Here is an 82336-nt window from a genome sequence, read left to right on the forward strand (position 1 = left end):
TCAAACGAAAACAGATTAGGATTACAGTATTATAAAAAATCAATGAGGTGAACAATATGAAAAAATATATGTCACTTTTTAGTCTTTTAATTGTATGTGATATTAATCATATCGTTAAAGATGAATATTGAGTTTAAATTACGATAGATTGAAAAGAGGGAGTTTCAAAATCTATGAATGGTAAAGTGATGGGAAAGGAGTATGAATATGCATTATCGGGTTTTGATAAGGAAGGCAAGGAAAATGAGTTAGAATTTATTGTACAAAAGAATCTTCGTAAAGAAGCATTCCTACGTGTATATCATTCAGAGAAAAAAGGTGTAACAGCTCGGAAGGAAGTGCAGGAAGACGAGCTTCCTAAGAAAGCAAAAGAAAAACTAGGTGTGAAATAATCAGTTATTTGTGATGGTGGATTCTCCTACGTGGGGGGGGCGCCGTTTTTTATTATATGTTATGTTGTAGTTTTTTATATAAAGCATATTGAAAAGTGAGCGCTGCTTTCTGATAAGTTTTGGGAGTAATTTACTAAGGACTATGAAAAATTTAAGAACAAGAAGAAAAGCATTTGATGCTAGAATTCTGGAAGCGTTAGGATAGAAATTAAATGTTTTTATAAAAAAAGAATTGACTTCTATATTAGTTGTAACTAGAATGGTTACATAAAGGTGTAATCAAATAAGTTACAGCGAGTGTCTGTTTTTTGAAAAAAATGTGCACAGTTATCTTTTGTTAAAAATCATAGTTAATCTTTTTTGAAAGGGTTAGTTTTGAAAAGTATATTAAGGTAACTCAAAAAAGAACAAGATATAAAAAGATGTACTTATATAAACCAGAAAGTTAGCTGAGCTGGATAATAAAAATAAAGGTAGGAGATTTAAATGGAGACGAAACAAGATAACCTTATTTATGTATGGGACGCTTATTGTGGATGGTGCTATGGCTTTTCAGAAAGTATTAAAGGGTTTTACAAAAACCATACTGAAATGCCGTTAACAGTTTTATGTGGAGGTTTATTTTTAGATAATTTACCAATGAAAAATTTCTCATATATAGAAGAGGGAAATAAAAGAATTAATCAACTTACAGGTGCAGAATTTGGTCCTTCATATCAAAAATTGGTGGAAGAAGGGACTTTTAAAATGAATTCGAAAGATGCTGCAATTGGTTTTTCGGCATTACGCTCATTAGCTCCAGACCGTTTGTTAGAATTCACTTCGGCTATGCAAAAAGCGTTTTACTATGAGGGACAAAGTCTAAGTGATCCTGAAACATATCGTAAGATTGCGATCGAGCATGGTTTGGACCCTGAAAAAGTACTAGAACGCTTAAACGCTCAAGAAACAGTAATAGATGTCCAAAATGATTTCAATAAAGTTCGACAACTTGGTGTTAATAGTTATCCTTCATTACTTTTACAAAAGGATAATCAAATTATTCCTATTGGTGGCGGGGTAATGACGCCAGATAAAATCGAAGCACGTTTTAAAAGTTTATATTAAAAAATCTTAAGCTACAGTATATTGCATGTAACGTTTTAAGAAAAACTATAAGTAAATGGGATAAACCTTTTTATAATAGTTGGTTTCAATTTGTATTTAAAGAGTCCAATTTTATTATAGGCCATAGTAGTAAACATGTTATCTTACGCCAACTGACATTCATCTCCCGAATACTTGTTGGTGCTGTCACACTTTCAGGTGAATTGAAGAGCGAGTTTCTATTTGAACAAGAAAAAATGTGTGATCTATTTAATAACTTTAACAAAAGGAGAGAAACATTCTATGTTTAAAACAATCGATACAAATCAAAAAGATGTAAAATTGACGGTGTTTAGTTCAGACGAAAAAAGTTTCATGGTCACTGCAACCTTAGTTGAGAAAGCAGGACATGCATTTTTAATAAACTCAAAATTTACTCAGTCTGATTCGAAAGAAATAATTGATTATCTGAAAAAAAATAACTTATCTCTAGATAAAATCTTTATTATTCATGGGGATCCAGACTACTACTTTGGATTAGAGGGCATTAAAGCTGCTTACCCAGAAGCTATAGCGTATGCTACAGAGTCTACTGTTGAACATATTGTTCATTCTGTCTTAGGAAAATTAAAAGTTTGGAAAGATGCACTTGGAGAAAATGCACCAAGTAATGTGGTATTACCTCAAGTGTTTAAGGAAAAATCTATTGATTTTCAGGGGTTAACATTTGAACTAGTAGGCTTAGATAATTACAGAACTAGCGTATTTAATAGAGAATTGAAATTATTGATTGGAGGCATTGATGTATTTAACGAAATCCATGTGTTCTTAGCAGATACTAGCTCAAAAGCAGCAATGGAGGCATGGATTGAGAATTTGAAAGTATTACAAGCATTAAATGCTGACATAATTGTACCTAGCCATGGATCAATTGAAAAATCTTTAAATAATCAGGCACTTACTGCAACTATGGATTACCTAAGAACTGCGGTTCAAGCTTCTGAGGAAAGTAAAACTTCAAAAGATTTTGTAGCGAAACTTGATGCAGCATATCCAGGCTATGCAAATAAAGGTGTATTAGAATTAAGTGCAAAAGTTGTAACAAACGAAATGCCTTGGGGTTAATGATATGAATAAATATCATTAACTATTACACCCCTTCTCGAACGAGAAAGCCCATCGCCTTTAGGCATGGGATGAAAGTGAGGTTAGATACGAAGTGCTACTAAATAACCGCAAGGTTTTTGGCACTTTAGGTATCCAAAGTGTGGGTATCCTTTATGTTGTAGTTTCACAATCAAACCGATACATTGTAAGCATGATAAATGATTATAGAAAAACCAAAATTACCGTTTCATTAATTAACTACCATTTTGTGTTTTGTCCACGATACCGAAGAAAGATTTTTCTTAACGCAAAAGTAGAAGAACGTTTCAATGCGTTGGTTCAAGAGCTATGTAACGAACTAGATATTGTTATTATTGCAATGCAATTTGACAAAGCCCATGTTCACTTGTTCTTAAATACACTACCAACACTTAGCCCTGCTGATATTATGGCGAAAATTAAAGGAGTGACGTCGAAGCGTTTAAGAGAAGAATTTTCTCATCCCGCGCATTTTCCAAGTCTGTGGACACGTTCCTATTTTATTTCTACTGCTGGGAATGTATCAAGTGAAACAATACAACATTATGTTGAAAGTCAAAAAACGAGGGGATGGAACTTGTGACACAAACCATCACGGTTAAAGTTAAATTGCTTCCGACAAAAGAACAAAATAGGCTATTGGAACAAAGTAGTTCTGATTATATTAAACTCATTAATACACTGGTATCTGAAATGGTTGAAGCGAAGAAAAGCATGAAGAAAAGCACAAAGGATATTGAAGCCAACCTTCCAAGTGCGGTTAAAAATCAAGCGATTAAAGATGCGAAAAGTGTATTTTCTACAAAAGTGAAAAAGAGTAAATACAGAATTGTTCCGATTCTAAAAAGACCTGTTTGCGTGTGGAATAACCAAAACTATTCATTTGACTTCACGCACATTTCAATGCCCTTTATGGTAAATGGAAGGTCAACTCGGTTAAAGATTCGTGCTTTATTAACCGACAAATACAATCACAATTTTGAATTGTTGAAACACACGTTAGGCACTCTTCGTATCACAAAGAAATCTACTAAATGGATCGCTCAAATATCTGTCACAATCCCTACAAACGAAAAAATGGGAACAAAGATTTTAGGAGTGGACTTAGGTGTCAAAGTTCCTGCGGTGGCCATCACAGACGATGATAAGGTTCGTTTCTTCGGAAACGGTAGACAAAACAAATATATGAAACGTAAGTTTCGTAGCATTCGTAAGAAGTTAGGAGAAGCTAAGAAATTGAATGCCCTTCGGCAACTTGATGATAAAGAACAAAGATGGATGCAAGATCAAGACCACAAAGTGAGTCGTGAAATCGTTGATTTCGCAACGAATAATAATATCTCTGTCATTCGATTAGAGCAACTAACGAACATTAGACAGACGGCACGAACAAGCCGTAAAAACGAAAAAAATCTACACACTTGGTCATTCTTTCGTCAAGCGCAATTCATAGAGTACAAAGCGAAATTAGTTGGCATAAAGGTTGAATATGTGAATCCTTCTTATACAAGTCAAACATGTCCCAAGTGTTCTGAAAAGAACAAAGCACAAGATAGAAAATATAAGTGCCCATGCGGATTTGAGAAGCATCGTGATATCGTTGGGGCGATGAACATTCGCTACGCAACTGTGGTTGATGGTAATAGTCAATCAGCCTAAGAACCTATATGGTCTGTCTTAGGAGGGGTGATGGCACACCCTCATCTTGAAGGCTGTTCAAAACAGAAATGAACTGCGAACGGTTAGTCATTCAAGAATCCCATCCGTTACACCGTAAGGTGTAGGACTTGCGGCTTTAGCCGTGGGAGTGTCAAATGAAACGTATGTGTTAACTGGCGAAGGAAATTAGATGTTTTCAAAACATATTTAAGTGAAAATGTATCTTGGACAGAAGCTGCTGGATTTCCATATGCGGGGACTTATATAGGTTCAGATGAAGTGGTGAAAAATGTACATGTACGTCTTGGCACGGAATGGGATAACTATAGCGCTAAAGATGAAATTTATGCATTTAATAACAATACTGTTATCGTGTATGGAAAATATAGTGGAACATATAAAACTACAGGGAAGTCATTTGTAGCAGATTTTTGTCACCTTTATGAGTTTGATGAGAACGATAAGGTTAAGAAGTTTATTCAAATTGTGGACAGTGCAACTGTTAATGAGGTATTAAGTTAGAGTTAATCGCTTCTTGCATACCTTGTATAAGGGGTAATGTTAGGATAAACAGGTTTTACTAACATTACCCCTCAAATCATATTTTGGGGAAGGTTTCACCTTTTTCAAACGTGTTATGGAAGATAATTTATATAATTTAGAAGAGGTAGGTATATATGAAATTAGAGAAAAATTTAATCATAACAATTATTTCTGTATTTATTTTAGGAGTAGTTTCGACTTTTGTATATCAAGCTTCCACCGGTAATAACAAAGGTAACACAATCAAGAGCGAGAATGTTGCTTTTGTATCAAAAGAAGTAAAAGAAAATGAAAAGAATAAAAAGATGGTAGTTGATTTCTATAATGAAGTTTTTAACAAACATAATATCGATATTATCCCTAAATATGTAGGTGAAGAGTATAAGCAACATAATCCTTTTGTCGCTGATGGACGAAAAGCCTTCATGGATTTCTTTAAGGAGGATTTTGTTAAAAACCCTAATTCCTCTGCAGAGATTAAACGTGTAGTAGCTGAAGGGGATACGGTTGCTCTTCATGTACATTCTCGGACTAATTCTCAAGATAAGGGAGTTGCTATAGTGGATATATTTCGTATCATGGATGGAAAGATTGTCGAACACTGGGATGTAATTCAAGAGGTTCCAAGTGAAGCAGCTAATAATAATACGATGTTTTAGGTAGAATAAATATTTAATTGTTAGAGATGTATAGAATCTAGATATTATAAAATGAAGGGGATGTCCTAGGTATACTACTAAGACATCTCTTTTTGTTTTACCAAGATTCAATTTATTATAATTTGTAAGGTGCTTACTTCATATGTCTTCTGATAACTTACCCCTGAAACTGCACCATGTTAATATTAGATTATCGTATTAATTTGTAAGAAAGGTATTTTGTATTGAGCAAGAAAAAGCATTCAAGTATAGATTTTGAAGAAGTACTAAGTATGGTTGAATGTTTAAGAGGAGAAAGTGGACAGTACATGTCTCTATAATAAGAGTTTCAAACCCTTGACACAAAACGTGTTGAGGCTTTTTTATGTTGTGGGTAAAACACTTTTATTTGAAAGAAGAGTAATTCCCCCACAAAAAACACAGTAAAAATCCGAATTTTCTGAATCTAAACAAGGTAAATTCCTGCTATAAAAAAGAAGGGGAGAAAGCCCCCTTACTTTAAAATTTATTAATAAATAACTTAATTTATTGATGAAATATTATTGAATTGGTGCACAACTCCAAATGTATTTTCCAACTACTTTTATTTCTGGACAATTTTCTATATCTGTACAATCAAACATTAATGGATGTATACTAGGATTAAAAGAATCTGGTTCTAGGATAATTCTATTATTGGTTTTGTAAATTCTTTTTAAAGTGGCGTCATATCCGTTGATGAGTACAGCGGCTATGTCGCCATTATTTATATTTGTTGTCCTCTCAAGCACAGCTATATGTCCATCATGTACAATTCTATTCATGCTGTCTCCGTTTATACGAAGTGCTAATAGTTTTTCAAATCCATATTTATCTAAAATGATATCAGGTACCTGTATATCACCAATTACATTTTCTATAGCTTCAATTGGTTTACCAGCTGCGATTGTACCATAAATGGGAATATTTCGTTTGGTAATTGCTTGATCTTCAGGATAATAGGATTCATTTTCATCAATAAAGTAGGTCGCAGAGACATTTAATATCTTAGCGATTTGAGATATTTTTGACATTTTAGGGCTTCTTTCACCATTTCTCCACCGCAAAACAGTAGTTCTACTAACAGATAATAATTCAGCTAATTGTTCGTCTGTCATATTATTTTTCTTCATCAATTGAGATAATTTTAAACCGAATGATTTCATGACTTTTTGTCACCTCCGTCTTGATTGATTATATAATTGGTGTGACAAAAATGCAACTTTCTTCGTTATTTGGTAAAAAAATTCTTGACTGTTTTGTCACGTAGTACTATATTTGAATTTGAAAAGAGGTGACAAAAATGCACAAGATGATATTTTTAGAAAGAAAATTAAAGAGAAAAACTATTGAAGAAGTTGCTGATTTTCTTAATGTTTCTCCACGTACATATTGGGCAAAAGAACATAATAAAAGTGAATTCACTCTGAAAGAGGCACATATGTTATCGTGCTATTTAGAGAAATCTATAGAAGAGTTATTCCCTGATCTTTTTTTAAATAATTTGTGACAAAAATGCACGTATCTATATCTGGATTATAGGATGTTTTTGGGGCATATTTCAAACTAAATATCTAATAATCGTACTATTAAAGGTACTTTATATATAGTTTTTTTACTTAGAAAAGCAGGAAAGAGATCAAAAAATGAAAAGCTAAAGTGTATTTGGTATAAAAAAATTGAGATGAAATATAGCATGCTAAATATTCAAGTAGATGAAAGAGCGATCAGAAGGTTATATTTAGAAAAATTAGAAGAAAAGCTTAAAGAAGTGGATGCAAAATTTGTATTTTGGGATAAAAGTGAATTTAAAAAAAGAACGTGCATGTCGTGGAATACTAATCAAACAGAATTCTTTTTTTGATTAGTGTTTTCAAAAATTTAAAGTGGGCGGGAAATGGTATTTTCCGGCTAAAGAAACGAAGGCATTTTTATTAAATTGGCTAACGGAGAATGAGGTGTAAGAAAAGAAAGACTATCGTCTTAAAAAACAAATCTTATAGGAAAGTCTATTGTAGGGAGGATTAAACATGGTTTTTAAAGTCACAAAAAAACAAGGATATGTCAGCAAGAGTACTAATGAAAATGAAGAATTTAGTAATACTAGTTGTTTTGAATCGCAAAAACTTTCGAATAAACAGTTAAAAATGATTTATGCCAAAATGCATATAATAGCATTGAAATATGATGGAGTAATATCAAAAGAAGAAATCAAAAATAAATTAAAAGAAAAACTTAAAATTCAATCACTGAGTGATCTTACAAGGAAGCAAGCTAATCAAGCTATACGAGTATTAATAGGTTGGGAAATTTAAAAGTTTTGGAGAATCAAACCTTTAATATATTAGAATTTAAATATATTGATTTTAAGAAAAAAATCTGGAGGAAGATAAAATGAGTAGTTTGCTAATACAGGATGAGCCACTATTAGTATTACCTCGATTAGCAAGTAAGATTGGGTTGAACGAGGCAATTTTTCTTCAACAAATACATTATTGGCTCAAGCGCTCGAAACATTATTATGATGATCGTTATTGGGTCTATAATAGCATTACAAATTGGCATAAACAGTTTCCGTTTTGGAATGAAAGAACATTGAAACGTATTGTTAAAAATTTAGAAGAGTTTAATTTATTGATAAGTGGTAACTATAACAAATTAAAGTTTGATAAAACAAAATGGTATTCAATAAATTATAACAGACTAGTTGAATTAGAAATAGATAACGATTGTGACAAATTGTCTCAACGAAAAGAACATATTGTCATGATGGAAAATGATAATATGTCTCAACCAATACCAGAGACTACACAAAAGATTAACACAGAGAATACCACTCAAAAAGATATAGTAGAGATAATTAATTATCTCAACAGTGTATGTAATACAAGTTATCGTATTTCAACTAAAAAGACGCAAATGTTAATTAAATCTAGACTACAAGAGGGATTTAATATAAATGAATTTAAAGAAGTTATTGAGACGAAGGCGAAAGAATGGCTTTATACAGAACAGGCAAAATATTTAAGACCAGAAACCTTATTTGGAACTAAATTTGAGGGATATTTGCAACAGAGAAAGATGGTGAAATCAAATGGCTTTAACAAAGGTAACAGATATAGTACAAAGTCTTTCGAAGAGAATGAACTTCCTTTCTGATACATGTCTGATATGTAAGCAGGAGAGAAAGCGAATGGTAAGATTGATGGAGATTCAGGGTGAAACGATTTGTCCAGTATGTCGTTTAGAAGAAGAAAATAGAAGGTTAGAAAAAGAAATGAATGCTTTTCGTTATGAAAAAGAGGAAAGAAAACGTAAAAGTATATTTTACGATCATAGTCTTATTAAAGATGAAACTATTAAATTAGCTAGATTTTCGACATTTATATCAGAGTGTGAAGAGGATGAAAACAATTTAATTTTAGCTAAAAAGGCTCTTACAGACTATTTAAATGATATTCGATTTAATTTGATTCTCGTGGGTAAAGTTGGAGCTGGAAAAAGTCATATTGCATACTCTATAGCGCATGAAATGAATGAACAAAGTTCGAATAAAGTTATGTATGTTACAAGTTCAGAACTCTTTGATTACATACGTTCGACATTTAATACGCAATCATGTGAAACAGAGCATAGCATAACAAATATGCTAATTTCTATGGATTTATTAGTCATTGATGATCTAGGAGCAGAGCTAGGGGATATGGATATTAATGATTTAAAAGCAACAGCATTTGTAAATCGTGTGTTATTTAAACTATTTGATGGACGACAAGGGAAAAAAACAATTATCACAACGAATTTAACAGGTGAGGCAATTATAAAAGCGTACGATGAAAGAGTTACATCTCGTATGTTTAATACATATCGACACATGGAATTTAAAAAAACAAGAGATAAGCGTAAGAGAAAATTACCTTTTTAAGAAAAGAATATATATGGTGTAGGAAATATATATTCAGATAAAAACATATTGTTCAAGAAATTTGTACTGTATGAATTGGTTCTTTTAATTAGCGAGTAAGTGAAGTGATTCGGAAGTTAAGAAAGAATATGAGGAATGGAATGAGCATTTGATCAGAAATTACACGTATGTACATTGAAAGTAGTTTTTAAGTTTATTTAATATGTTTTAAATAATTAAATGGAGGCATCTTGAAAATGAGAACATATAAAGGATTTGAAGCAATTAAACGAATGAAAACAAATTGGATTACAACAGTACAAGAGACACCGATGTGTTGGAAAATAGAAGGTGAAAGAGTGATTGCTGATTATTTAGGTAAAAAAGAAAGCTATCAACAAATTAATTTCTTTTTTGAGAACGAATTTATAGATTGTAGAGAAACTATTCGAAAAGGAGAACTATTGTATATTGAAAATGAAAATAGTGAAAAATTTATCGCTGAATATTGTAAAGAAAATGAAAAAGAAATAAAGCATGGTAGTTGGTTCTGGATTAATGGAGAGGAGTTCTCTAATAATTATGGTCATTTTGAAAAGCGTACGAAATTAAAAATTAGGAAAGCTGAAAAAAGTGAAAAATTATTATTTGAACGGGCAAAATTATTCGCTATCAAAGGGCGTAAAATAGATGAGTTTAGACTCGGTGATGTAATTGAAAGAGATAATAAATTGTATAAAGTGGCTATTGTAAAAAGTGGAAGTGAATCTCAAATTGTAGTAGGATGTGTTCCAATTAATGGGGGCGCAATTTGTTATTATAATTCAAAAGATATTGAGATTCAATTTTTCGTTGAAGATATGGTGGTGTGGCAAGATGAAGTTATTTTTAATTAATCAACTTATTGAAAATGGAATTTACAAATATAAGGATAAACAATTGTACGAATTAAATAGTGATGAGTTAATAAAATTAATCAAAAATCATAAGGATAAGAAAATAAATGTTAGCAATACAATATATGAATTAATACATAAAGAATGTAAGCCTTAGTAGCAAATTAATATATGAAATTTAAATTATGGTTAAGGATAAATGATAAGAAAGGGGCTTAACATGTTAAATATAGAATTACCAGTATTAAATAAAGAAGCTACAAAAGAAAATGTACTGAAAGCTATAAAGAAATACAGATTATTTATGAAGTGTAATTATTTTAACGAAACGATACTCTCAAAAGAAAATATATTAAAAGAAAATGCGAAAGAAGAGCGGATCAATTATATTATTGCGATGAACAAAGGGTTAGAAAAGCTAGATATTGAAAGTGATAGAATAATTATTCGAAAATATTTGTTAAAGAATCGAGTTAATAGATATGAGGTTATGAAAGAGTTGAATTTATCCGAGGGAGATTATTATAGAAAAAGAAATACTGCTTTTTACAACTATGCATATGCATTAGGGATTGAGGTTGAGGAGTGTAAAGATTACTAATAATGAATAAGTTTTTAATATGGATTATAACCACCTGTGTAAACAAGCAGGTGGTTATTTTTATGTAAAAAAATGATGAAAAAGAGATAAAAATGAATCGTTATATACATATATCATATAAGTACAAAGTAGCAATGATAAATAGTATTAAGGAAGATTTTTTAAAATCATTATAGTTTTTGATGAGAAAAAATAAATGGAAATTAAATGTAGATTTAGATGGTCTCTATTTTTAACAATTTTGCTTTGTTATAAGGGTGGGAATGGTATATGCGAGATTTAATTATCCAATATAAAGAAACGTTATGTAAGCTAGAGAGTGCAAAAATAAGTGCAAAAGAAGAAGAGATTAAAATATTAACAAGTATGATTAGTGATGTCACATATGCTTTGGAGTGGATGAAGAATGCAAAGATGCCGGGTAATCGCAGGGGAATAGAACGTAGAGCTGCTTATCAACGAGAAAAATCATATGATTCCTTGTTAATGCAAAGGTATTTTCGTAGTACTGATACAACATATGAATGGGATGATGAAAACAAAGAAAGTGTCATTTCAGAATGGGAAAGAATAAAACTAGAAGATGCGCTCTCTACTTTGACAAAATATGAAAGAGAAATATATATCATGTCAAGAGGAAGAGGCATTACACAAGAGAAAATTGCTAAATATTTGAATGTTTCAAGAAGCACAATTAAAACGATTCTATATAGATCTGAAATAAAAATTGCTAAACAAGTAAGAAAAAGTCTTTTCTGCGAAAGTAGTTAAGGCTTTTTTTATTTACAAATAAATTCTTGTCACCATAGTGCCACCTATAAATAGAGAGTAATAAAATAAGTTTAAATGAAATATAAAAAATCAAGAATGGATACTAGCAAAAAGAAAGAGTGATCCAAAGGATATCTATAAATTAAATGAGAGATTTTAAAAGTGACGGCATCTTTTTATTTACTACAAAATAGGCAGTAGTACATGAAAAACTACAGAAGGATGCGATTAGATGTTAGAACAAGATATAGATACAATGCCAATATGTTCAATTTGTCTTGAAAAATGTTTGTGGGTTTTGAAATTTCCAATCACAATTCAGTATTGTGAACAAATGTTAATTCGTGAGGTAGTTGACGACAATATAACAACAATATGTATTGAGTGTTTAGAAAAAGAAGTACAAATGATGAGTTAAAACGGGAGGGAATGCTAGTGGCGCGACCAATGAAATTGAATGATGAGCTGATAAATAGGTTGACCCAATATATTAGAGTAGGGAATTATATTGAAACCGCATGTGCGTTAGTTGGAATTAGTAGAAGTATAGTTTATGTTTGGTTAAAACAAGGGCGTAGAGCAATTGAAACGAGTGAAAAGACAGGTGAAGTAGTACCGAGAAAAGATAAGATTTATGTGAAGTTAGTCATGGAAATTGATCAGGCATTAGCATTTAGTGAAGCTAGAGACGTTGAGACAATTGGGGAGCATGCAAAATCTAATTGGAAAGCCGCAGCGTGGAGATTAGAAAGAAAATTCCCAACTAAATGGGGAAGGAAAGATCAATTGCAAGCAAACGTAAATCATTCAGGAGAAATGAAAGTAGAGCATAATAAAATGGCCATGAAAATTGGGTGTGATGAGGAAATGCTTGATTTAGCTATGAAATTATTTGAGAAAGTTCAAGGAGGAGAATTACAATCATGACACGGATGAATATGCATAAGTTAATAGATGAAAATACATTTAAGGAATTGGCAAAAGTGAACTACCCCTTTCTATGTTCAGTATACACATAAGGGATTCTATAAACATGCAAAACACACAAAATTAATAACAAAGATTTGCCAAGATTTAATTGAAGAGAAATTATCGACTAATAGATTAATGGTGTTTATGCCACCTAGGCATTCAAAATCACAGTCTATAACAGAAACATTGCCAAGTTGGTATTTAGGAAAGTATCCAAATAAGAGAGTTATAGAGGTATCTTATGCATCAAGTTTAGCTGAAAAGTTTGGTAGAAGAAATCGTGCTAAGATTGAAGAGTTTGGTAAAGAAATATTTAACATTAGAATTGATGAGCGACAAGGTTCAGTAACAGATTGGGCAATACATAACCACTCTGGTGGAATGTTGTCTGTAGGAGTTGGTGGTTCAATTACAGGGGAAGGAGCAGATTTATTAATTATTGATGACCCTATTAAAAATCGCCAAGAGGCCGAATCAATTACATACCGAAATCGACTATGGGATGAATGGGAAGATACTCTATCTACACGTTTACAAAAAGGTGCAAAGGTAATTCTAATTTTGACGCGATGGCATGAGGACGATTTAGCTGGTAGATTGTTAGAGAAAGAACAGGAGAAATGGACTGTGTTATCAATTCCTGCTATAGCAGAGTCAAGGGATGATCCATTGAACAGAGAAATAGGCAGAGGTTTATGGGTTGAACACTATGGCCAAAATTATTATGAAGATAAAAAGAAGTTTTCCTCTGCACGCTCTTGGTTATCTTTATGGCAACAAAAACCTTCGAGTGATATAGGGAATATTTTTAAAAGGAACTGGTTTCAATATTATGATGTGTTACCAAATTGGGAACAATTTGATCAAATTATTACTTCCTGGGATATGGCTTTTGATAATACTACAAATAAAAGTTCATTTGTGGTTGGACAGATTTGGGGAAAAATAGATGGAGACAAATATTTAATTGATCAAGTGAGAGCGCAAATGAATTTCCTAGAAACAAAGAAAGCATTTGTTGTTTTTCATCATAAATATGAGTCGATTCTTCGGAATTCTGGTTTTAAAAAGTCCATTCCGAAATTAGTTGAAAAAAAAGCAAATGGCCCTGCCATTATTAGTTCATTGAAGAATGAAATAAGTGGTATTATTCCTATAAATCCACAGGGTTCAAAAGAAACACGTGCTGAGGCGATATCCCCTGAATTTCAATCTGGAAATGTATATATACCTAATCCTAAAATACAATCTTGGGTATATGATTATGTAGATGAATTAGCTTCTTTCCCATCTGGTAAGCATAATGATCAAGTAGATACAACGTCACAAGCCTTAGAATACTTTTTTACTAAGCAAAAAAAAATAATGGGTGGAAAAATAAAAAGAGTTTAGCTGAACATGTAATGTTCAGCTTTTTTATATTGGTAAAGTTTTTATGAAAAACATTGAATAGATGATTTGTATATAAAAGGAGGCATAGGTTTTATGGTTGAGAAGAAAGCAATTAAGAATGTGAAAGTACTTAAATTACAAAATCGTGAGATGAATTTACGTAATGAGGAACTTCAAAGTAAACAAATGGCAATTGATCCATTTGCACAAGTGTACGGTGATAAAGAACTAGTAAAGCCTCCATATGATATGCAAGTATTATTAAATTTGAGAGAAAGTAACCCTATTCACTCGGCATGTATTAGTGCAAAAGTAAATGATATTGCTGGTATGGGATTTGATTTTGCACCGCTAGATGAAGTGACAGAGGCAAATCAAGAACAATATAAAGAATTAAAGCGTTTTATGAGGTATTGCAACAATGAAATGACAAGTAGCGAAATACTTAGGGCAGTTTGGGAGGATTATGAAACTGTAGGTTGGGGAATTATAGAGGTTGTTCGTAACTTGAAAGGGGAACCAGCGCAGCTTCACCATATTCCAGCACATACGGTACGTGCGCATAAAGATAAGATTCGATTTGCGCAAATTGTAAATAATGAGGAGAGATGGTTTAAACGATTTAGTTATCCATATGATTTTAGGTTAGTAGATGGAGAAACAATTAGTGATAGCTTAAATGAAAACTCGTTATTAGACACTGAAGAAAAAGCTGGTGAAGTTATTGTAATTCGTAAATTTGGTTCTAGATCATCATACTATGGTATTCCGGATTATGTGAGTTCTATTGGTTCCATTGTAGGATCACAAGCTGTAAGAGATTACAATATTAATTATTTCACTGGTAAAACAATTCCAGATGCTGTTTTGTTTGTTGAGGGTGTTGATGAAATAGATGATTCAGTTGAAAGAGAATTAAAAACATTTTTCTCTGTCGAAACAAAAGGAGAACATCATAAGTTAGCAGTTGTTCCTGTCCCTGAAGGAGCAAAAGCTCGCTTAGAGAAATTAGGGCCTGATGTCAAAGAAGCGAGCTTCCGTTTATATCGCCAAGATAATGCTATGGAAATTTGTGTAGCTCATCGAGTTCCACCATATAGAATTGGTTGGGCTATGACAGGATCACTTGGACAGACGACAGCAAAAGAAATGAATGAAATGTATAAAAGATCAATTATTGAACCAGGTCAACAAATTTTAGAACATCGATTAAATACACAATTATTTAAAGAGTTTACAGGAACATTAGGGGAATTGGACTGGCAGTTTCAATTAAATGAAATTGATACAGATGATCGAGCAAGTGATATGCAATATGCAATAGATGGATACGAAAAGAGTATATTAACAAGAAATGAATGCCGAAAAGTTATTGGATACGAACCAGTTCTAGAAGGAGATAAATTTTTAAATGAAGATTCAAATTCGATTTAGTAGTCTTGCTAGAAAGTAGGAATATATTATGCCAAATGAATTGAAAAATGTAGAAATTAGTTATGTTTCATTAGTAACAAAGGGGGCTAATGGTAGGCCATTTGCAATTATGAAGGGTATGAACATGAATGGCTCTAACGTTTTGAAAAATGTCCCTATTTTAAAGAGGGAAGATGAAAAACAACTTGTAACAGGGGTTGTTTATGAACCAAATATAGAAGATGCACATGGTGATATCATGACGGCTGAAGAAATTGAAAGAGCAGCTTATAATTTTTTGGAGAAATATAGATATATAGATAAAAACCATGACGAGTTGGCAGGAAAAGGAACAGTAGTAGAAAGCTGGATTTCTAAAAATAATACGGTTGTTGGAAAACAAAATATTAAAAAGGGAACATGGCTTATGACTGTTCGAGTAGACGATAGTGAAACATGGAAAGAGATCAAAAAAGGGAAAATTACAGGCTTTTCGATGGGAGGGGTTGGAGAAAGAATGGAGATGCCACAAATGGATGAGTTTACACAAGATGAGAAAGGTGTAATTCGTAAGATGTTTAATTTTTTTAAGTCACATTATGACGAGGAACAAACTCAGGAGATGGATAATCAGTCAGTAAATAGTAAACAAAATTCTAAGATGCAAAATGTATTTAATTTGTTTGAAGATGTATTTTATGTTGGGATTTGGGAGGGAAATGTAGATATTAAGCGGATGGTTTCCACTTTAGATGAAATGAAGGACATTTTAAATACAATGAAGGGTGGTGATACAGATTTCTCGCCGGAAGATATTACTATTAATTCCATAAATGAAGTAGGCAAAATCTTATATAAGAAAAATGATAAAAAATTTGATGAAATGATTTCTTTGATGAACCAAATTAAAGAAAATAAGTTACAAAAAAACGCAGATCAAAATTCAGATGAGATTGCAGACATTGTAAAGAGAGAAATGGGTCCTTTTCTTGAGAGATTACAGGAGTTGGAAGAACAGTTAAATAAAGAACTTGAATCAACTCATGATACTAATGAATTAGAAAATGACAGAGAATCTAAAAAGACAAGTGAATTTATTCAGAAGGTAATAGACCCCATTTCAAAGAGACTTGAAGTAATTGAGCGATCAGCACAAGTTCGTAAAAGTCTTGGGGCTGATGCCAAACCAACAAACGAGATGAGAAAACCAGTAAATAAATGGGTAGGATTAGATCTATAAAGATAAGGAGAAATGAATCTATGAATAATAAAGAATTATTAGCACGTATTGAACGAATTGAAAAGAGTACAATGACAACAGGAGGAATGAAAGCGGGGCTATTATATCCGGAACAAAGTAAAGAATTTTTCCGAATGGTATTTGATGCAACTCCATTTTCTCAATTGCATCGCAAAGAGATTCGTAAAGCGAAAAAAGGTGAATTAGATAAAATTGCAATCGGTGGTCGAATTTTACGTAGGAAAGTGGAAAATAGTGATGATGGCTATCGAGCGGGTGTAGAAACGTCGAAAGTTGAATATGATACAGTTTCTATTCGTTTACCATGGGAGATTACGGAGGAGCTACTTCGAGAAAATATCGAAGGTGAAGGATATGAAGATACTGTTATGACATTAATGTCAACTCAGTTAGGTATTGACCTTGAAGACCTGCATTGGAATGGGGATGTAACTTCAGAGGACCCATTTCTTCAAATTAATGATGGCTGGTTAAAACAAATTAAACAATCAAGTAAATCTCATATTGTCGATCATTTTAAATTAGTGACGGGAACGGGAGATGCTGAAGCTAGCGCCGGGTTTAGTAAAGACTCAATCTTTAATTTATCTAAGGCGATGCCTAATAAATATAAAAATGAAGGTTTAAAGTGGATTATGTCACCTGCTCGTAGAGAGAAGTGGATTGAATATTTAACAACTCGTTCAACTGGCTTAGGAGATGCTGCGTTATTAGGTACAGGGGATCAAGTTAATAAGCCGTTGGGGTATGAGATTGTCACAGTTCCTTCTATTCAAGATGATGTAATTATTTTTGCAGATCCTAAAAACTTTATTGCGGTAAATACGTATGACACGCGAGTTCGTAAGACTGTAGAAGGTAAATCTGCTGTTATGGAAGATAAGCGATTCTATGTTATTCATTTGGATGATGATGCAGTTATTCAAGAAATGGACGCAGTAGCAATTCTTACTAATATACCTGATAAATTTGGAAATTAAGTAAGGTAATTTGCATATGAAGATTATAGAATTTAAATTAGGCGGTACATATACTGCATATGGCTATACTTTTTTTAACGGAGTGAAGGAAAAGGTTGCAAATGAGAAAGCAAACTATTTACTGAGTACAGGACATTTTAAGTTAATAGATAGTATAGAGGTTAAAAAGAAAGAGAAGTAAAAGAGGTGGAAGGATGGAAATTACTGTACAGGACATAAAGAACAGGGTAAATGTTCAACGAATGCCCGATACGGTAATCCAGGAGCTCATTAGTCAATATGAATTGATTACTAAAAACTATTTGAGAAGTAAGCCAAGTAACCCAATGAAAGAGAAAGTTAGAACAAGTAAATTGGCTTGGCTTTCTTTTCGAGCAGAAAATTTGATCAAGGTAATCCATATTGGTTCTGGAGAAGAAGTTACCAGTTCAGTTTTTTCTGATGGTTGCACTGTATATGGTTTAAGTGAGAATCAATTATATGAATTTGAGTATACCATACAAGATTATGATGGGCTTTTGACTTTAATGAAAAAATGCATCATCGATATGACGTGTTATGCGGTAATTCGAACAAATCTACAATATGAAAATATGAAAAAATCAGCAAATATCGGAGATTATTCATATGAAATAAATATCGAATCGCTAGATGAGGAAACTGTTAATAAAAAGGTTTTAAAAGTATTAAAAAAATACCGAAGTAGAAACCCTTTAATAGCATTATGAATGAAAGAATAGGCTGTGAACATTAGATATGGAAGAATTATATATACATGAAGTAACTGTGAAAAGGAATCAAAAGGTAAAGCAGCCGGCAGGAAATTTTAAAGAAGAGCCTGTCATTATTTATGAAAGAATGAAGTGTCGTGTAACGACACACACAGCGGTAGATAATGAAAGGTTAAAAAGAAATAAACAAAATTTTGAGCCGAATTTTAAAATTTATACTTCTGCAGAACACAACATCCATACAAATGATGTAATCTATTTTCATGATTATGTATTTGAGGTAAGAGGAGAACCGAGAAATCCATCATTTTTAAATCACCATATTGAATTGTATTGTGAGTTGTTGGAATAAAATGACGAATACATCGGAATTCATGGTTACACGTAATGTAGAACAGGTTAAAGAACAACTTAATAAAATAATGGTAGAAAGAATTATAAGTGCTTGCAATCAACTGCAACGAGAAATGAAACAAACAGTATCAGGTAGTCACAATGGTGTGAAGTATAAAATTCCACGATCGAGTCGCACATATATTGCTTCAAAACCAGGAGAGACATTTGCTTCTAGAACGGGAGAATTACAAAATTCCATTAAATATGGCTTACATATTACAGATACCGAAGTAGTAGGAACGATTGGAAGTGAATTAAAAAGAGCAGTGTATGTCGAAAATGGTACAAGTACTGTAGAAGCCCGACCTTTTTTCTTAAAAACGTTTGAAAAAGAGCGTGGGGAATTAAAAAGGACATTGGGAGGAGAACAATGACGACAAAAGCGATTGCAACAATTAGAAATATTATTGAGAAAGATACAATTGTGCAAAGTAATCTATCGAAATATGAAGGAGAGCCCGCTCTTACATTTCAAACTGCACAAAAAGATATGAAAATGCCTTATGCGGTAATGAGAATTGAATCTAATAATCCGGATGATATAGAGGTAATTGATCGGATGATCCTCACTTTTGATATATATTGTGGCCAAGGTGATTATGAAAAAGCGGATGTAATTTCAAGGCGAATAGAACATTTGTTAGACAGAGAAGCGGGATTGTTAAGAGATTCTGGTATTATTACAATTCATCGAGCAGGCAGTGTTGCAGTTCCGGATGAAGATCCATCAATTATTCATATTAGTATTAAGTTTCTTGTACGGGTAGGAAGAATGGAATTATATTAAGGAGGGAAAAAAATGAGTTGGAAGCTTATTAATGGTGTACGTGAGGGTACAACTGATAATTTTGTTATTGGACCAGGTGTAATGTATAAAGGTTTTAAAAGTGTAAAAGACCTAGGTGAGATGTTAGGAGCTACTACAGGTGGCTGTAAAGTGGGGTTTACTAGAGAATACTATGATGCTGATATTGATGGTGTTTTAGGAAAACTAGTTCGCGGAAAATGGCTATTAAAAGATGAACCACATATGGAGGTTACACTAGTAGAATTTACGAAAGAGAATTTAGAGTTAGCTCTACCAGGCGTAGATGTAGATAGTACGACTGATAATGATTATAACATTGTAAAACCATCCAATGAAATTAAAGACGCAAGTTATAATGATATTGCAATAGTAGGTGTAGTTTCAGGAAGTGATATTCCGGTTATTTTTGTTATCCGAAATGCAATGGTTGTTTCTTCTGTAGAAATTGATTTAAAAGATGGTAAAGGAACTGTAGGACTTAAATGCAAATTTATTGGTCATTATAGCGAAAGTTCGCCTAATACACCCCCTTATGAAATTTATTTACCAAAGAAAAAAGCACCTAAATTACCTACAACAAGTAAATAAGTTGTAGGTTTTATTTTTAGGTTATAAAAGGAGATATTGAATATGACAACAATGCTAGAAAAAATGATGCATAATAGTACAGAAATTACAATTTCAGGTCAGAAGATGAAGATGAGACGTTTAAATGTAAAAGATGTTTGGCGTTTTACTAAGATTATTTCTAAAGTTGGTCGTCATGCAATGACTGATTTTATGGAGTTTGGGAAAGAAAAGAATGAAATTGATGAAAAAATTCAATTGGCCCAAATGAATGAAGAGCAACAAGAACAGTTAAATGAAATTGAAAAACAAAAAAAAGAAAAGGGTTTAGAGTTTGTCTTTCAATTATTGTCTATGATTCCGGAATGTGAAGATGAGTTTTCGGAATTTTTCTCTAGTCTATTACAGATTAAGCGTGAAGAATTCGATCAGTTACCACCAGAAGCTATGGTAGCAGTTATTGAAGGATTATTAGAAAGTGAAGATTTAATGTCTTTTTTCAATCAGGTCAAGGGTCTAATCAAATCTCAAAGTCTCAAGTGGAACAAACAAGAAATGTAGAAAATGACTCTAATAAATACATAGAAGAAACAGAGCAAAATATGCTAAGGGCTTTTGATAAAGTCCAAAAACGGTATGGATGGACAGATGATTATGTCTTATCCATACCGTATTCTCGTTTAATGGACTTATTTTCTTTTATTAGTCAGGAAGAGCAGCAAGAAGAATTAAATGAATGGAAAAAGATGGCCTTTATCGGATTTCAAACAAGGCAATTAGAAGAAGGAACAACTTTTCATGATTATTTGCAAGCTTTTGGACTTACGGAATCTACGTCGGATAAGGAAGTAAATGAGACTATGGAAGTTTGGTCCAAAGAGGAATGTATCGACCATGCAAATAAGCTGATTGCAGAGTTTCAGTTTGAAGACGATCAGGAATAAAAAACTTCCTAGTTAGAAAGGGGGGAGTGAATGTTTACAGAAGTATTCCAGTTGTTTGGTACAATTGGAATTAAAGCAGATGAAGCTTATAAGGATTTAGCAAAGTTTGAGGAAAGTTTACAAAAGGCTTCTAAGAACATACAAGAAAAATTTCAAAAACCAGCAGAAGTACTTAATCAAATAAATGGCCAAATTCAAAAATTTGGTAACGGGGCGACCAATGTTTTTGGGAAGATTGGTAACAAAGCGGATCAGGCATATAAAGGTGTAGAAAAGTTTGAAGAGAGAGTGCAAAAAGCCTCTAATACAATGCAAGAAAAAATCCAAAAATCAGCAGATTCTCTTGGGAATATTAGTAAGCAAATGCAAACGTTTGGTGACACTATTTCAAATAAAGTTACAAAACCTATAGAACAAGTCAATAGCAAAGCTTTACAATTTGCTAACGATGTGGAAGGTTCTCAAAAAAAACTACAGGATATGCTGGGGTTAACTGAAAAAGATGCAAAGAGTTTGGCTGGAACTATTCAACCTATCGCTCAACAAGTCGTGAAGATTTCTAATATAGTAATACCATCGTTGAAGCAAACGGTTGAGTTAATCAAATCTGTTTCTAGTCTTATATCTAAGGCGAGTGAAATCATTGGTGGCCTTGTAAATATAGTTAAAACATTAATGCAAATACCGGGTGCAATTACGGCAATTATTAAAGATGCCTTAAAACTAATTAAAGTTTTTAGTGAGTTCGCACAGATATTGACTGGTCTTGGAAAATCAATGTTTTCATTAGTATTAAGCCCATGGGGTTTTGCGATAATTGCAATGGTTGCTTTAGTATATGTGCTGTATAAAAATTGGGATTCAATTGTGAAATATACAAAGCAGGCAGTGCAATGGATCAGTGATATTTGTTCTAAAGCCTGGGATGCTATCGTTAAAGTTGCGAAGTCAGTATGGGATAGCTTGTCAAAGTTTTTCTCAAGTTTTTGGGAAGGAACAAAAAAAGTATTCCAATCTGCGGTATCGTTTATAGATAAAATACTTAGCGGGGCATGGAAAATAATTACTACTGTAATTACAATGTATATCAACATATGGAAAAAGACATTTGAAATTGGTTGGAATTTAATAAAAACGATATTTAATACAGTGCTAAACGTAATAAAAAGTGTTGTTAAGTTTGCTTTAGAATTTATTAAAAGCTATATTTCTACTGCTATTAAAACATGGCAAAATATTTTTAAAACTGGCTGGGATATTATAAAAACAGTTTTTACGACGGTGCTAAACTTTTTGAAAACATTTATAAGTGGTGCATTTCAAGCAATTCGCAGCATAATTACGACTGTGATGAATGGGATAAAAACCGTCATTTCTACAGTGTGGAATGGAATAAAGGCAATTTTTACGACTGTATTAAACTTCTTAAAATCAGTTGTAAGTAGTGTGTTTCAAGCAATTCATAGCATAATTACAACTGTAATGAATGGAATAAAGACGGTTATTTCTACGATTTGGAATGTAATAAAAACAGTTTTTATAACTGTATTAGAGACTATAAAGAATTTTGTGGTTACAGCATTTCATTTTATAAAAAACACAATTACGACTGTAATGGATATCGTAAAGTCTATTATTGTAACCGCATGGAATTTTATTAAAGAAACAATAATAGTTGCTGTTCGGACATTTGTTAACTTTGTGGTGGATAACTTTAATAAGATAAAAAACACAATATTTAGTGTTGTTGGTGCTATTAAAGATTTCATAGTAAGTAACTTTGCAGCAATTAAAAAAGCTATCGTCGGAGCGTTTGACGGCATTGTTGATACAGTAAAGGATGTATTCGGTAAAGTTGGTTCTATAGTTAAGGGGATAGCAAACGACGCTGTAAGCTGGGGGAAAGATATTATTGCTGGTATTGGTAAAGGTATGACATCTATGGCTGGCTGGGTTGTTGATAAAGCTAAAGGCGTTGTAGACGGAATACCAAAAGCAGTTAAAAGTTTCTTTGGTATAAAATCTCCTTCTCGTCTAATGATGGAGTACGGCGGATATATTACAGAAGGTCTTGGTGTAGGGATGGAAAAAATGATCCCGGCTGTGGACAAGGCTTCTGGATTGTTAAATAAAGCGGTTGTTCCACCGAAACCGATGCAACTAGTAACGGATGTATCTACCCGAATTGGACAAATGGGGGCACATTCTGCTGATATGATTGGAAAAGCTGCACATCCATTTGCTGGACAATCTTCTGTTGAAAAGAAAACAGATAAAGGTGTTACAATTCAAAATGCTACATTCAAAGTTGCTGTTGAAAAATTGCAAACCGCAGAGGATTTTGTGAAAATGAGAAAATTACTACAAAATGTAGTTGCTGACGATCTAATGGGAATGGCGGTGCGGAATGTATGAGTATATTAAAAACATTGCATAGAAGAGCCGGTTCATATCATCTCTTATGGGATGCTACAGAATTAAAAAGTACAATTAAATATACTATTAATTTTTCATGGCCTGGGACATATAATTTTTCTTTTATGTCCCAAGTTCCTATCGGTTCTGATGGTATGTTACCAGATAAATACTTTATTGTTCGAGTAAATGGTATTGAAAAATTTAGAGCAAGAGGTGCTTATGCCTGGGAAGCAAGAGAAATTTTTGTTGGTGCAGGGCCACAAACAATTGAATTTACAACAAGCGGTTACGGTTCTTCTGACGTAGCCTATTTGCGTGATGTTTATTATCATGCATATGGACCTATACCTACAATTGCAATGATTGAACAAACGAAAATGCCTAAATCCTTAAACGGATTAAAAAATTACAATGTTATGCATGGATATCCTCGTTACCAAAGTACTGGTAATAAAGGATGTGAAGTAGAATTTACTGCTTTATTCAATGATATCAGTCATTGGCGTGAGTTCATGGGGGAAATATATCGCCCTCATATTATTACAGGTGATTACGGTACCTATGGTGGTATAATACCGCCTAATGAAGTTGATGCAATACGTAAAGGAACGCTAGTAATAGCAAAGTGTAAATTAATATCTATGTCACAAGCAGGTATTGGAGTTGATGGAATGTGAGAGAAGGATCTATTTCTTTAATCAGAATGTTGGGGAGCTATTTCCAAGTGGGGAATAATGCTCCTAATTTAATTGTTTATATGAAAAAAAGAGAATCTTCTTCTTATGTACAAATACAACATCGTGTAGTGAGCCTGGAAGTGCAGGAGAACGCAGATCAGTTCGCAAGTACATTTTCTGTTACCTTTGCTAATGAATATGGGCAAATGGCACCTGATAACTGGTATGGTAAGTTTTCTTCCATTCAAGAATGGTTTTACAACAGTGAAGTAACAAACACAAACCAACTATATCCGCAGACTGAATTTAAGGTTTCTATCGGTTATGGTGAAGAAGCTTTACCGTATATACATGGTTTTGTATCTGACGTAAAGGTGAATGCCGAAAGCGGCACAATATCAGTTACCTGCACAACATCTTATAAAAAGGTTCTACAAAAATCAGTAATTCCAACGCCCGGATCAGATGAAATTGTTGCACCGACTGGAAATGTGTATGATGTAGTGAAATTCTTCCTTGAAAAAGCAGGAGTTACATTACACGGTAGTAGGGTAAATATTCCCGGTACAAATCAAAGCTGGATTGTTGAAGGGGCAACTGGAAAGAGGTTTCAAAAGTGGGATGAAATTGTACGGGATATTATAGATACAACATTCCACTACATTAAACATGAACCAGATGGAAGTTGTACATTTATGAAAATGCCAGACTATGCAATTAATGAGCCTGCAAAGTTTAGTTTTAGAGAAGGCGAAAACCTTATCTCTTTAGATATGCAATTAACAGATCAGGACATTAGTAACAGTATTGTTATTAAATGTGGAGATTATGCCAATGGTTTTATTAATTCATTCTTACTTAAAAATGTCTCTTTAGGGGATTTGCGAGAGGAAATGATAGAAGTACCTTGGGCAACAACATTCTTTGCAAGAAGGGCAGTTGCTGCAGCTTATCATTTAAAAGCGATTCAAAAGTTCAGAACATTAACAGTTGCTGTGATAGGGGATCCGCGAATTCAATTGTTTGATGTGGTTTCCGTCTATAATAGGGATTCTGGGCAACAATGGAACTACTTTGTTAAAGGAATTAACACAATGATTTCTGCTGATGATGGATTCTATCAAACTTTAGATTTATCTGTTAACTATGGGTATGAACCTACCCCATATACAGATATAGCAGGAATCACAGTAAATGTTGATACATTAAGATTAAAGCTTTGGGATTGGGATGTAGAGGATGGAGATTTATTAAATATTTATTGTAACAATAAATTAGTCGAAGAAAATTATTTTATTCGGAACAATCCTACATACGTTGATATTTCGCTTGAATATGGAGTAAATATCATTGTATTTGAAGCGGTTCGAAATCCTAAAGGGATTCTTACAGGCCGTTTGCAAGTACTAGATACCAAGAATAATATCTTGTTCGATTATGGTTCCTTACCAGATTTATCATTTCCTCGAGTAAATCAAGATAAAGATCACTATTATACCCAAAGGCCAGCAAAAACTTGGTCTGTTACAAGGGTAAATTAGGGGTGATTCTATGATAATGCAAAAGAACTTATATGATCCTATTATGTATTTAATGAAAGGATTAATTGATAGAGAATTTTACAGCGGTGGAAAACCGATGCCTGGTAACGATCCAAATGATGTTTTTAAAGAGGCTATGACCGAAGGGTATACACTGGTTCGTGATGGTGCTCGTTTATCGGCAGTTGATGGAGATAAATATCTGCACTACGATTTGGTTTTTAATGGACAAGCACTACTTGAAAAGGTCCTTATATCCCATAAAATAACAGGTAAAAAGATGGAGATGCAACTAATTTATAACGCCAACAAACAATTAGATCGAGTACAACCAAGGCTTATTAATAAAGGTAGCGGTATGTTATCTGATTTACCAATTCCCGATGTGTCGTAATGATGCATGGGGATTTTTTAATACAATAAAAAGGGTGATTACCTTTGTTTGAAACAACTTATATAGCTGGTGGTCGATTAGATGCGCCATTTTATCCAACGAAAACTTTTCCGTATATGAAAGGTTTTATAATGGATTCTAAAGCATGGACAGAAGATAAGATGGAATACGTATTACCAATTGACATGGAGTTTTATGCCATTAGCGTGAGTAGTTCTATGTATGAAATCGATGATAAATGGTCGCTTATTGTAAATGACGGTATTGTCTGTGAGGATATTTATACAAAAAAAATACCAGAAGGTATAAGTCTTATGTCCTATATGCAATTAAAGGCTGGAGATAAAATTATTTTTAAATTTCATAACCAAGGAATTAATAATAAGCAAGTATGGATTGCTTTACAGTTTTTGAAGTAATTGGAGGGAGATTATGAGTTTTGCTGTAAATTATATGGCGGGTGGCCGATTAGATGCTCCATACTTTCCAACCAAAACGATTCCTTTTATAAAAGGAAGAAGAATAGGTGTTTATGAAAATATTCATCATAATGAATTTATAGCACCAGTTGATATGGAGATGATTGCATTTTCTATTGGTGCATCAAAATATAACGATAATGACTATTGGAATTTATATATTAATAATGAAAAAATAGCAGATGAAATTTATATGAAAGATGTTCCCGAAGGATTTAATTTTTCTGTTGTTAAACAAATTCCTGCGAAAGCGATTATCCGTTTTGAATATATAAATAAATCTTTAGAGAAAAAAGCTATTTGGCTTAATTATCAATTTTTAAAAGATTAGGAGTGAAGTAAAGTGGCGTTTATTGAAAAGGTATTTCAAGAGGGAAGTTTCTTAGACGATCTTGTAAATGTAGCAACTAGTAACGGATGGACAAAGGTTAAAAGGTTTCAAAAAGCAGGTTATCCATTAGAAATTTTAAAGAATTCTGGTATGAATGAAACATTATACCGGTTTGGAATTGCGGAACATACGATTATTAAAAATGCAGAAGGGGCTATGTATGGATTAGTCCAAATCGCATCTTGGGATATTGCTAAAAAGGATCTTTCGTATAAATTTAATACGGAAGAGGATAAAGCGGAATTTATTAAGGATGCAAAATTAAGATATAGTAAAAATCTTGATCGTTCCTGTTTTTATGTTTATATGATTGAAAAAGATCCTGCATTTAAAGATGGGACAGCGACAGCAGTAGCTTATGATTCTTTCACAAAAATTTTAATAGATGTAGAAGTGAGTAAAACGGATATTCTTATGAAGAATGGAAATCCAAGTATAGATTATACCAGTGCTAATACGGATGTTATGATGTCACCGTTTGTAAAAATTACATTACGTAACCCGAATTTAGAAGGGGTTGATGTAAAAACAAATTGGTGGCCTGATTCGTTAGTTAGAGTGACTGGCCAAGTAGATAAGGATCGTGTAGTTTTATTAATTCAAGCAGATAATACACCTGCATTTGAAAATAATGTAGTTCCGGTTACACCTTTATACATGGGCAAAATTGAAAGCTATGCGAAAGATGATCAAATTGGTGACGCACTTTGGGCTGGGACAGCATTTGATACAGGTACAGAAAATAGCTCACATGCATTTGATTTTAATGATAAGAAACCATATAGAAATGTGAATGATAGTTTGCCAATTTTAAAAACGTATCCTAAATCACCGGGTAATGGTATTGATAACGTTATTATTAAGCGTTCGCGATTAGGGGCTAGATATCAAGCGCATTATATTGCTTGGAATGTTGCTCCGAATGAGATGCCGCCTGATAGAAAAGGAGTAAATGGTGGTCAATATCCACTAGCTTGGCAGTCTCATGATAATGATGAATACAAGTATCAATTTAATCCTTCGGTATATAGTGGTCGAGTTCATACATCTCGTGCTTATATTGTTCATCCAGATGAAGGTGTGCGAGGTTTCTTACCTCATATGGTTTTACTATCTCCTTTAGGATTATTGAATGGGGATAAATTAAAAGTGCGAAAAAATACTTGTCCAGATACATTTGATATTTATCGTTTTTATAATGTTGATGCGATTTCGCCAATTACAAAAAGACCAGCGACACCATATCGTCCAGCTGGATTAGGAATTTATGAGAAGTCAATGTAAAGGGGAGAGAAAAACATGTGGTTTGATAAAGTGGCTTATTTACAAACATTACCGGTTGAATTAGAGAAAATGATTACAGAGCGAGGATGGAGTCGAAAGTTATACTTTAAAATTAGAAGTGGTATTAATAAATTTATTGATGTTCGATTATTTGAATCGTTAGGTAGCGATGGAGAATGGCGCAGATTTGGAGTGGCAAATGCTTATGATACGAGCGATTCTGATTTTACAGATGGTAGATTTATTCCTGTGGATTCTCCATTAGGAAAGCTAGGCATGGGAGATGGAGTGAAAAAGGAATTTCAAATTCCGACATTTCCTGTAGTTGAAAGTTCTTTATTAGTGTATGTAAATAGCATTTTACTAGAAAAGGATAAATATAAAGTTGATGCTAAAGCGGGGAAAGTTATTTTTAATCAAGCGATTGCAAAAGGGGATAAAATCACCTGTGAGTATCGATTAACAAATGATGCATACGAACCAAATAATGATATGATTTTCTTTACGTTTAACCAATATTTTATTGAGAAGGAAGTAAAGTTATCAGATGCTGAAAGTGATTTAGGAAACGGTACCGGTTCAAAAAAATCATTTAATTTGCCGTTTTCAAATTTTGATGAAAGTCGTTTTATGGTTTATAGAAATAATCAGATGGTCGATCCGGGGGAATATACAATTTCAGATACAGCAATTGAATTTCAAACTGCCCCAAAAAGTTCCGAGAACATTAAATTTTCTGGAGTGTATTTTTTAGCACCAAAGGCAGACGGAACGTTAGATACTTTAGTAGCAAAGACATCATTTGACGTGCAAAAAATGGAAAGTATTATGGCTGAAGTATATTCTACAGTTAATTTTGTAAACCCTTCGCCTTATACACCAATTAGTTTTACACCAGATGCTCGTTTTACAAAAGATTGGAAACGTGATTCTGTCGTTTATATGTATGGAAATGGAAACAAAGACCGTATTGTTATGTTTATGCGTGTAGATCCAACACCAAGTCCTGTTCGAGCATTATTTGTACCATTATATATTGGAAGAATGTACACATTTGATAATGCACCGCGTAAAAACACTGTAATTATTGGTGGTTGTCGTAACGGAGATCAATATAATTATGCGCCTAATAAAAAAATTGGAAATGCAAATTTAGACTACGGAGAAAATACAGGTAATGGAAATGATTCTGTATTATTAGCTCAATCATACACAGGTGCAATGTATCAAAAACATTATTTATCATTTATTACGCACGATATGGATATTGATAGTGGACAAGGTCGATTTAATCCATCTGTCTATAGTGGGAAATATCATCTGTCACAGATTTATATCGTTCATCCTAATGATGGATATGTTGGGAAATTAGATGATGTTTATGCTGTTCACCCAAAAAATATTCAACAAGCCGATGAATTGGAAATTGAAAAGGAAGTTACAAGTGAATCTTTAGGAAAAGGAAATGGAATGAGAAAAGTTTTTCATTTAGAGCATAAACCAAAAGCAGGAACACTTAAGTTGTTCAATGCATGTACTCTAGTTCCTAATACTGACTTTGTTTTAAATGAAGATGATAAAACAGTGACGTTTAAAGAAATCCCAATTAATGGGGTAGAGATTACAGCAAGTTATGAATTTGCACAATTATATCGTTATACGTTGCCGACTACCGCAGTCTCCCCGATGACACAAGCGAAAGCAACGCCATTTAATCCGATTGGTCTAGCTATTTATAAACAAGATATTTAATCATTAATCATATAAGGGGGAATGCAGAGAGTGAGTGAGAAAATTTATTCTATTGCTTCCCCTTCTTTATGTACGAAAAAGAAGAGTCATGTTGTTTCGATTCCTTTGGGATCAACAATGAAGAAAACATATAGTCTCTCGCTTTCTGTTTTAAATCCTTTTGTAAAAAATGCGAATAATTTTCCAGTCAGTTTGCCACCATATTCAAGATTCAAAGCTGTTAAGGAAGAAGATGCTGGGGTATTTGCAACCAAAATAGTAAAGGGAAAAGGTATATTAACAGACCTTGTTGTAGAGGCAATAAGGCAAGTTGAGGTGACTGCTAATATTGCTAAAGTGGATATTGCAAACCTAATGCGGAGTATCAACATGGAACTGTTAAGCATACAGGATTCTAAACCGCTTAAAGAAATTCTTGCAGATGTTCATTACTATCAGAAAGCAATGCAACATGACCGAACTTTTGATATGGAACATATGGAAGGGAACAATGGAAGCAGATTAGATACAAAGTATGCAGATGTAACAGAAATGTCTAGTACAGATCATAAGATATATAAAGCAGGTAATATGCTCCCAATTGAGCAAGAGAGAGTAAAACAGAAATTACGAGAATTTGCAATCAATGTAGATGAAATACCACGATGGGTACAGGTTGCACGTATTTTATATGGCGAAGGATTTTATGAAACAATATTGACTGAAAGAAGAGAAAAAGAAATATGTAGTACTGTAGTTAGAAATGTGGATCATGTAGAGATTAGCCAAAAAGAATTACCTGTACAAGATATAAGTGATTTTGAGCTTTATAATAACTTGCCAAGAGAAGTAACTACTTCTTATGAGGAATTTGATTTATTTACTGATACAGGAATTCCGGTTTATATGCCAGATTATGATTTGTTTGCTCGTAAACAAAGAGAAATACAGACTCGTAATATAAATTACAATACAGCGAATAGAAATGCCATTCAGCGAAATGGTGAAATGAATTATTTTGAATTTGTAAATAGAAAAGCGCTGAAGATAGATGGAAAATTTATTAATATAGAAGATTTAGAGCGTAAAAAGTTGGAACTTCAAACTAATGAATATGATGTGTCATTTGCGGACCGCATAATGCAAGACATATATACATATGGTGGCCATGTATATAATAACGCTCAAAAACTATTAATAGAATATGATTCATCTCACATAGAAATGAATGACATGAATCATATAACGCATGAATATGAAAGTAAATTCATAAGTGAATATGAGTTATTAGAAAGACAGTACCATTCTAATGAGGTAAATTTAGTAGAATCATTGATGGTATCAAGTCAGAATCATTTGTACATGGATTATAATCTTCCAGAAATGATACAGAGTGATGTGCTCACAAAAGAAGTAGAAGTAAAATTAGCTGAAGACGAACAAGTTAATAAGAAAACGAAACATGTATGGACTGACTATATACACCATGAGGAAATGGACCTAATACATAAACAATTATTGGGGACTATTCAAGATAACTATGAATTTGCTAGTAGACAAATCAAAAAATTGACCGGATTTTATGAGGAATTTGATCTTTTTAATAGTTTAGGAATCCCAGTTTATATGCCAGACTATGATTTATTTGCTCGTGTACAGAGAGAACTACAAGCGAAACAAATAACAGTTAATTCAGCTAAAAGAGACATACGTTCAGTATATGGTAATGTTCGTGATACGGATCTAGCAGATAGAAGCATGCAAGAGAAAGAGGGAGTCTTTTTCGATGTAGCTGCTATTGATAGAAAAGTATTACAAATGGAAGTGAATGTACCTTCTTATGAACTTTCTAATCGAGTTATAGGTGAGCAAGAAGATATAGGAATATATGGATATGAACATTTCAATCGAGTAAATGGACAGTATCATACTGCTCAAGCAGATATATCTTCCATGAATCGGATTCTATGTGAAATAGAAACTCCATTTACAAATGCGTATGAATTAGCAAAGCGTGACCTTCATGAGTTGTTAGTGGAGGATGATAAAGTAGCGGATTCTGTATTGTATGATCGATTGTTTATAAGTGAAGCAAGTAATGAACCAATAACAAGTGAAAGAGTTAGAGTCGATAATGAATCAGAATGTATTAGCCCTGTAGAGTTTACAAAGCAAGAACAATTGATAGCACATAATGAAGAAGGATATGACCTTGTTAATAGACGCGTAAAAGAACAGGATTCTCGTTACGAAGAATTTGATCTTTTTGATTTAATAGGAACTTCAGTTTACTTACCGGAGTATGATTTATTCGCAAGGATTCAAAGGGAATTACTAACGAATATTGAGACAGCTGAAATAGCAAATAGAGAAAATAATATAGAAGCAGAAATTAATACGGTTGATTCGATTGGTAATCTAGTGAAAGAAGTAGCAACTAATATAATTGATAGTACTGATATAGGACATATTGAGAAAGAGTTACAAACTAGTATTGAACAATATGAAACTGCAACGAATGATAGGAATTGGTGTGCAGAAAGTATTATATCTGATCCGATGACAAAGCGAGTGCCAGAAATAGATACACATATAATCGCTACTGATCAATTAGAGAGAATACTAAAAGAACGTAATACAAATGTAATTAAGGATGAAGAATTAGAACGACTTACGAAACAACTCATAATGAAAATTAAGCATTTTGATGATATGCAACAAATTAATAATGAGTACGAGTCAAATATTTTTGAAACAGACCAATGGCAAAGAAAATTAGATAATAAAGCATCAATACATGAATATCATGTAAGTGAGTCTGAAAGAGAACTAGCTAGTGAAGAAATCCGTACAACTTTAACAAATAAGTACAATACTTTTAATACTACTATTGGTGACATAGAACAATCCAGCCGAACAGTAGACAGCGAAAGTATACTTGTTGAAAGTGATACTTTTGTATTAGAAAAAGAACTAGAAGCATCGTATGAAGAGTTTGATCTATTTGAAGGATTAGGAATTACAGTTTACTTACCAGATTATGATTTGTTTGCAAGAATCCAAAGAGAATTACAAACAAATATAGATACGTATGAAATAATGAATAAAGAAAATGAAACAAGAGCAGAAATTAGTTCATTCTATCAGTTTGGTAATGTCTTGCAAGAAGTTAATGCGACTGTAGCAACGATAGATAATGTAAAAGTTGTAAAAGAATTAGCTGCAAAAATGATCGATAAAGAGAATTTTAAGATTATTGACAGAGAGTTACAGATTAGTATTGAACAATATGAAACCGCAATGAATGATCGAAACTGGTATGTAAAGAATATTACATCTGCCCCAATGGAAAAGCTTATGAAAGAGGCAGAGGCAAATATAGTAGTCATGGATCAATTTCATAAAGATTTAAGAGAATTTAATACAAATGTAGTGAAGAATGAAGAAGTAGAACGTACAGTACGAAATATAATGATGAATATTTTAGAATTGAAGGATATGCATCGGAAGTCAATTGAAGAGGCTTCAAATATTCATGAGCTATATGAATGGGAAAGAAAATCAACTCATAAAGCATCCATAAATACATACGGTATGTTTGAAAATGTAAGAGAATTATCTAGTATAGAGATCCAATCAACCCCAGTGAATAGAAGAAATCTCGTTCATACAAATATAGATGAAATAGAACAATTTAATCGCATTTTAGACAACGAAAGTATACTTGTTGAAAATGATACGTTTAAATTAGAAAATATCTATCAGGCAGAAGAACCGGTTGAATTTGAGGAAAGCGATATATTAATCGAAGAAGAACCAAAAATATGGTTAAAACATAGCCGGGAATCTTGGTGGAATAATTGGAATTGGAAGAAAACGAGATAATAAAGTAGAGTGCTAGATTAGTTTTTATTTAAGTATATGATATCGAATATTTGTATTTTATGGCATTATGTAATTTTTAAAATTGAACTGCTAGAGCTGTTGTAAAAGTAAAAGCTTAAGCAGTTCAATTGTATTTTAAATGTCTTTTAGTAAGTAAATTAGTTCCTTTCTGTTATGCATGAAATATTTAAATTTATTGATCCATCAAGCTGTTAATACAAATAGTTAGGGCATAGTAATTGCTACTGATGGAGCAATTGAAATTATTTTAAGATAAAAATGGAGAGGTGATATGATGGTGAGAGTATTAACTCAGCCCGAACCAGGGTGGCAGCGTATTGATGATAGCGATAGGAATATTATCTTTGAAGGAGAAAATTGGTTTAGTGGATACTCTAAATACTCTGATAATTATTTGAAAACATTCCACTATAAAAGTTCTAGTCAACCATCAAACTCAGTACAGATTAAATTTTCTTTCGTAGGTACTAAACTTCGGCTTATTGGACTTGTTAATAATGGTGGTTATGATAGATATGCAACAATCGTTATTGATGGCAATACAGAGAGATTAGATTACGATGCATGGGAGGGAACAAGGCAAGCTGTTATATATGAGAAAACAAATCTTAATAAAGGGCCGCATACAGTAACGATTCTAGGTACATACTTAAATCTTGATGCAATTGATATCGATTCTGACGGTTATGTATTTACACCCAAAAAAGTAGGGGAGATATTAGATAAACCTGATCCTGGTTGGAATCGTTTCGATGATGCTGATTCATTAATTAAGTATGGTGATGGTGCTTGGAATAGATTCACTGATGATAGATACTATAGTAGTACCGCGGTATTCTCTACTCAAAATGCAGTTGTAGAATTTTCGTTTAAAGGTACCGGTGTCAGACTTGTTTCTAAAAGTGTTAATCTAGGTTATGGTCCTGTAGATGTAACGATCGACGGTGTCAAAGAATCGTACAATCCAGTACTAGGTTTAGATAACTGGAAAGTTCTACTTTACAATAAAGAAGGTCTAAAAAATGAAGTTCATTCAGTTAAGCTTGAGGGTCCTGAAGGAATTATAATGGATGCTATTGACATTCTTGATGGAGAATTAGTGAAAACTGCTAAAGTAGGTGACATTCTGCTTCAACCTGAAGATGGTTGGAAACGAATTGATGATTCAAATGCAAATATTAAGTATGTAGGCAACGAGTGGCTTTCTCTTAATATCACAGAACAGGGTCACTATATGGATACTTTCCACACTTATCCAAAAGAAGGACCAAAAAGTATTGAATTTAAGTTTACGGGTACTAAACTTAGAATCATTGCATCAAAGTATACAACGTTATATGATGCGGTTTCAATAAAAATTGATGGTGTCACTGAAACGTATTCGCAACAAGATGTATCTATTACTGATAAGGCAGTAAGTGGGATATTGGTATACGATAAACAAGGTTTATCAAATAAGGAGCATAGTGTCATTATTACAGTACCTGACAATAAGCCATTGACTCTTGATGCTATTGACATTGATGCAACTGGTTCAATGGTTAAACCTTCTGCTAAAGTAGGAGACCAGTTACTTCAACCCGAAACAGGCTGGACTCGAGTTGATGATGCCAATCCTCTTATTTCTTACAAAGGAGAAAGTTGGAATCTAGGAACTGGTGACAGATCTCCTAGCTACTATAACAAGACAAATTACTTTAGAACTGTTGACAGTCCTGGTTCATTACAATTCTCTTTCAAAGGGACTGGTATTCGAATAGTATCTACCCTGTATAACAATGTTAGTGCCTGGACTGATGTATCTGTTGAAATTGATGGTGTAGCTGTCGGGAAGTATGCTCAAGCTAACGGTAATCTGTCGGCGGCTAAATACGTGGTATTACTTTTTGAAAAGACTGGATTGAATGATGGTGTCCATAAGATTAAATTAAGTGGTACAAAAATGAATATGGACGCATTTGATATTCTCGGTGGAGATATTGTAAAAAATCAACCAAAGCAGTTACTTCAACCAGAAAGTGGTTGGAATCGTATCAACAATTCAGATGCCTCAATTAATGCCGTTGGTTTTATAACAGGAACCGACCCATCTAATGGTTTACGTAACTGTTATATGAACGACCATATTTACTCTAAGGACAGTGGAACAGTAACTTTTGAATTTACTGGTACGGGTTTACGAGTTCTAGGTCTTGCATATTCAAATTATTCTAACAACATTGTTATTGACATAGATGGAGTTAAAGATACCTTTTCTGAAGATTATCTAATCGTACCCGAATACCTGCAAGGTAGCATGTTAGTTTATGAGAAGTTAAATCTTGAGAATAAGAAGCATACTGTTACAATTCATAATGGTGATACTACAAAAGGCTTTGGTTTTGATGCATTTGATATATTCAAACCAACTGCTAAAGTAGGGGACAAGTTAACTCAACCCGAAGCAGGTTGGGAACGAATAGATGATACTGATAGCAATATCAAGTACACTGGACTATGGCAAGGTTCGGATTCTGCTAATACCGGTTACTATAATGATACAATGAAATACAAAAATGCATCAGTTGGTTCGGGACTCGCTGTGTGTGAATTTTCATTTACAGGGACTAAACTTAGAGTAATAGGTGCAGTTGTGAGCAGTTCTCAATACTATAAAGGTCCTGTAACTATCACTATTGATGGTATAGCTGAAACATACACAATAAATAACCCTAACCGAAACGACCGTCAAGTTCTCTTATACGAAAAACTAAATTTATCACCTGGAAACCATGTTGTTAAAATCGAAGCACAGGAAAATATTGTTGACGCCTTCGACATAGATTCAAATGGTTCAATTGGAAAACCACCAGTTACAGTAGGTGACATTCTACTTCAACCTGAAGCAGGCTGGAATCGCCTCAATAATTCAGATCCTTCAATTACCTACACTAAGTTCATTCGCAATACGGATGATAATGGTATACGAAAATGCTATATGAATGACTATCACTATGCATCAAACGAAGGTACAGTAAATTTAGAATTTACAGGAACAGGTTTCAGAGTTCTTGGTATCGTGTATAGAGGTTATTCTAATAATATTTCTATTGAGATAGATGGAGTTAAAGCTACATTTTCTGAAGATTATCCAATTGTAGGTGAATACCTTCAAGGGAGCACATTAGTTTATGAGATGATAAATCTTGAAAATAAGAAGCATACTGTCAAGATTTATAATTCTGATATTACAAAAGGATTGGGATTTGATGCGTTTGATATTAAATCAGGTGACACTGTAAAATCACCTGCTAAAGTGGGTGACATTTTACTTGAACCAGAACCTGGATGGAAGCGAATTGATGATGCAGATACTAATATTAAGTATGATGGAATATGGGCATTATATAAAGGTGATGATTACTACAATTCAACACTTCATTACAAATATAAAACTATCGGTACAGACCCAGCATCAATACGTTTTAATTTCTACGGTACTAAATTAAGAATTATAGGCATATTAGCAAAAGACTATGATTCTAATGCTACTATAACTATTGATGGAAAAATAGAAACAATTAATTTTTCAGCTACTCAGCCTAAAAATCAAGCTATTGTTTACGAGAAGCTTAACCTACCGTTAGGAGATCACTCAGTTAAATTAGACGGAATTTTTATGAACTTAGATGCTATCGATATTGATTCAGATGATTCGATGGTAAAACCAACTGCTAAAGTGGGTGACCAATTATTAGCACCTGAAGACGGTTGGAAACGTTATGACGACAACGCATCTGAAATCTTGTATGATGCTAACTGGGCTAAGAATGTTGCGTACTCAGGTGCTTACGGTGGAAAGAGTACAAGTGCTCATAAAGGTAAGAATTCAAGTTTCCGATTTAAATTCAAGGGTACTAAATTTAGATTGATTGTTGGTTGTTCTACTACAGAATTTTACTCGGATAAAATATCGGTAAGAATTGACGACCTACCTCTTGAATTCTTTAATGCTAATGCACCAAAAGATACTAACCAAGTCTTAAAATATGAAAAGCTAGGTTTAGAGGATAAGGAGCATGAAGTGAAGGTATCGGTTGTAACAAGCCAACCCGGTGCGGCATCTTATGACTATCGTTTTGATGCATTAGACATTGATGATACAGGAAGTCTTATCAAGATTAATACAGTAGGAGATGTGTTAACTGAACCTGAAAAAGGTTGGAAACGAATTGATGATACCGATCCATTAATTCGTTATATCGGTAACTGGAAACTAACCACGGGTAATGATAAGCACTACAACAAGACAACTCATTACAATCTCGACAAGAAACTTGACACGAGTTTCGAATTTGAGTTCGTAGGTACTAAACTTAGACTTCTAGCTTATGGCGACAGTGGTTACGATGCAACTTCTAAAATACTTATTGATGGTAAAGAAGAAACTATGATTTACAATAGTCCTTCAGGTAACCAAGTCATACGTTACGAGAAAATAGGTTTAGACCGTGGCAAGCATACTGTAAAAGTGATTGGTAAAGCTATGTCATTAGATTCCATTGACATTGACGCTGACGGATACTTACTTGCTAGATTAGGTGACCAGTTAGTTGAGCCGGAACCTGGTTGGGTACGTTTTGACGATACTCACAAGAATATTGAATACAACGGTTTCTGGAAAACAACTGAAGCTGATGTTAGTTGCTACAATAATACTCATCATTGGAAGAGTAAGGAAGACAATAACGATAGCACCATATCAGCTAGATTTTTATTCAAGGGTACTAGGTTCCGATTAATTAGTATGACAAGTCCATCTTATCCGGAAGACATTGAATTGAAAATCGATGGACAAAAGGAAATCCTTAAACTTTCAGGAGAAGATATGCAATACCAAACACTAGCATATGAAAAGAAAAATCTTGAAGATATGATTCACGTTATTGAGTTGTCAGGGAAATACATCAGTATCGATGCTATTGACTTAGAAGAAGGTGCAACACTATTAAAACTACCTGATGAGAAATTAAAACCATATCAAATAAGAAGTGGTTTAATCTTTAAGGATGATTTTGATACGTTCGATTCCAGATGGATTGCATCTCCTGTCGGTAGCTATTCTTTAATTGATCGAAAAGGATATTTTAGAATGCTACACAATGTTTCGCGTGACACATTATTACTTGCAGATCTTCCAAATGAGAAAGAATTCGCATTTGAAGTATCTGCTGATTATACGCCAACCCATGAAGATGACAAAGGCGGTATTATCGTTTGGAAAAACGGTGAGGAGAATATCGAGTTCTTAGAAACAGAAGATGGTACTCGAGAAACAACTGAATTGAAGTGGATGGCGTGCAAAGATAATGAAGATTGGACGTTTTTTTCTGATTATGGCGAAGGTTTTAATTTTTGCGACTCAGATAGAATGAACTGTAGTAAGTTTGGTGTTGTATTAAAAAAAGGATCGAATTCAAAATTTATAAATCTTGATATTGATTCCATTATTGCTACAAGAGGAAGAAAGTTAACAATTGCTAATATAGCGCCGAATATAAGTGTCCAGATGGAAGATGAATTTGGGGGAATTATTTTCAATGGAAATACAGGGTATAACACTGGTATTCAAATTACTCTCCCGTCACTAGAATTTGCAGGTAAAGTTATTTTGAAAAATGTAGAAGGTAAAGAATTGGGTGTTATTAAGACTACATTTTATGGTGGAGATGTATATGGATTCGGATCTAATTTAGAAATTAAATTTTCAGGTGAGGAGCTTTCAACACTAGCACAAACTCGATTGCCAGATATGATATCAGGGAAATCAGAAATTATGCTAGAACTTGTGAATCCTTCAGTTGCACGAGCGAATAATGTGAATTTAAGTATTGCTCAATATGAAGATAAATTTGGATGGTCATGGGCGGATCTTGCGTTAGACAGTAATGGTAAACCAGGTCAATATCAAGATAGTATCAATATTCCTTATGTAAATCCAGAAAAAACAATAAAGTTTTGGTTAAAAGTAACAAAAGGAACAGATTATGTTGGCCTTGCTCCATTACAATTTCAAATACATCTTGAACATGAGTAGTTGGAGGTGAAGAGATGGGAACATCAATGGTCGTAAATCGATATTACAAGCAAGAAGAACAAACAGAAAATATTTTTCCAAAGCTTATCGAAAAAAAAGTAAAGGTTGAGATTAATAGTAATGAAAAGAAGTATATACCTATTGAATTAGGTATAAACAAGTATGAACTTAGGACAATCTTTATTGAAAATACAGCAAATAATGATTATGAGTGTACAATTTTTGATAAACAAAAAGATGGGCAAATTCAGTACAGCAGTATTAAAGAAAAAAGAACATACGATATAATCAATATTCCTTGTGACGATAAAGATCAAACAAAGTCTTGTCACCTGTTTATTGAAAATTTTAGTAATGTTCCTTCGTTGTATACTGTGGTATTAAAAGTAACAACGTTAGTATAAAGTAAGTTTTATATATACAAGTAGTTTTGGGTTATCAATAGAAACAGTGAGGAGGATAATTTATGACAAAAGCTATTTTTACAAAAGGAACTTGCAAGAAATCTGAATTATTTGAAACGTTAATTAATATTATGAAAAATGCAGGTTGGATATACCATAACGAAGATTCGCCAACTTCATATCCCATTTTGTACACAAACGGTAAAAATGGCAACAGGCATTTTGCTATTAATTTATGTTGGGAGGATGGTTTCGTAACTGCTGCAGATATTCGAAAGACAACATATGCAGATGGAGTTTTTAAATTAGGCTGTGTTACCAAAGATCCTGCAAGCAACTCTATAAGTTTCCGTAGTGGAGACCAATGGGATACATTAGCATTCTTCCCAGGGCGGAGATATGATACGTGGCAAAATGGAAGTAGCTACAATCGTGCAGGTTACGAGTTAAACTGGGATATTGATTATTATTACTATGCAGATAAGGATTGTGTTATCTTTGTTATTTTACCATTTAAATATACAGGAAAAGAAAATACTATTATGTACTTTGGCTTTCCTGAACAGTCGTTTGTGGAGGAAGCTCAACGAAACTACACTAAACCATTTTCAGGTGGAATTTATGCTAATAGTGGTCATGCTGGGACAACGATTGGTTCTAAGCGTATTCGGGTTGTAGACAACCCGAAAAATCTACCAGAATTAGCTACTTTAACAAGCCAACCACATTCTGTAAACAGTTTAATACCTCAAATGTCACCAAACCTAGATAATAAGTTTTGTTTAAGTGAAATATTTATTAGTTATGGTAACAATATCGGAATGCGTGCACGGCTAGGGAGAGTATACGCATTACCGCCGGGTGGGATGCTTGATGGTGATATTATTCAAATTACGATTAATAGCGAAGTTCAAAGATATCGCTATACAACACTGGGAGCGGCTGATCAGACCTATACATCGTTCCCTACACAAGCAGTAGCAATTCGAGTAGAATGAGGTGATATAAAATGGAAGCTATTTTTACAAAGGGTTCAACGACAAAAGCCGGGTTATTTGATACGTTTATTAATATAATGAAGGACGTAGGTTGGAAAGTTATGAATGAAGGCATTAAGGTGTCGGCTGACGGTAGTGTAGTACTTCACTCAAAAGGTAGTTTAGGAAATACCCCTATGTATATTGAATTTATTCCATATGAAGGTACTAACGTATTTGATAATGCCAGCTACGATATAAGAAGAGGTAGCTATGGGTCAAACTGTTTATATCGATACTTTACAAACTGGGATGACGAGAAGAAAACGGGGATAGGGGGTTCTAGCTATCAAAGATTTAATTTCTTCAATGGTAGATATCCTACCACTTCCTCGTCTGGATATATCTCTATGCGTTCTGATATTAAAGTAGATTACTACTACTATTGTGATTTGGATCGAGTAATATTTGTAACCGTACCTGACAATAATGATTTTACTACGTATAAGCCAGGGGGATCAAGTTATCAGGCATGGGGGTATGTTATTCAACCTCATATTAACTTTTTTGGAATACCAGAAGAGTCTTACTTGGAAGAGAGGAATGAACCAAGTTACTCATTTGTTATTCATGCTGCATCATCAACTTCTTATTACAACGTTGATTCAAAATGGGGGGCAGACAATTATCCGTATATTATAATGGATAAACCTGCAAATGTTATTACTAATAATAGTCCATATTATGCAAAGTTCGACTATATGGGGATAAGTCCAGGACCTGAAGGTATGATGTATCTTACGGACTTTTATTTAAATATACCAACGGAAGGATTAAGAGGTAAATTAGGATTTATAAAGATGTGTCCTTCTAATGGTAAAATAGCAAATGGTGATATTATTGAGGTGACCACTGAGAATAATATAGAACGTTATTTATATATAGTCCATCCTTCTGGATATTTTGGTAGTGACTCTAGTTATAAATATACAGGTTCATTTTTTGGTCATAATATAGCAATTAGAATAGGGTAGGGGGATATCAATGGAGGTATTTAAAGCTCAGTATTTCACTCCTATGTTAGTTCAAAATAACTATTCAAAAATATATCTTAATAGAGCTAGTGAGTTTGTTCTTACAACTTATTATTCTGGTGATAAATTATCTCAGAAAAATACGATGAGTGAATTTCCGACAGTATGGTATGGTGATGGTGAAGCAATCAGTATGCTTAATGAGGCAGGTGATTACTTTGTACGGTTTTTCTACCTTGGTGGTGTTCGAGTAACTCCCAGGGATACAGAAGGATTCTTTTTGCAGAACTCATTTTTATCAAAAGAAGAAATTTATGAGCAGAATTTACCAAGAAAAGAACCATTAGAATCACCATGGAAAAAGCGAACGTATAGCAAGTAAAATAATTACAAATTAAAACACTAGCGTGCCGAAGCAGGCTTTTTTATTTTGCTTTGAAATGTAAAAGGGGGTGAAAGTTTGGAACGGATTCATGAACTTGTAAAAACATTAAATGTACTGGATGTTATAAACACAACTCAATTTAAAGTCGCTTCTGTAATTAGTGGGGGATTGGGAACTATATTTAATTTTTTATATGGTAAATCTAATTTAATTTGGATTATTATTTTGGTATGGGTAGTTGTATTAGATTGGATAACTGGTAGTAAGGCATCAAAATTAGATGGTACGTATTCATCACAATATGGAATTGAGGGCATTGCACGAACTGTGGTGCTTTTTTTATTACCTTCTTTAGCACATTTATTTGATATTGCATTTAAACTACCAGAATTTTTCTTTTTTATGGTAACGGGTGGTTTAATTTATCATATTTTTAATAGTTTTACAGCCAATTGTGTACGGATTGGGTGGGATAAATGGATTCCTACTTGGTTGTTAGAAAGTGTATCTTCTGAAATTGAGGCGAAAATTAGAAGATCAAAATCTAGAAAAGAAAAAAATTAAAGAAAGGCAAATATAAAAAATGATAGCAAAAGGAGCAGCCTCAATTGAGGTGCTCTTTTTGTTTATGCAAATATTAAAGGGGAAAATACGAAATGAAAAAATTAATGAAACAATGTAGCGCGTTATTTATCATGTGTATTATTTTATTTTCTTTTTCTGCAAGTGCTTTTGCAGATAGAGAAATGATTATTCCAGATTTACCTAAGCAAGGATACAGATATGGTGTGGGTGCATATGAGGGAGTAGTAGCACATTCCACAGCGACACCAGAAGCACCTGCTATCAATATTAGAAATTATGAAGCTAGAACATGGAGAAATGCATTCGTTCATTATGCAACGGATTGGGATGAAACAATTCAAATCGCTTCTACTAAATATCGTGCATGGGGTGCAGGTCCAGCGGCAAATGCTAGATTTGTACATGTAGAACTTTCTGAGACTAGTGACCCAATTAAATTCAAAAAATCGTATGAAAGATATGTAAAGTTACTTGCGAAAATTTTAAAAGATAGAAATATCCATCCGAGTGTTGGATTATGGACTCATAAAGATATCACATACAAATTAGGCGGTACAGATCATGAGGATCCACAGGGGTATCTTGCTTCACATGGTGTATCAGAAGCTCAATTCCGTTCTGATGTTGTAAAGGCGTATAATGGTCATTCTGTCACTGTGGAAGTAAAACCACAACAACCATCTGAAAGTGTAACGGATGTAACAGGAGTAGCTTATATCGATGGTTTAAATGTAAACCTTCGATCTGTACCATCCACAAGCAATGATGTCATTCGTAAGCTACAAAAGGGTGAATCATATAAAGTCTGGGGTAAAGTAGGAAACTGGTTGAATCTTGGAGGGAATCAGTGGGTTTATAACGATTCATCATACATTCGCTATAAAGAAGAATCTTCATCTGTGGAAGGTAAACGTGTAGTTTCTAAAGTGAATGACTTACGATTCTATTCAAAAGGTTCCTGGGCTGATAGCGATGTTGTAGGAACTGTCGGTGAAGGTTTAGGGTTCACTATCGTTGATAAAGTATCTGTAAATGGTTCATCACAATATAAAGTGAAGAATAGTAGAGGTAATGTGTTCTATATTACAGCTAGTTCTTATTATGTAAATGTGAAGTAGTGAGTAATGGAAAAGAAGGATTTAATAGGAGTATTGAATCCTTCTTTTTAAGATCTAGTTAAAAAGTTCCTGCAGTACGTTCTGTTAAATACTTAGTATCTAAATAACTTAGGTCTTGAACATGTTGATGGGATGACCTTAGAACAAATAGAGTTTGAATTGCATTATAGTACAGTCTATATCCAACGCAAACATGCTGAAATAAGAAAGGTTGTCAAGTTTTCAGATGGAATTTAATGTTACCTTTTTGTAGGATACATGCTGTGTACAAAAAGTATTGAAAAAGTGATTTATAGTCGTAATATAAGATTTCGACGAAAGAGCAGCTATTTTTATGGTTGCTCTTTTTCTTTAGAGGTTCCTACAGAAGTAGATACTGAGGATACTATTGAGGAACATATTGGGGTGACCGATAAACCAGAAGGGATTAAATAATGAAATGCAAAGTTAAGCGTATGTAATGTAGGCTTTTTTATTTTAAATTAAATAAAAAGTGGGAAAGAGGTGGAAATATGGATGGTTTACAAGAGGTGAAAGGTGATGTTCAGGAAATAAGAGAAGATATTAAGGACATACGATTAGAGATTAGAAGTTTAGAAATGCGGACAACAGGTAATGAAAAAGACATTATTAATATCAATAAGCAATTAGATAAGATTAGTGCTAATACAACATGGATCTTACGCCTTATTATTGGTGGACTTATTGGAGCGGCCCTTGCCTTCCTCATGAAAGGAGGCAGTATGTAATGATTGAAATTACGGCAATGATTGGAGTTGTTGTAGGGCTATCACAAATAGCGAAAACAATGGGACTGCAAACAAAATATATTCCGTTATTTAATTTAACGCTTGGCATTACGCTAGGCGTATTATTTTTGTCTCAAGATATTAAATCAAATATACTTCAAGGAATCATTATGGGACTATCAGCAAGCGGATTATTTGACCATACAAAAATTATAAAAAAGGATGCTAATAGGAAATGAAAAAGAAATACAAACATATTTTATCCATAGTTGTTGCTATGATTTTAGTCATAGCAATTGGACCCAACACATTTGCTGATAGAATTCTACGTATTCCTGATGTACCTAACCAACCCTACGTATTAAAAATTTTAAAAAGCCCCTCAATAATGTTAAAGGGACCTTGCTCACGCAAATGATCTGTAAATCAATTCATTTTTGATATACAGATTATTTGTATGATAATATTTATAAAGAATTGCTAAAGAATGAAATTACATAAATACTTTTAGAAGTTCTTGAATTAATGGGATTGCTCCACCAATAAATTTTAAAACTGCCATTGCGATTTCCATATTATTCTCTCCTCTGTTTTTGTATTAAGATGTGTGAATCTTTATAACCTTATTATAGTAAGCGTTTACATTTATAACAATACATTTTCGTATGTAATATTGCATATTTATACGTTTAGACAAAAATTAGGCTCTATTAGTCATTCTTTAATGGTATCATAGCGAGGTGTGAGTCTTTAAGGGTTTTCCCTAATAGGAGGAAATATGGAAAGAGTACAAGTGATTTACAGTAATCTGAAAATTAAAAGTTGGGCTAAACAGGTATTAGCTGTAGGAGGAATATTAGGGTTCTGCTACTTGGTGTTATATGTTTTTAGTTTCTTAATTGTTATGTAAATATTATATAACTAAACTAGTAGGGTCTTGCCTAGATAAGTAAGGCTCTTTTGTTGTTATCTGTGATGAGCAAACTACATACAAAACCTCTCAAGTTTGTCAGGTGCTATGTATAGTGCCTTATTTCTCTATGTTTTAGAACACTAGCTCTTATTATTGAAAGTAAATAAACTTCTATTAAAAATTTTCCATTTATATTGAAAACACAATTGTATTGATAAAAAATGTGTTTTTATTAGATACAACTTAAAAAGACAAGCATAAGTTATATTACGTTTTGGTGAAATTTTTTTATCTTTGAAAAGGATTTAAATCTTACAAATAGATTTGATCCCTTTCTGTATACCGTAATTCCTATATTACCATATGAATATAATATACTGAAAATAATTTAAAAGCAAGAATATTAGTAGGGTCCACCACATGCCCATCCACAGCAATTGCTTCAGTTAGTCTTAATTTCAAATTTGTTACTTCGTTATTTTCTATCAAAAGATGATTTAAATTATTTTGTACATGAGGTGAAGTACCATAAGCAATAAGGAGTAATTTAGATGTTTCATGTGAAAAAGAGTACAAGATTTGATAATATTTTATTTGAATATAAACAGTTGCTTAAATATTGATAAGATAAGTTTCCAATCTAATATATGGGGAGTAGAAAAATGAATTATTTTCTTGTATTTCAAAATAAAAGTTATAAGGAAGAGAGGGAGGGAGGATTTCTCTGGGCGCCACAAAAAAATAACAAGGGACAAACATTTCATCACTGGACAGATATGAAAATGATAAGAAAAGGTGACATCATTTTTAATAGTTTTAAAGGAAAGCTAGTATCAATTTTGGTTGCAAAAGAAGACTATAAGGTTCATGATAAGCCAATTGGACTAGAACAGACTGAGCTCTGGGAAAAAGAAGGATGGATTGTAAATGTGGAGTACCACGATTTGGAGATTCCTATTATATATAAAGATTTCATAGAAAACATATTAAAGCTACAGGGTGAAAAATACGCTCCATTTAATAAGATTGGGCGTGGTAATACTGGTTACCTGTTTAGAGTAACTCTAGAACTTGCTGATTATTTATTAACAATAGTTAAAGAAAGAAATAGGAATACTTGGAACAAGCTATCAAACATAGGAAGTAGTGATGAAGAAACTGTTCTGGAAGAAATAGAGAAGGGTTTATCGTATGTATTAGATCAAACTGAAAAAGAACAAGTTATAAAATCTAGAATTGGACAATCCATTTTTAAAAAGAATTTGTTGAAGAATGAAGAGAAATGTAAACTATGTGGAGTCTCTGATAAACGTTTTCTAATAGCAAGTCATATTAAGCCTTGGAGCCAATCTAATCATAGAGAAAGGTTAGATATAAACAATGGACTACTACTTTGTCCTAACCATGATGCTTTATTTGATAAAGGTTATATTAGCTTTGGAGATGACGGGAGAGTTTTAATTTCGAACAGTTTAGATGAAGCTTTAAAAATCTTTTTGAATATACATAATAATTTACAGATACAAATGAATGAAATGCAGCGTCAGTACATGGAATGGCATAGGGAGTGTGTATTTCAGGGATAATTGGGTAAAAAATTGTTGGGTGCAATAAGTTAAAAGTACCTAAAGGACTGACCTACAAAGGTAGTATCCCATGGTTATAATAGGTGTTTTATAAAATATACAGTATATCAACGTGATAAGTATGTAGCTGAGCTAGCTAAAAGACGTGTGCAAGATATATGTGAGTTGTGTAAACAGCATACTCCTTTCCAAGATAAAAAAGGGAATCCATACTTAGAAGCACATCATGTGAAACGGGTATCAGAGGATGGAGAAGATACGATTTATAATACTGTTGGAGTATGTGCGAATTGTCATTGGAAGCTGCATGCTTTAAATCAAGATGTTGCAAAATTAGAGGAAAAGCTGGCGCGCTATAAGCAAGAAGACGAGATATAGGGAGTATATGTACTAAATAAGATGTGAAAGAAGTGACGATTCATGAAGAAAACAGTATCGGTTGTTGGAGCAGTAATTTGCAATGAGAAGAATGAAATACTATGTGCACTACGTTCTCCTACCATGTCATTACCTAACTATTGGGAGTTTCCAGGTGGGAAAATTAATGAAGGGGAAATGCCGCAAGAGGCGTTGATACGTGAGATCAAAGAAGAACTAGGATGTTTAATTACCGTAGGTGAAAAAATAGAAGAAGTGGATCATGAATATGAGAATATTATAGTTCATCTTGCTACTTATAAGGCATACATAGAGTCCGGTATTCCTAAAGCGCTTGAGCATGCAGATCTCAAATGGGTTCAAGTTGAAAAATTATTAGAGTTAAAGTGGGCACCAGCGGATATTCCGACTGTGGATATTTTGAGCATAGAATTTTAATTTCTGTCTAGATTTAGCTGAGCAGTCAACATTCTCATTTTGTCTTTAAATAAAAGAATATACACCCTTTAGTAAGGCGATGTATGTTCTTTTATAAAGAATTTTTACAAAAAATAATAGTTAAATTACAATTAGCAAGTTTGTTTAATAATTTTATTTTAAGTTAAGTAATGATCTTAATATTGTAGAGTCAGCTTGTAAGATAAACGCTCTTTGAAACTGCCTTTACGTTACTAATGATATATTCTTGTGTAATTAAATTATAATTACCAAAACTTAATCAATTGTCCATGATCCATATCAATAACGATAAATTGAATTTATGTTGTTTGAGGAATTATATATAATTCTTAAATTTACATACATTAATTTTTATATTAAGATAATTATATAATATATGAAGGAGAGAAATAAATGGATAATAATGAGTTTAAGGACCGAGCGACTCGATTAGCTGTTACAATTACACTTTTTGGTGGTGCCTGGTTTATATTACAAGAGGGGAGTAAAATATGGTATAAACTTTTTTCCGAAAGTGCATATACTAAAACGATTTTTAACTTTGAGCATGTTATAGCAATATCAATTATGACAATAATAATTGCAATGATGCTTTCAGTAATTAAGTATATTTATTTTGAAACGAAATCTTTTATTTCTTATGATGAAATAAATCTTCAAGTGCAAGCGCTTAAAAGGGCTGATGAAGGTTTTAAGGATATATTTAAGAATTTAAAATACAGTTTTAATATTATAATATTAATATTTTTAGTACTAATGATCATAGAATTTTCGAAAGACGTTAGTTTTTGGAAGTGGATACTGGGTGCATTTTCAATTGTAATTCTAGCAAGCATATTTATAATACGAATAAATAATAATGCGCGTGATAAATTAGTTAACTTGACCAATTTATTAGAAAGTAAAATAAATAAATATGTACCGTATAGTTTTTTTGCATATATAGCCTTTTTACTTTTTATATGCGGCATGTCGATTACTCTTGTATCTTTTGGACAAGAAAAGTCTGCTCAAGTTAAATTTAATAATACAAAACAAATGCCGGTTGAATTAGAAATAAATAATATTGATAAGATAAAAATTCAAGTACGTATTAATAGGGAGGCTGATCCTAATAACAAGATTAATATTCAAGCTAAAGAAATAGAGAGTTATGGTAGCTCTATTGAGGTTTTTAAAGGTAAGAATTCCGAGTTACATACCCTAGATATTGATAAAATTAAAGAAGAATTAGATAATAATAATTATAAAATAAGTATAAAGAACTCTAAATATAAAAATAAATATAAAATAAACTTAGAGAAGTATATTTTAGACGGAAAAAGTCAAATCGAGTTATTAATTCAAACACCAACAGATAATATATTCATTGTAAACGAGTTCTATAAAAATGGTGATAAAGTGAGTGTTAAGGAAAAGGAATTTAAAGTTAAACTCTAAAATTATTCAATCCTTGTCTTGATGGAAAAGAATTAGTAAAATGCGTGAATAACCTTTATCAAGCGTGTTTTAGAGAAGAAAATCTAAATTCTTATAGATCTAGTTTTATTGATGGCTTATTGTATATTGAAAGAATGGATTCCGATGCATTTTGAGAAGTTTAAAGGTATTATGAATGCTATTGAAAGGAGGTTGAGCTTTCAAAGATTGTAGTTTAAGAAGGTATGTTTATTTCAAGTGGTGGTAATTTTTTTAATTTTTGAAATTCAATCATATTTTTGGTAGGAAATATGAAATCTATAGAACTACCCTTTAAATTAAAGTTTCATGTGTGTAAAATAATTTTGCATTCTTAAATAGGAAATTCATAATAATATTATTTCTTATTATATGCTTTTTGTCATATTTTCTTGAAGGGAATTATTTTTAAAATAATTAAACTTTTATCAAGCGTTTATTTCAATCTTTAATTGATGAACCTATTTTGATTAATCTGTTTTCAAAATGGGTTCTTTTTAATTTAATACAAAATATACATTTGCTTGAAAGTTTGTAGTGAATCGTCTTGAAAATCTATGCTGTAATTTATGTGACATTTAATAATATAGATATATATTATTTGCATTAAGTGGATTAGTATACATAATTATAAATAAAAAATGAGGGACTTTATGTATGAGTAGTAAATATAACGTTGTGTTATATGGTATAGAAGGAAACTTAGATAATTGATAACATTGTTACAATAGTATTTTTAAAGTGCGACTCAAAACGTTGTGAAAAGTTGAAGAGCAGTTAGAATACTCTAACTGCTTAGCTTCAGGGGAATTGAAAATTAGGTTAATTATTTTATTAAGAGAAAATTTGGTACTTATATAATATAATTTTATTTTATTTTGAGTTAACTACTATATTTTTCATATAAATGTTTTACCATATTATCAAAGACTTCGTCGATGTTACCATTTGGATGTAATATTTGTCCATTGGATAAGTGAACGAACATCTCCATTGTGTCATCATCATGAAAATGAATTACGATGTCACCAACATATATACATTCAACATCATCCGCTCTTTTAAAAATAGAAAAACAAAGTTGATTAATAAAATTGATCCAAACTTTAATTTCAGAGGTTATAAAGTAATGATTAAATTTCTCTCTTATATTTTGAACAGTTGAAATTCTATTAGTAGGAACACTACTTTGAGTTATTAATAGATTCTTCTCTTTTTCTTTAGTAGTAATAAATCTTGTAGCCAATTCTTTAATAGAATAATAATCAAATACCTCTACATTTTGCATGGATCTAATGTTCCTTAGTTCTTGTAATTCTTTTTCAAATTCTTCAGGTTTTTTATTCAATATCTTAATGTTTAATTTTTCGAAAAACTCATCAAATGTATAGATGTAACCTTGGACTCCGCAGTTACAATAAATCTCATTTATTAACTCACTTCTAGGTGATACAATCTTTTTCTGATTGCTTAAGTTCCACCAATCTTCTTTTACATCATTAGTTATAAAAATAACATTACGTTTTTCGTTATTAATAAATTCTAAGATTTGATACCATAGTATTAAATCTCCAAATGCATCTACTCCGTTTTTATCTTCAAGGTCTTTATATCCAGGTGGAATTTTACTTTGATATCGTAATTTACCTTCTTCAACAATAGATAATATTTCATGAAATTTATATGGTCGCCCAATATTATCGTCGAATAATTCCCCGATTTTTTCTCGAATTGTATCAAATTTCTCGAGCTCTGAATATTCTTTTTTTTCTTTGTTTAAATCTATATTAATCTTTTTTAATTTTTTTTCGAATTTATTATGAAATTCTTCATAAACTTGCGTTATTTCATAGAATTTCCCAGAGGGGTGGAACTCCAGATTATCCATATTTTTTTTAAATGTTCTATTTAGAGTTTCAGGTATCATTTTTATTTTAGTATAATTTGCAATCTGTTCTTTTATTACTTTAATTCTATTCTTTTCAAATTCTTGAGCAACTTGGTAAGGAATCCATAGCCTTTCTTGTATCTGTTCAAGAGAATTAAATATAGTTTCTCTATATTTGTCACGAGTTGCATAAAATCCAAGTAGGACATTTGCATCGAATACAAATATAGATGAATCCCATAATTTATTTTCTTCTGCTTCAGTCATTTTATAGTAACCTGGTAAAATTGATTTCAAAATAAATTTCTCCTTTAAATAAATAGTAATGTGAATTTTATTATAACCTTACTGCAATTTTTTAATATATATACAATATATAAATGAAAGAACTGTAACAATACTACTAAATATAATAGCTAAATAAATCGTTGCTCGTCCAAAAGCCATAGGATGGTTATCTTTATTATAATATTGAATGGAAAACCAAGTATTAAAGCCTGTCCAGGCTGGAACCATAAAGGTTATAAATACAGCACTATATGATAAAAATTGTTATAAATCTAGTTTTTTATTTCTAGCCTGCTTTCTAATCTATCTATACAAAAATCTAATGTGTTTTTGTTTTTTCCTAAATCCTCTTTTTTAATAGACAAAATTTCTTTATTAAATAAAAATTCCTTCAAACAGATACATCTAAAAATATTCCATTCTTCATCATATAATTCTATCGTATATATTTTAAAAAACTTTTCTTTACCTGTTCTAACAATATAAATACCAAAAATAAAAAGTAAAATTATCTCCCAAACAATTAAAAAGCACATATACCAGAGTGTCATTTCATTTGTATTATCTAATCCATAGAAAGAAAAGATCACAAAGGATATAAAAGTATATACCTTAATTATTACAAAAAGAGTAGAGCTTATCCATATTGGCTTAAATAGTAATGTCCACATGCTTATACCTTTTTTATAAAATTCAATATTTCATTTCTCTTTCAAACAAAACACCACCAACATAGTTTTCAAGTAATGTTAGCAATATAAACAATCCATTCTCTCATTCTCATCTCTACATTTAGTAATTTTATTATTTAGATATTATTAATGAGGATATTTCAAGAAAATCCTTACCGATATAATTATAACAATAAATGGTTAAATTTACCCTTGAAATATTCATATTATAATATATGTGTTTGTTATAGTTCTCAATAGGTGGATAAGAATTAATGAATAACGTAAAAATAAAGGAGAGAAAGAATAAGAATGAGTTCGAAATCTAAAAGTAATTTGATATTATATTTGTGTTTTTTGTAGATTAATTTTTGGGGCAGAAAAGAAATAGAGGTCACGGTGTTGTTCTTTAAAGAAGCCAAGAATTACGCTATAGAAATATCATCTGGGGTGCAGAGTGGTTGTTGCTGAACGGGGGATAGTGAACAATCCTAATAATAGTTTGACATATTAAGCATAAACGTCTTTTTTAGTGCTATCTTTTTGATGCTCTATATCCAGCAGCTTGTGCTTCAGCATTCGTTTTATCTTAAAACTGTTGACCAGGCATATGATAAATCTTCTCGTCTTTACTATTTTTATTACCCTTAATATTACAAGTACCATTCTGTTCTGATACTTGATTTGTTTTTTGCTGAGGAGTTGCTTCTTTAGAAAGGTATTTTGATTCAATAGCTAGAATATCTGTTACAAACGTAATAAAATATTATATTCAGCCGACCTTATCATGTCGTTTAGGATCTTCTGGTGTGCTAATTCTTTCTTTAAAACACGAGATACCTATTTCCAATGTAACCTACATCTTTGAATTTGTTGGTTTTGATAATGATAAGCAATTGATTAAAATAACTAACGATTCATCGGAGAATTTGATTGAATATGAAATAAATCCTTCAAATAAAAATGGGAATAGTTTTGAAGGCCTGTTCAATTTAATTCAAGGTAGTAATTACCAAAATATACACGTTTATTCTACCGATAAAGGGGAATTGTTAGGTTCCTTTAGATTGAAGTTTTTAATAAATACAGAGATTGAGTTTGTTTTAAGTATTTATGAGCATTTTAAAACCTCACCGGATTCATATGTAACGAATATACTAGGTTCTAAAAAATGGATACATAGGATACAAGGGGATTGTATAGAAGAGTATAAATTGAAGAAAAAATAAAGGTTAATTATTATTACGAAAAAGAACCAGTGCCTTAATAGACACTGATTCTTTTTCGTAAATTAAATCTGGGTACTGTGTATTTTTATATTATTTTGTGAAACGATTAGAAGCCATTATTGCAGCAATTTTTAGAAGGATTATTAATGTAATTACTTTAATAAAAAGATATTCATACTATCCCTCTTTTCATAACTAGAGTATTTTAGTCTTAAGATACACGATATAAAGTTACAAGCACTTTAGAGGGAGTATATAATTTTTTTGAGTCTACTTTGTAATTCTGTGAAGTTTAAGCTCGCTAATGAAGGTTTTCATGTGATTTGGGGAGGTTTACATGGATGGCCGATAATTGTAATGTAAGTTTTTTAGTAGTATCCCCCATTCATTTGTTATAAAGGATAACGTGACTGTAGGATAATTTAATTCAAGAAAAGTATAGCATCTAATGTTATTATAATCTTAGAATAAAAAGTATAAGGAGTTGTAGTAATGGCACATTTTAACTTTGATGTAGAATTTAGAACTAACGAAATAGGGCCATCTGGAAAACAAATTATCATCTTTGAGTTAGTGGCACGTATTAGTGATCCTGTTAGGGGAGAATTCTTATATCCCATGACCGCGAAATATACTGATGGAATGGTCTTACATGATATAGATACATTGAAAAGAGATTTCTCTCATGTTCAATTAAGAAGAAATTTAATTACAAGTATGAATGTATTTGTAAAATCACAAGTAGAATAAGTATTATTACTGAAAAACCCTACTCTAAATTGAAGTTTAAAGTAGGGTTTTGTTAAAAGTCTAAAGGAGCCAATTATGGCTCCTTTTCATTATACTATTTATGTTAATTTACTATCTCTCTAATTTTTTTGTTTTTGGAACAGTTATACATTTAGGTGATTTTAGAAAGAAAATAAGGAATAAATCTGCTTCCAAAAATATATTGAATAAAACTTTTTAATATCAAATAACGAAAGATAATTACATTTAATTTTCCATAAACATTTAAGTAAAGATAAATTTTCTAGATATATATTATAAGTTTGAACGTTAAGAAAAGAGATGATTGGCTGTATTTGAGAATTACGATGATGTTGTAAACGTAGAAGATTTAATGGAAATGTTAAACATTGGACGAAACAAAGCATACGAATTGTTACAATCAGGAAAAGTTAGATCATTTAAAGTTGGAAAATCGTATCGAATTCCTAAAGTATATATCCAGCAATATGTGCTTTCTAAATTACACATGAAAATGGAAGAGTACACGGGAAATAGTTATTAATTTTTCAAGCAGCGATGGAATTGTCGCTGCTTTTTTATTTGTATATTTAGGAGGATGAAGATAATGGCAGGCAGAACAGTAAAGAAAGATCAAAATACAAAGACATGGTATTTTATTTTAACACATGGAAAAAAAGAAGACGGCCAAACCAATACAATTTAAAAAGAGAGGATTTAAAACAAAGCAAGAAGTGCACAAAGCAATGTTAGAGTTAGAACAATCATAAACATTGGGAACATATATCCAGCCAAATAAAATTCTCTACAAAGAGTATTTGTTAGATCGATTTTTAGAAGATAAAATGACGAAGGTAAAGAAGCAAACTCTAAATACATATAGATGGATTGTTGAAAAACATATCGTTCCAGCAATAGGAGATGTGGAACTAACAAAACCTAATCCGATGATTATAAAAAGGCTATATAACAAGCTAACGAAAGAAAAGGTTTTATCGGATGAAAATATTCAAAAAGTACATGCGTTAATCAACGATTCATTGAAAATAGTTGAAAGATGGGGACTAATAGCTCGTAATCCTGCTGCTCTTGTAGGTCGGCCAAAGGCAGTTCTTGAAGTATGCCAAAAAGAATGGAAGATACTATATAGCTTTTTTACTAGCTTTAACAACAGGAATGAGACAGGGGGAAATACTGGGACTTCGTGGAAAAGATGTGGATTTTGAAAATAGATGTGTTCGTATTACTCAAACGCTTAGTAGTGATGGGAAAGACCTATTGCCTTATACAAAAACAAAATCAGGTTCACGAACAATTGATTTGCCTGAAAAAACGGTTACTGTCCCTAAAAAAGCATTGGCTATTTATAAGAGGCGAAAGAGAAGAAGCTAAAAGTTATAAAAATTTGGATTTAGTTGTGTGCACCGGATTAGGCACGCCTACACACAAAAGTAACATTCGTAGAGTTTTTAAATCTATTATTAAAAAGCAGAGGTAGCTAAAATTAGATTTCATGATATGAGACACACGCATGCTACACTGCTGCTGTTGCAAGGGGGAAATCCTAAAATTGTATCGGAACGGTTGGGGCATGATGATGTTAGGATTACATTGGATACATTTAGTCATCTTTTACCGAGTATGCAGAAGGAAACGGCTTTACAGTTTGGGAAGATGTTATTTGAGGAAGATAGTGAAATATAGATAAACAACCTGATTCCGAATAATTAATTGGAATCAGGTTGTTTATTTTTTTCTAGAATAGTTTGTATCATAGAACCCTATAGTTTTTAGGCTCCTCAAATAAAATTGGAACGACATTGGGCTATATAAGATGATAGTAAAATTAAGAAATAATTGTAAAAATATATTGACTGAGACAATATATTAAAGGTAAGATATAAATATATTGACTGAGACAATAAAGGTTGGGGGTGAGTTGTTGAATGGGTTAGAATATATTCTTGGTTTATACAATATGCAACATATCGAACTTGCTGAAAAACTTGGAATACGAAAACAGAATATAAACCTTTGGATAAAAGGGAAACAAAATATCCCTAAAAAGTACTTACCTGTCTTAGAAGAATTATTCGGATTAACTTCGGAGTATTTTATAAAAGAACTAAATGAAATTGAAAAACTAGAGATTCAAAAAGAAAAATTAAGGAGAGAGCTAAAACCTGTCATTAAAAGCCATGATATGCAGTTTATGATAGGGGATATTAACGATCTTGTAGAAGTTCCGGTTTACGATAAAGAAGAAATAAACGCTATGGAACGGGCGATTGAAAAAGCAAAGCTTGTTTCTAGATTTAAAGCTGCAATTGAAGTGGTGGATGAGACTCCTTATTTAGATACTTTTAAGCTAATTGTGGAGTTGCTTGAAAAGGCACAACATGAAGTTATTCTCCATAAAACAATTGAGGCGTTGGGACACTATCATGAAGTGTTACCAGATTGGATAAATAGTGAACCAGAGCAAGAAGAATTTGAAAGTGAAATATTTGAAGTCTTTGATGACCATAATTATTAAAGGAAATAATGAAAGCAATGGAGGAAGTAAGAATGACAACGACAGCAAATGTTGGTTTTGAAGAAACGTTATGGAAAGCTGCGGATAAATTAAGAGGTAGTATGGACTCAGGTGAATATAAGCATGTTGTATTAGGTTTAATTTTCTTAAAGTACATCTCTGATAAATTTGAGACAAAATATAACGAGCTTGTAGAAGAAGGAGATGGATTTGAAGAAGATCGTGATGAGTATACGGTTGAAAATATTTTCTGGGTACCAGTAACAGCACGTTGGGATTATGTTAAAGATCATGCAAAAGATGTGAAAATTGGTCAAATCATTGATGATGCCATGATTTTAATTGAAAAAGAAAACCTAGTATTAAAAGGGGTATTAGACAAACGTTACGCACGACCAGAGCTAGACAAACGTCGATTAGGAGAGTTAATTGACTTAATCTCTACTATTAAGCTGCACGGAAACGGTGAGAAAGATTTACTTGGTCGTGTATATGAATATTTCTTAGGTCAGTTTGCAAGTGCAGAAGGAAAAGGTGGGGGAGAGTTCTATACACCAACAAGCGTGGTTAAGACTCTAGTTGAAATGATTGAACCATTCCAAGGGCGTATTTATGATCCGGCTTGTGGAAGCGGTGGAATGTTTATTCAAAGTGAAAAGTTCGTAGAAGAACATCAAGGGAAAATAGAAAACCTATCTATTTATGGTCAAGAGCTAAACTCAACTACATGGAAGTTGTGTCGTATGAACTTAGCGATTCGCGGGCTTGAGGGGAATCTTGGCTCTCAACATGCGGATACGTTCCATGACGATTTACATCGTACATTAAAAGCAGATTACATCTTAGCAAACCCACCATTCAATATTAGTGACTGGGGTGGAAATAAATTAATAGATGATGTCCGCTGGAAATTTGGTACACCGCCAGAAGGAAATGCAAACTATGCATGGCTACAACACATGGTTTATCATCTTGCGCCAAATGGAGTAGCAGGAATTGTCCTTGCAAACGGTTCTTTAAGTTCTAACACTTCTAGTGAAGGTGAAATTCGTAAAAATTTAATTAATGCAGATTTAGTGGATGCAATTGTTGCTTTGCCAGATAAATTATTCTACTCAACAGGTATCCCGGTATGTTTATGGATTATGAACCGAAACAAAAAAGAACACGGCAAATTCCGAAATCGTGAAAATGAGATTTTATTTATTGACGCTCGTAACATGGGAACAATGGTTGACCGTCGCCATCGTGAGTTGAGCAGTGACGATATTAATAAAATTGCTGAAATGTACCACAACTGGCGCAATGAGGATGGGAACTATGAAGATGTGCAAGGTTTCTGCAAGGCTGCGGGTATTGAAGAAGTACGTGAGCATGAATATGTACTAACACCGGGACGTTATGTGGGGATTGAGGAAGCGGAAGATGATGGCGTACCGTTTGAAGAAAAAATGGAACAACTGACAAGTGAACTTGGGGATTTATTTACAAAATCACGTCACCTAGAAGATGAAATTCGTAAAAATCTAGGGGGAATTGGATATGAGTTCTAAATTAAATAATATGCAAGAGTGCTTAATTGAAGACCAGTGGGAAGAAGTTAAGTTAGTTGAAGTATGCGACCTCATATCTAGAGGAATTACACCTTCTTATACAGAAGAAGGTGGTATTGTAGTTATTAATCAAAAATGTATAAGAGATAATAGAGTTAAATTGGAGCTTGCGAGGTTAACTAATCCAGAAAAAAGAAAAGTACCTGAACAAAAATTATTAAGATCATATGATGTACTTATAAATTCAACAGGAGTAGGTACTTTAGGTAGGGTGGCTCAGATTAAAAATGTAAAAGAATCGATGACCGTCGATTCTCACGTTACAATAGTTAGAGCTAATGAAAGAGTATACCCTCAGTATTTGGGATACAACCTTTTTATGCAGCAGAGAAATATTGAGCATTTAGCTGAAGGGTCAACAGGTCAAACAGAATTGTCTAGAATTCGGCTGGGTGAAGCAATTAAGTTACTTTTACCACCTTTTCAAACTCAAAAAGTAATAGCAAACATCCTATCATCCCTTGATGAAAAGATTGAAACAAACAACCAAATCAATAAAAAACTAGAAGAAATGGCTCAAGCTATTTTTAAGCAATGGTTTGTTGATTTTGAATTCCCGAATGAAGATGGGAATCCGTATAAATCTAGCGGTGGAAAAATGCTTGAAAGTGAAATTGGAGTGATACCTGAGGGGTGGAAGATTGGATGTATTGGAGATTACGTTAAAGTGAAATCTGGATATGCATTTAAAAGTGCATGGTGGGAAGAAAGCGGTATACCAGTAATAAAGATAAAGGATATTGAAAATAACACACTTAATATCAAAGATATGTCTTATGTTTCTCCTGAAAAAGAAGTGTTGGCTAAGGATTTTTTAGTAGAGGGAGGAGATTTAGTAATTGCGATGACCGGTGCAACGATAGGGAAATTTGGTATTGTACCAAAGTTGGAAAATGCAATGCTAGTTAATCAGCGTGTGGGTAAATTTTTCTTAGGGGATAAGCCTTTTGTTAAACTAGGATTTATATATTGTGTGCTAAGACAGCAGAAAGTTTATGATGAAATAGTGAATCGTGGAAGTGGAAGTGCGCAGCCAAATATTAGCCCAACTGGAATTGAAACAATAAAAATCATATTACCATCAGTTCAAATTCTTGAAGAGTTTAATAGTTTAGTCACCGGTATTTTTGAGAAAATTACAGAAAATGAATATCAAAATGTTAAGTTAGGATCACTTCGGGATATATTACTACCGAAACTAATGTCGGGTGAGATTCGTGTACCGATAGAATAAATGGAAAGCTTAATAATGAAAGGAGAGAGACCTGTGAGTTCATTCAAAAATTTTACAGAGGATTTGTTGGAAGAAGCGGTCATTGAAATCCTTCAAGAGATGGATTATGAGTATGTGTTTGGTCCAGAAATTGGTCATGATGGGGAACGACCAGAGCGACGGGATTACTGCGAAGTCATTATTGAACAACGCCTTCGCGATGCACTTTATAAGTTGAATCGAGATTTACCTGATGAAGCATTAGAAGAAGCATATCGAAAAATTATTACGTTTAATAGTCCATCTTTAACGGAAAACAATAAACAATTTCACTCTCTTTTAGTAGAAGGAGTTGATGTAACCTTTCGAAAGAATGGCGAGATTAAAACTGAAAAAGCGATGATCATTAATTTTAAAGAATATTACCGAAATGATTTTTTAGCGGTTAATCAATTCACTATCATTGAAAGTGAAGAACGCAGACCAGATGTGCTTATTTTTGTAAATGGTCTTCCTATCGTTGTGGTGGAACTAAAATCTGCTTCGGATGAAAATGTCGGAATTGAAAATGCGTATAACCAAATTCAAACGTACAAACATGATATCCCATCATTATTCCATTACAACGCGTTTAATATCATCTCAGATGGTATTAATGCAAAAGCCGGTACGATTACATCCAATGAAGAGCGTTATATGAATTGGCGTAGTATTGATGGTATAAACGTTGAATCTCTAGACGTACCTCAGTATGAAGTTATGATTCGTGGCATGTTAGATCAGCAACGATTATTGGATATCATTCAAAATTTTATCTTATTCCAAGAATCAAAAGATCCAGAACATGATGGAGATGGAAATAAGATTGGAGATAAGAAAAGTATTATTAAAATTTTAGCTGCCTATCATCAATATTTTGCTGTCAAGAAAGCAGTAGATAGCACGAAATTAGCTACTGCTGAACAAGGTGATCGAAAAATCGGAGTTATTTGGCATACACAAGGTTCGGGTAAAAGTTATTCAATGGTATTTTATACTGCTTCTTTGGTGAAAGAATTAAATAATCCAACGATTGTTGTGATTACAGACCGTAATGACTTAGATGAACAACTTTATACGACCTTTGCAAAATCAGAAGATATTTTACGTCAAAGACCAAAACAGGCACATCTTCGCAAATTAACAGGTGAGCAAAAAAAACAACAAGCGAAAGATAACTCGAAAGAGCAGAACGGCTTATATGATTTATTAAATGATCGTGAATCTGGTGGGATTATATTCACCACTATTCAAAAATTCAAACCAGAAGACGGTGAGATGCCTGTTTTAACAGATCGTCGCAATGTCATTATTATTGCTGATGAAGCTCACCGAAGTCAGTATGGATTAGAAGCAAAAACAGATAGTAAGACTGGTGAGATAAAGTATGGTTATGCGAAGTATTTGCGTGATGCATTACCAAACGCTTCTTTTATTGGCTTTACAGGTACCCCTATTGAGATGGAAGATAAATCCACTCCTGCTGTTTTTGGTAATTATATTGATGTATATGATATGACAAGAGCGGTAGAAGATGAAGCAACGGTTAAAATTTACTATGAAAATCGTATTATTAAGCTAGAGACAGATGAAGCAGAATTGCAAAAAATAGATGATGAATTTGAAGAAATTACTGAAGGGCAAGAAGACAACGATCGTGAGAAGTATAAAACGAAATGGTCTCGTCTTGAAGCAATTGTAGGTTCTCCAAATCGTGTGAAAAAGCTAGCGCAAGATATTGTGGAACATTATGAAGAAAAATCGAAGACGATTACAGGTAAGGCAATGGTTGTCTGTATGAGTCGTAGAATTTGTGTAGATTTGTATGACGAGATTGTGAAGCTTCGTCCTGAATGGCACAGTGATGACCTTGAAAAAGGAATAATTAAAGTTGTTATGACTGGTAGTGCTGGTGATAATGAAAGGTTACAAAAGCACATTGGTGGGAAACAACGACGTGATACGTTAGCAAGACGTATGAAGGATACGAGCGACGAACTCAAAATTGTAATTGTTCGTGATATGTGGTTAACGGGCTTTGATGTACCATCGATGCACTCCATGTATATTGATAAACCAATGAAAGGTCACAATTTGATGCAAGCAATTGCACGTGTCAATCGTGTATTCAAAGATAAATCTGGTGGCGTTGTTGTTGACTATCTAGGGATTTTAGAAAGCTTGAAAAAAGCATTAAAGCAATATACAGATAGTGACAAAGAAAACACGGGTATTGATACAGATGCAGCGGTCGCTGTTATGCAAGAGAAATTAGAAGTGCTTCGTGGTATGTTCCATGGATTTGATTATTCATCTTATATGGGTACTTCTCAAGCGGCAAGAATTCGAGCTATTACAAGTGGAATGAACTTTGTACTAGGTCTAGAAGAAAAGCAACAAAAAGAATTTAAACAATTCGCCATAGAGGTAGCAAAAGCTCATTCTTTATGTGCCGCGACAGAAGAAGGGAGAGCTGCTGCCCTGGAAGTTAGTTATTTTAAAGCAGTAAAAGCAAGTCTAGCGAAACTAGATACAAAGAATCCACAAAAGAAATCGAAAAAAGAAATAGAAGCAAGAGTAAATCAAATGCTAGAACGGTCTATTATTTCTGAAGATGTGATTGACGTATTTGACAGCCTTGGAATGAAGCGACCAGAAATCTCCATTCTATCAGAAGAGTTTCTGGAAGAAGTGCGTCAACTGAAGCACAAAAACTTAGCTGTCGAAATGTTAAAAAAGCTACTTGAAGGTAACTTAAAAGCGATGGAGAAACGTAATCTCGTAAAGTCGGAGAAGTTCTCTGAAAAGCTAAAAAAAGCATTGAATAAATATCGCAATCAGGCCATTACAAATGCAGAAGTAATTGAAGAGCTTATCCGAATGGCGAAAGAAATCAAAGAAATGCGAGATAAAGAAAAAGACTTAGGCATGAATGATGATGAGGTTGCTTTCTATGATGCATTAACAGCTGATGAGGCCATTAAGGAATTCATGGATGATGAAACGCTAAAGAAAATTGCACATGAATTAACAAGTGCAATTAAGAACAACATAACTATTGACTGGAGTGTCAGAAAAAGCGCTCAAGCAGGGATGAGAAGAATCATTAAAAGGCTGTTAAAGAAATATGATTATCCACCAAATCAAGCAACAAATGCACTTGAAGTAGTGATGAGACAGGCAGAGCTTATGTGTGGAAATTCAGACCCTATTCATATAGGTCTAAAACATGTAGCAGAACAAAGCGGTGACTATGTATTATAAAGGGAGACATATCTATGGCAGATATAAAGTTTGAAATTAAAGAAAACGTAGGTGTTGTATCTCAATCACCTAAAGGTTGGACAAAAGAATTAAATCTTATTAGTTGGAATGGAAAAGAACCAAAGTATGATTTGCGTGATTGGGCGCCAGAACATGAAAAGATGGGTAAGGGCATTACATTGACGGTTGAGGAACTAAAGGCATTAAAAGACACTTTGAATAGTATGGAATTAAAGTAAAAGGGTATCTGAGGCACAGTCTTTAATAGTCTGTGCCTCTTTTTATTGATTTTAGATGAAGAATAATGATCTAACACTAATTTGAGTGGTTTTGATCTGAACTTTATAAATGTGATTTTATAAATTGGGCAGAAGAAAACTATGCGGATGTACTAGATGGCACGCACTGGTCTGTTCGAATTAAATATAATCTCCACTATGGAATTAAAAGGGATAGTAATGATTTTCCTGCGAAGTGGACAAAATTTTGTAAGGCAGTTGCGAAAGTAAGTGATCGTAAATTTCACCAGAAAAAGAGCCGTAAAAATGTCATCTATTATTTCCAGCGATGATTAACCGAACGACAACAACATGAGGAGAGTGGCAAAATGACAGTAGAAGTAAGTACAAGTATTGTAAGGGATTATTTTGAATCATTAGGCATCACAGGGACAAAAGAGGAAGAGCGTTTTTGGGAAGATGTACATGCTGCCGATCCAGTATTAGCAGAAAAAATGAATCTTCTCATCACAAACCGCTCTATTTCTAAGAATAATATGATTTATGAAGTGAAAAACGAAACATTACCGTTCAGTCTAGCGTTTGCTTCGTATACAGGAGACTTGCATCGGAACTACGGTGCATGGATAGCTGATAAAGATTTGAAACCGCAAAGAATCTTAGAAATTGGATGTGATAACGGCCTTCTTGCTTGTCTGTATGCACGCTTATATCCGAAAGCGGAGGTAGTGGGGATTGACCAATCGAGAGCAGGCATTGCTTGTGCAGAAGAGCTAGCAGCGCACCTTGGATTAGAAAATGTGACTTTCCATTGTGTTGACTTTACTGAGATTGGAAACATTTTCCCAACAGGACACTTCGATCTCATTACATCGGTACGCTGCTTCCATGAAATCATGGGTCCAACACCGATTCCGCAATATTGGAAACTAGAAGACTATTTGACAGAACAACCTACATTTGGACCAAAAGATTACTTGTCTCTCGTAACATCACTTTTAAGTGAAACTGGCTTGTATTTGTCATGTGAACGACTGGAAAATCCGGCGAATACAGGACAGTGGGCAAATATGTTGCAAGAAGCAGGGCTTTATATCCAATGGGATGAGAGTGATGTTATCAGCTTTCATGAGCTTGATGCCTTCAAAAAAGCGCCTGTGATTATCGCAACAAAATATGATACAGGCATGACTACAATGGAAGGGCTGGAACATCTGTATACACGAGAGAAGAATCTGTCTACGCTGCCTGGATATTCTCTCACTGGCGCAGCTGCAGAGTTTTTGTATAACCAATTTAAAAATACTGTATTTCAATCTGGTACAATTATCGATTTTACCAATCACTGGTATGTATTCCGTTTTGAGATTTGGGAAACGACCGATGTATTACTGGCGTATGGCTATGGCAACATGGGGCATCGTCACCTGGACATCCTACCAAAGGATGCGTGGAGAGAGGCAGAAGAAAAGAGAAACGAATTCTTATCACAATACGGAGATTATGGGGAAGTATATCACTATAGCAGTTTAGAAGATCGGCCGTTGTAAGGTGAAGAAAATTATTCGTCGCAATTCTTGATCTTTTTTCAGTGAAGAAAGTGATCGGCATAAGAGATGGATATATTTACCTTTCTGACTTAGAGGAACTATAAAGCAGAAAAGAAGATAAAAGAACGAATTTAATTCTGCTATCTTTTATAACAATATCAGGATTAAATGACAACGCATGTATTTCATAAAAATATAACAGGACACAATCGTTAACCGAAAAAACTTGTTATTGACCAAATCTTGACCAGTAGATAAAAAATTTACTCTTTAAAAAGTACATTGATTCGCTACATAAAGAAACCCCTTGAATATCAAGGGGTTTTTCATATGATCCTGACTGGGTTCGAACCAGCGACCTCCACCTTGTCAAGGTTTCACGCGATTATACGATAAATCATGACGTTAAATCAACCGCTAAATCATGCAATAAATCAACATTAAAGTTAAAACGTTCCTATTTCGTTACTACCTATTATAGCATTAGCGCCGCAATACTACAATAAGATATGCCGCCACCCTAACGATAAATAAGCCGACATAATTTTTCTATTTTATAATATGAATGTGTTAATATAAAATGTAATTAAGGATATTAATAATAAGGGGGAATTGAGTAATGGATACTATTGTCGAAACAGTTACAGAATATTTATCATTACCAAAAACAAATTATGCCATTCAAATTAATGGTCCTTGGGGAATAGGAAAAACATATTATGTTACTCAGGTGTTAAAAAATGAGATAGAAAAGATTGAGGTGAATAAAAAAGACACATATAAATTTATTTACATTTCATTGAATGGTTTAAAAAATGTTGATGAGATTGGTGAAAGTGTATTTCTTAATTCTATTAATAAGTCTGGAAGTTATACTTACATGATTGGCAGAGCTGGTTTAGAATTAGGTTCAAAATTCCCAGGATTTAAAGCTTTAGAAACAGTAGATAAAAAAATATCTAATATTACAAAACTTCGTAATCATTTAAAAAAGTGTGTGTTATGCTTTGATGACCTTGAGAGAATTGATAAATCTGTTACAATTCAACAAATATTGGGTTATGTAAATTCAGCGTACATTGAACATGAAAATATTAAGGTATTGTTTATTTCTAATGAAGAAAAATTACATGCGAAAGAGGAGTTTCATAAAATAAAAGAGAAAGTGATTGGAAGAACCATACAATATAATAAAGAGTTTAATGAAACTTTTCCTAATTTTATGAAAGCTAATTATGAAGAGAATAAGAACATTATTGAATTTTATGAGAAAAATAATGATATTATTTTGCAGATAATTAATTTTGTGAGGGATAAAATCAATTTAAGAACATTAAGGTTTGTATTTGATAGTTTATCTCAAGTTATGAATAAGTGTGATTTATTGAAAGAACAACATGAAGTAGTTCGTTTATGTATTTTCACAAATATTTTATTAATTTCGATTGATTATAAAGAAGGGGTATTACAGAATAAGGAAGAATTGGAGCCTCTATATGAACCAACTGCACTTGGTTTTTTACTAGCGTTTGAAAAAAAAGAAGATGGTGTAAAAGAAGAATATAAAAACATTTTTTGGAATAAATACTTAAAAAATAAAACAATAATAAGTGAATTTGTTCATGTTTACAGATCCATTTCAGAATATATATTAACAGGACACTTAAATGTGGAATTATTTAATAATGAAATAAAGAGAAAATATAATCAAGAAGAAGATCCAAAAGAAAAAGCCTTAAATATTGTTGAAAATTATATGGAATTTGAGCTGAATCAACTAGAGGAAAGTATAGAAGTAGTGATTCAGGGTCTCGAAAACGGAGATTATCATCCGTATAAGTACCCAAGGTTGTACTATTTACTAATTGAATTCAGTAAAAATAATTATATTAAAAGGGATTCGGGAGAATTATATGCAATTTGTAATAATGGATTAGATAAAGCTGTAGAATTATATGGACTAGAAGATGATGAGATTAGGTTTGAAAGGAATTTTCGTGTTGCGTTTGAAAATGAAAACTATGAAAAATTGGTTTCTAAAATAAAAGCTACAAGGATTGAGAAAATTAGAGAGAAAGAAGCAAGTGTATTGGACGGCTTTTTTAAATCTATAAAAGAAGGGGATATAGAGGATTTCCGTGTGTATAATACAAATATCATAAATGAAAATAATTTTTTTACAATCATAAATCAAGAACAAATCTGTAATGATATAGTGTCTTTTTCTAATAAAGGATTGGGTTTCTTTATGGGGTTCCTTCGTGAAAAATATTTGCGAATAAGCAATGCGAGAGATTTTTATAGTCATGAAATAGATGCAATAAATGATTTTATTAAAGTTATAAAGAGAACGTTAGAAGAAACATCTGTAGATGTTTTAAAAAGAGATATAATTTTAAAATTAATCGCGGTTTTAGAAGATGTTACAAAACATATTTCGAAGGAGTTAACAGAATGACAAAGGTTTATTTGTCAGATGTCATATCAACGCTGCAGCGGGAGGTGGCGGATAAGTTGGACGAGATATTTGGGATGAAGAGAGTGCGGAAGGATTGAATGGAAGGGAAATTACAAGGTTCATTACAGATAAGGAAAGTAAGAAAGTAAAAGCTAGTAATCTAGACGAAAAAAGCACCTAGTTTAGGTGCTTTAACAAAATAAAATACTTTAGTATTTCTAGTTATATTAGATGGTCACCTTACTCTTTGCTAAAGTATCAAGTCGTAAAAACTTTGAACCCGTTTTACTAGTTTGTATTTGTTCATAATGTTTTTTCGGTATTTTTACTTTTTCTACTAAATTAAATTGCATTAAAAACGGCGCAACTCGGTTATATAGGAATATCTCAAGCTCCTCTCTTCTTCGGAGATTCGTTAGCCCTATAGCCCAAAAATTGCTAAAGTTTTCAAAATAGTAATAGGCATCCATGTTTAGATTTTTTTCTTTAAATACCTTCCTAAGTTCTGAATTTTGAGGTAGCATTCTCTCGTTCTTTAAACAATTTTTTACTTCTTTATATGATACCCCATCAATTTCCATGCTTTTACTAGTCTGTTTTTCTAATTTACGTATTTTCGATTGTAATTTGATATGTTCATTTAATAACTTAGTATAATCATTTTGAAGTTTATCCGTATTTTTTAATTCTTTTCCAGAAACCCATCCAAATAGACTTTCATCTTTTTCGCAATCCTTTAAAGATTTTAGAACTGCGAGCCTAATATCTTTCAAATCAGAATAAAATTTAGATATATTACTTAGGACAACGTCTTTAAATTCTTGATACTTTATATAATTTTCCCTTTCGAAAACATTTGGACCATGTTTACTTAATTTTTCGTTCAATGCTAAGTTATGGGAAGTAACCACTTTTCAATCTTCAAAGCTAATCCACAAAATTTATTAATCTTCATCCAATTACTTCCTTCTTTTCTCCTCATATTCTATAATTAATTTATAAAATTAAATGGGGGTAATTTCCAATATGAAGCTTCAAATAGTGACCCAAAAAGCTACTCATTATGAACCGGATATTTCGTTGCTTGCTGAGAAAGAAGCTGGACGTCAAGAATTCATAAAACGTTTTCCATTAGAATCCTTAAGAAATCTAACCATAGAAGAATATGCAAATACTAAAACGAAAGATTGTTTTAACTACTGGCTTGAACAGAAAAATATCCTAGGTGGCATTGGTGGAGCCAATGCTGCTAAATTTGGTATTTATCTTGCTAAAACAGGTGAGTACTGTAAAGGTTACGGTAAACAAAAAGTGGTATTAAAAGATGAACAGTTACAAGAGGAATTTAGTGCTCTAAAAGAGGGGATTTGTGAAGCAATTCGACTTGCAAAGGAAGGCCGCATTTCTGAAATTGTTACATTAGATTTACCAATTTATAATATGGTACTACTAAAAATTTTAAATATTTATGTTCCAGAGAAATTTTTTAATATTTATTCACCACCAATTTTGATTGAGCTTGGAAAGGAATTACATATAAAAGATGAATTGCTTACCCCACAAAATGCAATTGAGTTGAATCATGAAGTGTTACAGGCTATTAAGAAAGAAAATGTTTTTTTAGATTGGTCTAATGAAAAGATTTCACGATTTATCTGGGAGACATTTTCAGAACGAGATAAATCGCTTGATAAGAATACAAACTATTGGCTAGCTGGACATACTTATGGAAAAGATCGTTCCATCCAAGATTATTTGTTGAAAAACAACTGTATAGCGATAGGCTTTTTACGTGAAGATTTATCCTCTCTTTTAGAAGAAGAAAATATTGAGGATATCATTGATGAGAAGGAAGAAACATCAGCAGGACAAAAAGCATTAAAGCAATTTTTAAAAATGAAAGAAGGGGACTTTGTTGCTTTAAAAACATCTTTTACTCGCAAGATTGATGGGAAGACAAGATCAGTGTTACGAGTTAGTGCTGTTGGAAAAATTACCAAAGATACTATTGATGGTTATGAATTCTCTGAGGAATACGGGCATCTACTTCCAGTTGAGTGGATTAATACTGAAGAGAGAGAGTTCATAGGATACGGAGGATATCGTAGTACATTAAATGAAGTGAAAAATAAGAATGTAATTAACTTAGTATTTATGCAGGGAAAGGGAATAAGTGATACGTCCCAAGTATTAAGTGAAGTATTAGATACAGATCCAAGAAACTATGTATTTTTTGGTCCACCTGGAACAGGGAAAACATATCAAATTGTTGAACGTGCTCTTGAATTAATCGATAAAAGAACATATGAGGAACTGAAGGCAGATGGAAGGGAAGCATTGCAACAAGAGTTTTCACGTTTAATTAAAGAAGGGAAAATTCATCTCGTGACGTTCCATCAGTCCTATGGATATGAAGATTTTATAGAAGGCTTGAAATCTGATGGAAAAGGGAATTTTGTGCCAACTGATGGTATTTTGAAAAAAGCAGCGCTTGAGGCTATGTATGAAGGAATTCAAAGTACAAGTCAGGACTTTTCGAATGAAGTTCGTTTTGAGCAACTTTATGATTACTTGGTTGAAAATGGTTTGAAGAATAATATTCAATTTGAATCAAAAACAGGAACGACAAGTTTCATTTCATACATTTCAGAGCAAAATAATATAGTTGTAACGAGTGAAGATGTAAAAACTAGTTCAATAGTTTCAAAGAATCGTTTACTAAGCTTGTATCGCTATGTTCAGGAGCATGATATTGATTGGAAGAATAATACTATGTTTGTTCGTGAGGCGATTGGTGGGTGTAATCAGACGAGATATTGGTCTGTACTAAATTGGATATTAGAAAAAATGGAAGATACAACAGAAGAAGAAAAAATTGAAGTTGAAGGAGAAGAGAAAAAGGCAATTATTCAAAAAGTGTTGCTGGAAAACGGTTCCTTTGATTATTCGAATGCGAAAAAACATGTTGTAATCATTGATGAAATGAACCGAGGTAATATTTCTAAGATTTTTGGTGAGCTGTTAACGTTACTGGAAGAGGATAAGCGTTTAACACAAAGTAATGAATTGATTGTTGAACTACCTTATTCAAAAGAGAAGTTTACGTTACCACCCAATCTATATGTAATTGGGACAATGAATACGGCAGACCGCTCCATAGCACTGCTTGATACAGCGTTACGCCGTCGCTTTGTATTTGAAGAAATTATGCCAAATACGGATCTTCTTGAATCGATTGGTGATGAAATTGATCTTGCTGAAATGCTTTCCGTTATTAATAGGCGGATTGAAGTGCTGTATGATCGCGATCATATGATTGGGCATGCGTATTTTATAAACGCGAAAACTGATAATGAAGTTATAGCTATTTTTCAAACAAAAATCATTCCACTATTACAAGAGTATTTTTATGATGATTGGGAAAAAATCGGTCTTGTTTTGGGCGGAATAGGGAGTTCAAAGGAAGATCAATATATTGTTTATAAAGAAGATGTTAATGTAAATGAACTGTTTAAACAAAAGCCATCTATTTATATTCCTGCACTATACCGAGTAAAACGAAAATTAACAGCACAAGAACTAATAGCGATTTATGAATAAGACAATTATAGTGCGTGAGGCGTATGACTGGATTACAGAAAATGACGTTACAGCAGAACAATTTGATGAGCTTATACGGTATATTGAAGAGAAATATCCAAATGACCAAGTGATTGATCAGAAGTACAAACGAATGCGCTTTATTAATTATGTTGGCGTGATACAATGTTCGGACGTACGGTATGAAATTATTCCAAAAATAAAACTTACACCTATTGACGATCGAAAGGCATTACTAGGAATGCTTTCGATTACAGGGTTTTTGCCAGTTTCATTTTATGAGGAAGTATTAAATGGTGAGGATAGAGGAGAACTGCTTACGGCATTTCTTGCTACATTTCTTACTCGTTTGCTGAGTGAACTCAGAAAAGGGACTTTTAAAACATACGAACGTCATGAAGAAAATTTAAATACACTGCGTGGCAAACTCGAGCTTAGTAAACACATTTATAAGAATGTATTTCAAAAAACAAAAGCATATTGTGAATTTGATGAATATACGGAAAATAACCCTCTAAACCAGCTATTTAAATGTGCATTGCTCATTGTAAAAAAGCATACAAAAATACATACTTTAAAACTTTATCTTGAGCGCTGTTTAGGCTACTTAGAACCTGTGGATGTAGTACATTTTACAGAGAAGGAAATAAAAAGCATTACATTTAACCGACAGAATGAACGTTTTCGTCAAGCTGCTTTATTTGCTAAGCTAATTGTTGAGCGAGCAACGATTTATAGTAAAGGGCGTGGAGCATCATCGTTCTCTTTCTTATTTCAAATGAATATGTTGTTTGAAAAATATATTGAAGTAGCACTACAAGAGGCTATTGGTAATAATAAAATAATCATTCAACATGCAGAGAAGAGGTTATTACGTAATAAGAAGAGTGGACGCCAGAATATTTTATTAAAACCGGATTTTGTGATTAATAATGTGATAATCATGGATACGAAGTGGAAAAGTGCAACAAATAATGGAAGAAGTAGTTATGTTCAGAGTGACATTTATCAAATGTATGCGTATGTCACGGCTTATAAGGAAGTTAAAAGGTGCATATTGCTGTATCCTAAACAGGAGATAGAAGCTGTTCATCCTGTGTGGGAAGTTATTGATACTGAAAAAACTATCGAAATGTGTACGATAAGAATTGATGAATTTTCCGAGACTGTGCGAGAATTAAAAGAAATTCTACAAAAACAAGTTAAATAATTTTGTAAAGACACTCAATTGAATATGGGTGTCTTTTAATATAGAAATCAAATCTCCTCTGGAAAAGTATGAATATTTAGTTTGTTTTAATTGAAATAGAAATGAACTTATTATATAATAAGTTCAAGAAAATTTTTCCTTTTTAATCATTCCTAAATAACCACAAACCTTTCGGGTTTACGATTCATTACAAGGAAGTGTATAAAACATATACGCTAATTTGTAATATGAATGTATTCCTGGAAGGTTTTTTTGCGTTGTAGGAATAGGACAAGTAATCAACTAACAAGGATGTGATAGATTATCTTAAATTATTAAGAATTGTAGTGGGGAAATAAGAATTTTGAATTTCAAAATACAAAAGAAGTTGAAAAAAGATGAGAGGAGCAGTCTCGTCTTTTTTATTTCGAAAGGAGAAGGACATGGGTAAGAAAATTATGGTTCAATCTGTAAAGCTGGTAAAAGACAGTAATCGTATTTATGATATTGAGAAAAAGAAAATCACTTGTCCAGCGGATGCTGTACGCTTTGCACAGATTATATTCGATATAGAATCAAGACCGAATGAAATTTTTGGTGTATTTAACTTAAATACAAAGAATGAAATTATTGGATGTAGCATTGTGTTTGAAGGAACTGTCGATTCATCGTTAGTCCATCCACGCGAGACGTTCCGCACAGCAATATTAAACAATGCATCTTCAATCATATGTTTTCATAACCATCCATCAGGACATAGTATGGAGTCTCATGAAGATGTTGAAGTAACTAAGAGATTAAAGAAGTGTGGAAACATTATTGGTATACCTCTTTTAGATCATGTCATCATTGGAGATAATAGTTATGTAAGTTTATTGAAAAAGGGGATTATCTAATACAAAGCAATAAGCTAACTATTTTTAAGGGTGTGTATGGAGGAATAGGAAGATTCTAAAGCGTTTATTCGCATAGATCTTCTTATTCTTTTTTATTTGTAAGGTTGATTTATAAATATATTCATAATATGTGATTCGTGGAAATGGACAGATTAAAAGGTCAGAAATATAGGATAAGAAAAAAGGATCTATGCCTAATAAACTAACAAGATAGCTCTAACCTAAAGCGAGCAAAATTAGCTTAAAGGCTTTTGATATGAAGGAAAAAGAAGTAGTAAGCTGCTCAAGTGATAGAAAAGTAGTAGAAGAAAATCCAATAGCATTCAACGAGCAAACTTTGGAGTTAGTAAACCATTTGTGGCTGAAGGGAATAATGCGGGGATTGAAGATTTGAATGTACAATTTGTTCTCAAAGCAATGGAAATAGCTTTAGAAAAGAATGCGCCTAAGGTGAACGTAAACGTTTAGAACAAGTATTAGTTAAATATCGAAAAGAATCTTAAGTCAAATGGAATTTTCCCCCTTAAAAGAGCTGTTCCATTGTTATACATAAGAATCCATCTTGAATATCAAGGAGGGGACGGTATAATCTCGTTTGGGTTCGAACCAGCGACCGCAACCTTATTAAGATGGCGGTCTTTTTGATATATTAATCTTCCTTCTGTATTATAAATTCCCAAAACTTCTTTAATTCCTCTCGCTTTTGAGGAGTCGCATTCTTTATATCTTCAAACCATTGATAAAGCTCAGGATCTTGTATGTCTGTAACTTGTCTCATTTCAGTTGTACCGAGGAGGTAATCAATTGATACTTCAAAGAAAGTCGCTAATTTTATCAATGTATTATAATCAGGTTCTCGATTTCCTTGTTCATACATTGCATATGTAGTTCGAGCAATCCCTAGTTGATTTGCCATGTCTTCTTGACGCAGTTTGCGTTCTTTTCGAAGAGTGTGTAGTCTAGTGCCAAACATATGCTACCTCCTTTTAGGTGTTTTCTATATCAATTATAACGTCACAATATGTAATATTTAACAAAGTACACGAAATGTGTAAAAAACATTGATTTCATACTTATCATTGTGTAATATAATTATTAATTACACATTTTGTGACAATGAAAGGGGAAATAATGAGGTTTTGGTTATTAGAAAAACGTAAAAATAAAGAGAAAACACAAGATTGTATTGCATATAAGGCAAGAATATCTAGAAGTATGTATGCAATGATTGAAAGTGGTGAAAGAAATCCAAGTGTTCCTGTCGCAAAGAATATAGCTAAGGTACTAAATTTTGATTGGACTCTTTTTTTTGAAGATTAGTGTCACGATACGTGTAATTTCGAGAGGGAGAATTTAATTTCTATATTGTTTTCCTAAAACGAAATAAATTATTACTTATTTTTAAAAAAATATTAGAGAAGGGGAGTGTTTAATATGAACATGAAAACATTTGAAATGCGTGAAAAACGTTTAGCAGAACTACTAGGTGCAAAAGTACTATGGGAATTTATCAGTGCCGTCACAGAGGAAATTGAAAAGCAGGAATTAGAGTCTACACCAGGTTTGTTAGAAGATCTATTCATACATGTGAAAGAAACCATTCAAATTCAAAATATGAATCAACGCATAACAAAAACCCCTGTAAAAACAGAGGCTGGTAGTATAGATAAAGAGACATTATATATAGAAGCATATGTAGAATTAATTAATCATAAGTTTGTTATTTCTGAATTAGCTGTAGAGCTTTCATCTGTTCTAAAAGAATTAAGTTGTTTTGTTCAATCATCTTTGCCACAGCTTCAAAGTGAGCTTGATTCTCAAGAACCTCAATCTGCTTCTCTTTAGGGAGTGATTGAAGTATTTCTTTTATTTCTTTACACTCGTATATGTTATTCTCCGAGTCTTCGATTAATTTATTGCGACGATTGGTGTATTCAAGTGCACCTAAAGTCGCTAATGCGCGAGGATCTAATCCTAGAATTTCCATGTATTCCTCTCCTTTCCTATACAATAATTCGATAGGGGGAAGGAGATTCCTTTAATAATTTGGTAGAGTTTTTATAGTTATATAACATATTTTTTATTAGTCAGAATTTTATTTAACAGGAATACTCTAGAATTAGACTTAAAATGTTTACCTTCGTCTAAATACAAGTTATACACACATATATTGATCTTATAAAGGTATATATTACACATAATATTATGTTAAAGGTGGCGAATTGTATCATGAAAGATTTTGTTCTCGAAAAAGAAAACATTATTCGTAAATATGGTGAATGGACCGCTTATGATATTAAATTAACGGATACTCTATATACAAGAGATATTCGACAACCAAATCCTGCGTTAAAAAAAATTGTGACAATGATTCAAGATATCACACAATGTGATTTTAAAAATCTTCGAATCTTAGATTTAGCTTGTTTAGAGGGGCATTACGCTATTGAGTTTGCTATGCAAGGAGCAACTGTTGTAGGGATAGAAGGAAGAGAATCAAACGTACAAAAAGCTATATTCGCTAAAGATTTATTAAGGTTGGAAAACTTAACCTTTTATCAAGATGATGTAAGAAATTTAAGTGCTGAAAAATATGGTCAATTTGATATTGTTTTATGCTCTGGTATTTTATATCATTTAGATTGCTCAGATGTATTCCCTTTTTTAGAAAAAGTGTATGAAGTATGCAAAAGGTTTGTAATAATTGATACTCATATCACTCATACTCCCAATGTATCAGTACTTTATAAAAATTATGAATATAAGGGGCACACAATGCTAGAACACTCTGCTAATTCATCAATAGAAGAACGTTTAAAATCAAAATGGGCATCATTAGATAACATTACTAGTTTTTGGATGACAAAATCCTCTCTATACAATTTTTTAACGCGAACAGGTTTCTCTTCTATAAATGAATCCAGAAGTTTAGTTCAAGAAGATAGGGTTACTGTTGTAGCTTTTAAGAAATATCCTATAGAAATTAAAAGCTCTCCTGAAACAGAAAAATACATTGAACCCGATTATTTAGAATGCTAAAAATAACACGTTTAAGTTCACTATCCTAATCACTCTGTATGAGGTTGCACTATATGCCTCTCAAGCTAAAATCTTAAAGTATCCCTAAACAAAATTATCAATTTTTAAAAGCTATTTATATAAATGCAACTTGTTGTTTCCGTTTTGATGGCACTATAAAGTTTTAGCTTTATAGTGATGGGATAGCACCGCACCGCTATCAACTTAAAGAAATACTTCCGAAAACAAAAAATGAAAAGAATAATAAAAAAGCTTATCATTAGGTGTTAAAGGATAAGCTTTTTTATTTAGCGTTCGATAGAACTCTTTACTTAGGAATTCCCCACTTCAAACAGTCCGCTAGGACGTTAAGTGGCGGGTAGTTCACCTCATCTCATATTACGTTAGTTTAAGTATTGTGAGTAAAAGAATAGAAATAGAAAAATTAATGTTTTGCTAAATAATCTATTAAAGAAACTTAAGGGAATAACAAGTTCTCCTCTTGTAAGGATTTTAAGTTTATCCTTATTTAGTCCTATTATTAATTCTTTTAATGTTTGGAAATTTATTTTATTAACGAAAGACCAACTTGGCACAGCTTTTGTATCTGAACCTATTTTGAAAATGATATGAATACTATGTGCATGAAAACCGCTTATTATTAAAATAAGCATAAACCCTAAAATAATGAACCAAGTCATTTTTCAACATCTCCTTTCAGTATTTAATATTAAGATATTAAAACTGTTGAGAAAGTGTGCTGTTGTCCATGAAAAATATTGAGAATTTGTTGAGGAAATGTTGAGAATGTTGCAATGCGATTGATTGTAGGGGAGTTAGAGTTAATAATGCTTGTCAGATTATATGCGTGAAAAAAGGAAATAGGAAAGAGAACAGTTGCGTAGACTGTTCTCTTAAAGAGCGGAAGTGCTGAACATTTTCAATGACAATGATTCAACCATTCCGTTAATAGTATGTGCAAATATTTATAATTCATACAAGCAAGGCAGCTATAAAAAATAGCCGCCTTGCCACAGGAAGAATTCAAAAAAAGAGAGATTTATTATGGATACTGATTGGCTGGTACCAATTTATTTATATTATTAGTAAGGATTAAATAAAATATTCAAAAGTTAAAATCTCAATTCATCGTAGGATTGTTCACAGTTAATAAAGTTTTTCAAAAAGTGGTATTAATTGGAATTTAAACTCTTTATCCTGTATGATGAAAATATAGATATTCTAATATCCTTATAGTTAATAAAGGGAGAATACAGGAGGAGTTGTCATGAAAAATATAAAAACGGCTATGACAATGGTACAATCACATCTTAATGAAAATGAGATTATTGAAAATAGTCTATATGGAATGTTTCAATATCAAGTATTTGGTATGGGTAGTCAAAGAAAAGGGATATTGGTCGCTACAAATGAACGTATGTGTTTTTATACAAAATATTTAGGGAGTGAAACGTTTAAAGTATTTAATTATGCCAAAATTAATTCAATAGATGTAGAAAAAGGATTATTAACAGGAAAGAAAATCATTTTTTTTCATGATGGCGAACGTGAAGTGATGAATTTAATTGAGGAAGGTGACCTGGAGAGGTTTGCAGTATTTGTAAAAGAAAAAATTATGAACTTGAAATAAAGAAGTTTGTTTTTTAAATTTGCGCCTCAAATTAAACAATATTATTATTTGCTAAAATCGAAAACATTAAAACAAAAAACGAATTTTAAATGACTTTAATAACCTCCTATCATACTGTTTGATGGGAGGTTATTTCCTATTTAAAGATAAAATTAAAGAGTTTTATTATCCTTATACAAGCATGGATGACATGCAAAGTAAAAAGAGCACTTTTTAAAAGTGCTCTTTCTAAGGTGTGTATTAGGACTTGAAAGAGGCATCAATGACAATTTAGAAGGAGATATCTCTATACAACATATGGAGGTACTATGGAAGGGTGACGATAAAACTGAAGTAATAGTTGAACTTGAAAGACACTGAAGAGAGTTGATAAATGGTCAAATTGACATATCTAGAACTGTTGGATGGTTTACAAGTATGTACCCTGCATATTTTAAGGTGGATCATGAGGAGATATAGGATAAAATTAAATCATTAAAGGAACAACTTAGAAACATACCTAATAAAGGATTTAATTATAGCATTCTTAAGTTTTTAAATAGGGAATTTAAAGAACAAGAAGTCAAGTATATAAGATTCAATTATCTTGGAGGTTTTGATAATATAATTGATAAGAACCAATTAAATCTAAACAACATTGAATTTGCGTTAGATAGTGACAAGAATAATTCATTGACAGCACTAATGGATTTAGAGGCTATGGTGGTAAATGGTGCACTAAAGATAAATATTATCTACAGTAAAAATAGATTTAAAGATGAAACAATCCAAAGGTTTATTGAAAGTTATGTGAATACTTTGAAGGTAATTTTAGATAAGTGCATAGAAAAGGATTTCAAGGGATTCACCCCATCGGATTTTGATGCTGTAGAAATTTCACAAGAAGATTTAGATGCATTGTTTAATTAGAAGTTACGCAAGGGGTATATTATTATGAAAAAATTAAGAGAATTGTTAGTTATACTTAGTGTTTTTCTCAGTATAGTTGTATTACCACTTAAGGGATATGCATTAGACAATGAGGTTGAACAGATAAATTTATTAACAAATGATACAAAACTAAAAATAGAAAAGTTTATAGAAGAAAATATGGATAAAGGTAAGGTTCCAGGACTAGCAGTTACCTTAGTTAAAGGCGATAAGACTGTGTATCAAAAAGGATTCGGATATTCAGATATAGATGCTAAAAAGCCAGTTACTTCTAAATCCTTGTTTGAAATAGGATCTAATAGTAAAGCAGTTACTGCTTTAGGAATTTTTAATTTAGAAAAAAGTGGACAAATTAAACTTGAAGATGAAGTAACTAAATATATACCATGGTTAAAAGTTAAATATAAAGGTAAGGAAGCTTCAATAACTATAGAACAATTATTACATCAAACAAGTGGTATACCTTTTAAAACGATAGATAAGATACCAGTTTCTAATGAAGATAATGCACTTGAAGAAACAGTTAAAACCTTAATTAATATAGAATTAGATAGTGAACCAGGTAGGGATTTCCAGTATGCAACTATAAATTATGATGTTTTAGGGTTGGTTATTGAAAAAGTGACAGGGAAATCTTATGAAGGCTATATTGAAGAAAATGTCTTAAAGCCATTGGGTTTACATAATACTTATCTTTATAAAAATGAGATTGTTAATGAATATATCGCTAAAGGGTATAAACTCGAATTCTTAAAAAATGATGTATATGATGCACCTGTGTATAGAGGGAATAAGCCGGCTGGGTATATTATCTCCAGTGCTGAAGATATGGCTAAGTGGCTTAAGATTCAGCTGGGCACTTTAAATGATTTGAAATTTGATAAAGACATAGTTGGAAAATCTCAAGAGGCTAATCGTACAGTTAGACCATTAAGTGATGGATCATTCTATGCTAGTGGTTGGTTCATTTATCCAAAGAGTGAAAATCAAATTTCACATGCCGGGAATAATCCTAACTATTCTTCATTTATAGTATTTAATCCTAAGGATAAAGTCGGGGTTGCAGTACTAAGTAATACGAACTCACAATATGTAGAACTTATAGGTCAAGGTATTAATAAGATTTTAGAAGAGGGCACTTATAATAAAAATATAATAGATTTAAATAAAGGCGCAGATACAATAGCTAGTGTAATTATATGCATTTCAATTTTAATAGTTTTAAGTATATTATTTTTCACATTAAAAGCATTATTAAATAAACAAAGGCATTTAAATACATATGGAAAAAAGAGTTTATTAAAGCTTGTTTTTTCTTTTCTGTTCATGCTGGGAATAAGTTACTGTATATATTTAATTCCATATATCCTGTATAGAGGAGTATCCTGGGAATTTGTTTTTGTATGGCTTCCTAATAGTGTTGAAGTTGCACTTTATTTTGTATTTACCAGTGTATGGTTAGTGTATATATACTTAGTATTTATAAGCTTTTTCAAAAAAGAAAACGATAAGGGAATATTTTTGTTATCTATAAAGCGTTATTAGTGGTTGTGGTAATGCGCTTATAATTTTCACTATTAATATGACTGTAACAAGTAATAATGCGTTAAAGATTAAGCTGTTAATGTATTTCGTTTTAGGAATTATTCTTTATGTCTATGGGCAAAAGGTTATGAGGGGAAATTAATAGATTTAACCAATGAAATAGTATATTCAAAAAGAATGGAAATTGTAAAAAATCACTGGAATCTTCTTATAGCAAGTTTGAAGAAATTGAAAAGGGAAGAATTCAGTTCATTATATGAAAGATTATAAAGAACTAGAAGAAATAAGAAAATTAATTGATGTTGGAGGGCCTACTATGTGTCATAGTGCCAGAAAAGCATTTTTAAGTACGGCTTTAATACATCGCCATCTGACTATAAAGAAGTAATTAATGAGCTTATCGATTATGGAGGTAGAGTATCTCTTAGATTAAGATTAGAACTTGCTAAAAAAGTTTCATCAGTTATTACCTCATATATGATTTCCGTAGATGAAACTATGAATAATATTGAACTTGAAGACCTGTTTAAAGCCTATGATATAATGGAGTGATTAGGGAATTTTAAAAAATGAATGTGTGATTAAACATTCAGGACTGACACATAAAAAATAAATTAAATCCGTTAAATAGTCTATCTCCTTAGTTAATAGACTATTTAAAATTCATTTTAAAAGAATATGATAAAAAAAAGAATTATCGAGTCCAGATATGGAATACCGCTTTTAGGAAATGTACCTTAAGAGATACTAAAAAAGTTATATATTAAATTGGTATTATTTTTTTGTGAGAAAGGGCGAAAATAAATTCAAAATTGATAAGTTATTAACTAGAAAATAGGGGGAGTTTAATGAGAAAAATAGTATTATACAGTGATCAAGTACAAGAAGATAGAAAATTGGATTATGAACTTTTAAGGTTATTAAATAAAGAAAATCCTTCAATAGCATATCTTCGAGCAACTTCAGATGTAACAGGAAAATATTTTAACTATGTAGTTAAATACTATAGATATTTAGGAATTAATAATGTGAAATATTTTGATTTAGACAAAGAATACGATGAAAGAAAGGTTAATGACATATTTAATTATGATGGAATACATCTTTCTGGTGGAAATACATTCCGCTTTTTATATTCCTTAAGAAAAAGAAATTTATTGCATTCATTAAAATCATATTTGCAAAATGGTGGGGTTTTGATTGGTGTTAGTGCTGGTAGTATAATAACAACTAAAAGTATTGATACAGCCCAATTTTTAGACGAGGATATTATAGGACTAGAGGATAGAAAGTCCCTAGGTATTGTAGATTTTGATTTTATGCCTCATTGGAGTGAGGAACAAAGTGGGAAATATTTAGATTTATTAAAAGATTATTCTAAGTTGAAAAATAGGGAGATTTATGCTTGTAAAGATGGTGATGGGATAGTTATTGAGGGAGAAGAGATTAAATTGATTGGTGATATTTTGAAAATCTAATTTAGTTTCAATTTATATTAACAAATAAGAAATTTTTTTCGGTTTCCCCTAAGTGATCATGTATAAAACCATCTCCTTTATGTTTATAAATTGAGGAACAATTATGTTGAAACTATAGAAAAAGAGTCCTGTTAATGGAGTGACCCCTGTCAAGTAGACAGTATTTAAAAAGCGCAACTAAGCAACCTGAGTTCTATATTTATATGGAC

The 82336-nt window shown here is 32.4% G+C and carries 76 protein-coding genes and 8 pseudogenes; 76 read left to right on the top strand and 8 right to left on the bottom strand.

Annotation, left to right across the window (positions count from 1 at the left end; translation table 11 throughout):
* Nucleotides 1-56 precede the first annotated feature (56 nt).
* The 7 genes and pseudogenes from V7S50_RS27285 (at nucleotide 57) to V7S50_RS27315 (ending at nucleotide 5485) form a co-directional block, all read left to right on the top strand.
* Nucleotides 57-392 (top strand): annotated as a pseudogene (locus tag V7S50_RS27285) (YxeA family protein).
* Between the two features lie 486 nt (nucleotides 393-878).
* Complete coding sequence (locus V7S50_RS27290; RefSeq protein ID WP_242253729.1) at nucleotides 879-1499, top strand: DsbA family protein; 621 nt, start codon at nucleotides 879-881, stop codon at nucleotides 1497-1499.
* 282 nt (nucleotides 1500-1781) lie between these two features.
* Nucleotides 1782-2603, top strand: a complete 822-nt coding sequence (locus V7S50_RS27295; protein WP_242253727.1) for an MBL fold metallo-hydrolase — start codon at nucleotides 1782-1784, stop codon at nucleotides 2601-2603.
* A 193-nt stretch (nucleotides 2604-2796) separates the two neighbouring features.
* A complete protein-coding gene (gene tnpA, locus V7S50_RS27300; RefSeq protein WP_242254019.1) occupies nucleotides 2797-3207 on the top strand; it encodes an IS200/IS605 family transposase in 411 nt (136 codons plus the stop codon).
* Nucleotides 3204-4283 carry an RNA-guided endonuclease InsQ/TnpB family protein gene (locus V7S50_RS27305; RefSeq protein WP_242253725.1) on the top strand — a complete coding sequence of 360 codons (1080 nt, stop codon included), beginning with the start codon at nucleotides 3204-3206 and terminating at the stop codon, nucleotides 4281-4283. Before tnpA ends, V7S50_RS27305 begins: the two co-directional genes overlap by 4 nt.
* Nucleotides 4284-4425: 142 nt before the next feature.
* Nucleotides 4426-4805 (top strand): annotated as a pseudogene (locus tag V7S50_RS27310) (nuclear transport factor 2 family protein).
* A 155-nt stretch (nucleotides 4806-4960) separates the two neighbouring features.
* Nucleotides 4961-5485, top strand: a complete 525-nt coding sequence (locus tag V7S50_RS27315) for a nuclear transport factor 2 family protein (RefSeq protein WP_242253723.1) — start codon at nucleotides 4961-4963, stop codon at nucleotides 5483-5485.
* 539 nt (nucleotides 5486-6024) lie between these two features.
* On the opposite strand, the gene V7S50_RS27320 is transcribed toward V7S50_RS27315, so the two are convergent.
* Entirely contained in the window at nucleotides 6025-6669 is a 645-nt protein-coding gene (locus V7S50_RS27320) for a LexA family protein (protein WP_242253717.1), read from the bottom strand.
* A gap of 137 nt (nucleotides 6670-6806) precedes the next feature.
* On the opposite strand from V7S50_RS27320, the gene V7S50_RS27325 reads away from it, so the two are divergent.
* The 42 genes and pseudogenes from V7S50_RS27325 to V7S50_RS27530 all read left to right on the top strand — a co-directional run.
* A complete protein-coding gene (locus V7S50_RS27325) occupies nucleotides 6807-7013 on the top strand; it encodes a helix-turn-helix transcriptional regulator (RefSeq protein WP_000549412.1) in 207 nt (68 codons plus the stop codon).
* A 186-nt stretch (nucleotides 7014-7199) separates the two neighbouring features.
* Nucleotides 7200-7467: pseudogene (locus V7S50_RS27330) on the top strand (group-specific protein).
* Between the two features lie 66 nt (nucleotides 7468-7533).
* Nucleotides 7534-7818: a hypothetical protein gene (locus V7S50_RS27335; RefSeq protein ID WP_242253715.1), complete on the top strand. Its 285-nt coding sequence runs from the start codon at nucleotides 7534-7536 to the stop codon at nucleotides 7816-7818.
* Nucleotides 7819-7897: 79 nt separating this feature from the next.
* The gene (locus tag V7S50_RS27340) at nucleotides 7898-8662 is read left to right on the top strand and encodes a conserved phage C-terminal domain-containing protein (protein WP_000096621.1); all 765 of its coding nucleotides are present in this window, start codon (nucleotides 7898-7900) and stop codon (nucleotides 8660-8662) included.
* Complete coding sequence (locus V7S50_RS27345) at nucleotides 8646-9428, top strand: ATP-binding protein (RefSeq protein WP_242254017.1); 783 nt, start codon at nucleotides 8646-8648, stop codon at nucleotides 9426-9428. The genes V7S50_RS27340 and V7S50_RS27345 overlap by 17 nt, the downstream gene beginning before the upstream one ends.
* Before the next feature lie 236 nt (nucleotides 9429-9664).
* Nucleotides 9665-10303: a hypothetical protein gene (locus V7S50_RS27350; RefSeq protein ID WP_001261480.1), complete on the top strand. Its 639-nt coding sequence runs from the start codon at nucleotides 9665-9667 to the stop codon at nucleotides 10301-10303.
* The gene (locus V7S50_RS27355; RefSeq protein WP_336584441.1) at nucleotides 10284-10460 is read left to right on the top strand and encodes a Fur-regulated basic protein FbpA; all 177 of its coding nucleotides are present in this window, start codon (nucleotides 10284-10286) and stop codon (nucleotides 10458-10460) included. Before V7S50_RS27350 ends, V7S50_RS27355 begins: the two co-directional genes overlap by 20 nt.
* Nucleotides 10461-10523: 63 nt before the next feature.
* Complete coding sequence (locus V7S50_RS27360) at nucleotides 10524-10904, top strand: ArpU family transcriptional regulator (RefSeq protein WP_242253713.1); 381 nt, start codon at nucleotides 10524-10526, stop codon at nucleotides 10902-10904.
* A 270-nt stretch (nucleotides 10905-11174) separates the two neighbouring features.
* The gene (locus tag V7S50_RS27365; protein ID WP_001205173.1) at nucleotides 11175-11675 is read left to right on the top strand and encodes a sigma-70 family RNA polymerase sigma factor; all 501 of its coding nucleotides are present in this window, start codon (nucleotides 11175-11177) and stop codon (nucleotides 11673-11675) included.
* A 232-nt stretch (nucleotides 11676-11907) separates the two neighbouring features.
* Nucleotides 11908-12093: a hypothetical protein gene (locus V7S50_RS27370; RefSeq protein WP_000892960.1), complete on the top strand. Its 186-nt coding sequence runs from the start codon at nucleotides 11908-11910 to the stop codon at nucleotides 12091-12093.
* 17 nt (nucleotides 12094-12110) lie between these two features.
* Complete coding sequence (locus V7S50_RS27375) at nucleotides 12111-12602, top strand: hypothetical protein (RefSeq protein WP_000113637.1); 492 nt, start codon at nucleotides 12111-12113, stop codon at nucleotides 12600-12602.
* Nucleotides 12603-12791: 189 nt separating this feature from the next.
* On the top strand, nucleotides 12792-14039 hold the full coding sequence (terL, locus tag V7S50_RS27380) for a phage terminase large subunit (RefSeq protein WP_336376643.1): 1248 nt from the start codon (nucleotides 12792-12794) through the stop codon (nucleotides 14037-14039).
* Between the two features lie 93 nt (nucleotides 14040-14132).
* Entirely contained in the window at nucleotides 14133-15473 is a 1341-nt protein-coding gene (locus V7S50_RS27385; protein WP_224413959.1) for a phage portal protein, read from the top strand.
* 28 nt (nucleotides 15474-15501) lie between these two features.
* A complete protein-coding gene (locus tag V7S50_RS27390) occupies nucleotides 15502-16692 on the top strand; it encodes an XkdF-like putative serine protease domain-containing protein (protein WP_133964323.1) in 1191 nt (396 codons plus the stop codon).
* 20 nt (nucleotides 16693-16712) lie between these two features.
* Nucleotides 16713-17693 (top strand): phage major capsid family protein, encoded by a 981-nt coding sequence (locus V7S50_RS27395; RefSeq protein WP_098230543.1) that lies wholly within the window; start codon nucleotides 16713-16715, stop codon nucleotides 17691-17693.
* Between the two features lie 16 nt (nucleotides 17694-17709).
* The gene (locus V7S50_RS27400; RefSeq protein WP_336376642.1) at nucleotides 17710-17874 is read left to right on the top strand and encodes a YqbF domain-containing protein; all 165 of its coding nucleotides are present in this window, start codon (nucleotides 17710-17712) and stop codon (nucleotides 17872-17874) included.
* 13 nt (nucleotides 17875-17887) lie between these two features.
* Nucleotides 17888-18421, top strand: a complete 534-nt coding sequence (locus tag V7S50_RS27405; protein ID WP_336376641.1) for a hypothetical protein — start codon at nucleotides 17888-17890, stop codon at nucleotides 18419-18421.
* 28 nt (nucleotides 18422-18449) lie between these two features.
* Nucleotides 18450-18776, top strand: a complete 327-nt coding sequence (locus V7S50_RS27410) for a hypothetical protein (protein WP_000392019.1) — start codon at nucleotides 18450-18452, stop codon at nucleotides 18774-18776.
* Nucleotide 18777: 1 nt separating this feature from the next.
* Complete coding sequence (locus V7S50_RS27415) at nucleotides 18778-19194, top strand: HK97 gp10 family phage protein (protein ID WP_336376667.1); 417 nt, start codon at nucleotides 18778-18780, stop codon at nucleotides 19192-19194.
* Complete coding sequence (locus V7S50_RS27420; protein WP_000208341.1) at nucleotides 19191-19607, top strand: hypothetical protein; 417 nt, start codon at nucleotides 19191-19193, stop codon at nucleotides 19605-19607. The genes V7S50_RS27415 and V7S50_RS27420 overlap by 4 nt, the downstream gene beginning before the upstream one ends.
* A 12-nt stretch (nucleotides 19608-19619) precedes the next feature.
* A complete protein-coding gene (locus V7S50_RS27425; RefSeq protein WP_016513545.1) occupies nucleotides 19620-20216 on the top strand; it encodes a hypothetical protein in 597 nt (198 codons plus the stop codon).
* A gap of 42 nt (nucleotides 20217-20258) precedes the next feature.
* Nucleotides 20259-20756, top strand: a complete 498-nt coding sequence (locus V7S50_RS27430; protein WP_000210326.1) for a hypothetical protein — start codon at nucleotides 20259-20261, stop codon at nucleotides 20754-20756.
* Nucleotides 20735-21139, top strand: a complete 405-nt coding sequence (locus tag V7S50_RS27435) for a hypothetical protein (RefSeq protein ID WP_396022993.1) — start codon at nucleotides 20735-20737, stop codon at nucleotides 21137-21139. Before V7S50_RS27430 ends, V7S50_RS27435 begins: the two co-directional genes overlap by 22 nt.
* A 30-nt stretch (nucleotides 21140-21169) precedes the next feature.
* Nucleotides 21170-23554 (top strand): phage tail protein, encoded by a 2385-nt coding sequence (locus tag V7S50_RS27440; protein WP_336376640.1) that lies wholly within the window; start codon nucleotides 21170-21172, stop codon nucleotides 23552-23554.
* Nucleotides 23551-24234, top strand: coding sequence for a hypothetical protein (locus tag V7S50_RS27445; RefSeq protein ID WP_050845290.1), 684 nt, complete (start codon nucleotides 23551-23553; stop codon nucleotides 24232-24234). The genes V7S50_RS27440 and V7S50_RS27445 overlap by 4 nt, the downstream gene beginning before the upstream one ends.
* The gene (locus tag V7S50_RS27450; RefSeq protein WP_336376639.1) at nucleotides 24231-25775 is read left to right on the top strand and encodes a hypothetical protein; all 1545 of its coding nucleotides are present in this window, start codon (nucleotides 24231-24233) and stop codon (nucleotides 25773-25775) included. The genes V7S50_RS27445 and V7S50_RS27450 overlap by 4 nt, the downstream gene beginning before the upstream one ends.
* Nucleotides 25776-25785: 10 nt before the next feature.
* A complete protein-coding gene (locus tag V7S50_RS27455) occupies nucleotides 25786-26169 on the top strand; it encodes a hypothetical protein (protein WP_336376638.1) in 384 nt (127 codons plus the stop codon).
* Between the two features lie 44 nt (nucleotides 26170-26213).
* Nucleotides 26214-26588, top strand: coding sequence for a hypothetical protein (locus V7S50_RS27460; RefSeq protein ID WP_000464270.1), 375 nt, complete (start codon nucleotides 26214-26216; stop codon nucleotides 26586-26588).
* A 13-nt stretch (nucleotides 26589-26601) separates the two neighbouring features.
* A complete protein-coding gene (locus tag V7S50_RS27465; RefSeq protein WP_000006644.1) occupies nucleotides 26602-26979 on the top strand; it encodes a hypothetical protein in 378 nt (125 codons plus the stop codon).
* 12 nt (nucleotides 26980-26991) lie between these two features.
* Nucleotides 26992-28323 (top strand): hypothetical protein, encoded by a 1332-nt coding sequence (locus V7S50_RS27470; RefSeq protein WP_336376637.1) that lies wholly within the window; start codon nucleotides 26992-26994, stop codon nucleotides 28321-28323.
* Nucleotides 28324-28338: 15 nt separating this feature from the next.
* A complete protein-coding gene (locus V7S50_RS27475) occupies nucleotides 28339-30075 on the top strand; it encodes a hypothetical protein (protein WP_336376636.1) in 1737 nt (578 codons plus the stop codon).
* A gap of 21 nt (nucleotides 30076-30096) precedes the next feature.
* The gene (locus tag V7S50_RS27480) at nucleotides 30097-33939 is read left to right on the top strand and encodes a hypothetical protein (RefSeq protein ID WP_336376635.1); all 3843 of its coding nucleotides are present in this window, start codon (nucleotides 30097-30099) and stop codon (nucleotides 33937-33939) included.
* 295 nt (nucleotides 33940-34234) lie between these two features.
* Nucleotides 34235-40036 carry a hypothetical protein gene (locus V7S50_RS27485; protein ID WP_336376634.1) on the top strand — a complete coding sequence of 1934 codons (5802 nt, stop codon included), beginning with the start codon at nucleotides 34235-34237 and terminating at the stop codon, nucleotides 40034-40036.
* Nucleotides 40037-40050: 14 nt separating this feature from the next.
* A complete protein-coding gene (locus V7S50_RS27490; protein WP_106080769.1) occupies nucleotides 40051-40440 on the top strand; it encodes a hypothetical protein in 390 nt (129 codons plus the stop codon).
* Nucleotides 40441-40502: 62 nt separating this feature from the next.
* Nucleotides 40503-41438, top strand: a complete 936-nt coding sequence (locus tag V7S50_RS27495; protein ID WP_336376633.1) for a hypothetical protein — start codon at nucleotides 40503-40505, stop codon at nucleotides 41436-41438.
* Between the two features lie 11 nt (nucleotides 41439-41449).
* Nucleotides 41450-42451: a hypothetical protein gene (locus V7S50_RS27500; RefSeq protein WP_106080767.1), complete on the top strand. Its 1002-nt coding sequence runs from the start codon at nucleotides 41450-41452 to the stop codon at nucleotides 42449-42451.
* Nucleotides 42452-42461: 10 nt separating this feature from the next.
* Nucleotides 42462-42833 (top strand): hypothetical protein, encoded by a 372-nt coding sequence (locus tag V7S50_RS27505; protein ID WP_106080766.1) that lies wholly within the window; start codon nucleotides 42462-42464, stop codon nucleotides 42831-42833.
* Nucleotides 42834-42911: 78 nt separating this feature from the next.
* A complete protein-coding gene (locus V7S50_RS27510) occupies nucleotides 42912-43400 on the top strand; it encodes a phage holin family protein (RefSeq protein WP_336376631.1) in 489 nt (162 codons plus the stop codon).
* A 92-nt stretch (nucleotides 43401-43492) separates the two neighbouring features.
* On the top strand, nucleotides 43493-44539 hold the full coding sequence (locus V7S50_RS27515; RefSeq protein WP_336376630.1) for an N-acetylmuramoyl-L-alanine amidase: 1047 nt from the start codon (nucleotides 43493-43495) through the stop codon (nucleotides 44537-44539).
* Between the two features lie 512 nt (nucleotides 44540-45051).
* Nucleotides 45052-45288, top strand: a complete 237-nt coding sequence (locus V7S50_RS27520; RefSeq protein WP_336376629.1) for a hemolysin XhlA family protein — start codon at nucleotides 45052-45054, stop codon at nucleotides 45286-45288.
* Nucleotides 45288-45527 carry a holin gene (locus V7S50_RS27525; protein WP_336376628.1) on the top strand — a complete coding sequence of 80 codons (240 nt, stop codon included), beginning with the start codon at nucleotides 45288-45290 and terminating at the stop codon, nucleotides 45525-45527. Before V7S50_RS27520 ends, V7S50_RS27525 begins: the two co-directional genes overlap by 1 nt.
* Nucleotides 45524-45646, top strand: a pseudogene (locus tag V7S50_RS27530) (N-acetylmuramoyl-L-alanine amidase); the annotation flags it as partial. The gene V7S50_RS27525 and the pseudogene V7S50_RS27530, both read left to right, overlap by 4 nt.
* Nucleotides 45647-45781: 135 nt before the next feature.
* Here the strand turns inward: V7S50_RS27530 and V7S50_RS27535 are convergent.
* Both V7S50_RS27535 and V7S50_RS34150 read right to left on the bottom strand, forming a co-directional pair.
* Nucleotides 45782-45967 (bottom strand): annotated as a pseudogene (locus V7S50_RS27535) (hypothetical protein).
* A 651-nt stretch (nucleotides 45968-46618) separates the two neighbouring features.
* Nucleotides 46619-46741 (bottom strand): annotated as a pseudogene (locus tag V7S50_RS34150) (right-handed parallel beta-helix repeat-containing protein); the annotation flags it as partial.
* A gap of 236 nt (nucleotides 46742-46977) precedes the next feature.
* On the opposite strand from V7S50_RS34150, the gene V7S50_RS27540 reads away from it, so the two are divergent.
* The 4 genes from V7S50_RS27540 to V7S50_RS27555 all read left to right on the top strand — a co-directional run bounded on the left by V7S50_RS27540 (nucleotide 46978) and on the right by V7S50_RS27555 (nucleotide 50064).
* Complete coding sequence (locus V7S50_RS27540; protein ID WP_336376666.1) at nucleotides 46978-47787, top strand: HNH endonuclease; 810 nt, start codon at nucleotides 46978-46980, stop codon at nucleotides 47785-47787.
* Nucleotides 47788-47934: 147 nt separating this feature from the next.
* On the top strand, nucleotides 47935-48165 hold the full coding sequence (locus V7S50_RS27545; RefSeq protein WP_336584442.1) for an HNH endonuclease: 231 nt from the start codon (nucleotides 47935-47937) through the stop codon (nucleotides 48163-48165).
* Nucleotides 48166-48207: 42 nt separating this feature from the next.
* The gene (locus V7S50_RS27550) at nucleotides 48208-48603 is read left to right on the top strand and encodes a (deoxy)nucleoside triphosphate pyrophosphohydrolase (protein ID WP_336376626.1); all 396 of its coding nucleotides are present in this window, start codon (nucleotides 48208-48210) and stop codon (nucleotides 48601-48603) included.
* Nucleotides 48604-49017: 414 nt separating this feature from the next.
* Nucleotides 49018-50064: a hypothetical protein gene (locus V7S50_RS27555; protein ID WP_336376625.1), complete on the top strand. Its 1047-nt coding sequence runs from the start codon at nucleotides 49018-49020 to the stop codon at nucleotides 50062-50064.
* Nucleotides 50065-50965: 901 nt separating this feature from the next.
* Here V7S50_RS27555 and V7S50_RS27560 read toward each other — a convergent pair.
* Together V7S50_RS27560 and V7S50_RS27565 are read right to left on the bottom strand one after the other, a co-directional pair.
* Nucleotides 50966-52267: a PIN-like domain-containing protein gene (locus V7S50_RS27560; RefSeq protein ID WP_336376624.1), complete on the bottom strand. Its 1302-nt coding sequence runs from the start codon at nucleotides 52265-52267 to the stop codon at nucleotides 50966-50968.
* Between the two features lie 263 nt (nucleotides 52268-52530).
* Nucleotides 52531-52929, bottom strand: a complete 399-nt coding sequence (locus tag V7S50_RS27565) for a hypothetical protein (protein WP_336376623.1) — start codon at nucleotides 52927-52929, stop codon at nucleotides 52531-52533.
* Nucleotides 52930-53738: 809 nt separating this feature from the next.
* Between V7S50_RS27565 and V7S50_RS27570 the strand changes: the two genes are divergently transcribed.
* The 12 genes and pseudogenes from V7S50_RS27570 to V7S50_RS27625 all read left to right on the top strand — a co-directional run bounded on the left by V7S50_RS27570 (nucleotide 53739) and on the right by V7S50_RS27625 (nucleotide 67820).
* Entirely contained in the window at nucleotides 53739-54158 is a 420-nt protein-coding gene (locus V7S50_RS27570) for a hypothetical protein (RefSeq protein ID WP_336376622.1), read from the top strand.
* Nucleotides 54159-54650: 492 nt separating this feature from the next.
* Nucleotides 54651-54908, top strand: coding sequence for a hypothetical protein (locus V7S50_RS27575; protein WP_098282849.1), 258 nt, complete (start codon nucleotides 54651-54653; stop codon nucleotides 54906-54908).
* 325 nt (nucleotides 54909-55233) lie between these two features.
* A complete protein-coding gene (locus tag V7S50_RS27580) occupies nucleotides 55234-55452 on the top strand; it encodes a helix-turn-helix domain-containing protein (protein ID WP_336376621.1) in 219 nt (72 codons plus the stop codon).
* Between the two features lie 301 nt (nucleotides 55453-55753).
* The gene (locus V7S50_RS27585) at nucleotides 55754-56134 is read left to right on the top strand and encodes a hypothetical protein (protein ID WP_336584443.1); all 381 of its coding nucleotides are present in this window, start codon (nucleotides 55754-55756) and stop codon (nucleotides 56132-56134) included.
* A pseudogene (locus tag V7S50_RS27590) lies at nucleotides 56022-56612 on the top strand (site-specific integrase). Before V7S50_RS27585 ends, V7S50_RS27590 begins: the two are co-directional and overlap by 113 nt.
* A gap of 238 nt (nucleotides 56613-56850) precedes the next feature.
* Entirely contained in the window at nucleotides 56851-57444 is a 594-nt protein-coding gene (locus V7S50_RS27595; protein ID WP_336376619.1) for a helix-turn-helix domain-containing protein, read from the top strand.
* 32 nt (nucleotides 57445-57476) lie between these two features.
* A complete protein-coding gene (locus V7S50_RS27600) occupies nucleotides 57477-58997 on the top strand; it encodes a class I SAM-dependent DNA methyltransferase (protein ID WP_336376618.1) in 1521 nt (506 codons plus the stop codon).
* Nucleotides 58987-60291: a restriction endonuclease subunit S gene (locus V7S50_RS27605; RefSeq protein ID WP_336376617.1), complete on the top strand. Its 1305-nt coding sequence runs from the start codon at nucleotides 58987-58989 to the stop codon at nucleotides 60289-60291. Before V7S50_RS27600 ends, V7S50_RS27605 begins: the two co-directional genes overlap by 11 nt.
* Before the next feature lie 33 nt (nucleotides 60292-60324).
* Nucleotides 60325-63573, top strand: coding sequence for a type I restriction endonuclease subunit R (locus V7S50_RS27610; protein WP_336376616.1), 3249 nt, complete (start codon nucleotides 60325-60327; stop codon nucleotides 63571-63573).
* 14 nt (nucleotides 63574-63587) lie between these two features.
* On the top strand, nucleotides 63588-63812 hold the full coding sequence (locus V7S50_RS27615) for a YdbC family protein (RefSeq protein ID WP_336376615.1): 225 nt from the start codon (nucleotides 63588-63590) through the stop codon (nucleotides 63810-63812).
* 368 nt (nucleotides 63813-64180) lie between these two features.
* Nucleotides 64181-65362 carry a class I SAM-dependent methyltransferase gene (locus V7S50_RS27620; RefSeq protein ID WP_336376614.1) on the top strand — a complete coding sequence of 394 codons (1182 nt, stop codon included), beginning with the start codon at nucleotides 64181-64183 and terminating at the stop codon, nucleotides 65360-65362.
* A 619-nt stretch (nucleotides 65363-65981) separates the two neighbouring features.
* Nucleotides 65982-67820 carry a P-loop NTPase fold protein gene (locus tag V7S50_RS27625; RefSeq protein ID WP_071714965.1) on the top strand — a complete coding sequence of 613 codons (1839 nt, stop codon included), beginning with the start codon at nucleotides 65982-65984 and terminating at the stop codon, nucleotides 67818-67820.
* A gap of 227 nt (nucleotides 67821-68047) precedes the next feature.
* Here V7S50_RS27625 and V7S50_RS27630 read toward each other — a convergent pair whose 3' ends face one another.
* Nucleotides 68048-68731, bottom strand: coding sequence for a hypothetical protein (locus V7S50_RS27630; protein WP_336584444.1), 684 nt, complete (start codon nucleotides 68729-68731; stop codon nucleotides 68048-68050).
* Nucleotides 68732-68846: 115 nt separating this feature from the next.
* On the opposite strand from V7S50_RS27630, the gene V7S50_RS27635 reads away from it, so the two are divergent.
* The 4 genes and pseudogenes from V7S50_RS27635 to V7S50_RS27650 all read left to right on the top strand — a co-directional run.
* Nucleotides 68847-71420 carry an McrB family protein gene (locus V7S50_RS27635; protein WP_336376613.1) on the top strand — a complete coding sequence of 858 codons (2574 nt, stop codon included), beginning with the start codon at nucleotides 68847-68849 and terminating at the stop codon, nucleotides 71418-71420.
* Nucleotides 71413-72630, top strand: coding sequence for an McrC family protein (locus V7S50_RS27640; protein ID WP_336376612.1), 1218 nt, complete (start codon nucleotides 71413-71415; stop codon nucleotides 72628-72630). The genes V7S50_RS27635 and V7S50_RS27640 overlap by 8 nt, the downstream gene beginning before the upstream one ends.
* Nucleotides 72631-73052: 422 nt before the next feature.
* Entirely contained in the window at nucleotides 73053-73505 is a 453-nt protein-coding gene (locus V7S50_RS27645; protein WP_097814354.1) for a JAB domain-containing protein, read from the top strand.
* Between the two features lie 262 nt (nucleotides 73506-73767).
* Nucleotides 73768-73961: pseudogene (locus tag V7S50_RS27650) on the top strand (DnaD domain-containing protein); the annotation flags it as partial.
* A gap of 193 nt (nucleotides 73962-74154) precedes the next feature.
* Here V7S50_RS27650 and V7S50_RS27655 read toward each other — a convergent pair.
* On the bottom strand, nucleotides 74155-74478 hold the full coding sequence (locus V7S50_RS27655; RefSeq protein ID WP_000468121.1) for a helix-turn-helix domain-containing protein: 324 nt from the start codon (nucleotides 74476-74478) through the stop codon (nucleotides 74155-74157).
* A gap of 158 nt (nucleotides 74479-74636) precedes the next feature.
* On the opposite strand from V7S50_RS27655, the gene V7S50_RS27660 reads away from it, so the two are divergent.
* From V7S50_RS27660 to V7S50_RS27670, 3 genes are all read left to right on the top strand, one after another.
* Nucleotides 74637-74825 (top strand): helix-turn-helix transcriptional regulator, encoded by a 189-nt coding sequence (locus tag V7S50_RS27660; protein ID WP_001213250.1) that lies wholly within the window; start codon nucleotides 74637-74639, stop codon nucleotides 74823-74825.
* 114 nt (nucleotides 74826-74939) lie between these two features.
* Nucleotides 74940-75350 (top strand): hypothetical protein, encoded by a 411-nt coding sequence (locus V7S50_RS27665; protein WP_097814355.1) that lies wholly within the window; start codon nucleotides 74940-74942, stop codon nucleotides 75348-75350.
* Between the two features lie 384 nt (nucleotides 75351-75734).
* A complete protein-coding gene (locus V7S50_RS27670; RefSeq protein WP_000651404.1) occupies nucleotides 75735-76544 on the top strand; it encodes a class I SAM-dependent methyltransferase in 810 nt (269 codons plus the stop codon).
* Between the two features lie 383 nt (nucleotides 76545-76927).
* Here V7S50_RS27670 and V7S50_RS27675 read toward each other — a convergent pair whose 3' ends face one another.
* Entirely contained in the window at nucleotides 76928-77224 is a 297-nt protein-coding gene (locus V7S50_RS27675; protein WP_098562122.1) for a hypothetical protein, read from the bottom strand.
* Nucleotides 77225-77811: 587 nt separating this feature from the next.
* Between V7S50_RS27675 and V7S50_RS27680 the strand changes: the two genes are divergently transcribed.
* From V7S50_RS27680 to V7S50_RS27695, 4 genes are all read left to right on the top strand, one after another.
* On the top strand, nucleotides 77812-78174 hold the full coding sequence (locus V7S50_RS27680; protein ID WP_000789655.1) for a PH domain-containing protein: 363 nt from the start codon (nucleotides 77812-77814) through the stop codon (nucleotides 78172-78174).
* Between the two features lie 465 nt (nucleotides 78175-78639).
* The gene (locus V7S50_RS27685; RefSeq protein WP_198287953.1) at nucleotides 78640-79083 is read left to right on the top strand and encodes a condensation domain-containing protein; all 444 of its coding nucleotides are present in this window, start codon (nucleotides 78640-78642) and stop codon (nucleotides 79081-79083) included.
* A gap of 24 nt (nucleotides 79084-79107) precedes the next feature.
* Nucleotides 79108-80649: a serine hydrolase domain-containing protein gene (locus V7S50_RS27690; protein ID WP_336376611.1), complete on the top strand. Its 1542-nt coding sequence runs from the start codon at nucleotides 79108-79110 to the stop codon at nucleotides 80647-80649.
* An 848-nt stretch (nucleotides 80650-81497) separates the two neighbouring features.
* Nucleotides 81498-82127 carry a Type 1 glutamine amidotransferase-like domain-containing protein gene (locus tag V7S50_RS27695; RefSeq protein WP_336376610.1) on the top strand — a complete coding sequence of 210 codons (630 nt, stop codon included), beginning with the start codon at nucleotides 81498-81500 and terminating at the stop codon, nucleotides 82125-82127.
* The last annotated feature ends 209 nt before the right edge of the window (nucleotides 82128-82336 follow it).

Source organism: Bacillus sp. CCNWLW194, assembly GCF_037120585.1.
GTDB classification, from domain to species: Bacteria; Bacillota; Bacilli; order Bacillales; family Bacillaceae_G; genus Bacillus_A; species Bacillus_A basilensis.

Excerpts from the sequence above, each read along its gene's own strand:
- V7S50_RS27400 (WP_336376642.1), top strand. The coding sequence starts at position 17,710 with ATGAAGATTATAGAATTTAAATTAGGCGGTACATATACTGCATATGGC.
- V7S50_RS27320 (WP_242253717.1), bottom strand. The coding sequence starts at position 6,669 with ATGAAATCATTCGGTTTAAAATTATCTCAATTGATGAAGAAAAATAAT.
- V7S50_RS27640 (WP_336376612.1), top strand. The coding sequence starts at position 71,413 with ATGAATAAGACAATTATAGTGCGTGAGGCGTATGACTGGATTACAGAA.
- V7S50_RS27525 (WP_336376628.1), top strand. The coding sequence starts at position 45,288 with ATGATTGAAATTACGGCAATGATTGGAGTTGTTGTAGGGCTATCACAA.
- V7S50_RS27490 (WP_106080769.1), top strand. The coding sequence starts at position 40,051 with ATGGGAACATCAATGGTCGTAAATCGATATTACAAGCAAGAAGAACAA.
- V7S50_RS27475 (WP_336376636.1), top strand. The coding sequence starts at position 28,339 with ATGTGGTTTGATAAAGTGGCTTATTTACAAACATTACCGGTTGAATTA.
- V7S50_RS27550 (WP_336376626.1), top strand. The coding sequence starts at position 48,208 with ATGAAGAAAACAGTATCGGTTGTTGGAGCAGTAATTTGCAATGAGAAG.
- V7S50_RS27385 (WP_224413959.1), top strand. The coding sequence starts at position 14,133 with ATGGTTGAGAAGAAAGCAATTAAGAATGTGAAAGTACTTAAATTACAA.
- V7S50_RS27505 (WP_106080766.1), top strand. The coding sequence starts at position 42,462 with ATGGAGGTATTTAAAGCTCAGTATTTCACTCCTATGTTAGTTCAAAAT.
- V7S50_RS27315 (WP_242253723.1), top strand. The coding sequence starts at position 4,961 with ATGAAATTAGAGAAAAATTTAATCATAACAATTATTTCTGTATTTATT.
- V7S50_RS27620 (WP_336376614.1), top strand. The coding sequence starts at position 64,181 with ATGACAGTAGAAGTAAGTACAAGTATTGTAAGGGATTATTTTGAATCA.
- V7S50_RS27670 (WP_000651404.1), top strand. The coding sequence starts at position 75,735 with ATGAAAGATTTTGTTCTCGAAAAAGAAAACATTATTCGTAAATATGGT.
- V7S50_RS27555 (WP_336376625.1), top strand. The coding sequence starts at position 49,018 with ATGGATAATAATGAGTTTAAGGACCGAGCGACTCGATTAGCTGTTACA.
- V7S50_RS27645 (WP_097814354.1), top strand. The coding sequence starts at position 73,053 with ATGGGTAAGAAAATTATGGTTCAATCTGTAAAGCTGGTAAAAGACAGT.
- V7S50_RS27340 (WP_000096621.1), top strand. The coding sequence starts at position 7,898 with ATGAGTAGTTTGCTAATACAGGATGAGCCACTATTAGTATTACCTCGA.
- V7S50_RS27405 (WP_336376641.1), top strand. The coding sequence starts at position 17,888 with ATGGAAATTACTGTACAGGACATAAAGAACAGGGTAAATGTTCAACGA.
- V7S50_RS27335 (WP_242253715.1), top strand. The coding sequence starts at position 7,534 with ATGGTTTTTAAAGTCACAAAAAAACAAGGATATGTCAGCAAGAGTACT.
- V7S50_RS27635 (WP_336376613.1), top strand. The coding sequence starts at position 68,847 with ATGAAGCTTCAAATAGTGACCCAAAAAGCTACTCATTATGAACCGGAT.
- V7S50_RS27290 (WP_242253729.1), top strand. The coding sequence starts at position 879 with ATGGAGACGAAACAAGATAACCTTATTTATGTATGGGACGCTTATTGT.
- V7S50_RS27485 (WP_336376634.1), top strand. The coding sequence starts at position 34,235 with ATGGTGAGAGTATTAACTCAGCCCGAACCAGGGTGGCAGCGTATTGAT.
- V7S50_RS27660 (WP_001213250.1), top strand. The coding sequence starts at position 74,637 with ATGAGGTTTTGGTTATTAGAAAAACGTAAAAATAAAGAGAAAACACAA.
- V7S50_RS27355 (WP_336584441.1), top strand. The coding sequence starts at position 10,284 with ATGAAGTTATTTTTAATTAATCAACTTATTGAAAATGGAATTTACAAA.
- V7S50_RS27665 (WP_097814355.1), top strand. The coding sequence starts at position 74,940 with ATGAACATGAAAACATTTGAAATGCGTGAAAAACGTTTAGCAGAACTA.
- V7S50_RS27680 (WP_000789655.1), top strand. The coding sequence starts at position 77,812 with ATGAAAAATATAAAAACGGCTATGACAATGGTACAATCACATCTTAAT.
- V7S50_RS27585 (WP_336584443.1), top strand. The coding sequence starts at position 55,754 with ATGACGAAGGTAAAGAAGCAAACTCTAAATACATATAGATGGATTGTT.
- V7S50_RS27500 (WP_106080767.1), top strand. The coding sequence starts at position 41,450 with ATGGAAGCTATTTTTACAAAGGGTTCAACGACAAAAGCCGGGTTATTT.
- V7S50_RS27430 (WP_000210326.1), top strand. The coding sequence starts at position 20,259 with ATGACAACAATGCTAGAAAAAATGATGCATAATAGTACAGAAATTACA.
- V7S50_RS27395 (WP_098230543.1), top strand. The coding sequence starts at position 16,713 with ATGAATAATAAAGAATTATTAGCACGTATTGAACGAATTGAAAAGAGT.
- V7S50_RS27370 (WP_000892960.1), top strand. The coding sequence starts at position 11,908 with ATGTTAGAACAAGATATAGATACAATGCCAATATGTTCAATTTGTCTT.
- V7S50_RS27690 (WP_336376611.1), top strand. The coding sequence starts at position 79,108 with ATGAAAAAATTAAGAGAATTGTTAGTTATACTTAGTGTTTTTCTCAGT.
- V7S50_RS27445 (WP_050845290.1), top strand. The coding sequence starts at position 23,551 with ATGAGTATATTAAAAACATTGCATAGAAGAGCCGGTTCATATCATCTC.
- V7S50_RS27565 (WP_336376623.1), bottom strand. The coding sequence starts at position 52,929 with ATGTGGACATTACTATTTAAGCCAATATGGATAAGCTCTACTCTTTTT.
- V7S50_RS27425 (WP_016513545.1), top strand. The coding sequence starts at position 19,620 with ATGAGTTGGAAGCTTATTAATGGTGTACGTGAGGGTACAACTGATAAT.
- V7S50_RS27655 (WP_000468121.1), bottom strand. The coding sequence starts at position 74,478 with ATGTTTGGCACTAGACTACACACTCTTCGAAAAGAACGCAAACTGCGT.
- V7S50_RS27410 (WP_000392019.1), top strand. The coding sequence starts at position 18,450 with ATGGAAGAATTATATATACATGAAGTAACTGTGAAAAGGAATCAAAAG.
- V7S50_RS27605 (WP_336376617.1), top strand. The coding sequence starts at position 58,987 with ATGAGTTCTAAATTAAATAATATGCAAGAGTGCTTAATTGAAGACCAG.
- V7S50_RS27345 (WP_242254017.1), top strand. The coding sequence starts at position 8,646 with ATGAACTTCCTTTCTGATACATGTCTGATATGTAAGCAGGAGAGAAAG.
- V7S50_RS27480 (WP_336376635.1), top strand. The coding sequence starts at position 30,097 with ATGCAGAGAGTGAGTGAGAAAATTTATTCTATTGCTTCCCCTTCTTTA.
- V7S50_RS27360 (WP_242253713.1), top strand. The coding sequence starts at position 10,524 with ATGTTAAATATAGAATTACCAGTATTAAATAAAGAAGCTACAAAAGAA.
- V7S50_RS27415 (WP_336376667.1), top strand. The coding sequence starts at position 18,778 with ATGACGAATACATCGGAATTCATGGTTACACGTAATGTAGAACAGGTT.
- tnpA (WP_242254019.1), top strand. The coding sequence starts at position 2,797 with ATGATAAATGATTATAGAAAAACCAAAATTACCGTTTCATTAATTAAC.
- V7S50_RS27350 (WP_001261480.1), top strand. The coding sequence starts at position 9,665 with ATGAGAACATATAAAGGATTTGAAGCAATTAAACGAATGAAAACAAAT.
- V7S50_RS27495 (WP_336376633.1), top strand. The coding sequence starts at position 40,503 with ATGACAAAAGCTATTTTTACAAAAGGAACTTGCAAGAAATCTGAATTA.
- V7S50_RS27455 (WP_336376638.1), top strand. The coding sequence starts at position 25,786 with ATGATAATGCAAAAGAACTTATATGATCCTATTATGTATTTAATGAAA.
- V7S50_RS27600 (WP_336376618.1), top strand. The coding sequence starts at position 57,477 with ATGACAACGACAGCAAATGTTGGTTTTGAAGAAACGTTATGGAAAGCT.
- V7S50_RS27465 (WP_000006644.1), top strand. The coding sequence starts at position 26,602 with ATGAGTTTTGCTGTAAATTATATGGCGGGTGGCCGATTAGATGCTCCA.
- V7S50_RS27615 (WP_336376615.1), top strand. The coding sequence starts at position 63,588 with ATGGCAGATATAAAGTTTGAAATTAAAGAAAACGTAGGTGTTGTATCT.
- V7S50_RS27625 (WP_071714965.1), top strand. The coding sequence starts at position 65,982 with ATGGATACTATTGTCGAAACAGTTACAGAATATTTATCATTACCAAAA.
- V7S50_RS27575 (WP_098282849.1), top strand. The coding sequence starts at position 54,651 with ATGGCACATTTTAACTTTGATGTAGAATTTAGAACTAACGAAATAGGG.
- V7S50_RS27365 (WP_001205173.1), top strand. The coding sequence starts at position 11,175 with ATGCGAGATTTAATTATCCAATATAAAGAAACGTTATGTAAGCTAGAG.
- V7S50_RS27325 (WP_000549412.1), top strand. The coding sequence starts at position 6,807 with ATGCACAAGATGATATTTTTAGAAAGAAAATTAAAGAGAAAAACTATT.
- V7S50_RS27520 (WP_336376629.1), top strand. The coding sequence starts at position 45,052 with ATGGATGGTTTACAAGAGGTGAAAGGTGATGTTCAGGAAATAAGAGAA.
- terL (WP_336376643.1), top strand. The coding sequence starts at position 12,792 with ATGCCACCTAGGCATTCAAAATCACAGTCTATAACAGAAACATTGCCA.
- V7S50_RS27540 (WP_336376666.1), top strand. The coding sequence starts at position 46,978 with ATGAAAATGATAAGAAAAGGTGACATCATTTTTAATAGTTTTAAAGGA.
- V7S50_RS27675 (WP_098562122.1), bottom strand. The coding sequence starts at position 77,224 with ATGACTTGGTTCATTATTTTAGGGTTTATGCTTATTTTAATAATAAGC.
- V7S50_RS27295 (WP_242253727.1), top strand. The coding sequence starts at position 1,782 with ATGTTTAAAACAATCGATACAAATCAAAAAGATGTAAAATTGACGGTG.
- V7S50_RS27390 (WP_133964323.1), top strand. The coding sequence starts at position 15,502 with ATGCCAAATGAATTGAAAAATGTAGAAATTAGTTATGTTTCATTAGTA.
- V7S50_RS27515 (WP_336376630.1), top strand. The coding sequence starts at position 43,493 with ATGAAAAAATTAATGAAACAATGTAGCGCGTTATTTATCATGTGTATT.
- V7S50_RS27420 (WP_000208341.1), top strand. The coding sequence starts at position 19,191 with ATGACGACAAAAGCGATTGCAACAATTAGAAATATTATTGAGAAAGAT.
- V7S50_RS27440 (WP_336376640.1), top strand. The coding sequence starts at position 21,170 with ATGTTTACAGAAGTATTCCAGTTGTTTGGTACAATTGGAATTAAAGCA.
- V7S50_RS27695 (WP_336376610.1), top strand. The coding sequence starts at position 81,498 with ATGAGAAAAATAGTATTATACAGTGATCAAGTACAAGAAGATAGAAAA.